A 113,785-nucleotide genomic window follows, 5' to 3' on the forward strand; every position below is an offset into this window, starting at 1 on the left:
CTCGGCCATCTCCTGGAGGACGTCGGTCACCTGGTCGGACCAGGCGCGGGTGGGGTCCGGGGAGCCCTGGACGATCGGGTTGGCCTGCCGACCGAAGACCATCCCCATCCGGGAGGCGTGCTCGGCGGCGTCCTGGGTCCGGACCCGGTTGGCCCGCTTGCGCTGGCGCAGCGACACCGGGACGGCCCACACCTGGTACTTCTTCCCGTCGGACAGCAGCTCGACCGAGTACCCGGCGCGCAGCGCGTCGACCGAGGCCCAGGGGACGGTGACGGTGCGCCACGGGTTGCGGACGACCAGGCGCCTGCGGTCGGCGAACACCGCCGGGCGCAGCGTGTAGGCGATCACCGGGAGGGCGAACACCGGCAGCGCCGCGAGCGCGACGTACGGGGTCTTCCCGGTGCCGGTCACCGCCGCGTCGCCGATCAGCCAGCCGGCGACGGCGAGCAGGAACACGCCGGAGATCACGCCGGGGACGGAGCGGTACACGCGGTCCGCGTACTCGGGTTCCCCGTCGGGGGCGGCCGGGCCCTGGTGGGGCTTGCCGTCGGATTCGGTCATGGCGTCGATTCTGCCCCATGCACCCCTCACCAGCGGGTCTCGGTCCGGCCACGAATGACGGCCGGTGGACGGCGTCCCGCCCCGGCCGGAGGGTCCCGCGCGGCCGAGGTCTCGGTCCGGCCACGAAAGACCGCCGGAACAGTGGCCGCCCTAGCGGTCGGCTACGCGCGTAGATATGCTGGTCTGGTGACTATGTCCACTGTTGCAGCCAATGCCCCCGGCGTTGCGGGCAGCGGCCTCGCGGACGTTGCGGCGTCCGAGGCCTCGCTCCGTCGCTTCCTGCACGGCCTGCCCGGCGTCGACCAGGTCGGCCTCGAAGCCCGCGCCGCGTCCCTCGGGACCCGCTCGATCAAGACCACGGCGAAGGCCTACGCCATCGACCTGGCGATCTCCATGATCGACCTGACCACGCTGGAGGGCGCGGACACGGTCGGCAAGGTGCGCGCACTGTGCGCCAAGGGCAGGACCCCCGACCCGACCGACCCGACCACCCCGCGCGTCGCCGCGATCTGTGTCTACCCGGACATGGTCGCCACCGCGAAGGACGCCCTGCGGGGCACCGCCATCCAGGTCGCCTCGGTGGCCACCGCCTTCCCGGCCGGCCGCGCCGCCCTCCCGGTCAAGCTCGCCGACACCGCCGACGCGGTGGCCGCGGGCGCCGACGAGATCGACATGGTGATCGACCGGGGCGCGTTCCTCTCCGGCCGCTACTTCGACGTCTTCAACGAGATCGTCGCCGTCAAGGAGGCGTGCAAGCGCGCCGACGGCAGCTACGCCCACCTCAAGGTGATCTTCGAGACCGGCGAGCTGCAGACCTACGACAACGTCCGCCGGGTCTCCTGGCTGGCGATGCTGGCCGGCGCCGACTTCATCAAGACCTCCACCGGCAAGGTCGCCGTCAACGCGACCCCGCCGGTCACCCTGCTGATGCTGGAGGCGGTCCGCGACTTCCGCGCGGCCACCGGCGTCCAGGTCGGTGTGAAGCCGGCCGGTGGCATCAAGACCACCAAGGACGCCATGAAGTACCTGGTGATGGTCAACGAGACCCTCGGCGACGACTGGCTGAGCCCGCACTGGTTCCGCTTCGGCGCCTCCAGCCTGCTCAACGACCTGCTGATGCAGCGCCAGAAGCTCGCCACCGGCCGCTACTCCGGCCCCGACTACGTGACGGTGGACTGATCACCATGGCCAAGAAGAAGAACATCGAGGAGCCCGCGGCCAAGCCGGCCGGAGGCCTCTTCAGCTACGCCCCGGCCCCGGAGTCCCCCGCCGCGGCCGGCGACATCGCCACCTCGTACGGCCACTTCATCGGCGGCGAGTTCGTCGACTCCTCCGGCAGCGAGGCCCTCAAGACGGTCAACCCGGCCACCGAGCAGGTGCTCGCCGAGTTCGCCCAGGGCACCGACGAGGACGTGGACCGCGCCGTCGCCGCCGCCCGCAAGGCCTTCGCCGACTGGTCGGCGCTGCCGGGCAGCGAGCGCGCCAAGTACCTGTTCCGGATCGCCCGGATCATCCAGGAGCGCGGCCGCGAGCTGGCCGTCCTGGAGTCGATGGACAACGGCAAGCCGATCCGCGAGACCCGCGACTTCGACATCCCGACCGTCGCCGCGTGGTTCTTCTACTACGCGGGCTGGGCGGACAAGCTGGACTACGCGGGCTTCGGCGCCAACCCGCGCCCGCTGGGCGTGGCCGGCCAGGTCATCCCGTGGAACTTCCCGCTGATGATGCTGGCGTGGAAGATCGCGCCCGCGCTGGCGACCGGCAACACGGTCGTCCTCAAGCCGGCCGAGACCACCCCGCTGACCGCACTGCGCTTCGCCGAGATCTGCCGCCAGGCCGGTCTGCCGAAGGGCGTCGTCAACATCGTCACCGGCGACGGCCGCACCGGCGCCGCGCTCACCGCGCACCCAGACGTCAACAAGGTCGCCTTCACCGGCTCCACCCCGGTCGGCCGGGCGATCGCCAAGCAGCTGGCCGGCAGCCGCAAGAAGCTGTCGCTGGAGCTGGGCGGCAAGGCCGCCAACATCGTCTTCGACGACGCGCCGATCGACCAGGCGGTCGAGGGCATCGTCAACGGCATCTTCTTCAACCAGGGCCACGTCTGCTGCGCCGGTTCGCGCCTGCTGGTCCAGGAGTCGATCCAGGACGAGCTGCTGGACGCCCTCAAGCGCCGGATGGGCACCCTGCGGGTCGGCGACCCGCTGGACAAGAACACCGACATCGGCGCGATCAACTCGGCCGCCCAGCTGGCCCGGATCACCGAGCTGACCGACGCCGGCGAGGCCGAGGGCGCGGACCGCTGGTCCCCCGAGTGCGAACTCCCGGGCACCGGCTTCTGGTTCAAGCCCACCCTGTTCACCGGCGTCAGCCAGGCCCACCGGATCGCCCAGGAGGAGATCTTCGGCCCGGTGCTGTCGGTGCTGACCTTCCGCACCCCCGAGGAGGCGGTGCAGAAGGCCAACAACACCCCGTACGGCCTCTCCGCCGGCATCTGGACGGAGAAGGGCTCGCGCATCCTCTGGACGGCCAACCGGCTCAAGGCCGGCGTGGTCTGGGCCAACACCTTCAACAAGTTCGACCCGACCTCGCCGTTCGGCGGTTTCAAGGAGTCGGGTTACGGCCGCGAGGGTGGCCGCCACGGTCTGGAGGCCTACCTCGATGTCTGACACGACCTTCGCGCGTCTTGACGTCCTCAAGACCTACAAGCTGTACGTCGGCGGGAAGTTCCCGCGCTCCGAGAGCGGGCGGGTGTACGAGGTGACCGACGCAAAGGGCGAGTGGCTCGCCAACGCCCCGCTGGGTACCCGCAAGGACACCCGCGACGCCGTCCTGGCCGCCCGCGCGGCCGTCAAGGGCTGGGCCGGCACCACCGCGTACAACCGCGGCCAGGTGCTCTACCGGGTGGCCGAAATGCTGCAGGGCCGGCGCGAGCAGTTCGCCGCCGAGGTGTCCCTCTCCGAGGGCATCGGCCCGAAGAAGGCCGCCGCGCTGGTGGACGCCGCGATCGACCGCTGGGTCTGGTACGCGGGCTGGACGGACAAGGTCGCCCAGATCGCGGGCGGCGCCAACCCGGTGGCCGGGCCGTACTTCAACCTCTCCACCCCGGAGCCGACCGGCGTGGTCGGGATCGTCGCCCCGCAGGCCGGGTACGGGCACTCGCTGCTCGGCCTGGTCTCGGTGATCGCCCCGGCGATCGCCACCGGCAACACGGTCGTGGTCGCGGCCGCCGCGGACGCCCCGCTGCCCGCGCTGTCGCTGGGCGAGGTGCTGGCCACCTCGGACCTCCCGGGCGGCGTGGTCAACATCATCTCGGGCCGGACCGCGGACATCGCCCCGACCCTGGCCTCGCACCAGGACGTCAACGCGCTGGACCTCACCGGCGCCATCGCCGCCGACGGCCCCGGCGCGCCGACCGCCCTGGAGGCCGCCGCCGCGGATACCCTGAAGCGGGTGGTCCGTCCGGAGCTGGACCCGTTCGCCCAGAACTGGACGGATGCGCCCGGTACCGACCGGCTACTCTCCTTCCTGGAGACGAAGACGGTCTGGCACCCGATGGGGATCTGACCCCCGTCGCCACTGAGTAACAACTCCACAGGCTGGCCGTCCCCAGTGCCCTCTCCCCCCCAGGGCCCGGACGGTCATTGGACGGACCCGCACCTCTCCCCCCCTGGTGCGGGTCCGTCGATTTTCCGAAGGTGTGAGCAGGACGGTTTCGGCAACGGGCCGGGATGCGTCAGACTGGTGTCCCGTGAGTGACTCCCCCATGAATCCCGCGCCGACAGCCCACGCCCGGGTGATCCTGCTCTCCGGGCCCTCCGGATCGGGGAAGTCCTCGCTGGCCGAACGCAGCGGCCTGCCGGTGCTCCAGCTGGACGACTTCTACAAGGACGGGGACGACCCCACCCTCCCCCGGCTGCCGGACGGCGCCGTGGACTGGGACTCCCCGCTCGCCTGGCACCGCGACCAGGCCGTCGCCACCATCCGCGCGCTGTACGAGCACGGGCGCACCGAGGTGCCGGTGTACTCGATCCCGGACAACGGCCGGATCTCCACCCGCGCCCTGGACCTGGACGGCGCCGCCGCGTTCATCGCCGAGGGCATCTTCGCCGCCGAGATCGTCGCCGAGTGCGCGGCCGAGGGCCTGCTCGGCGACGCCCTGTGCCTGCGCAACGGCGCGCTCACCACGGCCTGGCGCCGGCTGCGCCGGGACGTCCGCGAGGGCCGCAAGTCGCTCCCGGTGCTGCTGCGCCGGGGCTTCCGGCTGATGCGGGCCGAGCGGGCCATCGTCGGACGGCAGGTCGAGCTCGGCTCCCACCCCTGCGCCGGGCCGGAGGCCGCCCGGCGGGTCCGCGCGGCGGCCGGGCCGCGGGAGCTGTCCGCGGTCTGAGCCGCGCCGCTCCCCACGCGGGCGGACACGACGACGGGCCCGGTGCGTCTCCCCCGCACCGGGCCCGTCGCCTGCCGAACGGCTTCGGCTCCCCACGAGCACCGCTCCCCCGAGCCGGCGCCCCCGAACCGCAACCGTCCGCTACCCGTCCCCCGACGGGAGTCCTGTTCCCCTGCTCCCGCGCTCCCCGGCCCTACGCGACCAGCTCGCCGAACGCCCGGACGGTGTCGCCCGACTTGTTCAGGTGCTCGTCGTCGCGCAGCCGGCGCAGCGCGCGCCAGATGCTGCTCTTGACCGTACCGACGCTGATCCCCAGCACGTCGGCGATCTCCGGGTCGGTCTTGCCCTCGTAGTACCGCAGCACCAGCATGGTCCGCTGGTTCTCCGGCAGCTTCGCCAGCGCCTGCCAGAGCACGGTGCGCAGCTCGGTGCCGCCCATCGCGTCGGTGTCGCCGGCCGTCTCCGGCAGCTCCTCGGTCGGGTACTCGTTGACCTTGCGGCGCCGCCAGGCGGAGATGTGCAGGTTGGTCATGGTGCGGCGGAGGTAGCCCCCGACCGCGGCCTTGTCGGTGATCCGGCCCCAGGCCCGGTAGGTGCTGAAGAGCGCGCTCTGCAGCAGGTCCTCGGCCTCGTAGCGGTCACCGGTGAGGTGGTACGCCGTGGCGTACAGGGAGGCGCGGCGCTCGCGCACGTACGCGGTGAACTCCGTGATGTGGTCCTCCGCGACGGCCGGGTGCTCCCCCTGCGCGTCTCCCTGTCCCGCCTCGGTGGTGCGGGCCGGTGCGGGGTTCAGCCGCAGCAGCGTCGCACCGGCGGCCTCGCGGCCGGCCGACTCCCCCGAGCCGACCGTCCGCAGGCCGTTCTTCCTCTGGTCGCCCCCCCGGGCGTCCGTGCCCTCGACGCGGACGGGGAGGATCCCCCGCAGCGTGAGGGTGTTGGCGGAGTCGACCGCACTCCCCAGTCGGCCGATCCCGTACTGCTCCCCCGTCCTGCCGCCGCCGCTCACCCGGCGGGCGCCAGGGTTTCCACCGGTGCTGTGCGCGCACCCCCGTACGGTCACGGCACCGGAGTTCTCGTCGGTCCTGATCTCGTACCGGGTCCGGTGGGTGGTCGCTGACGAACGCGCGGTGCGGACAGCCGGGTTGGTCCGGGTCTGAAGCATGGCGTTCATCGTGCGCCCCCTTGGATCGGTACGAGCGGTTCCTGTTGCCGCCCTCCAGCCGGCCCTTGCGGCCCGCTGTCCTGCGGCGACATGGAAAATCCTGCCCGCCGGTTGTGATGGCGCTGTCCGCCGACTGTCACAGGGGTGTCACAGGGGTGGGCCTTTCGTCCCGCTCCTTCTCCCTCCGTTCCGGACGCCGGGCGCCGTCCTTCCGGTTCCCGTACGGGAGGTGACCGGTCCGGGGGGTGATTCGGCGCTCCCGGTGGGCCAAAATGGGGCCGTGCCTTTCCTCCTACTGATCGAGGACGACGACGCCATCCGGACCGGCCTCGAACTCGCCCTCACCCGCCAGGGCCACCGTGTGGCCACCGCCGCCTCCGGCGAGGACGGCCTGAGGCTCTTCAAGGAGCAGCGGCCCGACCTGATCGTGCTGGACGTCATGCTGCCCGGAATCGACGGCTTCGAGGTCTGCCGCCGGATCCGGCGCACCGACCAGCTGCCGATCATCCTGCTCACCGCCCGCTCCGACGACATCGACGTGGTCGTGGGTCTGGAGTCCGGTGCGGACGACTACGTGGTGAAGCCGGTCCAGCCGCGTGTGCTGGACGCCCGGATCCGCGCCGTGCTGCGGCGCGGCGAGCGGGAGAGCTCCGACTCCTCCGCGTACGGCACCGTGGTGATCGACCGGGCCGCGATGACCGTCACCAAGGACGGGCAGGACCTCCAGCTCACCCCGACCGAGCTGCGGCTGCTCCTGGAGCTCAGCCGCCGCCCCGGCCAGGCGCTCTCCCGCCAGCAGCTGCTGCGGCTGGTCTGGGAGCACGACTACCTCGGCGACTCCCGCCTGGTGGACGCCTGCGTCCAGCGGCTGCGGGCCAAGGTCGAGGACGTGCCGTCCGCGCCGACCCTGATCCGCACCGTGCGCGGGGTGGGCTACCGGCTGGACCCGCCCGCCTGAGCGCCTCGCCCCCTTCCTGAACTCCCGTACGACGACAGGCTCTTGTGACTGACCATCAGCAGACTGCCCGACGGTTCTCGTCCGGCCCGTGGCGACGGCTGCGCTCCCTGCGGGTGCGGCTGATCGCGGTGTTCGCGGCTGTCGCGCTGCTCGCCGCCGTCTCGGCCTCCGGCATCGCGTACTGGCTGAACCGTGACGCGGTGCTCAAGCGCGCCCAGAACACCGCGCTGAACGACTTCCGGGTCTCACTCAGCCGCAACGTCTCCGACCTGCCGCTGAACGCCAGTTGCCCGGAGCTCGCCACGCTGGCCTCCAACGTGGCGAGCTCCGGCCTGAACTACGACGTGGTCGTGGTCGACCCGGCGCACCCCGAGTGCCCGGCGGCCTCCTCCAACCCGACGAAGTTCACGCTGGCCGACGTCCCGGCGGCGCTGCAGACCACCGTCGCCAAGCCGCGCGAGGTCACCGAGAGCAACCCGTACCCGTACCACCTGTACTGGGAGCGGCAGAACCTGGCGGGCCGCCCGTTCGTGATCGGCGGCACCAAGGTGCTGCCGAACGGCCCGACGGCGTACATGTTCAAGTCGCTGGAGAACGAACGGGCCGACCTCAACACCCTGGGCTGGTCGCTGGCCATCGCGACCCTGCTCGCGCTGATCGGCTCGGCGCTGCTCGCCCAGGCCGCCTCCTCGACCGTGCTGCGGCCGGTCAAGCGGCTCGGGGAGGCCGCCAAGCGGCTCGGGGAGGGCCACCTGGACACCCGGCTGGAGGTCGAGGGCTCCGACGAACTCGCCGACCTGGCACGGACCTTCAACCGGGCCGCGGAGTCCCTGCACGAGCAGGTCGAGGGGCTGAGCGCGCGCGAGGCGCAGAGCCGGCGGTTCGTCGCCGACATGTCGCACGAGCTGCGCACCCCGCTGACCGCGATGACCGCGGTGACCGACATCCTGGAGGACGAGGCCGAGTCGCTGGACCCGATGATCGAACCCGCCGTCCGGCTCGTGGTGAGCGAGACCCGGCGGCTGTCCGACCTGGTCGAGAACCTGATGGAGGTCACCCGCTTCGACGCCGGCACCGCCAAGCTGGTCGCCGACGAGGTGGACATCGCCGACCTGATCATGTCCTGCATCGACGGCCGGGCCTGGTACGACGCGGTCGAACTGGACGCCCCGCGCGGCATCCTGGCCGTGGTCGACCCGCGCCGGCTCGACGTGGTCTTCGCCAACCTGATCGGCAACGCGCTCAAGCACGGCGGCTCGCCGGTGCGGGTCAAGGTCCGGCAGTCCGCGGACTCGGTCGTGGTCGAGGTCTCCGACAGCGGCCCCGGCATCCCCGAGGACGTGCTGCCGCACGTCTTCGACCGCTTCTACAAGGCCGACCGCGGCCGCGCCCGCTCCGAGGGCAGCGGCCTGGGGCTGTCCATCGCGATGGCCAACGCCCAGATCCACGGGGGGACGATCACGGCGGCGAACGGGGAGGTCGGCGCGGTGTTCACCCTGACGCTGCCGCTGACCCCACCGCCGCCGCCGTCCGCGGGCGGGACCGAACTCGGCCCCGTCGGCGACGCCGAGCACAAGGACGCCACGTGACCTCCCCCAGCCGCACCACCCTGCGCCGCACCGCCGGCGTCCTGCTCCTGCTCGCGCTGGCCTCCGGCTGCGGCATCCGGCCGACCGCCGTACCGGTCGACGCCGGCGCGCCCGCCAGCCGGACGGCCTGCCCGAGCACCCCGCACATACCGACCGCGCTGGCCACCCCCACCGGACCGGCCCCCGCCGTCACCCCGGCCCGCGGCGCGGCCAAGGCGAGCGCCAGTCCCAGCCCCTCGCCCGCCCCGGTGGCACCGGGCTCGCCGCCGCCCGACAACGTGTTCAGCGCGGTGCCCACGGCCGCGCCCTGCCGGTAGCCGGGACGCGCCCTTCCGACCCCCGGGGAGGGGAAACGGGGGCGCGTCCCGGATTGTTCACGCCGAAGGTGGAACCGCCGCACCACCGGCTCACGTCCTTCCCCCCGTGCAGCGAGATGGCACCAGGACACGCGACCAGCGTTCCGGCGCACGGACCGAGAACAGGCCGGCGGCGGGCGTCAACCGTCCCCTCCGGCTCGCCGGACTGGCGGGCCTGGCCCTCCACCTGACCCTGGTGCTCTGGCTGGTGCTCAGACCCCTGCCGGTGGCCTGGGTGTACGACGCCAACCTGACGCCGCTGGCCTCGCTCCGCTCCTCCACCACCTGGCAGGTGGTCGGCGAGTTCCTGCTGCTCGCCCCGCTCGGCGTCCTGCTGCCGCTGGCCGGCGGCCGGGTCCGGGCCCCCTGGCTGCCGTCCTTCCTGCGCACCACCGGCGTGTCCGCGCTGCTGGCGACCGGCCTGGAGTTCCTCTCCTCCTGGACGCCCGGGCACGTGCTCAACGTGGACCACATACTGTTCGCCGTGCTCGGCGTGATGATCGCCCACCTCGCCCTCGTCCCCGGCCTGCGCCGCCTGCTGCGGGACCACCGGACGGCGGCGAGGCGGGCCCGGCGGGTCGCCGTCCTGGCCGTCCCGCCGGTGGCCGCCGCCGTCACCCCGGCGGTGGCCGTCGCACCCGCGGCCCGTCCCCGGGCCTACGCCGGACCCACCCCGCCGGCCGGCTGACCCTCCTCCCGCACCACCCGGCCGCCGACCTCGACCAGCCCGCCCGGACGCGGGCCGGCCAGCAGCCGCGAACCCCGGCCCTGGGTGACGGTCAACGCCCGCCCGAGCCGGGCCGCCAGCAGCAGGGCCGCCGCGCCGGTCGCCTCGTCCTCGTCGATCCCGTCGCCCCGGCCCGGGAAGGCCCGCGCCCGGACCGTGCCGGCCGCCTCGTCCTGCCAGGCCCAGGCGTACACCCACTCCCCCGGCGGCGGCACCTCCAGCGCTTCCACCTCGGCCGCCGAGCCGTACTGCCGCAGGGTGCGCCCCGGGGCCCACTCCGGCCGGGCCTCGATCCGGGTCAGCCCGTCCTCGCGGCGCACCGCCACCACCCCGGCGGCGGTCACCAGCCGGTCCACGCCGAGCAGCCAGGCGGCACCCACGCACGGGTGGCCGGCGAAGGGCAGCCGCACGCTCGGGGTGTAGATGTCGATCTCCCCGCGCTCCGGGTCGTCGACGAACACCGTCTCGCTGAAACCCAGTTCACGGGCGATGGCCTGCCGCGCCGCCCGCCCCGGCACGCCGGCGCCGTCGCGCACCACGCCGAGTTCGTTGCCGTGCCGCCCGTCCGGCCCGCAAAAGACCCGCAGCACCTCATAGACAGTCATTTCCCACCTCGTCAATTACCGTTCCGGCGTGGCTCCGACCGAACGCAACGACACCGTGACGAAAAGGCGAGGACGGATGTCGGTCGCCTCCAGTACTGTGCGCTCTCGTCCCCGGACGGTTCCCGTCGCTTTTCTCCTCCCACAGGAAACCCCTTGAACAATCTCGACTTCAGCGCAAACCCGCTCCTTTCCTGGTACATCGTTCTCCTCGCGCTCAGCGGTGCGATCATGCTGGTCCTCGGAGTCGTGGGCGCCGGGCAGAAGGTCGGCCTGCGGATCCTCAGCATCCTGTTCGGCGTCGGGTTCCTCGGGTACGCCTACTACCTCGCATTCGTCTTCCAGGGCGGCGAGGTCATCATCTTCTTCAAGGTGTTCATCCTCCCGGTCGGAATGATCGTCGCCTCGGTGAAGGCCATCGTCGAGCGCAGCAACGCCAAGAAGGCACCGACCCCGCCGGTCGCGCCGTACAACCCGAACGCCCCGTACAACCCGAACGCGCCGTACAACCCGAACGCCGCCGCCCCGCAGTCCGCGTTCAACCCGAACGCCCCGCAGGCCGGGCAGCCGGGCCAGCCGGTGCCGCCGCAGGGTGCCGCGCCCTACCAGCCGGGTGCGCCGGCCCAGCCGGTGGCGGACAACCCGTACGCCCAGCCGCAGCCGCCGCAGCAGCCGGCCGGCTGAGTCCCGGAACACCGGAAGGCCCGTCCATCCCCGCCTTCGAGCGGGGACGGACGGGCCTCGTGCTGTCCGGGGTCAGTTCCCGGCGCCCTGGGCGCCCTTGCGGCGGCGGGCCACGACCAGGGTCCCGATGCCGAGGGCGATCGCGGTCGCGCCGGTGATCGCCATCGGGGCGGCCGAGGAGCCTCCGCCGGTGGAGGCCAGCCGGGTCTCCGTGACGACGGCCGGAGCCGGGGCGGCGGCGGCCGCCTGCACGGGCTCGGCCGCGGGGCTCGGGGCGCCGGCGGTGACCTGCGCGGCCGGGACGGCGGTGACCGGGGTCGGGTCGGTGGTGACCGGGGTCGGGTCGGTGGTGGCCGGGGCGGTGCCCGGCGAGGTGGGAGCCGAGGTGCCGGTGGTACCAGCGGCGGCCTCGATCCTGAAGTCCACCGCGGGGCTGGAGGTCCCACGCTCGGTCCCGCCGGGGCCGGCCAGGCTGTAGCCGTTGGCGAAGACCGACTCCGCGCCCGCCGGCGCGTCCTTGGCCCAGGCGAGCCGCAGGTTGACCGTACGGGTCTCGCCGTCGGGCAGCGGGATGACGTCCGCGTCCTTGTTACCGGTGTGCAATTCCACGCCGAGCTGAGTGCTCGGGATGTCTCCCAGCGGCACCGGGGTGGCGGCCAGCCACTGACCCTGCTGGGTCTGGAACTCCAGCTTGACGACGTCGGCCGGCAGCGGGTGCTCGCCTTGGAACACGATCGCCGGGACGATGCGGAGGTCCTTGCCGGTGTGGTTGCTGTAAACGGCCTTGAAGGGCTTCGCCTCACCGCCGGCCGTGAAGGAGGCGGGCACGTCCTCGACCTTCACCTCCGGGAGTCCGACCGGGGCCGGGGTGGTCGGGCCGCCCACCGGAACGACGGTGAAGTTCGGGGTGCCACCCGAGGCCACGGTGGGGCGTTGCCCCGGGGCGGGCAGGGTCGGGTCCAAGGCCACCGCGCTGAGGGCGGCGGAGGCCTGGCCGGGGGCGGCGTCGGCGGTGAAGGTCAGCCGCAGCCGGTAGCTGAACTCGGCGCCGGCCGCCAGGTGCAGCTCGGTAGCGAACTGGTCCAGCGCCCAAGCGCCGCCGGCGTCGCCGCCCTGCACCTTGGCGTCATGCCACTGGGTGTCGCCGGGGCGCTGGTACTCCAGCTTGAGCTGGCTCTGCCGGGGCCCGCTGCCGCGGACCGTCGCGACGACGAAGTCGGTCTGCACGTCCATCTGGTGGTCGGCGGTGTTCTTGAGGGTCGAAATGAACTCGACCGAGGTGCCCGCCTCGACCGTGGTCGGGAATGCGCTCGTAGTGATCATGATGGGCGAGGCCAGGCCTTGCGGCGCTGGGACGGGAGCCGTGGGGCCGGCCGTCGGCGCCGCGAGGGCAGCCGGGGCCGAGGCAAGGGCGACGCCGGAGACCAGGGCGGCGGTGGCGGCCACGGCGAGGATTCTGCGGGACTGATTGCGCAAGGGGACCTCACGGGAGAATTCGGGCGTAACCCGATAAAAGTGCGAAATCGCAGGCGTGAGGGGCCTATTGAGGCCGTGAAGGCGCCGCCGGAATTCCCCCCACCATCAGCGACGGCGGAATCATATCCCTCCGGTCGGACAGGTTCGCGAACGGGTTTTCCGCGCCCCACTCTCGGGGGTATCCCTGAGCGGACCCCGACCCGGGGCTACGCCTTCCCGGTGACCCGTCGGGGTCGAGGATCGCCTGGTGGGTGGACGTTTCCGGACCCGCGGCGGCGGAGCATGGAAGTACGCCCGCCGGACCGCCCGGTCGGACCGCAAGCCAAGGGAGTCCCCCATGAGCGCCCGCCTCGCCCGTCCCCGCCACAACCGTGTCATCGCCGGCGTCTGCGCCGGGATCGCCGAGCGCTTCGGCCTCACCCCGTGGACCGTCCGACTGATCTTCCTGCTGTCCTGCCTGCTGCCCGGCCCGCAGTTCCTGGTCTACCTCGCGCTCTGGGTGCTGCTCCCCCAGGAGCCGTGAGGCCGTACCGGCGGGCACGGCGACGGGCCGCCCGCCCCCGGATCTCTCCGGGGGCGGGCGGCCCGTCGTCATGCGGTGCGGCCGGATCAGCCCAGCGGCAGGCCCGGAACGGCGTTGGCCAGGCCGCCGACCGGGGTCTTGTCCAGGCCGGGGACGCCCGGGAGGGCGGCGCGCTGCTGGGTGACGCCGGCGACCGGGGCGGCGGGCGCGGCCTCGGCCGCCGGAGCGGCCGGCTGACCGGCCGTCGGGGTCAGGGTGCCGAGCGTGCCGGCGACCTTGTCGCCGCCGGGCAGCTTCGCCGCGGTGTCGGTGACCGCACCGGTCACCGCGGGGTTCGTCACCGCGCCGGTGGGCAGCCCGAGGCCGCCGGCCGCCTGGCCGGCCGCCGCGGAGGCGGTGCCGGCGCCGACCGCCGCGATGGCGATGCCGAGCGCCGCGGTACCGGCGGCCTTGAGAGCCTGCTTCATGGTTCGTCCCCTTGGGTCCTCGTCGGTGGCCGACATCGCGCGGGGCGGCGGACGGGCGAGTGCCGCCACGGCCTGTCAGCAATGACTGGCACACCGTAGTGACAGGGTCGCGCGAGAACCAAAGGGCGTTCACTCACCAGAGTGAGTAGTCGGATGAACGCCAACTTCCGTACCCGGAAACCGCGTTCATCCGACCTCGGGGCCGTCGGCTCAGTTGCCGCCGGTACCCGCGCTGAACAGCCACTCCGCCTTGAGCTCGGCGTAGCCCGGCTTGATCACGTCGTTGATCATCGCCAGCCGCTCGTCGAAGGGCAGGAACGCGGACTTCATCGCGTTCACCGTGAACCACTCCATGTCGCCCAGGGTGTAGCCGAAGGCCTCCACCAGGTGGCCGAACTCCGCGCTCATGCTGGTGCCGCTCATCAGCCGGTTGTCGGTGTTCACGGTGACCCGGAACTTCAGCCGGCTGAGCAGCCCGATCGGGTGCTCGGCGTACGAAGTGGCCGCCGCCGTCTGGAGGTTGGAGGTGGGGCACATCTCCAGCGGGATGCGCTTGTCGCGCACGTACGCGGCCAGCCGACCCAGCTCGACGCTGCCGTCCTCGTTCACCGTGATGTCGTCGACGATCCGCACGCCGTGGCCGAGCCGGTCGGCGCCGCAGCACTGCAGGGCCTCCCAGATCGACGGCAGGCCGAAGGCCTCGCCCGCGTGGATGGTGAAGTGGTTGTTCTCGCCCTTGAGGTAGTCGAAGGCGGCCTGGTGGCGGGTGGGGGGGTAGCCCGCCTCCGCGCCGGCGATGTCGAAGCCGACGACGCCCGAGTCCCGGTGGCGGTTGGCCAGTTCGGCGATCTCCTGCGAGCGGGCGGCGTGCCGCATCGCGGTGATCAGGGTGCCGATGCGGATCCGGTGCCCGGCCGCGCGGGCGTTGGCCTCACCGAGGCGGAAGCCCTCCTGGACGGCCTCGACGACCTCGTCCAGGCTCAGGCCGCCCTCCAGGTGCTGCTCGGGGGCGTAGCGGACCTCGGCGTACACGACGCCGTCGGCGGCCAGGTCCTCGGCGCAGTCGGCGGCGACCTTGATCAGGGCCTCGCGGGTCTGCATGACGGCGCAGGTGTGCGCGAAGGTCTCCAGGTAGCGGACCAGCGAGCCGGAGTCGGCGGCCTCGCGGAACCACTCGCCGAGCTCCTTGGCGTCCGTGGTCGGGAGGCCCTCGTAGCCGGTCGCGGCGGCGAGCTCGACGACGGTCTCCGGGCGCAGCCCGCCGTCGAGGTGGTCGTGCAGCAGGACCTTCGGCGCGCGGCGGATCTGCTCGGGGGTGGGAATGCGCGGGCCCGTGCCCGCGGTGGTGACGGGGATCTGCTTCTCCATTGCGGAAATATAGCCCCTACGCGCGTAGACCCACCACCGGGAATACCACCGGATGGTCCAAAGTGCACCGGGAATTCCTCCTCCCGGTCCATACGATCCACCAAAAGGCCGCACCCCCGTCGGGCCCCGCCGAGGCGGTTCAGTCGTGGTGCAGCAGCCGCCCCCGCCGGGACAGCACGAAGTCCCGGAACGCCGCCACCGGCGGTGTCAGCGGCCGCCCCGCCGCCCAGGCCAGGCCGATCGCCCGCCGGGTCCGCGGTGCCGTCACCTCCAGTTCCACCACCCCGGGCCGCGGCACCAGCGCCGGCGGCAGCAGCGCCACCCCCAGCCCGGCTGCCACCAGCCCCCGCAGGGTCTCGGTCTCCTCCCCCTCGAAGGCCAACCGGGGCACGAAGCCGGCCTGTTCGCAGAAGCCGTCCGTGATCATGCGCATCCCGTACCCCCGCTCCAGCCCGACGAACGTCTCCTCGGCCACCTCCGCCAGCCGGATCCGCCGCCGCCCCGCCAGCCGGTGGTCCGCCGGGACGACCAGGTGCAGCCGCTGCTCGTCCAGCAGGCGGGCCGTGAAGGCCGGGTCGTCCGGCAGCGGCGCGACCAGGCACAGGTCCAACTCGCCCGCCCGCAGCCGCTCCAGCATCGCCATGCCGTAGTCCTGCACCAGCTGGAACCGCACCTGCGGGTGCGCCGCCCGGAAGCCCCGCAGCAGGGCCGGGACGGCGTCCGGGCCCATCGTGTGCAGGAAGCCGAAGGTCACCCGCCCCACCGCCGGATCCGCCTCCGCCCGGGCCGCCTCCGCCCCGCGCTCCAGCTCCGCCAGTGCCCGCTCCACCGAGGCCAGCAGCAGCCGGCCCGCCCTGGTCAGCCGGACCGTCCGGCCCTGACGGGCCAGCAGATCCACCCCCAGCTCCGCCTCCAGCCGGGCCACCGCGCGGGACAGCTTCGGCTGCGGCACCCCGAGCAGTGCCGCTGCCTGGGTCACGTGCTCCAGCCGGGCCACCGCGGCGAACTGCGCCAGCCTGGGCGCCAGCAGCACGGCCGGCTCCTCCGGCCCCAACTCGGCCGCCCGGTAGGGCTGATCCGTCCCGTCCGACACATCCGCCACGGCCATCCCCGTCCACCTCGACTCATACGCCAGTGCATCGATCATCCACTCTTCATGTATTGGACGCATCAAGCGCGCCGGGCCTACCGTCGATGCCATGCAGCCCGCCGATACCAGGGCATCCGCAGCCACCCCGGATGCCTCCACCGCCCGCACACCCGGCACACCCGACCGGGACGACCGGCACCGCCCGGGCGGGCGCGGCTTCCGCCGTGCCAACCTCGCCCTGTTCGCCGCCGGGATCGCGACCTTCGTCCTGCTCTACTCCACCCAGGGCCTGCTGCCGGTCCTCTCCGCCGACCTCGACCTCACCCCCGGCCAGGCCAGCTGGACGGCCTCCGCCGCCACCCTCGGCCTCGCCCTCGGGCTGCTCCCGGCCAGCGCGCTCTCCGACAAGTACGGCCGCACCGCGGTGATGACGGCCTCCGTCCTGACCGCCTCCGCCCTCGCCGTCGCCCTGCCCTTCGCGCCCGACCTCACCACCCTCGTCGTGTTGCGCGTCCTCCAGGGCGCCGCCCTCGCCGGGCTCCCCGCCACCGCCATGGCCTACCTCGCCGAGGAGGTCCACCCCAGCGCACTGGCCACCGCGATGGGCCTGTACGTGGCCGGCAACAGCATCGGCGGCATGGGCGGCCGGCTGGTCTCCGGCTGGACCGCCGCCGCCCTCGGCTGGCGCTGGGGCCTCGCCGCCTCCGCCGCCCTCGCCCTGCTCGCCGCGCTCGCCTTCCGGCTGCTGATCCCCGCCGCCCGGCACTTCGCCCCGGCCCCGGTGGACCCCCGCGCCCTCGCCCGCACCGTCGGCCGGCACCTGCGCAACCCGCTGCTGGTGCGGCTGTACGCGCTCGGCCTGCTGTTCATGGCGGTGTTCGGCGCGGTCTACAACACCGTCGGCTACCGGCTGATCGCCGCGCCGTTCCACCTGCCGGAGTCGGTCGCCGCCTCGATCTTCGTGGTCTACCTGGTCGGCACCGGCACCTCCGCCGCGGCCGGCCGCCTCTCCGGCCGCCTCGGCCGCCGCGGCGCCCTCTACGTCGCCATCGGCGTCACCGCCGCCGGCCTGCTGCTCTCGCTCGCCGACTCGCTGGTCTGCGCGCTGCTCGGCCTGGTGCTGATCACCGCCGGCTTCTTCGCCGGCCACGCCACCGCCTCCTCCGCCGTCGGCCGCACCGCCACCGAGGGCCGCGCCCAGGCCTCCGCCCTCTACCTGATCGCCTACTACCTCGGCAACAGCCTCGGCGGCACCCTCGGCGCCGACGCCTACCACTCCACCGGCTGGCCCGGCGCCGCCACCGTCGGCCTCACCGCCATGACCCTCGCCGCCGCCGTCACCCTCTACGCCACCCGCCAGGCCCGTACCACGAGGCAAGCGGTCGCGGACGCTTGACAGTCCCCGCCGATACACTCCGGGTGTGAGCGTCGATCCTGCTGTGTACACCAGGCTGCTTGAGATCGCGGATCAGCTGCCGAAGGTGCCGGGGATAGGGAAGATCGAGATCGCCGGCGGCCAGATCGTCATGATGACGTCGCCGGTGAAGCGCCACGAGCTCGCCGTGCTCCGAATTGCCCGACAGCTGAACGCCCAGCTGCCGACCACTCATCCCGGCTACATCGCGCATCCCGGTGCGGATCTTGAGGACGCCGGACTGGGCAGGCTTCGCAACCCTGATCTGATGGTCTTCTCCGAGAAGGCACTCGAGAGCGACCAACCTGCGCTCCTGCCGCATGAGGTGCTACTGGTCGTCGAGGTCGTCTCGAAGTCCAACCCTGAGAACGACTATCGCGACAAGGTCCACGACTACTCGACCATGGGTATCCCGCTCTACATGATCATCGATCCGCGTACGGGCACCGGCATCGTGCATTCGGAACCCGACTACGAGTCCCGCGAGAAGTTCGTCTTCGGCGACAAGATCACCGTCGGCGCCTGGACCCTCGACACCAGCGGTCTGCTCACGTACGCCTGAGGTGAGTGCCCGCCAGGAACAGGAAGTCGATGAGGCGATCGCCGAGGGCGAGCGCGGCGAGGTCTTCCAGGACGGGGACAATTTCCTGCAGTCACTCGCGGACGACGCCGGTCCGGACCTGGCCGAGATCAAGCTCCACGCCGGCGTACAAGCCACCTGACCGGGGAGAACATCGAGCCGCCCGCCGTACGAATCGGCGGGCGGCTCATGTAGTCCCGAGATCAGGCGATGCGGTCGAGGACGATCGGGTTCGGGGTGAACGCCGTACCCGCCGGGGAGACCCCGATGCCGCCGGCCAGCGCCTCGATGGCGTACTCGTAGCGCTCCGGGGTGTCGGTGTGCAGGGTCAGCAGGGGCTGGCCGGCCACCACGGTGTCACCGGGCTTGGCGTGCATCTCGACGCCGGCGCCGGCCTGCACCGGGTCCTCCTTGCGGGCGCGGCCGGCGCCCAGGCGCCAGGCGCAGACGCCGATCGCGTAGGCGTCCAGCTCGGTGAGCACGCCGGAGGCGGGCGCGGGGATGACGTGCTGCTCGCGGGCGACCGGGAGCGGGGCGTCGACGTCGCCGCCCTGGGCGGAGATCATGCGGCGCCAGTGGTCCATCGCCGAGCCGTCCCGCAGCGCGTCGGCCGGGTCCTTGCCGTGCACGCCGGCCGCGGCGAGCATCTCGCGGGCCAGGGCGAGGGTCAGCTCGACGACGTCCGCGGGGCCGCCGCCGGCCAGCACCTCGACGGACTCCCGGACCTCCAGCGCGTTGCCCGCGGTGAGGCCGAGCGGGGTGGACATGTCGGTGAGCAGGGCGACGGTGTTGACCCCGGCGGTGGTGCCCAGGCCGACCATGGTGCGGGCGAGCTCGCGGGCGTCGTCCAGGTTCTTCATGAAGGCGCCGGAGCCGACCTTGACGTCCAGGACGAGCGCGCCGGTGCCCTCGGCGATCTTCTTCGACATGATCGAGGAGGCGATCAGCGGGATGGCCTCGACGGTGCCGGTGACGTCGCGCAGCGCGTACAGCTTCTTGTCGGCGGGCGCGAGGCCGTCACCGGCCGCGCAGATGACCGCGCCCGCGTCGCGCAGGACGTCCATCATCTCGTCGTTGGAGAGCAGGGCGCGCCAGCCGGGGATGGACTCCAGCTTGTCCAGGGTGCCGCCGGTGTGGCCGAGGCCGCGGCCGGACAGCTGCGGGACGGCGGCACCGCAGGCGGCGACCAGCGGGGCGAGCGGGAGGGTGATCTTGTCGCCGACGCCGCCGGTGGAGTGCTTGTCGCTGGTGGGCAGCGGCAGCGAGGAGAAGTCCATCCGGACGCCGGAGCGGATCATGGCCTCGGTCCAGCGGCTGATCTCGTGCGGCTTCATGCCGTTCAGCAGGATCGCCATCGCCAGCGCGGACATCTGCTCGTCGGCGACCTCGCCACGGGTGTAGGCGTCGATGACCCAGTCGATCTGAGCGTCGCTCAGCTCGCCGCGGTCGCGCTTGGTCCGGATGACGGAGATGGCGTCCATGCGTGCTCCAAGAGGGGTTTCAGGTGCGTCGTACACATGCGTCGTACACATGCATCGAGAAGATGCGTGGAAAGCGAAGAGTGCCGCGAGATGACCGGATTCCGGCCCACTCGCGACACTCTACGCGCGTAACAATTCGAGATGCTAGAGCCGCTCCGGCCCGAACGCGTCGGGCAGGACCTCGCTCATCGGCTTCACCCCGGAGGCCAGGTCGACCAGCAGCTCGGGCCCGCCGTGCTCGTACAGCAGCTGGCGGCAGCGCCCGCACGGCATCAGCAGTTCGCCCGCGCCGTCGACGCAGGTGAAGGCGACCAGCCGGCCGCCGCCGGAGGCGTGCAGCGCGGACACCAGCCCGCACTCGGCGCACAGCCCGAGCCCGTACGAGGCGTTCTCCACGTTGCAGCCGCTGACCAGCCGACCGTCGTCGACCAGCGCCGCCGCACCGACCGGGAACTTGCTGTACGGGGCGTACGCGTGGCCCATCGCCTCGCGCGCCGCCTCGCGCAGCCGCTCCCAGTCGACCGCGGGGGCCGTCACTTGCCCTGGCCCTTGCGGTAGATCTGACCGTCCGCCTTGGGCATCCGCAGGCGCTGCGAGGCCAGCGAGAGCACCACCAGGGTGATCACGTACGGCGTGGCGACGATCAGCGGACGCTGGACCTCGTCGGTCAGCGCGTACCAGGCGCCCAGGCCGCTGGCCACCACGAAGGCCACCACGGTCGCGGTGTACTTGCGGCGGTACAGCTGCCAGAGGGCGAGCAGCGCCATCGCGATCGAGACGACCAGGATCAGCACGTGCACCGACTCCGGGTCGCGCAGCTGGAGGCTGTCGGTGAAGCCGAACAGGCCCGCGCCCATGGCGAGGCCGCCGGGCATCCAGTTGCCGAAGATCATCGCCGCGAGGCCGATGAAGCCGCGGCCCAGGGTCTGGCCGTCCTTGTAGAAGTGCGCGGCGACCAGCGAGAGGTACGCACCGCCGAGGCCCGCGAAGGCGCCCGAGGCGATGACCGCCAGGTACTTGTACTTGTAGACGTTGACGCCCAGCGACTCGGCCGCGGTCGGGTTCTCACCGCAGGAGCGCAGCCGCAGGCCGAACACCGTACGCCAGAGCAGGAAGTAGCTGGCCACGATCAGCACGGCGGCCAGCACCACGACCACCGACAGGTTGGTGACCAGACCACCCAGCACGCCGGCGACGTCGGAGACCAGGAACCAGTGGTGGTTCTCGATGCTCTTCAGGCCCGAGGACAGCCCCGGAACGGTGATGTACGGCAGCGGGTCCGCCGGCGGGGACTGGTTCGCCCCGGCGCCGGCCGAGATGTAGTCCTTGTAGTAGATCCGGTTGACGTACGCACAGATGCCCGGGATCAGCAGGTTGATGCCGACGCCGGAGACGATGTGGTCGACGCCGAAGGTGACGGTGATGACCGCGTGCAGCAGACCGCCGAGCGCACCGCCGAGCATGCCGGCCAGCAGGCCGACCCACGGGTTGACCAGGTAGCCCGCCCAGGCGCCGCAGAAGGTGCCGGCGACCATCATGCCTTCGAGGCCGATGTTGACCACACCGGCCCGCTCGGACCAGAGACCGCCGAGGCCGGCCATGCCGATCGGCACGGCGGCACTGAGCGCGGCGGTGACCTGACCGGAGGAGGTCAGCGAGTGGTTGCCGGTGGCCATGCCCACGGCGGAGAACAGGACCAGGGCGCCCGCGATCAGGAGCAGGACGACCGGCCAGGACAGCTTGCGCTTCTTCGCGGGTGCGCCCGACGCCTTGGGACGGGCAGCAGTAGCGGTGCTCACGCGGACACCTCCTTCTTCTCAGTGGCCGCGAGCTGGGCGGCGAGCTGCTCGCCGACCTTCTTCTGCTGGCGCGTCAGGCCGTAGCGGCGCACCAGCTCGTACGCGACGACGACGCAGATGACGATGGTGCCCTGCATGACGTTGACGATCTCGGAGGGGAAGCCGCCCTGCAGCGGCAGCTGCGCACCGGTGGCGTCCAGGAAGGCGAACAGCAGGGCCGCGAAGGCCATACCGATCGGGCTGTTCCGGCCGAGCAGGGCGATCGAGATGCCCAGGAAGCCCAGGCCGGGCTGGAAACTCTGGCCGTAGGAGAAGGAGTTCTGCAGCAGCTCGGGCATGCCGATCAGACCGGCGATCCCACCGGAGACGAACATCGAGATGACGACCATCTTCTTGACGTTCACGCCGGAGGCGGTCGCGGCGGACTCCGAGCGGCCGGTGGCGCGCAGGTCGAAGCCGAAGCGGGTGCGGGTCAGGGTGAACTGGAAGACCACACCGACCAGGATCGCGAGGAAGAGGAAACCCCAGAGGGTGCCGCCGGCCGTCTCGATGCCGAAGAAGTGGCTCGACTGCGAGATCGGCTCGGTCTGGATCGAGTTGCTGGTGGAGCTGGCCTTCGGCGCGAAGACGCCGGGGACGAGCAGCAGACCGACGATCGCGAGCGCGATGGCGTTCAGCATGATGGTCGCGATGACCTCGCTGACGCCGCGGTAGACCTTCAGCAGACCGGCGATGCTCGCGTACAGACCGCCGACCAGCATGGCGGTGACCAGCAGCAGCGGGATCTGGATGAACGACGGCAGGTCGACCTGGGCACCGACATAGGCCGCGAACAGCGCGGCGACCTTGTACTGGCCCTCGACGCCGATGTTGAACAGGTTCATCCGGAACCCGAACGCGGCGGCCGCGGCGGCCAGGTAGTAGGTGGTGCTCCGGTTGAGGATGCTCACCTGGCCGTCCGACTTGGTGGCGAACGTGATCATCACGTTCCACGCGTCGAACGGGTTCTTGCCCGAGGTCGCCAGCAGGACCGAGCAGATCGCCACGGACAGCACGACCGCGAGCACCGGCGCCGCCAGTGCGAGCACGATCCGCTCACCGCTGATCCGCTGCGCCAGGCTGCGCTTGGCGGCGGGGTTGGGACTGGTCATGGGTTACTCCCCCGCCTGCGGGTCGTCGGCGGTGTCGGTGTGCGGGTGCTCGGCCGCGGCCTCGGTGCCCTCGGCGGCGAGGGCCTGCGCCTCGGCGACGGCCTCCGGCTCGGACTCAAGGTGGCCGGCGGCGGCACCGGTCATCGCGGTGCCGAGGTCCTCGGCGGTGACGGTGGCCGGGTCGGCGTCGGCGACCAGGCGGCCGCGGTAGATGACCCGGATGGTGTCGGAGAGGCCGATCAGCTCGTCCAGGTCGGCCGAGATCAGCAGGACGGCCAGGCCCTCCCGCTGGGCGACCCGGATGTGCTCCCAGATCTGCGCCTGCGCGCCGACGTCCACGCCACGGGTGGGGTGGGCGGCGATCAGCAGCTTGGGCTGGTGGCTCATCTCGCGGCCGATGATCAGCTTCTGCTGGTTGCCGCCGGAGAGCGAGGCCGCGGTGACCTCGATGCCGGGAGTGCGGACGTCGTACTCCTGGACGATCCGCCGGGTGTCCTCGCGGGCGGCGGCCGGCTGGAGCAGCACACCGCTGGAGTTGGGCTCCTCGGTGACGTGGCCGAGGATGCGGTTCTCCCAGAGCGGGGCCTCCAGCAGCAGGCCGTGCTTGTGGCGGTCCTCGGGGATGTAGCCGATGCCGGCCTCGCGGCGGGCCCGGGTGAGGGTGCCGGTGAGGTCCTTGCCGTCCAGGGTGACGATGCCGCCGTCCAGCGGCAGCATGCCCATGATGGCCTCGACCAGTTCGGCCTGGCCGTTGCCCTCGACACCGGCGATGCCGAGGATCTCGCCCTTGTGGATGCGCAGCGAGATGTCGTCCAGGACGACGCGCTCGATGCCCTCGGCGTCGGTCTTGGCGATCCGCAGGCCCTTGACGTCGAGCATCTCGGTGGTGGTGACGGTCGACTCGCGGCTCTCCGGGGAGGGCAGCTCGGCGCCGACCATCAGCTCGGCCAGCTGGCGGGCGGTGACGGCCTTCGGGTCGGCGTCGCCGACCGTGGTGCCGCGCCGGATGACGCTGATCGCGTCGGCCACCGCGAGCACCTCGTGCAGCTTGTGCGAGATGAAGATGACGGTGACGCCCTCGGCCTTGAGCTCGCGCAGGTTGTCGAACAGCGCGTCGACCTCCTGCGGGACGAGCACGGCCGTCGGCTCGTCGAGGATCAGGATCTTGGCGCCGCGGTACAGCACCTTGAGGATCTCGACGCGCTGGCGGTCGGCGACGCCGAGGTCCTCGACCAGGGCGTCCGGGCGCACGCCCAGGCCGTACTGGTCGGAGATCTCCTTGATCTTCGCCTTCGCCTTGGCGCCGATGCCGTGGAGCTTCTCGCCGCCGAGGACGACGTTCTCCAGCACCGTGAGGTTGTCGGCCAGCATGAAGTGCTGGTGCACCATGCCGATGCCGCGCGCGATGGCGTCGCCGGGGGTGTGGAACTCGCACTGCTCGCCGTTGATCGCGATGGTGCCCTCGTCCGGCTTCTGCATGCCGTAGAGGATCTTCATCAGCGTCGACTTGCCGGCGCCGTTCTCGCCCATGAGGGCGTGCACGGTGCCGGTGCGGACGGTGAGGTTGATGTCGTGGTTGGCCACGACACCGGGGAAGCGCTTGGTGATGCCGCGCAGTTCGACGGCCGGGGTCGCCGTCCCCGCGCTGGGGGTTCCGTCCTTGCGCAGGGGGACGGGGTCTGATGCGGTGATGGCGGTCTCCTGGTGGTCTGGAGGCGCGTCGTTGCGCTCGGAGGGCCAAGGGGGGGTCGGGGGGAAACGTGGAGACGGAACGGGGCCCGGGGGTACGCGTTGAGCGCACCCTGCCGGGCCCCTCCCGTTACTCGTGTCGATCATCGCGCTGCCGGGCAGGCGGCAGCGTCAGGTCGCGTCCGGGACGCGCTGACCTCAGGAGGTCGGCGCGGTCGGGATGGTGGTCGCGCCGCTGGTGATGGCGTCGCTGGCGGCCTTCAGCTTGTCCTGGATGTCGTCGATCTTGCCGCCCGTGGTGGCGAGCGAGACACCGCCGGCCTTCAGGTCGAAGAGCTTGATGCCGGTGAACGGCGTGCCCTTCTTGACCGAGTCGATGTACGAGTACACCGCGGTGTCGACGTTCTTGACCATCGAGGTCAGGATGCTGCTCTTGAACTTCGCCAGGGCCGGCTGGTTGGCCTGGTCCGAGTCGACGCCGATGGCGTAGGCGCCCGGCTTGTTGGAGACGGCCTCGATGGCGCCGTTGCCGGAGGAGCCGGCGGCGGAGTAGATGACGTCCGCGCCCTTGTCGAGCTGGCCCTGCGCGGCCTCCTTGCCCTTGTCGGGCGAGTTGAAGCCGGTGAAGTCCGGGGGGGTGGTCAGGTAGGTGGTCTCGACCTGGATGTTCGGGTCGACAGACTTGGCACCCGCCTTGTAGCCGGCCTCGAACTTCTTGATCAGCTCGGTCTGCACACCGCCGATGAAGCCGATGTGGTGGGCCTTCGACTTGTTCGCGGCGGCGACGCCGGCGAGGTACGAACCCTCCTGCTCGGCGAAGACCAGCGACGTGACGTTGGACGGCTGGTCCTTGTCGTTCGAGTCGATGATCGCGAACTTGACGTTCGGGTTGTCCTTGGCGACCTTGTTGACCGCCGGCTGGTAGACGAAGCCGACCGCGATGATGGTCTTGTAGCCGGCGTCGACCAGGTTCTTGAGGCGGGTCTCCTTGTCGGCCTCCGCCTCACCGGTCTTGGCCTCGGCCTCGGTGACGGAGACGCCCAGGTCGGCCTTGGCCTTGTCGAGACCGCGCGCGGCGGAGTCGTTGAAGGACTGGTCGCCACGGCCGCCGATGTCGTAGGCCATACCGACCTTGAGGGCATCGGACGAGCCGGAGGACGCGGAGTTGTCAGTGCTCTTTGCGCCGCAAGCGGCGAGCGAGGCCATGCCCAGGGAACCCGAGAGCACAACCGCGGCGAGCTTCATTGAACGGCGCAAGGGAGTATCTCCTTCTCACACGCACCTGATTAGCGTGGTCGGACGCCACCGTAACGCGCGTAGAACACGGTTGTGTTACGGGCTGCCAGAGCATTCGGGTTGTTATCAAACCGTGGTCTGACGGTCCTCCGAAGGCCCTTTTCCCGCGCGCGGACGGTGGTCCGGGATCGGTCCGGCCCAGTTTACGGAACCGTTCCGGAACTCCGGATCTCGACAACCCGGTCACGGGCCGACCACACACCCCCAGGCAGCGCGATCGTGCCGGGGTCAGATCCGGTCGTCCTCCAGGGCCAGCGCCGCGAACAGTTCCACACCCACGCCGATCGCCCGCTCGTCCACGTCGAACCGGCCCTGGTGCAGGTCACGGACGGTGCTGTCGCCCGGGGCCCGGACGCCCAGCCGGGCCAGCGCGCCCGGGGCGTGCTCCAGGTACCAGGAGAAGTCCTCACCGCCCAGGCTCTGTTCGGTGCCCTCCACCACCTCGGCGCCGCCCCCGCCGAACCGGGCGGTCATCGCCTCCTCCAGCCGCGCGACCGAGACCGCCTCGTTGACCACCGGCGGCACCCCGCGGTGGTAGTCCAGGGTCCACTTGGCCCGGTAGGTCTCGGCGAGCTTGGCGATCAACTCGTGCAGCAGATCCGGCGCCTCGCGCCAGCCGTCCAGCTCCAGGCAGCGGACCGTCCCCTCCAGTTCGGCGTGCTGCGGGATGACGTTGGGCGCGGAACCGGAGGCGATCCGGCCCCAGACCAGGCTGACGCCCCAGCGCGGGTCCATCCGGCGGGCCAGCCCGGCGGGGAGGTCCGCGGCCATCCGGGCGATCGCGGTCACCAGATCGGTGGTCAGGTGCGGGCGGGCGGTGTGCCCGCCGGGGCCGTCCAGGTGCAGCACCAGGCGGTCGCAGGCCGAGGTGATCGCGCCGACCCGCAGGGCGATCCGGCCGACCTCCACCTTCGGGTCGCAGTGCACCGCGAAGATCCGGCCGACGCCGTCCATCCCGCCCGCGTTGATGACGTCCAGTGCCCCGCCCGGCATGACCTCCTCGGCCGGCTGGAACACCAGCCGGACCGGACGGCGCAGCTCGCCGGACCGGACCGCCTCGGCCAGTACCAGGCCGGTGCCGAGCACCACCGAGGTGTGCACGTCGTGGCCGCAGGCGTGGGCCCGGCCGGGGACGGTCGAGCGGTACGGCACGTCGGTCTTGGCGTCGTCGATCGGCAGCGCGTCGATGTCGGCGCGGAAGGCCAGGAACTCGGCCCCCGGGGCGGTGCCGGGCGGGACGACGTCGACCAGCAGCCCGGTGCCGCCGGGCAGCACCCGCGGCTCCAGGCCCGCCGCCGCCAGCCGGTCGCGCAGCAGGTTGGTGGTGCGGAACTCCTGGCGGCCCAGCTCCGGGTGCCGGTGCAGATCACGGCGGAAGGCGATCAGCTCGGGCTCCAGCCTCCGGACCCGGGCGCGCAGTTCGGCGGCGGGGCGTGCGACGGCGAGAGTGCCCGGCTGAGCGGGCTCAGGACGGTTCATCTCCCCAAGAGTAGGCCCGTTGGGGGGATTTGGCCCGACTTCTCGAAAAGAAGTCCCCGGATGGGCGCATACCGGCCTGACAGGTGGGTATGACATCTCGTTTCGGCCGCCTTCCCCGGGTTGCTTGCCCTGTGCAACGATCACCCGGGTCGGCGGTCACGGCTGCCATCGGCTTGACGGATCCGCCGCCCTGACGGCCGCTCAGCGGTCGGCCGACCACCGTGCGGGCGCCGGGGCCGGTCCTCGCGATCCGGATCCCGCCTGGGCGGCGGGGCCGCGGACGCGGTTGAGATGATCGGGTGAACGACCGGATGAGCCCCAGGGAGTGGCAATGACCGAGCAGAAGGTGGCCGTGGTCACCGGTGCCAGCAGCGGAATCGGCGCGGCGACCGCGCGCCGGCTGGCCGCCGAGGGCTTCGAGGTGGTGCTGACCGCGCGCCGGACCGAGCGGATCGAGGCGCTGGCCAAGGAGATCGGCGGGCGGGGCGGTTCGGCAAGAGCGTTCACCGTCGACGTCACCGACCGGGCCGCCGTGGACGCGTTCGCGGCCGAGGTCGGCCGGGTGGACGTCCTGGTGAACAACGCCGGCGGCGCGATCGGCGCGGAGAGCGTCGAGCACGGCGACCCGGCCGACTGGCGGGCCATGTACGAGGTGAACGTGCTCGGGGTGCTGCACATGACCCAGGCACTGCTGCCCGCGCTGCGCGCCACCGGCGACGGCACCGTGCTGGTGCTCTCCTCGACCGCCGCGCTGGCCGCGTACGAGGGCGGCGGCGGGTACGTCGCGGCCAAGCACGCCGCGCACACCATCGCGGCGACGCTGCGGCTGGAGCTGTGCGGGGAGCCGATCCGGGTGATCGAGATCGCGCCCGGGATGGTGAAGTCCGAGGGCTTCGCGATCACCCGCTTCCGCGGTGACGAGTCCAAGGCCGCCGCCGTGTACGCGGGCGTGGCGGAGCCGCTGACCTCCGAGGACGTCGCGGACACGGTGGCCTGGGCGGTCACCCGGCCCCCGCACGTGAACATCGACCTGCTGGTGGTCCGCCCGCGGGCGCAGGCCGCCAACCACAAGGTCCACCGCGGCTGACCGGGCCCCTCCCGGGCGGGCGGCCCGGGGGTCGGAGACGACCCCCGACACCCCGATCGAACACGCGTCGTACACGAGTGGTACACACGTGCGATGACGATCTTCCGGGCCGCCCGCCCACGGGTACTGCTGACCGCCGTGGCGGCAGGCACCCTGCTGCTCACCGCAGCCTGCAACGACACCGCCCCGACGGCCCAGGACAAGGCCTCCGGCACCACCGCACCCGCCACCACCGCCACCACCGCCCCGACGGCCACCCCGACACCCACCCCGAAGCCCAAGGGCGAGGCGGACCCGGCGCTCAAGGCCTTCTACGGCCAGCAGATCACCTGGGCGGACTGCCCGGCCGACCCCAAGGCCGACCAGGCGAAGATCGACACCTCCGGCATGCAGTGCGGCAAGCTGCACGTCCCACTGGACTACGCCGACCCCGGCGCCGACGCGATCGACCTCGCGCTGATCAACTACCGGGCGTCCGACCGGACGAAGCGGATCGGCTCGCTGATGGTCAACCCCGGCGGCCCCGGCGCCTCCGGCGTCGAGATGGTCAAGTACGGCGCCAAGGACTTCGACGGCACCCTGCACAGCCGCTTCGACGTGATCGGCTTCGACCCGCGCGGCACCGGCGACAGCGCGCCGGTGGTCTGCTACGACGACAAGCGGCTCGACGCCCTCAACCAGACGGACACTCCGGACGACCGCGCCGAGCGCAAGGCCGCCCACGTCCAGCAGTCCACCGAGCACGCCGCCGCCTGCCAGGCCAAGGCCGGCAAGCTGCTGCCCTTCGTCGGCACCCGCAACACCGCCCGCGACCTGGACGTGCTGCGCGCGGTCGTCGGCGACAAGAAGCTCAACTACCTCGGCATCTCCTACGGCACCTACCTCGGCGCCCTGTACGCCGAGGAGTTCCCGCAGAACACCGGCCGGCTGATCCTGGACGGCGCCGTCGACCCGGCCCAGGACACCCTGGACCACAGCGTCGACCAGCAGGTCGGCTTCGAGAAGTCCTTCGAGCGCTTCGCCGTCGACTGCGTGGAGAACCACGCCGACGAGTGCCCGCTCGGCAAGGACAAGGACAAGGCCGCCAAGAAGGCCGCCGACTTCCTGGACGGCCTCCACGACCACCCGCTGACCGCCAAGGACGGCCGCAAGCTCGGCCGCGACATGGCCTGGACCGGCGTCATCTCGCTGCTCTACGGCGACGAGAAGACCTCCTGGCAGTACCTGCGGGCCAGCCTCGGCTGGGCGATGGTCCGCGACAAGGGCGACTACCTGATGGCCTTCGCCGACGACTACAACGGTCGCGACAAGGACGGCCACTACAGCCCGATGGACGAGGCCAACGGCGCGATCAGCTGCGCCGACGCGGCCCGCCCCGCGCCGACCCCCGAGCACGCCCAGCAGGCCGTCGACCGGCTGCTCGCCGAGGCGCCGCTGCTGTCCCGGGGCGTGACGGTGGACGACTACACCGAGCCCGGCTGTGCCTACTGGCCGTTCAAGACCCAGGAGAAGCCGCACACCATCCGCGCCGAGGGCGCCGCCCCGATCCTGGTGGTCGGCACCACCGGCGATCCGGCGACCCCGTACTCCTCCGCCGAGAAGCTGGCCCAGGGCTTCGCCGAGGCCACCCTGCTCACCCGGGTGGGCGAGGGCCACGGCGCCTTCGGCAAGGGCAACACCTGCATCGACGAGGCCATGGCCGCCTACCTGACCGACGGCACGATGCCGGCCGAGGGCACCCGCTGCAGCTGAGCCGGTAGCAGACGCGGACGGGGAGGGCGATGACGCGAAGGTGTCAACGTCACAACTTGATAGCTCGTCCGGATGAATTCCGCGCGCGCCCTCCCCAACTGATGGGGGCTCAACTACCGTTGAGGAGCTGCCGGACCAGCGCCGCGCGCCCCTCCGCAGCCCCATACGCCACCTGCTCCACCCACCCCACCGGCACCTTCCCGCCCTCACGAGGAGGACCCGCTGGCCAGCGACATCCCGTCACAGCGGCCCGACGCCAGCACCGAGCCGACCCTCCTCGGCCTGCACCGCTTCAACGAAGCGGACGTCGGCGCCGCGGAGGAGGCCCTGCTCGCCTGCTGCGGCAGCCACCGCTGGGCCCTGCGGCTCACCGCCCACCGCCCCTACCCCGACATAGAGTCCCTGCTGGCCGCCGCCAGCGAGGCCTCCTACGACCTGCGCCCGGCGGACCTCGCCGAGGCGCTGGCCGACGAGAGCTGGATGCCGCAGCCCCTGCTCGGCATGCGCGCCCCCGGCAGCCAGGCCGCGCACACCGCGCTGCGGGCCGCCCACGCCGCCTACGAGGCCCGGTTCGGCCACGTCTTCGTGGTCTGCCTGGACGGCGTCGCCCCGGAGGAGATGCTCGACACCGTGCTCTCCTCCATCCGCACCCGGCTGGCCAACGACCCGGACGAGGAGCGGCTGATCTCGGCGGACGAGCTCCGGCGGATCGCCCTCACCCGACTGGAGCACCTGGTCGCCACCCACTCCGAGGCCGGCGCGCGCTGAGCCCCGGCACCCCCCGCGCGGCCCGGCGCGCCGGACGACCCGTTCGTCCGGCGCGCCGGGCCGTGTCGGTGTGCGTCGATGCGGCCGCACCCGATTCACCCCGCAGAGTGAATCCGATCACCATCCCGTCACCACAGAGCGCCATATTGATCACCCAGAGTGACTATGACGGCCCCGGTTCCCGTCCGACTAGGCCAGAAGTGCCTGATTGATCACACCTGGGTACCCCGGAGGCGGTTCCCGACACGGCGTCGATAGGATGCTGGCGGCCGGTGGACCGTACCCGGCCGGGCTGACCGACACCGAAGCCGGCCGAGCCCCCAATCGCTTCCGGAGGGTTTTTCCGTGCCGGCTGGAACGCTGTACCGCGGCCGGGAAGGCATGTGGAGCTGGGTGGCTCATCGAGTCACCGGCGTCCTCATCTTCTTCTTCCTGTTCGCCCACGTCCTGGACACCGCTCTCGTACGAGTGTCGCCGGAGTCCTACGACACCGTCATTCAGACGTACAAGACTCCGCTCGTGAACCTGATGGAGTACGGCCTGGTGGCCGCCATCCTGTTCCACGCGCTCAACGGCCTGCGCGTCGTCGCAGTGGACTTCTGGTCCAAGGGCCCGAAGTACCAGAAGCAGATGCTGTGGACCGTCGTCGGAGTCTGGGTCGTCCTGATGGCCGGCTCCTTCTACGGCATCCTGCAGCACACGCTGATCGCCTGGTTCGGGAAGTGAGCTGACTGATGTCCACGGAATACTCCGACGCGATCGTCGTCCCCTCCAAGCAGGCGCACACCGGCAAGGGCCTCGGCACCGGCAACCCCGCCGACGCCTTCGTCATCGAGCCGCCGCGCCAGCGGACCAAGAAGACCCCGCGCCGCACCCGCACCAACTTCGAGATGCTGGCCTGGCTCTTCATGCGCCTGTCCGGTGTCGTCCTGGTCGTGCTGATCCTCGGCCACCTGCTGATCATGCTGGTGTTCGACGGCGGCGTCTCCAAGATCGGGTTCGCCTTCGTCGCCGGCCGCTGGGCCTCGCCGTTCTGGCAGGGCTGGGACCTCCTGATGCTCTGGCTCGCCATGCTGCACGGCGCCAACGGCATGCGTCAGGTCATCAACGACTACGCCGAGAAGGACTCGACCCGGCTCTGGCTCAAGGGGCTCATGGGTACCGCCACGGTCTTCACCGTGCTGCTCGGCACCCTGGTGATCTTCACCTTCGACCCCAACATCTGAGCCGCGAGCACCATCGACCATCGGCAGAGGCCAGAGGCGAGTTAACCCCCCATGCAGATTCACCAGTACGACACCGTCATCGTCGGCGCCGGCGGCGCAGGCATGCGCGCGGCCATCGAGTCGACGCAGCGCAGCCGCACCGCCGTCCTGACCAAGCTCTACCCGACCCGGTCCCACACCGGCGCGGCCCAGGGCGGCATGTGCGCCGCGCTGGCCAACGTCGAGGAGGACAACTGGGAGTGGCACACCTTCGACACGGTCAAGGGCGGTGACTACCTGGTCGACCAGGACGCCGCCGAGATCATGTGCAAGGAGGCCATCGACGCGGTCCTCGACCTGGAGAAGATGGGTCTGCCCTTCTCCCGCACCGAGCAGGGCCGGATCGACCAGCGCCGCTTCGGCGGCCACTCGCGCAACCACGGCGAGGCCCCGGTCCGCCGCTCGTGCTACGCGGCCGACCGCACCGGCCACATGATCCTCCAGACGCTGTTCCAGAACTGCGTCAAGCACGGCGTCGAGTTCTTCAACGAGTTCTACGTCCTCGACCTGCTGCTCAACGAGGGCAAGACGGCCGGCGTCGTCGCCTACGAGCTGGCCACCGGCGAGATCCACGTCTTCCAGGCCAAGTCGGTCGTGTTCGCCTCCGGCGGCACCGGCAAGTTCTTCAAGGTCTCCTCGAACGCCCACACCCTCACCGGTGACGGCCAGGCGGTGGCCTACCGCCGCGGCCTCCCGCTGGAGGACATGGAGTTCTTCCAGTTCCACCCGACGGGCATCTGGCGCATGGGCATCCTGCTCACCGAGGGCGCCCGCGGCGAGGGCGGCATCCTGCGCAACAAGGACGGCGAGCGCTTCATGGAGCGCTACGCCCCCGTCATGAAGGACCTCGCGTCCCGTGACGTCTGCTCCCGCGCGATCTACACCGAGATCCGCGAAGGCCGCGGCTGCGGTCCGGACGGCGACCACGTCTACCTGGACCTCACCCACCTGCCGCCGGAGCAGCTGGACGCCAAGCTCCCGGACATCACCGAGTTCGCGCGCACCTACCTCGGCATCGAGCCCTACACGGACCCGATCCCGATCCAGCCCACCGCGCACTACGCCATGGGCGGCATCCCGACCAACGTCGAGGGTGAGGTCCTGCGCAACAACACCGACGTCGTCCCGGGCCTGTACGCGGCCGGCGAGGTCGCCTGCGTGTCCGTGCACGGCGCCAACCGCCTCGGCACCAACTCGCTGCTGGACATCAACGTGTTCGGCCGTCGCGCGGGCATCGCCGCCGCCGACTACGCCAACGCCAACGAGTTCGTCCCGCTCCCGGAGAACCCGGAGACGCTGGTCCAGGGCATGGTCGACAAGCTCCGCGAGTCGACCGGCACCGAGTCCGTGGCGCAGATCCGCAAGGAGCTGCAGGAGACCATGGACGCCAACGCGATGGTGTACCGCACCGGCGCCACCCTCAAGCAGGCGGTCGAGGACATCGCCGCGCTGCGGGAGCGCTACAAGCACGTCTCCATCCAGGACAAGGGCTTCCGCTACAACACGGACCTCCTGGAGGCCATCGAGCTCGGCAACCTGCTCGACCTGGCCGAGGTGCTGGCCGTCTCCGCGCTGGCCCGCGAGGAGTCCCGCGGCGGCCACTACCGCGAGGACTTCCCGACCCGTGACGACGTGAAGTTCATGCAGCACACCATGGCGTACCAGGAGGTTGCCGAGGACGGCAGCACCTCCATCCGCCTCGACTACAAGCCGGTCGTCACGACCCGCTACCAGCCGATGGAGCGTAAGTACTGATGAGCACTCCGACCGTGGAGCACTCGGCCGCTCTGGACGCGGCCGAGGCCGGTGCCGTACAGCTGATCACCGTCACCTTCCGGATCCGCCGGTTCAACCCGGAGGAGCACCCGGACCCGGTGTGGGTCGACTACCAGCTCACCATGGACCCGAAGGAGCGCGTCCTGGACGCGCTCAACAAGATCAAGTGGGAGCAGGACGGCACCCTCACCTACCGCCGTTCCTGCGCGCACGGCATCTGCGGCTCCGACGCCATGCGGATCAACGGCCGCAACCGGCTGGCGTGCAAGACCCTGATCAAGGACGTCAACCCGGAGAAGCCGATCACGATCGAGGCCATCAAGGGCCTGACGGTCCTCAAGGACCTGGTCGTGGACATGGACCCGTTCTTCCAGGCGTACAAGGACGTCATGCCGTTCCTCATCACCAAGGGGAACGACCCGACCCGCGAGCGCCTGCAGTCCGCCGAGGACCGCGAGCGCTTCGACGACACCACCAAGTGCATCCTGTGCGCCGCGTGCACGTCGTCCTGCCCGGTGTTCTGGAACGACGGCCAGTACTTCGGCCCGGCCGCCATCGTCAACGCGCACCGCTTCATCTTCGACTCGCGCGACGAGGGCGCCGAGCAGCGCCTGGAGATCCTCAACGACCGTGAGGGCGTGTGGCGTTGCCGCACCACCTTCAACTGCTCCGAGGCCTGCCCGCGTGGCATCGAGGTCACCAAGGCGATCCAGGAAGTGAAGCGGGCGCTGGTCACCCGCCGCTTCTGATCCCCGCCTGAGCAACGGCGAGGGCCCCGTCCGATCGGACGGGGCCCTCGCCGTTGTCGGATCAGTTCAGCGGGCCGAGGTCGTTCGCGTCGTCCCAGCCGCTGTACATCACCAGGTGCCGGTCGGCCGTGACGGCCCACAGGTCCGGCTTGCCGTCGCCGTTCGCGTCGCCCGAGCTGCCGAGCGTCGGGTAGGCGGCCACGGTGAAGCCGGTGGCGACGACGTTCGCCTTCGGGTCCGCGAGGGCGGAGAAGTCGAAGGTGCCGTCGGCCTTCTTCGGGATCGGGTAGGCGTGCAGTTCGCCGGTGGCCCGGTCACGCGCCCAGAGGGCCTGGTTGCCGGAGGCGTCCGGGCCGGGAGCGACCAGGTCGTAGCCGTTCCAGGCACCGGAGGTGGTGAGCTTGCGGACCTTCTGGAAGCCGAAGGTGAACTCGCCGCCGGCGTGCAGCCAGAGGTTGCCGTTCTCCAGCGTCAGCAGTGACGGGGAGGTGGCATCGGTCACCGGACCGAACGCGAGGATCTGGTCGGCCTTGGACCAGTCGCTCGCGTAGTCGGCAGGGCAGGGCGCGGCCGCCCCCGCGTCGTTCAGGCAGCGGGTCGAGCGCGTCGCACCCGTCATGGGATCGGTGAAGGAGCCGTAGTCGAAGTTCCGGTACAGGTAGAGGTATCCGTCACCGGGCTTGTGGATGAAGATGTCGTCGGACGACGGCGCATGGGAGTTGGACCAGCCGCGGTGGGCCACCTGGAGCTGCGCCCAGCTGCCGTCGCGCGGAGCCCGGTTGGCCGGAATCGTGGTGGTCGGCGTGGCGTCGGTCCCGTTGACCGGGATGTACTGCAGGTTGCCCTGGGCGTCCGGCAGCAGGACGTCCGCGACGCCGTCCCCGTCCACGTCGCCGAGGGTCTTCGGCGGGTTGGGGTTCGTCGGGGCGTAGAAGGAGTAGGTCGTCTGGCCGACGTTGCCCGAGTTGTCGATCGCCTGGACGATGAGGTTGTTGCTCCCCCAGTCCAGGACCTTGAGGTCGACCTTCGCGGTACCGTCGGCCTCCGGCTCGACGGCGTCCGCCGCGTCGCAGCCGGCCACCCCGATGTAGTTCCACGCGTACCGGAAGCAGGCGATGCCGGAGGACTCGCCACCGGCCGGCGCCGGGTCGGCGCCCTTGAGGACGAAAGTCCCCTTCTGGCCCGCGTACTTGGTGGCCTTGCCGCTTGCCGGGAAGTCGGCCGAGGAGACCGTGACGGTCGGACTGGTGGTGTCCACGGTGAAGTGGCAATCCGCCGACGGGGCGGAGGCCTGGGTGCCCTGCAGCGCCCAGGCGTGCCAGGCGTAGCTGTGCCCGTCCAGCAGGCCCGGGACGGTGAGGCCGGCCTGCTGGTTGAAGCCCGCCTGGGCCTCGCCGGTGAACACCGGGTCCTCGGCGCCCGTGGTCACGTCCCAGACGCCGAACCGGGCGCCGGTGCCGGTGACCGTGACGTTGAGCGCCGGTCCGTTGACGCTCCGGCCGATCCAGGTCGGATCGGCCGCCGAGTCACAGGCCTTGACGTGATAGGAGTCGGCCCCCTGGCCCGCGCCGAGGACGGCCGGCGCGGTGTCGGCCATCGCAGCCGTCGGCGTGGCGAGCAGGCCGGCGGCCACAGCCGCCGCGGTGACCCCGCCGAGTCTGCGGGCACGCGAAAGTGTCATGGAGATTCCCCACCCTTTGTGTTCAGCGCGTCCGGTACGCGCATGAGAACGGTGAGGATCTTGCCAGTGGGGACCGACGGGCGGCAACGGGGATTGTCAGTCGGTGACCGGCGTGCGGCGGGTGGCGCGCAGGCCGCGGACGCCGACGGTGCCGACCGCGACGCCGAGCAGGAAGGAGGTGACGGCGAGCAGCAGGTGGATCCAGAAGAACGCGGTGGGCTGGGAGTGGTCGCCGTTCACGAAGGCCTGGTTGCCGGAGTCCTTCCACAGGTTCTTGACGAAAGTCGTCCAGATGATCATCGACCAGACGCCGAAGGCGGTCAGGAACCAGGAGGTGCGGCGGCTGAGCTTCATGGATGGTCCTCGACGGGGGTGTGAAGGCGGGGTGCCTCTCCCAGTATGCGCGGGCCTCCGATCGGCGTAGGGCGGGCCCCTCCTGCGGAGGACCCGTACGGTGTGGCGGACGGCCGGGCTCCGCAGTGGGTACGGTCAGCTGGTGTCCACACCCCGTCACACCTTCGCCCAGTTGTGCGCCGCGGTCACCGCGGCCCTCCCGGTCCTGCTCGCCGCCCCGGCGGCGGTCGCGGCTCCGCAGGCGCCGCCCCCGTCGACCGCGATCGGCGGTGAGCGGCTGGGGATCCCCGGGGTCCAGGTCAGTCCGCTGGCGGGGGCGCCGGCACTGCCGACCGACCTCACCGGCCAGTCCTGGATAGTCTCCGACGCCACGTCAGGCGATGTGCTGGCGGCCTACAACCCGCACCTCAGGCTGCCCCCGGCGAGCACCTTGAAGATCCTCTTCGCGGACACCGTGCTGCCCAAGTTCGACCGCAACGCGGTGCACCGGGTCGCCGACGAGGAGATCCAGAACATCGGCGCCGGCAGCAGCCTGGTCGGCATCAAGGAGAACCTGGACTACCGGGTCGAGGACCTGTGGCGCGGGGTGTTCCTGAGCTCGGGCAACGACGCCGTGCACGTCCTGGCGCACATGAACGGCGGCATCCAGCCGACCGTCAACGAGATGCAGGCCCGGGCCGAGGCCCTCCAGGCCCGGGACACCAAGGTGATCTCCCCGGACGGCTACGACATGGACGGCCAGCTGTCCTCGGCCTACGACCTGTCGCTGTTCGCCCGCTCCGGCCTGCGCAACCCGGACTTCCGGGGGTACTGCGCGACCCGGGACGCGATGTTCCCCGGCGCCGTCGACAAGAACACCGGCCAGCGCGGCAGCTTCGGGATCGCCAACACCGACCGGCTGCTGGGCAGGTACCCCGGACTGATCGGGGTGAAGAACGGCACCACCACCAACGCCGGCTCGACCTTCGTCGGCGCGGCCGAGCGGAACGGCCGGACCCTGCTGGTGACGGTGATGCACCCGGCCAGTTACCAGCGGGTGTACGACGAGACGGCCGAGCTGCTGGACTGGGGGTTCGCCGCGGCCGGCAAGGTGCAGCCGGTCGGCCGGCTGGTGGACGAGAAGCCGGCCGGCGGCGATGAGCCGACCGGTCAGGCAGGCGGCACCGCCGGTGTCCCCGCCCCGCCGCCGCACGCCTCCCCCACCGCGGGCCGCGCCGCCGCCGGGGCGGCCGGGGACGACGGGCCGGGCCTGGGCACCTGGTCGGCCGTGCTGGTCGGGGCCGTGGTCGCGGCGGGCGCCGTGGTGGCCCTCCGGCGCCGGACGGCGGGCCGCGCCGGGGACTGAGCAGCCGCGCGGCACCCCGGCCTCAGGTGCGCGGCCGGGGCGTCCCCGCGGGGGCCTCGGCCCGCGCCTCGGCGGCGTCGGCCGCGGCCAGCAGGGCCCGGCCGTGCTCCCTGGTCCGCTCCCGGGCCGCCGCCGGGTCGGCCGTCGCCGTCCAGGCCACGCAGTACATCAGCAGCCGGCTGACGAAGTTGATCCACAGCAGCAGCGCCACCGGCGTGGCGAAGGCGCCGTACAGGCTCCGCCCGGCGACCGAGCCGAGGTAGGAGGCGAGCAGCAGCTTCAGCAGTTCGAAGCCGACCGCGCCGATCAGCGCGCCGGTCAGCAGGTCCCGGCGGCGCTGGCCGGTGATCCCCGGGAAGGGTGCCAGCAGGTAGGCGAAGAGCAGCATGTCGCACGCTATGGCGATCAGCACCCCGACCCCGGTGAGCAGGTAGCCGCTGCCCAGGCCGATCGCGTCGGCGATCCGCCCGGCGAGCGTGGTGCCGGTGGCGGAGGCGCCCAGCGAGAACAGCGACACCAGGCCGAGGCCGGCCAGCACCACGACGTCCCAGGCCTTGCGCAGCACCGGGTTGCCGTCCTCCTGGGGGAGCTGCCAGAGGTCCCGGATCGAGGTGCGCATGGTGTCCACCCAGCCGAGGCCGGAGACCAGCAGCAGGGCGCCGCTGACCAGCCCGAGGGTGCCCGCGTTGGCCACCAGGGACGGCAGGTTGAGCGCGTCCGACAGGCCCGGCAGCTGGTCGGAGATGCGGTGCTGGAGGTCGGCCACCTGGCTGCCGTTCAGCGTCGCGGCGGCGATCGCCAGGCCGACCGTGAGCAGCGGGAACAGGGCGAGGAAGCCGAAGAAGGTGACGGCTCCGGCCAGCCGGTTGCCGCGGGCGGCGGAGAAGTACTCGTACACCCGGTACGGGCGGCTGCGCAGCACCCGGGCCACGAGCGGGCCCAGGACCGGAAGGCGGGTCAGGAAGTCCACCCGACCGGTTATACCGGTCCGTCCCCCGAACGGCCGTCAGGCGCGGGGCGGATCCGCCCGACCGGGCCGACGACGATGAGCCGTCGACCTCAGCCGTTGACGAGCCGGCGGGCCTTCGCCAGGGCCCGGACGGCCTGGTAGGCGGCGTAGCGCCCGTGGCCGAGCAGTTCGGTGCGCACGCCGTCCACGCCGGGCGGCGGGCGGTAGCCGGCCGGGCGCAGCCGGGCGCAGTGCGCGGCGGAGCGACGGAAGTACTCGCGGCGGTCTCCGGGCGGGATCCGGCCGGGCTTGGCGACCACGGTGTTGAGGTGGTTCAGCATCTTGCCGAAGACGACCGGGCGCCACGGGTCCAGGTCGGGGCGGCGGTCGAGGAAGGCGAAGACCAGGTCGTACTGGGCGAAGACGTCGAAGTGCTTGCGGCTGGCGGTGGCCAGGATGTTGCCGCCCTCCTGGCGCTGGCGGTAGTGCACACCGACCCGGTCGAGCAGGGTGATGCTGGCGGCGGCGAGCAGCGCCGGGTACGTCCAGGGGGTGTCCTCGTAGTAGCCGGCCGGGAAGACCAGTTCCTGCTCGGTGATGAACCCCCGGCGGTAGGCCTTGTTCCAGACGACCTGGAGCAGGTCGAGCAGGTCGGGGCGGGCGGCGAGGTCGAAGACGTCCGGGGAGTCGGCGCCGAAGACGTGGCCGGCGGCGGCGCGGGTGATCCGGCCGTCGGCGTAGGTGCGGGCGTAGTCGTAGACCAGGACGTCCGGGTCGCCGGTGGCGGCGAGGCGGGCGTCGACGGCCTCCAGCAGGCCGGGGGTGAGGGTGTCGTCGCTGTCGAGGAAGACCACGTAGTCGCCGGTGGCGACCTCCAGGCCGGCGTTGCGGGCCCGGCCGAGGCCGACGTTCTCCGGCAGGTGGAGCACCCTGACCCGGGGGTCGGCGGCGGCCGCCTCGTCCAGCATGGCGCCGCAGCCGTCCGGCGAGCGGTCGTCCACCGCGATCAGTTCGAGGTCGGGTCCACCCTGGCCGAGGACGGATTCGAGGCACTCGGCGAGGTAGTCCTGGACCTGGTACACGGGGACGATGACGCTGAAGCGGGGCACGGGCCCAGCGTAGTGGGCCCGGGGAGGGTCGGGCCCCGGAGGTAGGATCGGGGCGCACGTACGCACCGATCCAAGTGCGGCCAGACCCCCAGCGGGCTGCCACGCTCCTCCCGAGAAAGGCCTGCGTAGCCGATGGCTCCCCGCCTCTCCATCGTCGTTCCGATCTACAACGTCGAGCGCTATCTCGTCGAATGCCTCGACTCGATCGCCGCCCAGTCCTTCACGGACTTCGAGTGCGTCATGGTCGACGACGGTTCTAAGGACGGCAGCGCGGCGCTCGCCGAGGCGTACGCGGCCCGGGACCCCAGGTTCCGGCTGGTCCGGCAGGTCAACAAGGGCCTCGGCGCGGCCCGCAACACCGGCATCCGGCACATCGACCCGGACTCCGAGTTCCTGTGCTTCGTGGACAGCGACGACTCGATGCCGCCGAGTGCGTACGAGCTGATGATCAACACGCTGGAGGAGACCGGCTCGGACTTCTGCACCGGCAACGTGCTGCGGTTCCGCGCGGTGGGCTACTACCAGTCCGGCGGGCACTCGAAGCCGTTCAAGGAGACCCGCCTCAAGACCCACATCACCGAGCTCCCGGCGCTGGTCACCGACCGCACCGCGTGGAACAAGGTGTACCGGCGGTCCTTCTTCGACGCCGCCGACCTGCTCTACCCCGAGGGCATCCTGTACGAGGACGCGCCGGTCAGCGTGCCGCACCACTACCTCGCCAAGAGCGTGGACGTGCTCTCCGAGCCGATCTACCACTGGCGGGAGCGCGAGGTCGGCGAGATGTCGATCACCCAGATGCGCACCAACCCCAAGGGCCTGATCGACCGGGTCGCCTCGGTCGAGCTGGTCCGCGCCTGGCTGAAGCGGCAGACCGAGCCGCGCTTCGCCGAGTACCTGCGCTCCTACGACGAGAACACCCTCGTCGAGGAGATCCCGATGTTCTTCTGGTCCGTCGTGGACGGCGACAAGGAGTACCGGGACGCCTACGTCCAGTGCGTCAGCCGGCTGCTCCGCTCGATCGGCCAGGAGCAGGTCCGCAAGCTGCGCGCGCCGCTGCGGCTGAAGTACCACCTGACCCTGCAGAACCGGGTCGACGAGCTGGTCGAGCAGATCAAGTACGAGGGTGAGAGCGGCGGCGGTGTGCAGGCCCGCGGCCTGCTGCGGCCGTACGCGGACTACCCGTTCCTGCGCGGCGGCCGCAAGAGCGTGCCGTCCGGCGTGCTCAAGCTGGACAACTCGCTGGTCATGCGCAGCCGGCTGTACAAGAGCGCCTGGGTGGGCGGCAAGCTGGAGCTGACCGGGCACGCGTACCCGGAGCAGCTGGGCGCGTCGAACAAGCACGACATGGTCCGCACCCTGGTGCTGCGCGAGGCCAAGGGCCGCCGGGTCATCGCGGTGCCGATGAAGACCCAGTACAGCCCCGAGGCCACCGCGAGCTGCAACCACGACCTGTACAACTGCGACTGGTCCGGCTTCACCGTCGCCCTCGACCCGAAGAAGCTCAAGCACCGCGGCCAGTGGAAGGACGGCCACTGGCGCGTCCTGGTGGCCGGCGCGGGCAAGGGCGGGATCTACAAGGGCCGGATCTCGGCGGGCTGGAGCGACACCGCCGAGTCGATCCCGCAGCACTGGGTCGAGCCGGACGTGCGGATCGTGCCGTGGGTCCGGGACAACTTCGTCTACCTCCAGGTGGAGACCGTCAAGGCCCGGGTGACCGGTCTGGCCGCGCACGGCGGCCGGGTTGAGGTCTCCGGTGCGGCCCGCTCCGGGGCGAGCTTCGCCGGGGCCCGGCTTCGGCTCACCCACGTCGAGTCGGACCGCGAGCTGACCTTCCCGGTGGAGCTGGGCACGCCGGCCGGCACGCTGCAGCCGTTCAGCGCCTCCGTCGAGACGGCCGAGCTGACCGCCGTCCGCGAGGCCTGGGCCGAGCTGGACCCGGTGGCCGGCGAGCGCGTCCGCGACCGCTGGGACAGCGCGCTGCTGCTGGCCGACGGCAGCGTCCTGCCGCTGGTCTGGGACGACCGCAACGCACCCGAGCAGCTGCACGTCCCGCTGAACCCGCAGGCGCCGGTCGGGCAGCGCCGGGCGATCTACACCAAGCCCTCCCCGAGCGGCCACCTCCAGCTCTCCGACCAGCTGCTGCAGCCGGTCGTGGACGAGGTGTCGGCGCGCGGCGCCGACGGCTTCCTGCTGAGCGGCTCCTTCCCCCAGCCCGGCGCGCACCGCTGGGAGCTGGTGGTCCGGCACCACTGGCGCGAGGAGGAGCACGTCTACCCGGTGGAGATCTCGGACGGCCGGTTCCGCACCGCGCTGCCCGCCGTGCCGACCGCCACCTTCGCCGGCCGGGTGCCGCTCGCCCAGGGCACCTGGAACGTCTTCTTCCGCCCGGTCGGCGTCCCGGCCGCCAGCCTGCCGGACAGCTACGTGCAGATCTCCCCGGACTGCTTCGGCTCGCTGCCGGTGGAGGTGGAGTCCCGCGGCAAGCGGATCGCGCTGGAGCGCCGCTACCACGACGGCCTGTCGCTGGAGTCGCACTCGGCCCTGCTGCCCGAGGAGCGGTCCGGCTACCGTCAGCGCCGGCTGCGCAGCACCGACTACCCGGCCGCCCGCCGCCTGCCGGTGCGCGACACGGTGCTCTACAACGCCGGCCACGGCAGCGCGTACGCCGACTCGCCGAGGGCGATCCACGAGGAGCTGGTCCGCCGCGGCCTGCCGCTGGAGCACCTGTGGGGCAGCGACGACATGCAGGCCGAGCTGCCGCGCACCGCGCAGCCGATCCGGCTGTGGAGCCCGGAGTGGTTCGAGGCGCTGGCGACCGCCAAGTACATCGTCACCAGCACCCACCTGCCCGACTTCTTCGTCCGCCGCCCCGGCCAGGTGGTCCTGCAGACCCGGATGGGCAGCCCGCTGAAGCAGGTCGGCTTCGACTTCGAGAAGGTCTGGTTCACCGACTCGAACTACCTCAAGGGCCTGGCCCGCGAGGTCCCGAACTGGAGCCTGCTGGTGGCCGGCAACAGCTGGTCCGCCCCGGTGCTGCGGCGCGCCTTCGACTACCAGGGCGAGATCCTGGAGAGCGGATCGCCCCGGAACGACCTGTTGTTCGCGGCCGACCGGGAGAAGACCGCCGAGCAGGTCCGCGAGCGGCTCGGCCTGCCCGAGGGCAAGAAGGTCGTGCTGTACGCGCCGACCTGGCGCGAGGACCGGCGCCGGCCGAACGGCGGCTACCAGATCGACCTGCGGCTCGACCTGGAGGCGGCCAAGGCCGCGCTCGGCGACGACCAGGTGCTGCTGGTGCGCCGGCACAACATGATGTGCGGCCAGATCCCCGGCGCCGGCAACGGCTACATCTGGGACGTCGGCAGCTACCCCGACATGGCGGAGCTGCTGCTGATCGCCGACGTACTGGTCACCGACTACTCGTCGAGCGTCTTCGACTTCGCCACCACCGGCAAGCCGATGATGTTCTTCACCCACGACCTGGAGCACTACCGCGACAACCTGCGCGGTTTCAGCCTGAACTTCGAGGCCGAGGCCCCGGGCCCGCTGCTGGCCACCTCCGAGGCGCTGGTCGACGCGCTCGGACGGGTGGACGCGGTGGCGGCCGAGTACGCGGACAAGGCGGCCGCGTTCCGCGAGGCGTACTGCGACCTGGACGACGGCAAGGCCGCCGCACGGGTGGTCGACGCGATGCTCCGCAAGGAGTAGCCACCGGCTGGTACCGAGGCGCCCGGCGCGATCCGCGCCGGGCGCCTCGGCGATATCTGGGAATTCCCTGAGATCCACCCGCCCTTTACGTCCAATTTGCACTCGAACTTACGTTTAGTCGACGAATTTCAAAGGAAATTCTACGAACCGTACAGTTGACCCGGGGTGCCTTCCCGGGGTGGGATATCAAATCGGCCCCGGACCGGTCGTCACCGGCACCGCGGCCCTCCCGGCCACCGCCATGCCCGGGACCTCATCCCGAAGGGCCATCCGCACCATGTCTTCGCTCACCCGGTTCGTTCTGCCGCACGCCGCCCCCCGGGTGGCCGCCGGTCGGCCAGCCGTCGACGAGGACGTCGCGTTCGGGCTGCTGCGCGCCCGCTGGCACGGCCGCGGGCTGGAGCTCACCGGCTTCGCCCGCCCGCTGGACCAGGACACCGGCCGCCCCGGCTCGGCCTGGACCTGGCTGACCCTGCGGCACGAGGACGGGGCCGAACCGCCGCTCCACCTGCGCTCCAGACCCCGGCGACTGCCCGAGGTCACCGACGACAGCGCCCAGCCCGAGCACAACCACGACTGGTCCGGCTTCACCGTCCTGGTGGAACCCTCCCGGCTGCGCCGGGACGACCGCTGGCTGCTCGGCGACTGGCAGATCGAGACCACCCTCTTCACCCGCCCCCGCCCCACCCGGCTGCGCCGCCAGTACGGCGCCCTCGCCCCCCACTGGTGCGGCTCCGGCGAATACCCGCCCGCCCGCTGGGTGGACCGGGACGTACGCCTCCAGCCGTCCTTCGAGGACGGCCGGCTGCGGCTGCGGCTGGAGCGCCCCGGCGTCCGGCTCGACCGCGCCGAGCCCGCCGCCGACGGCATCCGGCTGGGCGGCGTCGCCGACCACTGCCCGGCCGGCACCGTGCTGCGGCTGCGGCACCGGCAGAGCGAGGCGGTGATCGAGCAGCCGCTCACCCGCACCGGCAACACCTTCGCCGTCGAACTGCCGTACCGGCCGTTCACCGCCGACGGGCGCGGCCGCGAGGACCTGGAGCACTGGGACGCCGAACTGCTGCGCCCCGACGGCGGCACCGAGCAGCTCTGCCTGGACGAGCGCGGCGGCCCGGTGGCCGGCCAGTACCCGCTGCCGGACGCCCCGGGCCGGGTGCTCTACCTCAAGCACCTCGCCGACGGCCGGCTCCAGGTCTGCGTCCAGCCCGCCGCCGGGCTGGTCGACCGGATCGCGGTCCACTTCGGCGGCTTCGAGCTGTCCGGCCACTGCCCGGACCCGGACGCCGGCCGGCTGGAGCTGGTGCTGCGGCACGGCGGCACCGCGGGCGAGGTCCGCACCCCCGTCGAGCCCGAGCCGGACGGCCGCTTCCGGGTGCGGGTGCCCGCCACCCGCACCGGCTCGGACGGCGCCGTGCTGCCGCTGCGCAAGGGCATCTGGGAGGCCGCCCTGGAACCGGCCGACCGCTCCGGCCCGGCCCGGCCGCTGCTCGCCGCCCCGACCGTGCTGCCCGCCCTGCCCGCCACCGCGACCACCGGCGGCAAGCACGTCCTGCTGCAGCGCCGCTGGCACGACACCCTGCTGGTGGACTCCACCCCGGTGCTCGACGCCGCCGAGCGCAGCGCCTGGACCCAGGCCCGGCTGCGCACCGAGCACTACCCCGCGGCCCGCCGCGAGCCGCTGCGCGAGGCGGTGCTGTACGACGTCTTCGGCGGCCGCGGCTACGCCGACTCCCCGCGCGCGGTGCACGCCGAACTCGCCCGCCGCGGCGAGCCGTTGGAGCACCTGTGGGTGGTCGACGACGGCCAGGCCGAACTGCCGCCCGGCGTCGTCCCGATCCGGATCTGGAGCCCGCAGTGGTACCGGGCCCTGGCCACCTGCCGGTACCTGGTCGGCAACACCCACTTCCCGGACTTCCTGGAGCGCCGCGAGGGCCAGGTCGTGGTGCAGACCTGGCACGGCTCGCTGCTCAAGCGGATCGCCCACGACGTCGACAACCCCTGGCTCGCCGACCACGGCTACCTGGAGGCGCTCGACCGGGAGACTCCGCAGTGGAGCCTGCTGCTCTCCCCCAGCCCGTTCGCCACCCCGATCCTGCGGAGCGCCTTCCGCTACGACGGCGAGGTGCTGGAGTCCGGCTACCCGCGCGGCGACGTGCTGGCCCGGCCCGACCCGCGGGTCGCCGCGGCCGTCCGCCGCCGGCTCGGCATCCCCGAGGGCAAGCGGGTGGTGCTGTACGCGCCGACCTGGCGCGAGGACCAGCAGCGCGGCGACGGCGACGGCTTCCGGCTCGACCTGCGGCTCGACCTCGACCACGCCCGCCGACTGCTCGGCGAGGACCACGTGCTGCTGGTCCGCCCGCACTCGCACGTGCGCGACCCGCTGCCGGGCGCCGGCGACGGCTTCCTGTTCGACTGCGGGGACTTCCCCGACCCGCAGGAACTGCTGCTGATCGCGGACGTGCTGGTGACCGACTACTCGTCGATCATGTTCGACTTCGCGATCACCGGCCGCCCGGTCTACTTCTTCACCTACGACCTGGAGCACTACCGCGACACCCTGCGCGGCTTCTACTTCGACTTCGAGGCGGACGCCCCCGGACCGCTGGTGCCGGACTCCGCCGAACTCCTCGGCGCACTGCGCGAACTCGCCGACGGCGGAGCGCAGTTGCCGCCCGGCTACGCCGAGCGCTACCGGCGCTTCCGGGCCGCGCACTGCGCCCTGGACGACGGCGGCGCGGCCGGCCGGGTGGTCGACCGGATGCTCGGACTCGGCCGCGGCGCGCGGTAGTCCACCGCGGCCGGGCTCAGGAGCAGTGCCGGTTCAGGAGAAGCGGTAGTCCCGCCAGGGCCGCCAGACCTCGTCCGCGTCGAAGCGGGAGAGCGAGAAGCCCGGCACCAGGAAGGACGCCCGGAACCCGCGCGCCTGCTCGTACGCCTGGTCCAGCACGTCGTCCGGCAGGCCGTGGGCGACCGTCACGTGCGGGTGGTACGGGAAGGCCAGTTCGCGGGCCAGCGGACCGGAACGGACGTCCGCCTCCAGCAGCCGGCACTCGTGCGCGCCCTCCTCGACCCGGACGAACACCACCGGGGAGACCGGGCGGAAGGTGCCGGCGCCGCTCAGCAGCATCCGGAACGGCCGGTGCGCCGCCGCCACCGAGGCCAGGTGCTCCTCGATCTTCGGCAGTTCCTCGGCCGGCACCTCGGTGGGCGGCAGCAGGGTGACGTGCGTCGGTATCGAGCGGGCCTGCGGATCGCCGAGGCCGGCCCGGGCGTCCTGGACCCGCGCGCCGTGCGGGTCCGGAACGCTCACGGACACGCCGATGGTGAGGACCTCGGGGAGGTCCTCACCATCGGGCATGCGCGAGAGCGGAGTCACCGCTTGGCGGCCGGGAGGAAGCCGATCCGGTCGTACACGGTCGCCAGCGTCTCGGAGGCCACCGCGCGGGCCTTCTCGGCGCCGATCGCCAGCACCCGGTCCAGCTCGGCCGGGTCGTCCAGGAAGGTGCTGGTGCGCTCCTGGAAGGGGGTCACCCACTCGGTGAACAGCTCGGCCAGCTCGGTCTTCAGGGCGCCGTACATCTTGCCCTCGAAGTGCGCGACCAGCTGCTCGACCGACTGGCCGCTGAGCGCGGAGTGGATCCGCAGCAGGTTGGAGACGCCCGGCTTCTGCTCCTCGTCGTAGGAGACCACGGTGCCGGTGTCGGTGACGGCGCTCTTGAACTTCTTGGCGCTGACCTTCGACTCGTCCAGCAGGCTGACCAGGCCCTTGGCCGAGGAGGCCGACTTGCTCATCTTGATGCCCGGGTCCTGGAGGTCCATGATCTTCGCCGTCTCCTTGAGGATGTACGGCTTCGGGATCGTGAACGTGGGGGCGTAGCGCGAGTTGAACCGCTCCGCGATGTCGCGGGTGATCTCCACGTGCTGGCGCTGGTCCTCGCCGACCGGGACGGCGTCCGCCTGGTAGAGCAGGATGTCCGCGATCTGCAGGATCGGGTAGGTGAACAGGCCGACGGTGGTGCTGTCGGCGCCGTACCGGGAGGACTTGTCCTTGAACTGGGTCATCCGGGAGGCCTCGCCGAAGCCGGTGAGGCAGTTCATCACCCAGGCGAGTTGCGCGTGCTCGGGCACGTGCGACTGGACGAACAGGGTGCAGTGCTCAGGGTCCAGGCCGGCGCCGAGCAGCTGGGCGGCGGACACCCGGGTGTTCTGGCGCAGGGTCACCGGGTCCTGCGGCACGGTGATCGCGTGCAGGTCGACGACCATGTAGAAGGCGTCGTTCTCCTTCTGCAGGTCGACCCACTGGCGCACCGCGCCCAGGTAGTTGCCGAGGTGGAACGAGCCGGAGGTGGGCTGGATCCCGGAGAGCACCCGAGGACGGTCCTTGACCGGACCAGTGACCGCTGCGTTGACCATGCGGGCCATTCTTCCAGTTCCCCCGGTCGCTCAGGAAACCTCCGCCCCAGGAGGCTCCTCCGGTGTGACCGCACTCACCCTCACCCGGGCGATCCGCCGGCCCTCCACCTTGGCCACCGTCAGCAGCACCGCGCCGCCGCCCTCGACCGGGACGCGGGCCTGGTCGCCGTCCCGGGGCAGCCGGCCGAGGGCGGCGACCAGGCAGCCGGCCACCGTCTCGTACGGGCCCTCGGGCAGGGTGACGCCGGTCTCCTCGGTGAAGTCGCCGAGGTTGAGCAGGCCGTCCAGCTCGGTGCCGCCGCCAGCCAGCCGGCGGGTGGGGGCGGCCTCGGGCCGGTCGTACTCGTCCCGGATCTCGCCGATCACCTCCTCGACCAGGTCCTCCAGGGTGACGATGCCGGCCGTGCCGCCGTACTCGTCCACCACGATGGCCAGGTGGTGACCCTCCCGGCGCATCTCGCCCATCGCCTCCAGCACCCGTTTGGTGCCGGGCAGCAGCTTGACCTGGCGGGCCAGGTCGCGGACCTTGACGGCCTGCTCGCCGCGGGCGCCGTAGAGGTCCCGGACGTGCACGAAGCCGACCACCGCGTCGGCGCTGCCCTCGACCACCGGGTAGCGCGAGTGCGGCGAGGTCTCGGCCTGGTGCCGTACGGCGGCCAGCGGGCGCTCGGCGTCCAGGAAGGTCACCTCGGTGCGCGGGACCATCACCTCGCGCAGCTGGCGCTCCCCCGCGGCGAACACGTCCGCGATCAACGCCCGTTCGTCGCTTCCCAGTTCGGTGTTGGAGGCGACCAGGCCGCGCAGTTCCTCGGAGCTCATCGAGCCGCGCCCGGCCGCCGGATCGCCGCCGAACAGCCGGACCATCAGGTTGGTGGAGTGGCCGAGCAGCCAGATCACCGGGCGCAGCGCGACCGACATCACGTCCACCACCGGGGCGGCGATCACCGCGATGGACTCGGCACGCTGGAGGCCGATCCGCTTGGGGGTGAGCTCGCCGAGCACCAGCGAGACGTAGCTGATCAGCAGGGTCAGCCCGACCAGGGCGAGCGCGTCCGCGACCCCCTGGGACAGCCCGGCCTCGACGAACAGCGGGGCGACCTTGCCGGCCAGGGTGTCCGCGCCGAACGCGGCGGACAGGAAGCCCATGCAGGTCACGCCGACCTGGACGGCGGCCAGGAAGCGGTTGGGGTCGGCGGCCAGGTGCGCGGCCCGGGCCGAGCGCCGGGTGCCGCGCGCCTCCAGCGTCCGGATCTGGCCCTCGCGCAGCGAGATCAGCGAGATCTCGGCGACGTTGAACAGGCCGCCCAGCAGGATGAAGACGAGGACGAGCGCGGCGTCCCCGAGGGTTTCGTTCACAGCGGGCCAGTGTAGGCGGCCGAGGTGTCCGCGCCCGGGCCCCGCCTCGAGCCGAAGGGGCGCGCCGGTGCCGAAAGGGAGAGCGCGAGGGAGCGACGAAGGAGCGAGGGAACGCCGACCGTCGGCACCGGGTCGGAGCGCCCCGGAGGCGAGCGGGCGATCAACAGCCGACGGCCCGCCGCCCCCGGGCGGGGGCGGCGGGCCGTCGGAAGGGCCGTGCGGCGGGGCTCAGATGAGGCCCAGCTCCTGGACCGCGTCGCGCTCCTCGGTCAGCTCCTTGACCGAGGCGTCGATGCGGGCGCGGGAGAAGTCGGAGATCTCCAGGCCCTGGACGATCTCGAACTTGCCGTCCTTGGTGGTGACCGGGAAGGAGGAGATCAGGCCGGCCGGGACGCCGTAGGAGCCGTCGGAGACGACGCCCATGGAGGTCCAGTCGCCCTCGGCGGTGCCGTTGACCCAGGTGTACACGTGGTCGATGGCGGCGTTGGCGGCCGAGGCGGCCGAGGAGGCGCCGCGGGCGTCGATGATGGCCGCGCCGCGCTTGGCGACGGTCGGGATGAAGTCGTTCTCCAGCCAGGCCTGGTCGCTGCCGACGGCCTCGAAGGCCGGCTTGCCGGCGATCTCGGCCTGGAAGATGTCCGGGTACTGGGTCGCGGAGTGGTTGCCCCAGATGGTGACGCGCTTGATGTCGGAGACCAGGGCGCCGGTCTTGCCGGAGAGCTGGCCGACCGCGCGGTTGTGGTCCAGGCGGGTCATCGCGGTGAAGCGCTCGGCCGGGACGTCCGGGGCGTTGCGCTGGGCGATCAGGGCGTTGGTGTTGGCCGGGTTGCCGACGACCAGGACCTTGATGTCGTCCGCGGCGTGAGCGTTGATGGCCTTGCCCTGCGGGCCGAAGATGCCGCCGTTGGCCTGCAGCAGGTCGCCGCGCTCCATGCCGGCGGTGCGCGGGCGGGCGCCGACCAGCAGCGCGACGTTGGCGCCGTCGAAGGCCTCGTTCGGCTGGTCGGTGATGGTGATGTCGCGCAGCAGCGGGAAGGCGCAGTCGACGAGCTCCATGGCGGTGCCCTCGGCGGCCTTGAGGCCCTGCGGGATCTCCAGGAGGCGCAGGTTCACCGGCACGTCGGCACCGAGCAGGTGGCCCGAGGCGATGCGGAAGAGCAGCGCGTAGCCGATCTGGCCGGCTGCTCCGGTGATGGTGACGTTGACGGGGGTGCGGGTCATTTCTACCTTCTCCAGCAAATCGCCAGGTGCCCCAGGCACACCGGCGCACTGGAGCCGAGGATGATCTCTCGACATCGAGAGACCGGCGTCAGGTTATCGCAAAGGGAAGCGTACGCCGCGTGTGCGGACATGGCTGATGCGTCACAGCGGGCTCCGTCCGGGCGGGACCGGGCGGCCCGGGACGCACCGCGGCCCCGCCCGGGGATCCGGACGGGGCCGCGGTGGGGGCGGGCTCAGTGCTTGGGCCGGCCGATCAACTGGCCGATGTTGTCCAGCAGCGGGATCTCCAGCCACGGGTTCGGTTGCGCGACCAGGGTCAGCAGCACGATCGAGGCGCCCAGGAAGGCCAGCACGATCACGTCCGTGAAGCGGCTGCGCACCGCCAGCATCCCGACCTCGGGCAGCACCAGCCGCAGCACCGCGCCGAGCAGCACCCCGGTGCCGAGGATCAGCAGCCCGTACTTGAAGCCGTCCTTGAAGTCGGCGAACCAGGTGACCGCGAGGCCGGCGCCGACCACCGACAGGACCAGCGTTATCGGCCACTGCCGGACCGGCAGGGCGTGGTCGCGCCCGAGGGCCGGGGCCGCCCCCTCGGGCGGCAGGGTGCCGGTGGTCTTGACCGGCCTTTGCCGGGACCGCGCCGGTCGCGGTTCAGTCATGCTCGCCGTCCCTCGGGGGTCAGACGCCGGCGCGGCGCTCGGCCGCCACGACGATGTTGTTGAGCAGCATCGCGCGGGTCATCGGGCCCACGCCGCCGGGGTTCGGGGAGATCCAGCCGGCCACCTCGGCCACGCCCGGGTGCACATCGCCGACGATCTTGCCCTCGCTGCGGCTGACGCCGACGTCCAGCACCGCGGCGCCGGCCTTGACGTCCTCCGGCTTGACCAGGTGCGGCACGCCCGCGGCGGCCACGATGATGTCGGCCTTGCGCAGGTGCGCGCCGAGGTCCCGGGTGCCGGTGTGGCACAGGGTGACGGTGGCGTTCTCACTGCGGCGGGTCAGCAGCAGGCCGATCGAACGGCCGACGGTGATGCCGCGGCCGACCACGACCACCTCGGCGCCGTCGATCTCGACCTGGTGGCGGCGCAGCAGCTCGACGATGCCCAGCGGGGTGCACGGCAGCGGGCCGTCGATGCCCAGCGCCAGGCGGCCGAGCGAGGTCGGGTGCAGGCCGTCGGCGTCCTTGTCCGGGTCCATCAGCTCCAGGACCGGGTTCTGGTCCAGGCCCTTGGGCAGCGGCAGCTGGACGATGTAGCCGGTGCAGGTCGGGTCGGCGTTGAGCTCGCGGACGACGTTCTCGACGTCCTCCTGGGTGGCGGTGGCGGGCAGCTCGCGCTGGATCGAGGCGATGCCGACCTCGGCGCAGTCCTTGTGCTTGCCGTTCACGTACCAGCGGCTGCCCGGGTCGTCGCCGACCAGGACGGTGCCGAGGCCGGGCGTGACGCCCTTCGCCTTGAGGGCCGCCACGCGGGCGGCGAGTTCGGACTTGATCGCGGCGGCGGTGGCCTTGCCATCGAGAATCTGGGCAGTCATGACCCCATTCTCCCGGATCGCGACCGCCCCCCGTACCGGGCCCCGTCGCACCGGGCCGCCCGGCGCGGCCCGTGCCCGGTCAGGCGACCGGACGGGTACGGAAGGTCGCACCACGTTGCGGTTGCGCCACAGTCTTCGCACCACACCCACAACTGGCTGGACAGCGCGCCGCCGTCCGGTTGACGATATGCGGGCATCCCCTGCCGCGACCCGGCCCGGTGACGGGCCGACGGGTCCGCAGCAGGGCGTACCCGGGGGAAAGAGCCAGTGATCCGACCACAGCACACCGCGCAGCCCGACCGCCACGGCGCCCTCACCGCGCCGTGCCCGTCCCGGCGTTCGATCACTCCCCCGTCACAGCACTGAGCCGGCCGCGCCCGTCACCGCCGCCGGGCTGTCACCGCGCTCCGATAGCGTCCCGTGCCGTCGGCGACCCGACTCGCCGGCCGCAATCGGGCCCTCCGCATCCCGTCCCCGCGTTCCCAACTGCCCGGAGGCAGCCATGAGTTACCCGCCCGACCCGAACAACCCGTACGGCCAGCAGCCGCCCGCCCCGGGCTACGGCTACCCGCAGCAGGCCCCGCCGCAGCCCGCGCCGGGCTACGGCTACCCGCCGCCGGCCGCCCCGGGCTACGGCTACGCGCCGGCCGTGCCGCAGTCCATGCCGGGCCTGGTGATGACCGCCCGGGTGCTGCTGTTCATCGTGGGCGGCGTGCAGACGATCCTCGCGATCATCTACCTGCTCATCGGTGCGGCCGCCAAGGACGTCACCAACACCGCCAAGGCGACCACCAGCGACAACCCGTTCACCGCCATCGGCGACGCCGCCGCCGGCATCCTGATCGTCGTCGCGATCCTGCTCGCGCTGTTCGCCGCGCTCTCCATCACGCTCGGCGCGAAGTTCGGCAAGGGCGGCAACAACGTCCGCATCACGACCATCGTGTACGGCTCGCTCGGCTGCCTGGTCGGCCTGCTGATCCTGGCGGGCGCGGTCACCGCGGGCACCGCCATCGGCTATGTGATGGCCGGTCTGTGGCTGGCCATCAGCATCATCTGGATCACCGCCATGTGCACCCAGGAGGGCTCCGGCTGGTTCAACCGGCCGCGCTACTGAGCACCCGGCACGACCACGACGAAGCGGCCCGGCCCCCTCCGTAGGGGACCGGGCCGCTTCGTGCCACTCAGTGGAAGAAGTGGCGCGCGCCGGTGAAGTACATCGTCACGCCGGCCTTCTGGGCGGCCTCGATGACCTGCTCGTCACGGATCGAACCGCCCGGCTGGACGATCGCCTTCACGCCCGCGGCGATCAGGATCTCCGGGCCGTCCGGGAACGGGAAGAAGGCGTCCGAGGCGGCGTACGCGCCCTTGGCCCGCTCGCCGGCCCGCTCGACCGCGAGCTTGCAGGAGTCGACCCGGTTGACCTGGCCCATGCCGACGCCGACCGAGGCGCCGTCCTTGGCCAGCAGGATCGCGTTGGACTTGACGGCCCGGCAGGCCCGCCAGGCGAAGGCCAGCTCGGCCAGCTCGGCCGCGGAGAGCGCCTCGCCGGTGGCCAGCGTCCAGTTCGCCGGGTCGTCGCCCTCGGCCTGCACCCGGTCGGCGTCCTGGAGCAGCACGCCGCCGGAGATCGGGCGGACCTCCTGGCGGTTGGCCGGGGCCTCGGGGGCGACCAGCACCCGCAGGTTCTTCTTGCGGGCCAGCACCTCGACCGCGCCGTCCTCGTAGCCGGGGGCCACGACGACCTCGGTGAAGATCGGGGCGATCTGCTCGGCCAGCTCGACGGTGACCGGGCGGTTGACCGCGATCACGCCGCCGTACGCGGAGACCGGGTCGCACTCGTGCGCCTTGCGGTGCGCCTCGACGACGTCGGCGCCGGTCGCGATGCCGCACGGGTTGGCGTGCTTGATGATCGCGACGGCCGGCTCGGCGTGGTCGTAGGCGGCGCGGCGGGCGGCGTCGGTGTCGACGTAGTTGTTGTACGACATCTCCTTGCCGTGCAGCTGCTGCGCGCCGGCCAGGCCGCCCGTGCCGTCGCTGTACAGCGCGGCGCCCTGGTGCGGGTTCTCGCCGTAGCGCAGCACGTTCTGCCGCTCCCAGGTGGCGCCCAGGAACTCCGGGAAACACTCGTCGCTGGGGGCGTAGCCGGCCTCGAACCAGGAGGCGACGGCCACGTCGTAGGCGGCGGTGTGGGCGAACGCGGCACCGGCCAGGCGCTTGCGGGTGGCCAGGTCGAAGCCGCCCTCGCGGACGGCGGTCAGCACGTCGGCGTAGCGGGCCGGGTCGACCACGACGGCCACCGAGGGGTGGTTCTTGGCGGCGGCGCGGACCATGCTCGGGCCGCCGATGTCGATCTGCTCGACACACTCGTCCGGGGTGGCGCCCGAGGCGACGGTGGCCTTGAACGGGTAGAGGTTCACCACGACCAGGTCGAAGGGCTCGACGCCGAGCTCGGCCAGCTGCGTGCGGTGCGACTCCAGGCGCAGGTCGGCGAGCACGCCGGCGTGCACACGGGGGTGCAGCGTCTTCACGCGCCCGTCCAGGCACTCCGGGAAGCCGGTCAGCTCGGAGACCTCGGTCACCGGGACGCCGGCGGCGGCGATCCGGCCCGCGGTGGAGCCGGTGGAGACGATGGCGACCCCGGCGGCGTGCAGGCCCTGGGCCAGCTCCTCCAGACCGGTCTTGTCGTACACGCTGATCAGCGCACGACGGATCGGACGGATGTTCTCGGAGACAGGGGGGGTGGTGGAGCTGGCACTCATGCCGGGATCCATACCTTTCGGTCCTCGATGCGGTGACCTTCGCGGGCCAGCCGGCCCACGACGTCGACGAGCAGCTTGCGCTCGACAGTCTTGATGCGCTCGTGCAGCGCGTCGCCGCCATCGGCGTGGTCCGCGTCGAGCACCTCGACGACGCCCTGCGCGATGATCGGCCCGGTGTCCACACCGGCGTCGACCAGGTGGACGGTGCAGCCGGTGACCTTCACTCCGTACGCCAGTGCGTCGGTGACGCCGTGGGCGCCGGGGAAGGACGGCAGCAGTGCGGGGTGGGTGTTGACGATCCGCCCCGCGAAGGCCGCGATGAACTCGGGGCCGAGGATCTTCATGAAGCCGGCCGTGACCACCAGGTCGGGCTGGTGGGCGGCGACGGAGGCGGTCAGCGCGCGGTCCCAGGCGGCGCGGTCCGGGAAGTCCTTCACCCGGTGGACGAAGGTCGGCAGGCCCGCCCGCTCGGCGCGCTCCAGGCCGGCGATCCCGTCGCGGTCCGCGCCCACGGCCTGGATCTCGGCGCCGTACGCCGGGTCGGCGACGGCGTCGATCAGCGACTGGAGGTTGGTGCCGGAGCCGGAGACCAGCACCACCAGGCGGGCCGGTCCGGGCGTACGGGGCGGGAAGAGCTGGGCGGGGGCGGCGGCCACTGCGCGATTCTCCGTAGGTCGGGCGCCGCCCGCTGGTACGTCCACCGGCGGTGGGGCCACTACGAACGGCAGGTCGAGCGAGGGGGAACACCAGGAGAACCCGCCGCGACGCGGGCCCCGGGAACCCCTGGGAGCTGCTGACCGTCACCACGATAACGGCTGGTCGGACGGCCCCCGCACCCCGCCCGCGGCGCTACGCGCGTAGTTGAGACGGGGATCTCCTCGGGCCCGCCGCACCGGAGTTGCGCACGGCCCGCACCGGTGCGGGCAGGCCCCCGACGGGCGCTCGAACGCTTGCGGGATCATTGGGGCGGAGGAGACCGCCCGCGGGCGCGACCCTCCGCACGAGCCCCGACCGAGAAGGAACGGCTGAACCCATGAGCAGCGGCGACGACCCCGACGAGCGCAACCCCTTCGCGCCGCCGCCCGCGGACGCCCCGGACCAGCCGTGGCGGCCGCGCAGCCCCTGGCCGGGCCAGGACGGCAACGGCGGCCAGGCCGGCAACGGCGGCCAGGCCGGCGGCCCGGGCGGCGAGCAGCACGGCGACCGCCCGCCGTTCCCGCCGCAGTGGGGGCAGGGCCCCGGCGAGGGCGGCCCCGGCCGTCGCCCCCAGGCCCCGCCGCCACCCCGGCTGGACCCGACCGACCCGGCCCACCGCAAGGCCCGCAACGCCGCGCTGGCCGGACCCTTCGCGCTGGTCTGCCTGTTCGCGGGCTTCCACTGGATCGCGCTGCTGGTCGGTCTGCTCGGCATCGCCTGGGGCGTCGGCGCGCTCCGGGCCAAGCGGCCCTCGGCCGCCCCGGCGGCGGCCGTGGCCGTCGGCGGCCCCGTCGGCGCCCCGGCCCCGAACCCGCTCACCCCGGCCGCGCTCGCCGGGATCCTCACCGGCGCGATGACCGTCGTGGTCGCCACCTCGGTGATCGGGCTGAGCATCCACTACCGGGACTACATGACCTGCGTGCGGGACTCGCTGACCAACGTCGGCGCCGAGAACTGCGACCGGTACGCGCCGCAGTGGTACGTGGACTTCAGCGGGAACTCGGAGTAGCGGGACCGCGCGGCAGCGGCCCGGCTCGGGCCGGCCGGCGGTCAGTCGGCGGGGCGCCGACCGGACAGCCGCAGCACCAGGACGTACGCCCCGGCGCGCAGCCGCAGGGCGCTCCGGTGCGCACGGATCGCGAGCCGGGCGTACGCGCCCTGCCCGGCCGCCGGGGCCCCGGCCGGGCCCGCCGCCTCGGACGGGTCCTCGACCGGATCCCCGGCCGCCCCGGGGCCGAGCACGCGGTACCGGACCAGCAGAGCGCCCGGCACCGCCACCAGGGCGAGCCAGCCCGCCGCCGCCAGGCCCGTCCACCACGGCACCGGCCCCAGCCGGGCCATCCGCTCGGCCGCCACCGCCCCGCCGGACAGCCAGCCCAGCACCGCCGCCCCGGCACCGACCAGCAGCGCGGCCGCCAGGGCCGCCGTCGCCGTCGCCGCGGGCGGCCACGGCTCGGCGCCGCCCGCCGCACCCCGGCGACCCGCCGCCGCGCGGCCCAGCAGGACCGCGGGCACCAGCCCCGCCAGCAGCGGCAGCAGCAGCGCCGCCAGCCGCCAGCCGCCCGGGCCCTCCTGGGGCAACAGGGCGAACAGCGGGAAGTCCGGCACCGGGCCGAGCCGCGTCCCGCCCGGCGACACCAGCGACCCGGCGCCGACCTCGAATCCCGGGCCCAGCGCGTACGCGGCGCCCCACAACACCGCGTTCGGCAGCAGCGCCACGGTGACCAGCAGCAGCCCGACCAGCGCGGCGGGCCCGCCCCCGAGCAGCGCCGTCCCGCGCCCACCGCCGACCACCGCGTCCAGCACCGCCGCCACCGCCACCAGCACCCCGCCCGCCGCGACCAGGCCCGCCGCGGCCGCACCCGCCGCCCGGCCCACCACGGACGTGCCGCCGGTCGGCCGCCAGCCCGGCGGGAGCCGGTCGAACAGCGGCTCGGCGTCGATCACCGACGCCCCGACGGACCGTACGCCCGCCGCCGTCGCCAGCGCGGCCAGCAGGCCCACCACCAGCAGGTCCGGCAGCACCCGGCTGTGGAACAGCCCGGCACCCGCGCAGTGCAGCGCGACCGCGACCGCGACCGCGCAGTACCCCGCCCACAGCGCCAGCGGGCCGCCCCAGCGCGACCGCAGCCCCCGCCGCGCCGCCACCCCGGCGCCCGCCCGGTACAGCCGCAGCACGGCCAAGGCGCCGAGCAACAGCGGAGTGACCGTCAGCGGGGCGTCCGCGGCGCCGCGCAGCACCGGCGCGCCGTGCCCGAGCAGCCAGAGCGCACCCGCCAACCGGGTGGCACCCGCGGCGTCGGAATCCGCGTACGGCGTCGCCACCCAGAGCCCGAGCACCGGCACCCCGACCACCGCGAGACCGACCAGCGCCGTCCGCACCCCCGCCAACAGGTCGGCCAGCACCGGGCGTCCGCCCAATTCGCCCGACACTTCCAGGAGCGGACGGCCCATCAGCTGCGTCATGCGCCTCATGGTGCCAAGGCGACTCGCCATGCTCCGTGAACCGGCAAACCGCCGCCGTGTCCCAGATTATTGTCTTATGCGCCTTTTCAGACCCTGCCCCCAAGCCGCCACCGCCCCGGCCAGGAGCGTCTGATGACCACGCCACCCACCCGCGCCACCGATCCGCTGGGGAAGCTGACCCCCCGTGAGGCCCAGGCCCTCGCCCACCTGGCCGCCGGCCACGGCCTCGATCACACCGCCGCCGCACTCGGCGTCACCACCGCGACCGCCCGCAGTTATCTCCACCGGGCCATGCGCAAACTCGGCTGCCCCACCGAAGCCGCCGCCATCGCCCTGATCAGGACCGCACCCCCCACCGGCCCGGGCAGGCGCCCCCCGGCCGCCCCCACCGACAGCAACCGCACGCGAGTGGCCCCCACAGCCCCGGGAGAACGCAGCGGCATGACCAAGACCACCCCGACCGGCGGGAAACCCGGCACCGACGGCGACCGACGCCACCGCTCCCCCGGCGTGGGCACCGGCCCCGGCCGATCCACGCCGAACGGCGACCCCGGCGCCCCGGCGGCGCCCGGGACGGGCAAGCAGCAGGGCCGGCGCCACCGTCCGGCGGACGGCGCGCACGGACCGCGGGGGGACGAGCGAAGGCCCGACACCGAACGGAGGCCGGGCGCCGACCGCGGGCCGGCGCAGCCGGAGCCGTCCGCCGTCTCCACTCCCGCTGCCGCGCCGGAGCCGCCGGCGGAGCGGCGCCCCGCCCGGCCCGAGCCGCCCCTGGCACCGGCCCCGGCCGAGGTCCGGGAGCCCGCGGACGCTGACCCCGGGAGCACCCCCGAAGCCCGCGAGCGGATCAGTGCCGCCCTCACCGAGGCGGGCCACGGGCGGGACCTGACCGAGAGCTTCGAGGAGCTGTACGAGGCCGCGCACACCCGGCTGGTGCAGCAGGTGTTCCTGCTGACGACCTGCCGCCACCGGGCGGTGCACTGCGTGCGGCGGGCGTTCGGGGAGGCCCGGCAGGACTGGGGCGGGGTGGTCGGGTCGGGCGATCCGGAGGGCTGGGTGCGGGTGCGGGCCTGCGAGCTGGCGCTGTCGCCGTGGCACCGGGGCGGGCCCCGGCGGGCGCACGCGTGGACACTGCCGCACCGGCGGATCCGGGTGCGGCCGGCCGACGAGGCGCAGTCGGTGCTGCCGGACCACGACCGGCTGACCGACCGGGACAAGGCGCTGCTGAAGGCCCTGCGGCGGCTGTCGCGGCCGCAGCGGCGAGCGCTGGTGCTGCACGACGGGCTGGGGCTGCCGGCGGCGGCGGTCGCGGTGGAGGTGGAGTCGACGCTGGCGGCGGCCGAGGGGCGGGTGTGGACGGCCCGGGCGGCGCTGGCCCAGTGGGTGCCGGACCTGGTGGGGCCGGATCCGGAGGCACCGGGCTTCGCGGACGGGCTGAGCGGGCTGCTGCACCGGGCCGCGGTGCGGGGCTGCCCGGAGCCGCACCGGGCGCCGGTGCCGGTGCTGCGGGCCAAGCACCGGTTGGGGACGGCGAGCCGGACGGGCGCCGCGGTGCTGCTGACGGTGGCGGTGGGCGGGGCGACGGTGGCGACCCTCGCGGGGCTGCGTCCGGCGGCGCTGTTCCACCGGCCGGACCAGCCCGTCCCAGTGCTCTGCGTGCCGGCCCCGACGGCGGAGGTGGCGGAACCGGGCGTGCCGCTGCTGCCGGGCGGGGCGCCGAACGGCATCACCAGCCTGTGGTGCAGTCCGACGCCGGGGCTGGAGGCGGTGGTGGCGGAGCCGCAGGCGCAGGCGGTCGCGCGCTGGGAGCTGCCGGTCGCGGCCCGGGGCGCGGCCCCGCCGCCGCAGCAGGACCCGGCGGCCTGCCCGGCGTGGTCCCCGCTGCCGTGTGCCACCAGGCCGGGGCACTGACGCGCCGATCGGCGCCGGAACGGCGAGCGCCCCCGCCCCACAGGGGGCGGGGGCGCTCACCGCGCGGGTGACCGGGGTCAGCCGGCGATGATCTCGCGGGCCAGGCGGGCGGTCTCGGACGGCGTCTTGCCGACCTTGACACCGGCGGCCTCGAGGGCCTCCTTCTTCGCCTGGGCGGTGCCCGAGGAGCCGGAGACGATGGCGCCGGCGTGGCCCATGGTCTTGCCCTCGGGGGCGGTGAAGCCCGCGACGTAGCCGACGACCGGCTTGGTGACGTGCTCGGCGATGTAGGCCGCAGCACGCTCCTCGGCGTCGCCGCCGATCTCACCGATCATGACGATGATCTCGGTCTCCGGGTCCTCCTGGAAAGCCTTGAGGGCGTCGATGTGGGTGGTCCCGATGACCGGGTCACCGCCGATGCCCACGGCCGAGGAGAAGCCGATGTCGCGCAGCTCGTACATGAGCTGGTAGGTCAGGGTGCCCGACTTCGAGACCAGACCGATCTTGCCCGAGGTGGTGATGTCGGCCGGGATGATGCCGGCGTTCGACTGTCCGGGGCTGATCAGGCCGGGGCAGTTCGGGCCGATGATCCGGGTCTTGTTGCCCTTCGAACCGGCGTACGCCCAGAAGGCGGCGGTGTCGTGCACCGGGACGCCCTCGGTGATCACGACGGCCAGGCCGATCTCGGCGTCGATGGCCTCGATGACGGCGGCCTTGGTGAACGCCGGCGGCACGAAGAGGACCGAGACGTCGGCGCCGGTCTCCTTCATCGCCTCGGCGACGGAGCCGAAGACCGGGATCTCGGTGCCGTCGACGTCGACCGTGGTGCCGGCCTTGCGCGGGTTGACACCGCCGACGATCTGGGTGCCGGAGGCGAGCATGCGGCGGGTGTGCTTCATGCCCTCGGCGCCGGTCATGCCCTGGACGATGACCTTGCTGTCCTTGGTAAGGAAGATAGCCATGGTGTTAAGTCCCCTTCCTTACTTGTTGGCCAGCTCGGCGGCGCGGTCAGCGGCGCCGTCCATGGTGTCCACGCGCTGGACCAGCGGGTGGTTGGCGTCGTCGAGGATCTTGCGACCCAGCTCCGCGTTGTTGCCGTCCAGGCGGACGACCAGCGGCTTGCTGACGTTCTCGCCCTTGCTCTCGAGGAGCGCGAGGGCCTGCACGATGCCGTTGGCGACCGCGTCACAGGCGGTGATGCCGCCGAAGACGTTGACGAAGACCGACTTGACGTCGGGGTCGCCGAGGATGATCTCCAGGCCGTTCGCCATGACCTCGGCGGAGGCGCCGCCACCGATGTCGAGGAAGTTGGCGGGCTTGACGCCGCCGTGGTTCTCACCGGCGTAGGCGACCACGTCGAGGGTGCTCATGACGAGGCCCGCGCCGTTGCCGATGATGCCGACCTGGCCGTCGAGCTTGACGTAGTTCAGGCCCTTGGCCTTGGCGGCGGCCTCCAGCGGGTTGGCCGCGGCCTTGTCCTCGAGCGCCTCGTGCTCGGGCTGACGGAACTCGGCGTTCTCGTCCAGGGAGACCTTGCCGTCGAGCGCGATGATCTTGCCCTCGCCGGACTTGATCAGCGGGTTGACCTCGACGAGGAGGGCGTCCTCCTTGATGAAGACGGTCCACAGCTTCTGGAGGACGTCGGCGACCTGGTCGGCGACCTCGGCCGGGAACTTCGCCGCGGCGACGATCTCGGCGGCCTTCTCCGGGGTGCAGCCCTCGTTGGCGTCGACCGGGATCTTGGCGAGCGCGTCGGGGTTCTGCTCGGCGACGACCTCGATCTCCACGCCGCCCTCGACGCTGGCCATCGCCAGGAAGGTGCGGTTGGTGCGGTCCAGCAGGAACGAGACGTAGTACTCGTCCTTGATGTCCGCGGTCTGGGCCAGCATCACCTTGTGAACGGTGTGGCCCTTGATGTCCATGCCGAGGATCTGCTCGGCCTTGGCGACGGCGTCGGCCGGGTCGGCGGCGAGCTTGACGCCACCGGCCTTGCCTCGGCCACCCACCTTCACCTGAGCCTTGACGACGGCACGGCCGCCGAAGCGCTCCGCGATGGCGGCAGCGTCTGCGGCGGTCTCGATGACATCGCCGTCAAGCACGGGCACGCCGTGCTTGGCGAAGAGGTCCCTCGCCTGGTACTCGAACAGGTCCACGTGTTTGTCCTTGTTCGTGGTCGCGGATTGTGTCTCTACGAGCGTGCCACGGCAGGATCTTCGCTGCGGGTCGTCGAAGCGGTGCGGGTACGCAGAGGTACGGCCTTGCGGCCCACACAGCCACGGGCGCACACGTCAATCAACACGCGCGTCACGTCCGTCTGGCAGGTTATCCCCGTGGGACGGGACTGTTCCGCCCGGGGCCTGTCCGTCATGGGTGAGAACCGTCACAGATATCCCCTCGACCGTCGGACGGACCCGCGGTCCACCGATCGAGTGATTCACACGTTCGAGTGAAGTCGTCACACCCCCTGGTCAGCGCCCTTCATCAGGCGCCGCGGGATCGGCCGCTTCTCGATCGCCGCCGCCATGATCTCGGGGAAGGCGTCCGGGGTGCAGGCGAAGGCCGGGGCGCCGAGCGCGGCCAGCGCGGCGGCGTGGGCGTGGTCGTACGCGGGGGCGCCCTCGTCGGAGAGCGCGAGCAGCGCGACGAACTGGACACCGGCCGCCTTCATGGCGGCGACCCGCCGCAGCATGCCGTCCCGGATGCCGCCCTCGTACAGGTCGCTGATCAGCACCACGACGGTCTCGGACGGCCGGGTGATCCTCGACTGGCAGTAGGCGAGCGCCCGGTTGATGTCGGTGCCGCCGCCGAGCCGGGTGGCGAACAGCACGTCCACCGGGTCGGTCAGCTGCTCGGTGAGGTCGACCACCGAGGTGTCAAAGACGACCAGCCGGGTGTCCAGGCTGCGCATCGAGGCGAGCACCGCGCCGAACACCGCCGAGTGGACGACGGACGGCGCCATCGAGCCGGACTGGTCGATGCAGAGGATGACGTCCTTCTTCACCGCGCGCTGGGCGCGGGCGTAGCCGACCAGCCGCTCGGGCACCACGGTTCCGTGCTCGGGCAGGTAGTTCTTCAGGTTGGCCCGGATCGTCCGGTCCCAGTCGATGTCCCGGTGGCGCGGCCGGTTCACCCGGGCGCTGCGGTCCAGGGCGCCGCCCAGGGTGGCCCTGGTCCGGTCGGCCAGCCGGCGCTCCAGGTCGGCCACCACCTTGCCGACCACGGCCCGGGCGGACTCCCGGGTGGTCTCGGGCAGCGCGTGCTTGAGCGACAGCAGGGTGCCGACCAGGTGGACGTCCGGCTCGACGGCCTCCAGCATCTCCGGCTCCAGCAGCAGCCGGTCCAGGCCGAGCCGGGAGATCGCGTCCTGCTGCATCAACTGGACGACGGTGGACGGGAAGTACTCGCGGATGTCACCCAGCCAGCGGGCCACCTGCGGGGCCGAGCCGCCCAGCCCGGCACTGCGCCGGCCGCCGCGGGGCGCCCGGGCGCCCTCCTCGGGGGCGCCCCGGTAGAGCGCGGCGAGGGCGCCGTCCATCGCGGCGTCGCGGCCGCGCAGGGTGCAGCCGGTGCCGTCGGCCTCGCCGCCGAGCACCAGGCGCCAGCGGCGCAGCCGTTCGTCGGTGGGGGTCGCTGCCATCGGGTCCTCCTGGTACGGCGGATGGGTCGGGGTGGTTCGGCCGGTGTCAGGTGTCGCGGCCGGTGGCCTGGCGGGGGATCCGCGGACGGACCCCGAGCAGCAGGGCCATCACCGGGACGGCCGCGTCGGCGCGGTCCGGGTCGAGGGCGCCGGCCGCCTCGGGCGGCGCCGGGGCGACGTCCAGCGGACCGGCCGCGACCCGGCCGCCGATGGTGGTGCGCACCCCCGCCTCCAGCCCGGCGAAGGTGCGCCGCAGCAGCGGCAGGACGTCGGTGAAGACCTCGCCGCCGACCCCGCCGAGCCACTCGTCCAGCAGGGCGAGCAGCCGGGGGTCGTGCAGCAGCAGGGCGCCGCCGCCGGTGAGGAAGCCCTCGACCCAACCGGCCGCGTCCGCCGGGGCGTTGGCCACCGACAGCACCAGCCGGAGCCGGCGGCCGGCCTCCTCGGAGTCGAGCCGGCCGTCGTCCAGCAGCAGCCGGACGGCGCGGCCGCGCAGCAGGCCGGGGGCGCCGGTGGCCGGCCCGCCGGCGGGCTCGCGGCGGGCCAGCGAGCGCAGGGCGGCGGCCCAGCGGTCGGCCAGGCCCTCGGTGCCCGCGGCGTCACCGGCTGCGGCCGGGCCGAGCAGGGCGATCGCGCCGTGCACCTCGTCGATCCGGGCCCGCATCGCCGCCGCGCTCTCGGCGTCCAGACCGACGCAGGCGGGCGGCAGTCCGACGCAGACCCGCTCGGCCAGTCCCGCCGCGGCCCCGGCCAGCGCACCGTGGTCGGTGCCGCGCACGTCGCCGTAGCGCAGCGCCCGGACCAACGCGGGCAGCGCGCCCGCCAGGTGCGCGACATCGGTGTCCAGGGCCGCGCAGTCGGCCAGCACCCGCATCACGGCGGGCAGCGCACCGGACAGCCCGGCCAGCAGGCAGGTCTCCACCAGGCCGGTCAGCTCGGCGAGTTCGACGGCCGCGCGGGCGGTGCCGACCGCCTTGCCGACGGCGGCCTCCTCCACCGTGGTGCCCCACTGGGCGGCCTCGGCGATCCGGACCGCGAACTCCGGCTGCCAGCACAGCCGCCAGCTCTCCCGGAAGGTCCCGGTGGAGTGGACCGACGAACGGGCCGGCACGCCCCACTCGACGCCCAGCAGCCGCAGCCGGTGCAGCAACCGGGAGCGGGCCGCGTCGGTGTCCTTGCGCAGGTCGAGGTCGAGGTCCCGGGGCGCGGCCTCCGGCTTGAGCCGCAGCGAGCGCTGCAGCCGGGCCAGGTCGCGCTGCAGCGGCACCGCCGGGGCGGCGTCCGGCACCTCGCCGAGCGCGTCGCCGACCACCAGGCGGTCCCGGACGAGTTCCAGGGCGACGTCCGAGCCCTCGCAGAGCACCGCGCGGACGGCGTCGAGGGTCTCGGTCAGCCCGGCGAGCGGGCGGCCGCGCAGCACCGCGAGGGTCTCGGCGAGCCGGACCGCCTCGATCACGTGGGCGGAGGAGACCGGGTGGTCCTCGGCGCGCAGCAGTTCGGCGGCCCGGGTGAGCCAGCGCGGCACCGGGTCGCCCTCGGTGCTGAACAGGTGGTGGTACCAGCCGGGCGACTGGACGCCCGCGCCGTAGCCGGCGGCCTGGGAGAGCCGGCGGTGCGTCCACGGGATCCAGGTGATGTCCGTCCGCACCTTCTTCGGCAGCCCGGCGAGCAGCGCCCGGTCATGGGCGACGGTGGGCATGGTCGCCAGCGCGGGCACGTGGAAGGCGCCGCAGACCACGGCGATCCGGCGGTGCCCGGCGCGCCGGGCGGCCCGGATCTGCTGGCGCATGTGGGCCTCGCGCAGATCGTCCCGGCGGGACTCGCCGAGCCCCTCGGCGCGCAGTGCGGCCATCGCCTCGGCGACGGCCGCGAACGGCGCCAGCGCGTCCGCACCGGGGGCACGGTGCTCGACCACGTCCTCCCACCAGCGCTCCGGGTCGTCGTGGCCGGCGGCCTCGGCGAGCAGCGCCAGCGGGTCGGCGGCGGTCTCCTCGGGCTTCTCGGCCTGCTCCTCGGGCTCCTCGGGCTTCTCGGCCTGCTCGTCGGCGGTCGGCGCGAAGCCGTACGCGGCGGGCAGGTCGATGAAGCGGACCGGCAGGTCGTGGTCCACGGCGTGGCGGATCGCCACCCACTCCGGGGAGAACTCGGCGTACGGCCAGAACGCGGCCCGCGCCGGGTCGTCCACCGCGTGGGCGAGCAGGGCGACCGGCGGCACCAGGTCCTTCCCGGCCGCGAGGTGGACCACGGCGTCGGCCTCCGGCGGGCCCTCGATCAGCACCGCGTCCGGCTGCCACTGCGCCAGCGCGGCGGCCACCGCCCGGGCCGACCCGGGGCCGTGGTGCCGGATGCCCAGCAGGGCGACCTCCGAGGTCACGCGGTCACCTCGCGGGCCGCGCGGTAGAAGTCCTTCCAGCCGTCGCGCTCGCGCACCACCCCTTCGACGTACTCGCGCCACACCGCCCGGTCCGCCACCGGGTCGCGGACGACCGCGCCGAGGATGCCGGCCGTCACGTCCCCGGCGCGCAGCACGCCGTCGCCGAAGTGGGCGGCCAGGGCGAGTCCGTTGGTCACCACCGAGATCGCCTCGGCGGTGGAGAGGGTGCCGCTCGGGGTCTTGACCTTCGTCCGGCCGTCGACGGTGAGGCCGGCCCGCAGCTCCCGGAAGACCGTCACCACGCGCCTGATCTCCTCGGCGCCGCCCGGCAGTTCGGGCAGGTCGAGGGAGCGGCCGAGCTGGCTGACCCGGCGGGTGACGATGTCCACCTCCTCCTCCAGCGAGCCGGGCAGCGGCAGCACCACGGTGTTGAAGCGGCGGCGCAGCGCGCTGGACAGCTCGTTGACGCCGCGGTCGCGGTCGTTGGCGGTGGCGATCACGTTGAAGCCGCGCACGGCCTGGGTCTCGCCGCCCAACTCCGGCACCGGCAGCGTCTTCTCGGACAGGATGGTGATCAGACTGTCCTGCACGTCGGCCGGGATGCGGGTGAGCTCCTCGATCCGGGCGAGCTTGCCGTCCGCCATCGCCCGCATCAGCGGCGAGGGCACCAGGGCATCCCGGCTGGGGCCGTGGGCGAGCAGCTGGGCGTAGTTCCAGCCGTACCGGACGGCCTCCTCGGGAGTGCCCGCGGTGCCCTGCACCAGCAGCGTGGAGTCGCCGCTGATCGCGGCGGCCAGGTGCTCGGACACCCAGGTCTTCGCGGTGCCGGGCACGCCGAGCAGCAGCAGCGCGCGGTCCGTCGCCAGGGTGGTGACGGCGACCTCGACGACGCGGCGCGGGCCGATGTACTTGGGGGTGATCCGGGTGCCGTCCGGCAGCTCGCCGCCGAGCAGGTAGGTCGCCACGGCCCAGGGCGAGAGCTTCCAGCGCTCGGGGCGCGGACGGTCGTCCTGCGCGGCCAGCGCGGCCAGTTCGCCGGCGAACGCGTCCTCGGCGTGCTGCCGCAGAACGTCGGTCATGGGAGCTCCTTGAGGTCGGCCGCCGGGCGCACGGGTGCCCGGCGACAGGGTGATCGGGGGGAGCCAGGTCGGCGTCCCGGCCTGTGGAACCAAGCCTGCAACGCGGCACTGACAACCGCCGGGCGGGCGGCGGACGGGAGGCGGACGGGCCGTCAGCCGCTGTCAGTGCCCCCGCCTACCGTCGGTCGCATGGAGGAACGCTGGAGCACCGAACACGTCCTGTCCCTGGCCCCTGACGCCGCGTCGCAGAAGGCCGCGGGCAAGCTGTCCTCACCCGCGCCCTGGTCCGGGACGGGCACCGACGGCACCGCCCTGTGGGGCGAGTGCCGGGGCAGCGGCCGCACGCCGTACCGCACCGTGGTCGAACTCGCCACGCCCGCCTACCAGTGCAGCTGCCCCAGCCGGAAGTTCCCGTGCAAGCACGCGCTCGGGCTCCTCCTGCTGTGGAGCGGCGCCCCCGAGGCCGTACCGGCCGGCCGGCCCGCCGACTGGGCGGACGAATGGCTCCGGGCCCGCCAGGAGCGGGCCGAGAAGCGCGCGAGCGCCCCGGTCGACCCGGAGGCCGCCCGCCGCCGGGCCGAGAAGCGCGGCGCCCGGGTCGCGGCCGGCGCGGCCGAACTGCGGCTGCGGCTCGCCGACCGGATCCGGCACGGCCTGGCCGACCAGTCCACAGCCGGCCCCTGGGAGGAGGTCGCGGCCCGGATGGTCGACGCCCAGGCCTCCGGACTCGCCACCCGGGTGCGGGAGTTGGACACCCTGCCGGAGGACCGGCTGCTGGAGGAGTACGCACTGCTGCACCTGCTCGCCACCGCCGCCACCCGGGTCGACGAACTGCCGCCCGACCTGGCCGCCACCGTCCGCGCCCGAGTCGGCTACACCGTGGACGCCGCCGAGGTGCTCGCCGGGCCGACCGTCCGGGACCGCTGGCTGGTGCTCGGCAGCCGGGACACCTCCGACGAGCGGCTCACCACCCGCCGGGTCTGGCTGCGCGGCGCCAAGACCGGCCGCCTCGCCCTGCTGCTCGCCTTCGGCCGCCCCGGCCAGGCCCCCGACCTCGCCCTGCCCACCGGCCACCTGCTGGAGGCCGAACTCGCCTACCACCCGGGCGCCCGCCCGCTGCGCGCCGCGCTCGGCACCCGCTACGGCGCCCCCGGGCCCGGCCCGGCCACCCCGCCCGCCGGGCTCACCGTCGCCGAGGCGGTCGCCGGGTACGGCACCGCGGTGGCCGACGACCCGTGGCTGGACAGCTGGCCGACCGTGCTCGCCGGGGTCGTCCCGGTCCGCACCCCGGCCGGCTGGCACCTGACGGACGGCCACCACACCGTCCCGGTACGCCCCTCGGCCGTCCCCGAGGCCGCACTGTGGCGGCTGGCCGCGGTCTCCACCGGCCGCCCGCTGACGGTCTTCGGCGAGTACGGCCACCAGGGCTTCGCCCCGGTCACCGCCTGGACCGCCGAGCACCGCCCGGTCGGCCTCACCTCCGTCTAGGGCGCGTCCGGCAGTTCCCGCCGGGCGCGCGAACTGTCGGACCCGCCCGAGGAGACCCCGACGTTTCAGGAGAACCGACGATGACCATCACCCAGGACCCGTGGGAGCCGCTGCGCACCAGCGCCCTGCTCGGCACCGACCGGCGCCCGCTCCCGGCCACCGCCCTGCCGCTCGCCGACACCGTGGACCCCTCCGACCCGGCCACCGCCCTGCTGGAACTGGCCGCGCTGGCCACCGTCCGCCGCCGGGCCGGCGCCCTGCCCGTCCCGGCCGCCGAGCCGCCCGGGCCGCCCGCACCCGAGGACCCCCGCCCGGAACTGCCCGAGGCCGCCGCCCGCCGACTGGCCGTCCTGCTCGCCGGCCGCACCGGCGGCAGCGGCGGCGGCACCCTGGCCAACCTGGCCGAGCTGCTGCCGCAGTGGCTCACCACCGCCCGGGCCGCGGGCCTGCGGCCGCCCGCCGCCCTGATACCCGGGCTGCTCGACGCCGCCCGCGCGCGCAGCGAACTGCGCTCCGACGCCGTCGCGTTGGCCGGCCCGCTGGGCCGCTGGCTGGCCGCGCAGAACCCCGACTGGCGGTTCGTCCTGCGCACCGGCGCCACCGAGCCGGCCCGGCAGCCGGACGACCCCGCCGACCACCGGCTCTGGCACGAGGGCCTGTTCGCCGAGCGGGTCACCCACCTCACCCTGCTGCGCCGCCGCGACCCGGCCGCCGGACTGGAGCTGCTGCGCGGCACCTGGTCCACCGAGCGCGCCGAGGACCGGCTGCTCTTCCTGGACGCCCTCCAGGACGGCCTCTCCCCCGCCGACGAGCCCTTCCTGGAGGCCGCCCTGGGCGACCGCAGCAAGAACGTCCGCGCCACCGCCGCCGAACTGCTCTCCACCCTGCCCGGCTCGGCGCTCGCCGGACGGATGGCCGAGCGGGCCGGGGCTGCCGTCCGGCTCGCCGGGAGCGGCACCCACCTGCTGGTCACCCCGCCCGCCGAGTGCGACGAGCGGATGCAGCGCGACGGCATCACGCCCAAGTCCCCCACCGGGCGCGGCGAACGGGCCTGGTGGTTCGGCGAGGTGGTGGCCGCCGCGCCGCTGTCGCTCTGGCCGGCCAGGACCGGCCTGACGCCCGAGCAGCTGCTCGCCCTGCGGGTCGGCGACAGCCTGGACGAGACCAGCAGCAGCTGGGCCGACGACCTGCGGGAGGCCTGGGCGCGCGCCGCCGTGCGCCAGCACGACGCCGACTGGGCACGGGCGCTGCTCGGCCCGCCCCCCGCCCCGCCCGTCCGGGGCGCCGGGCGGGCCCGGGGCGCGCGGGCCACGGGCGCCCCGGCGAAGCTGCTGGCCGTCCTCCCGCCCGAGGAGCGGGCCGCCTGGACGGCCGCCTTCATCGAGGTGCACGGCCTGGGCGAGGCCTTCCAACTGCTCGGCGCCTGCACCACCCCGTGGACGCCGCCGCTGTCCACCGCCGTGGTGACGGCGCTGGCCCGGGCCGCCGCCTCCGGCGCGTACCCGTGGAGCCACAGCGGGGTGCTCGGGATGACGGAACGCTCGCTCGCCCCGGAGACGGCCGCCGCGGTGGAGGAGCTGGCCGCCGGGGCCTCGCCCGACTCCGCCTGGTCGGAGACCTTCGCCCGGCTGGCCGGGACGCTGCGCTTCCGGGCGGCGATGCTCGACGAGCTGCGCCCGGCCGCACCGGGGGCGTGAGCGGATCCGACCGGGCCGGCGCCCGGACACCCCCGAGCGGGCCGGCGCCCGGACCCCCCCGAGCGGGCCGGCGCCCGGACCCCCCCGAGCGGGCCGGCGCCCGGACACCCCCGACCGGGCCGGCGCCCGGACACGCCGGAGCGGGCCGGTCCGCGACGGACCGGCCCGCCCAGCGGGTACCGGAGTACCGGAGTTCAGCCCGCCGCCCGCAGGTTGGCCTCGACCCACGCCACCACGTCCCGGGTGGGCGTACCCGGGGTGAAGATGTCCGCGACGCCCATCGCCTTGAGCTCGGCGATGTCCTCGTCCGGGATGATCCCGCCGCAGAAGACCTTGATGTCCTCCGCGTCGCGCTCCTTCAACAGCTCCAGCACCCGGGCGCAGAGCGTCATGTGGGCGCCGGAGAGGATCGACAGCCCGATGCCGTCCGCATCCTCCTGGATCGCGGTGTCGACCACCTGCTCGGGCGTCTGGTGCAGCCCGGTGTAGATGACCTCCATACCGGCGTCGCGCAGGGCGCGCGCGATGACCTTGGCGCCACGGTCGTGACCGTCGAGCCCCGGCTTGGCGACCACCACACGGATCGGCCCCGACACACTCATCACTGCCTCCTGGACCTCGTCGTCCATCATCCGACCGGACCTCGTGGGCCCACGGGCGCGGTTGACGCGGTTAACGCTCGATAACCAACGACCTGAGGGGAGATTAGCGCCACCCGGCCCGGTTGGCCGAGCCCCCTCCCAAGAGGAGGGCAAAGTCACAGGCCCAGGCCTTGCTACCAGTGAGTACTCCTGTCGGCGGGTCCTCCGTACGGACACGGCGCGCCCCCCCGTGCGCCCCCTTGACAACCGGAGGTTTTTCCGGGGTGTCGACCGTGGGGCTACAGTCACGCCTGTTTACCTCGCACGACGACGTGACCGAGGCCCACCGAGGAGGCAGCCCCTGATGGCTCCCGAAGCAGCCGCCCGCCCGACCCGTGCGGAGCTGCGCCTCGCCGCCCGCGAACAGTCCCGTGCCCAGCGCCGCGGCGCCGCCAAGGCGGCCACCCGGGCCGCGCTGTTCCGGGTCGCGGTGCCCTCGGTGGCCGCGCTCGGGGTCGCCGGGGCGGCGGGCGCCGCGGTGGTCCAGGAGCAGGCCGACCGGGTGCCGCCGCAGGCCTCGGCGGCCGACGTTCCCGGCCGGGCGGCCGCGCCGCCGACCGCCCAGCAGGCGCTCGCGCACACCGACCAGAGCCAGGCCTCGCGCGGCGACGCCCGTCAGCCGCTGACCGGCGCCCAGCCCGGCGACGGCACGCCGACCACGGCTCCCACCGCGACCCCGACCGCCCAGCCGACGCCCGAGCCGGTCAAGCCCAAGGTGGTCATGCCGGTCGCCCAGCACGGCCTGGGCGAACTGTTCGGCGCCTCCGGCGAGCACTGGGCCAGGAAGCACACCGGCATCGACTTCCCGGTGGACGGCGGCTCGGAGGTGTACGCCGTCACCGACGGGACGCTGCGGACGCAGTGGAACCCGTTCTACGGCTACATGTCGATGCTGAAGATGCCGGACGGCACCGAGGCCTGGTACTGCCACCTGCGGAGTTACAAGGTCCGCAAGGGGCCGGTGAAGCAGGGCGACGTGATCGCCTTCGTCGGCAGCAGCGGCAACAGCACCGGGCCGCACCTGCACTTCGAGATCAGGCCGGCGGGCAGCGGGCCGGTCGACCCGCTGCCCTGGTTCCTCTCGAACGGGCTGGACCCGAGGTAGCGCCCAGGCCCGCCCGACCGCGCCCTACAGCTTCTCGACCGGCGCGTAGCGCAGCACCAGCCGCTTGCGGCCGCCCGACCCGAAGTCCACCTCGGCCTGGGCGTTGTCGCCGGCGCCCGTCACGCCCACCACGGTGCCCAGCCCGAAGGTGTCGTGGCTGACCCGGTCGCCGACGGCGAGCGAGGCGACCTCGCGCTCCACCACCTTGCCGCCGCGCCGCACCGACTGCCCCCAGCCCGCCTTCGGCGAGGCCGGACCGGACGACGACGACGAGGAGGAGCGCGAACTCCCGCCCCCGGACGAGGACTTGCCCCAGGACGAGCCCGAGGAGAAGCCGCGCTGGATCGGCGCCTGGGCCGCCCCCGTCCGCTTCCACTCGACCAGGGCCTCCGGGATCTCCTCCAGGAACCGCGAGGCCGGGTTGTAGGCCGGCTGCCCCCAGGCGCTGCGCAGCACCGAGCGGGTCAGGTAGAGCCGTTCGCGGGCCCGGGTGAGGCCGACGTACGCGAGCCGGCGCTCCTCCTCCAGCTCCTTGACCTGGTTGAGCGCCCGCATGTGCGGGAAGATCCCGTCCTCCATACCGGTCAGGAAGACGACGGGGAACTCCAGGCCCTTGGCGGTGTGCAGGGTCATCATCGTGATGACGCCCCGCCCTTCCTCGTCCTCGTCCGGGCTTCCCTCTTCTGCCCCGTACTGCTTCGCATCCGGGAGCTGGTCCGAGTCCGCGACCAGCGCGACCCGCTCCAGGAAGTCGGCCAGCGAGCCGACCGGCGGCGTGCCCTCCTCCCCGGCGTCCGGCCGCTCGCCCGGGTCCTGCTCGTACTCCAGCGCCACCGACGCGAGTTCCTGGAGGTTCTCCACCCGGGTCTCGTCCTGCGGGTCGGTGGAGGCCTGGAGCTCGGCCAGGTAGCCGGTCTCCTCCAGGACGGCCTCCAGCACCGCCGCCGGTCCCGCGCCCGACTCGACGACCTGGCGCAGCCCGGCCATCAGGACGTTGAACTTCTTGACCGCGTTGGCCGAGCGCGCGGCCATCCCGTACGCCTCGTCGACCCGTACCAGCGCCTGGGCGAAGGAGATCCGCTCCCGGGCGGCCAGCGCGTCGATCATCGCCTCGGCCCGCTCGCCGATGCCGCGCTTGGGCACGTTGAGGATCCGGCGCAGCGGCACGGTGTCCTCCGGGTTGGAGAGCACCCGCAGGTAGGCCAGGACGTCCCGGACCTCCTTGCGCTCGTAGAAGCGCACCCCGCCGACCACCTTGTACGGCAGGCCGACCCGGATGAACACCTCCTCGAACACCCGGGACTGGGCGTTGGTGCGGTAGAAGATCGCGACGTCGCCGGGCTTGGCCTCGCCCTTGTCGGTGAGCCGGTCGATCTCGTCGGCGATGAACTGGGCCTCGCCGTGCTCGTCGTCGGCGACGTAGCCGACCACCTTCTCGCCGTGGTCCCCGGCCGTCCAGAGCTTCTTCTCGCGCCGGTTGGCGTTGCGCTCGATGACGGCGTTGGCGGCGCTCAGGATGGTCTGGGTGGAGCGGTAGTTCTGCTCCAGCAGGATCGTGGTCGCGTTCGGGTAGTCCTCCTCGAACTGGAGGATGTTGCGGATGGTCGCGCCGCGGAAGGCGTAGATCGACTGGTCCGCGTCACCGACCACGCACAGCTCGGCCGGCGGCACCTCGGCGAGCCGCCCGGCCGCCGGGTTCACGAACTCCCCGTCCACGGTGCGCTTGGGGGCGTCGGCGACCGAGCCGCCGGTCAGCTCGCGGACCAGGGTGTACTGGGCGTGGTTGGTGTCCTGGTACTCGTCGACCAGGATGTGCCGGAACCGGCGGCGGTAGTGCTCGGCGACGTCCGGGAAGGCCTGCAGCAGGTTCACCGTCGTCATGATGATGTCGTCGAAGTCGAGCGCGTTGGCCTCGCGCAGCCGCCGCTGGTAGAGCGTGTACGCCTCGGCGAGCTTCTTCTCCATCGGGTTGGCGGCCTGGTCGGCGAAGGTCTCCTCGTCGATCAGCTCGTTCTTGAGGTTGCTGACCTTCGCCGTGAAGGACTTCGGCGGGAATTGCTTGGGGTCCAGGTCGAGGTCGCGGCAGACCAGGGACATCAGCCGCTGGGAGTCGGCCGAGTCGTAGATCGAGAAGCTGGAGGTGAAGCCCAGCACCTTGGACTCGCGGCGCAGGATCCGCACGCAGGCGCTGTGGAAGGTGGACACCCACATCGCCCGGGCGCGCGGGCCGACCAGTGCCTCGACGCGCTCGCGCATCTCGCCGGCCGCCTTGTTGGTGAAGGTGATCGCCAGGATCTCGCCCGGCTGCACCCCGCGGGCGCCCAGCAGGTAGGCGATCCGGTGGGTCAGCACCCTGGTCTTGCCGGAGCCGGCGCCGGCCACGATCAGCAGCGGCGAACCGGCGTGCAGCACCGCCTCGCGCTGGGGGTCGTTCATCCCCTCCAGCAGCTGCGCCGGGTCCACCACCGTGCGCGCGGAGCCGTTGCGGTACCAGGCGTCCCGCTCGGTCTCGGCGGCGTGGTCGGTGTGGAACAGCCCGTCCGGGATCGCCTCCTCGTACGCGTCGTACGACTGCTCCTCCTCGTACGGCTGGTCGTCCTCGTACGGCGGGGGCTCCTCGTCGGCGGCGACGGGCGCGGCGGGCTGCTTCGACCCGGCGGCGGGTGCCTCGAAACCGGGGAGCGGGAGGTCGTCAAAGAGGCTACTCATGGCAATGACGAGTCTATGGCCACCCACCGACAAGCCCGCCCGCCCCGGGAATCCGGGGCGGGCGGGCTCGGCCGGCGGGTGTCAGACCAGGCGGCGGGCGGTGGCCCAGCGGGTGAGTTCGTGGCGGTTGCTGAGCTGGAGCTTGCGCAGGACGGCGGAGACGTGGCTCTCGACGGTCTTCACCGAGATGAAGAGCTGCTTGGCGATCTCCTTGTAGGCGTAGCCGCGGGCGATCAGCCGCAGCACCTCGCGCTCGCGCTGGGTGAGCCGGTCCAGGTCCTCGTCCACCGGCGGGGTGTCGGTGGCGGCGAAGGCGTCCAGGACGAAGCCGGCCAACCGGGGCGAGAAGACGGCGTCGCCGTCGGCGATCCGGAAGATCGCGTCGACCAGGTCGGTGCCGGTGATGGTCTTGGTGACGTACCCGCGGGCGCCGCCGCGGATCACGCCGATGACGTCCTCGGCGGCGTCCGAGACGGACAGCGCCAGGAACTTCACGCCCCCCTGCTCGCCCATCACGCCGACCGAGCGGCGCAGCACCTCGACCCCGCCGCCGCCGGGCAGGTGGACGTCGAGCAGCACCACGTCCGGCCTGGTCTCGGCGACCACGCGGACCGCCGAGTCCACGTCGTCGGCCTCGCCCACCACGTCGATCCCGGTCACGTCGGTACGGCCGATCTCGGCCCGGACCCCCGTCCGGAACATCCGGTGGTCGTCCACCAGCACGACCCTGGCCGTGCGCCCCGGCTCTGCCTCAGTCATTCGTTCTCTCCATCTCCAGCTCGACCTCGGTGCCGCCGCCCGCCGCCGGCCGCACCCGCGCGGTGCCGCCGTGCCGCTTCATCCGGCCGATGATCGACTCCCGTACGCCCATCCGGTCCTCGGGCACCGTGTCGGGGTCGAAGCCGGGTCCGTGGTCGCGGATGAACACCGACACCGTCCTCCCCTCCACCTCGGCGTAGACCTGGACCGGTCCCCCGCCACCGTACTTGGCCGCGTTGACGGTCGCCTCCCTCGCGGCCTGCATCTGTGCCGCGATCTTCTCGTCCATCGGGCAGTCGCCGACGATGACGAGCTCCACCGGGACGCCGTGCCGGTCCTCGACCTCGGCGACGGCGGCGCGCAGGGTCTCCGCCATGGTGTCCGGCGCGGCCTCGGCGGCGGCCTCCGGGCGGTACAGCCACAGCCGCAGCTCGCGCTCCTGGGAGCGGGCCAGCCGGAGCACCTCCTTGGGGTCCTCGGCCCGGCGCTGGATCAGGGTGAGGGTGTGCAGCACCGAGTCGTGGATGTGCGCGGCGATCTCGGCGCGCTCCTGGGCCCGGATGCGGGCGGTGCGCTCCGCGCCGAGGTCCTGCCAGAGCCGCAGGCCGTACGGGCCGAGCAGCACCAGCACGCCGGCCAGCACCGCGATCGAGGCCTCGATCACCGAGCCGAGGGTGGAGCCGCTGCCCTGCATGGCGAGCAGCGCGATGGTGCCGACCACCGCGAGCAGCACGCCCACGCCGACCCGGGTGTAGGCGCCGCGGCGCTTCTCGCCCTCCTCGATGCCGAACCAGCGCTGCCAGCGCGAGTCGTCGGCCTGCCGCCAGACCAGCGCGACGCCGACGCCGATCGCCAGCAGCGGCCAGGTGTACGGCTTGGCGGTCTGCCAGCCGAGCACGTTCAGCAGCGCGATCAGGCCGATCACGACCATGACCAGAGCGGCGAGCTGGCCGATGCCGCCCTGCCCGGTCCGGCCGCCGGGCCGGGTGCCGGCCTCGCCCTCGGCCTCCGCGGCGGTGCCGGCGACCGGCTCGCCCTGGAGCGCGTGCTGGAGCAGTTCGCGCAGCCGGCCGACCCATCCGCCGCCGCCCGGCTTGGTCAGCGGGGTGCCCGGCCGCAGCCAGGGCGAGGTCGGGACGTAGACGCCGTTGACGTTCACCCAGTGCGTGCCGCCGCGCTGCGAGGGCTCGCCGATGCCGATCGGCACCACGAACCAGAACGCCGCGTACAGCAGCGCGCCGATCCCCTGGGCGAAGAACAGCAGCACGAAGGCCAGCCGGACCCAGCGCACGGGCAGCCCGAGGTGGACCGCCAGGCCGTGCGCGACGCCGCCCAGCATCCGCCCCTGCGGGCTGCGGTACAGCCGGCGGTAGGGGGGCCGCCCGCCGGCGGGCACGTTGGGGTCGGCGCCGGCCGACGCCGCGGCGTCGGGGGCGAGGGGGCGGGGATCGGTACCGGGTGCTGCCACGCCACCGATGGTTCCACGCGGGCGGTTCCGGGCGCATCAGGGTGGGGCCCCCAGTCCTCTCAGGGACAAGTCAGGGTAGGGGCAGGGCCGTACCCGGTTGGGTCCGCCCGCCCCGGGCCGGAAGGATGGTGCCCATGACCGAGGACCACATCCAGGAGGCCGGGCCGACCGCCCCGCCGGAACCGGAACGCCCGCCGCTGACCAGGACCGAGCACCACCGCGTGGTGGCCGGTGTCTGCGGCGGCCTCGGGCGGCATCTGGACATCGACCCGGTGGTGTTCCGGGTGGTCACCGTGGTGCTCTGCCTCTCCGGCGGCCTCGGACTGTTCCTGTACGGCCTGGCCTGGCTGATCGTCCCGACCGAGGACGGCGCCGACGGCAAGGGCCGCGGCGGGCGCACCGAGCTCCAGCGGGTGCTGACCGGCCGGGTGGACGGCCAGTCGATCGGCGCGGTGCTGCTGACCGTGATCGGCACCGGGGTGTTCTTCTCCTCGATGGGCGACGGGGACCAGCTGTTCCCGCTGCTGCTGCTCGGCGGCCTGGTCTTCCTGGCGGTCCGCTACGACCCGGAGCGCCGCCGCGGTCGCTTCCGCGGCCGCGGGCGGCGGCACGGCGGCCCGTACGACCGCCACTTCCCCGACGCCGACGGCCACGGCTGGCCGCAGGACGAGGCCGCCCGGGCCCGGCACGCCGCCGACCAGGCCGCCGGGACCGTCCCCGCCGACTCCCCCGTGCCCGGCCCGAGCGGCTACCTGTGGGACCCCCGCCACCCCGAGCGCAATCCGTACGGCGCCGGCGAGCAGGGTGCCCCGCCCCCCGCCGCGGGCCCGAAGGTGCCGCCGCCCGGCGGCCCGGCCCAGCCCTGGTGGCAGCGCGCCGACCTCCCGGAGGGCGACCCGCTGCGCAAGGAGCGCCCGGAGCGCCGCCGCGAGCCGGCCGCCGTCCGGCACCCCAAGGAGCGCTCGCCGCTCGGCTTCTTCGGCTTCCTGCTGGCGATCGGCGCCGCCACCGCGGTCTGGTCCGCCTCGGTCGGCCACACCGACGTCACCAAGCTGAGCACCGTCGTGCTGGCCACCGGGCTGCTGGTGATCGGCCTGACCCTGCTGCTGGCAGCGAAGTTCGGCAAGGCCCGCAAGCTCGCGGCGCTGGGCCTGCTGACCACCCTGGCGCTGGCCTTCGCCGGCCACTCGCCGCACACCGTGCAGGACGCCGTCGGCGACCGCTCCTGGACGGTCGCCACGGCCGCGGACCTCAAGGACCGCTACAACCTCGGCGCCGGCAACATCCGGCTGGACCTCTCCCGGCTGGACCCGGCGGGCGGCACCGTCGCCACCAAGGTCGACCTCGGCGCCGGCGAACTGGTCGTCACCGTGCCGACGGACGTCACGGTGGACCTGGTGGCCCGGGTCGGCCTGGGCAACGTCACCGTCCCCGGCGACCGCAACGACGGCACCGGCCGGCACGTCTACCAGCTCGGCCCGCTGGACGGCCGCCCGTCCAAGGGCACCATCGATCTCCAACTCGGCATCGGCCTCGGCGACATCAAGGTGGTCCAGCAGTGAGGAAGCACCGGCTCGACCTGTTCTCGCTGATCGCGGGCGCCCTGTTCACCACGATCGCGATCAGCTACCTGGTGGCGGCGCTCAACGACGAGACGGTGAACGGACGCATCGTCGTCCCGGTCACCTTCATCGTGCTCGGCGTCGGCGGCCTGGCCGGCGCGGTCGCGGCGGTGGCCCGGCGGAGCCGGCCCGACCGGGACGCGTAGCCGAGGGGACGGACAGGCGAACGGACGGGCGGGCGGGCGAACGGACGGGCAGCGGCCGGTTCGGTCAGCTCTGCTGCGCGCCCAGGGTCAGCCTGTCGCCGTCCTTGCTGACGCCGTACCGGGGCAGCGGCTTGACCGCCGGCCCGTTGACCACCGCGCCGGTCGCGGCGTCGAAGCGGGAGCCGTGGCAGGGGCAGTACAGCTGGCCGTTCTTCGGGGCGTCCACCGCGCAGCCGGAATGGGTGCAGACGGCGGAGAAGGCGCAGTACTGGCCGGCCTTGGGCTGCACGATGTAGACGGCGTCCCCGGTGGCCGGGTCCTTGACCTGGGCCGAGCCGCCGACCGGCACGCTCGCCGCGGCGACCGTGGGGGCGGGCGCGGCGGCGCCGGAGGCCGGGGCCGCGGACTGCTTGGGCGCGGCCTTCCCGCTCCGGCCGAAGGTGCGGGTGAGCGAGCCGGTCAGCAGCCCGGCGCCGCCGATCGCGACCGCCGCGATGCCGCCGTCCACCAGCGCCCGGCGCTTGACGTGCTCCTCGGTCAGCCCCCGCTCGCGGTCCCGCCCGGCCCGGCGGGACAGGTAGCCGTCCACCGACAGGTACGGGGTGCCGGCCAGCAGCAGCGGGGTCCAGGCCATCAGGTAGCCGAGGTCGTTGCCGAGGTAGTACGGCGAGACGCTCCAGCTGACGGTCAGCCACAGGCTGAGGTTGATCAGCGCGCCGCCGAGCGCCGCGATCCGGCCCCAGAGGCCGAGCAGGGTGCCGAGGCCGACCGCCAGCTCGCCGAAGGCGACGGCCAGCGCGGACAGGGTGGGCGCGTCCAGCGCGGGGCCGAGCAGGAAGGCGATCGGGCTGCCGCCCGCCTTGGCGGCCCGGGTCTGGGAGAGGAAGGAGGCCGGGTCGCCGGCGCCGGCCAGGAAGTGCGCGTCGGAGAGCTTGTCCAGGGCGGCGTAGACGAAGGTGACGCCGAGGAACAGCCGCAGCGGCAGCAGCGCGTACCTGGACGCGAACGCCCGCAGCCGGGCCGCCCGGTCGGCCCGGCGGGCCGCTCCTCCGTCGATCGCCTCGGAGTTGCTGACCTCCGACATCCCGCACACCTTCCCTCACGGCCTGCCGCTCTCTGACAGGTCCGGTCCGCATTCTGCCCGCTCCTGCCCGCTTTCGGTGGGACGTGCCGGAGCCGTGACCGCGAACGGCCGCGCCGCCGTTCCCTTCACTACGGGAACGACGGCGCGGCTGTTCAGGCTTCGCGGGGAGCGCTCACTCCCACTCGATGGTGCCCGGCGGCTTGCTGGTGACGTCGACGACGACGCGGTTCACGTCGCGGACCTCGTTGGTGATCCGGGTGGAGATCTTCGCCAGCACGTCGTACGGCAGGCGCGACCAGTCGGCGGTCATGGCGTCCTCGGAGGAGACCGGGCGCAGCACGATCGGGTGACCGTAGGTGCGGCCGTCGCCCTGCACACCCACGCTGCGCACGTCGGCGAGCAGCACGACCGGGCACTGCCAGATCTCGCGGTCCAGACCGGCCGCGGTCAGCTCCTCGCGGGCGATCGCGTCGGCGTCGCGGAGCAGGTCCAGGCGCTCCTTCGTGACCTCGCCGACGATCCGGATGCCCAGGCCGGGGCCCGGGAACGGCTGGCGCTGGACGATCTCCTCCGGCAGGCCGAGCTCCTGGCCGACCATCCGGACCTCGTCCTTGAACAGCTTGCGCAGCGGCTCCACCAGCTGGAACTGGAGGTCCTCGGGCAGGCCGCCGACGTTGTGGTGGGACTTGATGTTGGCGGTGCCGGTACCACCGCCGGACTCCACCACGTCCGGGTACAGGGTGCCCTGGACCAGGAAGTCGACCGACTCGCCGTGCGCGCCGGCCTCGGCGACGATCTCGGCCTGGGCCTGCTCGAAGACCCGGATGAACTCCCGGCCGATGATCTTGCGCTTCTCCTCGGGGTCGGTGACCCCCTTGAGCGCGTTCAGGAAGCGCTCGGAGGCGTCGACGACCTTCAGCTGGACGCCGGTGGCGGCCACGAAGTCCTTCTCGACCTGCTCGGTCTCGCCCTTGCGCATCAGGCCGTGGTCGACGTAGACGCAGGTCAGCCGGTCGCCGATGGCCTTGTTGACCAGCGCCGCGGCGACCGCGGAGTCCACGCCGCCGGACAGGCCGCAGATCGCGCGCTTGTTGCCGACCTGCTCGCGGATCAGGGCGATCTGCTCCTCGACCACGCTGCCGGTGGTCCAGGTCGGGGCGATGCCGGCGCCGCGGTAGAGGAAGTGCTCCAGGATCTGCTGGCCGTGGTCGGAGTGCAGCACCTCGGGGTGGTACTGGACGCCGTACAGCCTGGCTTCGTCGTTCTCGAAGGCCGCGACCGGGACCACCTCGGTGGAGGCGGTGACGGTGAAGCCCTCCGGGGCGGCGGAGCAGGCGTCGCCGTGCGACATCCACACCGAGTGCTCCGCCGGCACGCCCTCGAACAGCGTGGAGCCGGTGCGGGAGACCTTCAGCGGGGTGCGGCCGTACTCGCGGGCGCCGCTGTTGTCGACGGTGCCGCCCAGGGTCTTCGCCATCAGCTGGAAGCCGTAGCACATGCCGAAGACCGGGACGCCGGCCTCGAAGATCGCGCGGTCGAGCTGCGGCGCGCCCTCTTCGTAGACCGACGACGGACCGCCGGAGAGGATGATCGCCTTGGGGTTCTTGGCGAGCATCTCGGCGACCGGCATGCTGCTCGGCACGATCTCGCTGTAGACCCGCGCCTCACGCACCCGACGGGCGATGAGCTGGGCGTACTGGGCGCCGAAGTCGACCACCAGGACGGTGTCGTTGTCCGGCACGGACTGGACGGGAATTGCAGAGGACACAGACGGCCTTCCGGCAGCGGTATCGAGGTGTCACGCAGAGCCGCTTCCCCGACGGAGGGCAGCGGCGGCGGACGGGTGTGGGGTGTCTGGACACCGATTCTACCGGGCTGTCCGGTTTCACTCGTCTGCACGTCCAAAGGACCGTGACCGGTCGGGCCCGCCCTTCGTTGCTTCAGACGACCGCACGGCTCCGCCGCGTCCGCCAGACGCGCCGCCGCCGCCCCCGACCGGGGGCACCGCCGTACGGCTGCAGGACCACGCGTGGAGCTTCACCCCAGTCCACCGGCGCACGTGGCGCCGCCGCCCCGGCCAGCCGGGGAGCGCGGCTCCGTGGGACCGTGCGCGGGTGCCGCGGCCGGCCAGCAGGGGACAGCGACCCCGGCCGCGACTGGGCCGAGAGGTGGGACGGCCGGCTCCCCGGGGACGCCCGGGACCGGCCGTCGCACCGCCCTTCGATCCGGGGTGCGCCCCGGGCGCACCACCCCCGCCGTCCCGCGCTGCTACGCGCGTCCCCGTGCGCCGCAGCCCCCGAACCACTACTCACCGTGATCATTCGGTGCGGAACCGCCAGTGTGCCGCCAGTAAATGGACTGTGCCGAACTGTGCCGAACCGGTTGCAGAGCAGCCCCTCCGTCCACCACGATGCTTGATGTGAACGGTTCTCCCGGCGGCCGGAAGGCCTGCCGCGGAGGCCCGGACCGATGTCTCCGCGGCCTCAGCGCCGCACGGCGGCGGCGGTCATCACCTCACGCTCCGTGATCAATGGCCCGCGCAGACCTGTCCGCCGACCCGCCACCGCACGGGAGCGCGTGCCCCCGCTCCGCCGGTCACCGCCGGCGCCGCGGAGCCACACCACGAGCCGACCGACCCGACGGCGCTCCTCCCCCGGCGCCGTCACCTCCAGCACCGGCGCAGCCCTGACGCCGAGTGCTGAGCGACAAAGGGCCCCGTTCCCCCGCGGGGCCCTTTGCCCTTTCCACGGCCGGCTTACGGGTGGTCTCGCCAGACCGTCGGGTCGACCGGCTCCTCGGCCGGCCGCCGGGCGTCCGCGGGCAGCCCCGTCCCGGCCGCCGGGGTGGGCGGCGCGTCGTGCGAGCCGATCACCTCACCCACCCCGGCCACCGCCGGCGCGTCCGCCACCGGCCCGGGCGGGTACGGCACTCCGGGCACCTCGGCCCCGGGCGGCGGCGCCCCGTACGCCGGACCGCCCTGCCCGGGAACCCCGGGCGGCACGGGCGCCCCCGGCACCCCGTAGCCCGGCCCCGCCGGGTACGGCACCGCCGGCGGCACCGCGCCGTACGCCCCGTACGGCCCCGCCCCGGGCGGCAGCGCCCCGTAGGCCGCGCCGGCGCTCCCGCCGCCGAGCGCCGCCAGCAGCGCGGGCACCAGCAGCGCGCCGACCGCCGCCCAGACCACGAAGGCCACCAGGACGCTGACGAACACCAGGCCGATCGAGGTGTCCTGGGTGGTGACCGTGCCGTTCGAGCCGCTCCAGCCACCGTCGTCCGGTGCGGCGAAGGACATCGCCGCACTGGTCAGCCCGCCGGACGCCGCCGTCAGCCCGGTCAGCAGCGCGGCGTACACGACCGCCAGCCGGAGCCGGTCGGCCACGTCCAGCTGCCGCCGGTGGGCCGTCCAGCCGAGCAGGAGCGCCGCGGCGAGCGCCAGCAGAGCGGCCCAGCGCCAGTCGGCGGACTGGTCGTGCAGGTCGAAGAAGGAGAACTCCGTGTGCCTGCCGCGGTCACCGCTCCAGCCGGGGGTGTCCCCGCCCAGGTCGCTGCTCCCCCGGAGCGTCGCGCCCGAGCCCAGGCCCAGCAACTCCAGGCCGAGGTTGGGCAGGAAGGCCAGCGAGACCGCCGTCTTCCAGCCCTGGTCGCTGTTGACCGCGACCAGCACGAAGGCCGTCACCGAGGCCAGGCCGACGGTCAGCGCGAGGGCCTGGCCGGCCGTCAGCGCGGCCACCGCCCAGCCGCGCACCGACCGGCTGCGCCACGCGGCCCAGCGCAGCGCGTCGGTGCCGTACACGGTGAAGGCCAGCAGCCCGCCGAGCAGGACGGTCCAGCCGAGCGCCCACAGCCAGCCGGAGTCGGTGCTGATCGACGGCTTCCCGAGGCTCAGCCCGGAGCCGTAGTAGTCGGATTCGCCCTCGACGCCCTTGGGGTTCCAGCTGGTGCCGCCGACCAGGCCGAGCACCACGGTCACCAGGCCCAGCACCACCGCGGTGCGCAAAGCCTCGCCGGCCGCCTGGCCGCGGGTCAGCTGGGAGCCGTCGGCCTTGCGCCGCCGCAGGCCGGCCCGCAGGCCGAGCCAGAGGGCCACTCCCCACAGGAGGGTGACCGTCATCGGCACCACCCAGAGGGTGATCTCCAGGCCCTCCGAGCGGCTCCGGCTGATCGGGCTCCGGAAGCCGAGCCGGAACGGCGCCCCGAGCGCGTTCAGCGCCATCCCCAGGGTGGACAGCAGGCGGTCGCCGAAGTCGGGCGTCGGGAAGGTCCGGTCGTAGGTGTAGTCGCTCGGGATCGCCGCGATCAGCGCCGCCAGCAGCAGCACCGCGGTCGGGCCGAGGGCCGCCCGCAGCGCCGGGCGCCAGTCGGCGCCGGTCAGCAGCCGCCGGACGGCCGAGGACGGCTGGTACGGCCGGCCGGCCCCCCAGCTGCCCAGCGCGGGCGGGCCGCCGGGCGGCGGGTAGCCGGACCCGGGCGGCGGCGGGTGGTACCCGGCGGTCGGCGGGAGGGCCGGCGGCCCGTACCCGGGGGGCGGTGGCGGTGGCGGCGGTGGCGGCGGTGCCGCGGGCAGAGCGGCGGCCGTCGGCGGCGGCGGTATCGTCGGCCGGCCGCACGAGCCGCAGACCGGCGCCCCCTCCTCCGAAGTCGCGCCGCACGATGCGCAGTTGGCCATGGACCGCATTCCCCCCGCTCGACGAGTTCCTGGTCCCCCAGGGAGCCCGTTTATCCCATCGGATCCGAACGACTGTCAACCGATGAGCGGCACAGGCGGGTTGGCTGTCGACAGGGGGGTCAGCCGCGCTTCTTCGGGACCTCCGGGACGGGCAGCAGCGGCAGTCGCAGCGCGCCGAACGCGCCCTCCGGCACGGCCGGTCGCACCGGCGCGACCGGGGCGACCGGGCGGTAGGACTCGCCCTGCGCCGGGCGCCGGTCGGCCTCCCCCTTGTTGGGCCACATCGACATCGCGCGCTCGGCCTGCGCGGTGATGGTGAGCGAGGGGTTGACGCCGAGGTTGGCGGAGACGGCCGCGCCGTCCACCACGCTGATCCCGGGGTGGCCGTACAGCCGGTGGTACGGGTCGACCACGCCGGTTTCGGGGGCGTCGCCGATCGGGCAGCCGCCGAGGAAGTGCGCGGTCATCGGGATGTCGAAGATCTCGCCGACGGTGCTGCCCGGGAAGCCGTTGATCTCGTCGGCCAGCGCCTGGGCGCCCTTCTCGGCGGCCGGGATCCAGGTCGGGTTGGGGGTGCCGTGGCCCTGGCTGGAGGTGAGCCGGGGCTTGCCGAGCGGGCCCTTCTTGAGCGAGACGGTGATCGAGTTGTCCAGCGACTGCATCACCAGGCCGATGATCGTCTTCTCGGACCAGCCGCGCTGGTTCATCGAGCGGCCGAAGGTCACCGGGTGGAGCACCGAGTTGCCCAGGTAGCGCAGCCAGCGCGGGGCCTTCCCGCCGCCCTTGACCTGCGCGATCGACAGCGCGCCCATCGCGTTGGAGCCCTTGCCGTAGCGGACCGGCTCGATGTGGGTGTTGGCGTCCGGGTGGATCGAGGAGGTGATCGCCACGCCCTTGGTGAAGTCCGCCTTGGTGCCGTAGCGCCGGTCGGTGGTCTGCGCGCCCACCAGCGCCTCGGAGTTGGTGCGGGTCAGCTCGCCGAGCCGGTCGGAGATCCGCGGCAGGTGGCCGCCGTCGCGCATCCGGTGCAGCAGCGACTGGGTGCCGTAGGTGCCGGCCGCGACCACCACCCGGGCGGCGGTGATGGTCCGGGCGCCCGCCTTGACCCGGTCGGTCCGCGACCGGGAGTCGGTGCGGCGCACGTCCACGGCGAAGCCGCCGCCGGCCTCCCGGATCCGGGCGACGGTGGTGAGCGGGTGGATCTCCGCGCCCCCCGCCTCGGCCAGGTGCAGGTAGTTCTCGGTGAGCATGTTCTTGGCGCCGTGCCGGCAGCCGGTCATGCACTCGCCGCACTCCACGCAGGCCTTGCGGGCCGGGCCGGCGCCGCCGAAGTACGGGTCGGCGACCTCCTCGCCGGGCGCGCCCTTGGCGGTGCCGTCGGTGTCCTTGCCGTCCCCGAAGAAGACCCCGACCGGCGCCATGTGGAAGGTGTCCCCGACCCCCATCTTCTCCGCCGCCGCCTTGAGGTGGACGTCGGACGGCGTGACGGTCGGGTTCAGCCGGACCCCGAGCATCCGCTGCGCCTGGTCGTAGAACGGCGCCAACTCCTGCTGCCAGTCGGTGATGTGGCGCCACTGACGGTCCTCGAAGAAGGCCTTCGGCGGCACGTACAGGGTGTTGGCGTAGTTCAGCGAGCCGCCGCCGACCCCGGCACCGGCCAGGATCAGCACATTGGCCAGCAGGTGGATCCGCTGGATCCCGTACAGCCCGAGCTGCGGCGCCCACAGGTAGTTCGGCAGGTCCCAGGAGTTGCGGGGCAGTTCGTCCCGCTCGAAGCGCCGCCCGGCCTCCAGGACGGCGACCCGGTAGCCCTTCTCGGTCAGCCGCAGCGCCGCGACCGAACCGCCGAAGCCGGAGCCGACCACGACCACGTCGTAGTCGAACTCCGCCGCACCGTCGGACTCCACCATCTGCCACTGCTCCTCGGGGGATCGAAAGGAAAGGGGGCGTACGCCGCCCGCTACTTGAACCGCAGCGCCTTGAGCGCCCGCAGCCCGCCGGTCATCACGGCCGCGAACTGCCGGTCGTCCAGCCCGAACGAGGGGGCGATCGGCATCACCCGCTGGGTCGAGACGGTCTGCGCCTCGGTGAAGCGCAGGATGCCGTCGGCGCCGTGCCGCCGGCCCAGCCCCGAGTCGCCCATGCCGCCCATCGGCGCGGCGACCGAGCCGTACGCGGCCGCGTAGGCCTCGTTGACGTTCACCGTCCCGGTGCGCAGCCGGGCCGCGACCGCCCGGCCGCGCCGCAGGTCCCTGGTCCAGACGCTGGAGTTCAGGCCGTACGGCGTGGAGTTGGCGGCGGCCACCGCCTCCTCCTCGGTGTCGAAGCGGTAGACCGCCACGACCGGGCCGAAGGTCTCCTCGCCGCAGACCGCCATCTCCGGGGTCACCCCGTCCAGGACGGTCGGCTCGTAGAAGTACGGGCCGAGGTCGGGCCGGGCCCGGCCGCCGGTGAGCACGGTGGCGCCGGCCTTGACCGCCTCGTCCACGTGCCGGGTGGTGGTGTCCAGCTGCCGGGAGGAGACCAGCGAGCCCATGTCGGCGCCGTAGGCGAGGCCGCCGCCCAGGCGCAGCGCCTTGGTGCGGGCGACGAACAGCTCCAGGAAGCGGTCGGCCACCGAGCGGTGCACCAGCAGCCGCTCGATCGAGATGCACAGCTGCCCGGCCGAGGAGAAGCAGGCCCGGACGGCGCCCGCGGCGGCGGCTTCCAGGTCGGCGTCGGAGAGCACCAGCATGGCGTTCTTGCCGCCGAGTTCGAGCGAGGCGCCGACCAGCCGGGCCGCGGCGCGCTGGGCGACCTCGCGGCCGGTGCGGGTGGAGCCGGTGAAGGAGACGTAGTCGGCGTGCTCCACCACGGCGGGGCCGATCACCGGGCCGTCGCCGAGCACGACCTGCCACAGGTCGGCGGGCAGCCCGGCCTCGATCAGCAGCTCGCGGGCCCACAGGCCGGTCAGCGCGGTCTGGGTGTCGGGCTTGTTGACCACCGCGTTGCCCGCCGCGAAGGCGGGCAGCAGGTCGCCGACGCACAGCTCCAGCGGGTAGTTCCACGGCGAGATGTGGCCGATCACGCCCTTGGGGCGGCGGGCCTCCACGGTGTGGGTGAGCACCGGCAGCGCACCGCCGCGGCGCCGGTCCTTGAGGTAGCCCTGCGCGGCGCGCCCGTAGTGCCGGGCGGCCATCGCGACGGCCAGCACCTCCTCGAAGGCGTGCAGCCGGGCCTTGCCGGTCTCGGCCTGGACCAGGTCCAGCACCTCGTCCTGCCGCTTGAGCAGCAGGTCGTGGAAGCGCAGCAGCACCGCCGCCCGGCGGCGCACCGGCAGCGCGGCCCAGGCCGGCTGGGCGCGGCGGGCCAGCTGGAAGGCGACCTCGACGTCGGCCGGGGTGGACAGCGGCAGACCGGCCAGCCGCTCCCCGGTCAGCGGGGCGACGGTCTCCACCACGCTGGGCTCGCCGGTGGCGGTGACCCCGGCGGCCAGCCGCTCGACCAGGGACCGGGGGACGGCCGTCGCGACGGTCCGGCCGCCGCCGGGGGCGGCCGGGTTGCCGTCCGCCGGAGCGGTGCCGGGGTGTCCGGTGGCCACTGCGTCTGCTGTGAGGTCCGACATACGGCGCAGCCTAGGCCTTCGGGCCCCGGCGCGGTACCCGTCGGTAACAAGAATCTGCCGCACTCGGGCGAAAGCGGGGCGCTCCGCCCGTACGGCCCGGGCTCAGCGGGTCGGCGTGAAGTGGTTGAGCACCGTGGTGAAGCGCTGCTCGGCCTGCTGCCACTCACCGTCCTTGTCCGGGCTGGACGCGTAGATCGCGTAGGCGGTGCCGTCCTCGTCGATGAACTCGGTCTCGATCGCCCGCCGGCGGCCGCCCTCCTTGGCCGCGTAGCTGAACTCCCAGGTGGCGGCCTCGTGGCCGTTCACCACGGAGCCGGCCATCCGGTGCTGCTTGTAGTCCTTGAGCGACTTGGAGACGTTGCCCTCCATCTGCCGCATGTGGTCCAAGGGCTTGACCGACTGCCCGACGGTGACCGCGAACTGCAGGTAGTGCACCCGGTTGTCGGGGCTGTAGAAGATCTGGTTGTTGTCGGGCACGCCGAGGCTGCGCTGCCAGGTCGGGCCGCCGGTCGGCAGCGGGAAGCGGAAGCCGGCCGAGTCGTCGACCCAGCGGTAGCCGGCCGGCGCGGATGCCCCCGGGGCGGGGGTGCCGGTCGGCTCCGGATCGGTGGGCTCGGCCGTGTCGGGCTGGGTGGTCGGGGTGGGGTCGTCGGTCGGGGAGCCGACCATGTGCCGGGTGGCGAAGTAGGTGGCCGCGGCCGCCAGCACGCCGACCGCCACCGCGACGGCGACCAGCTTCATCCGCTTGCGGCGCCGGGCCGGCCCGCGCGCGGGCGCACCGGGGTGCGCGACCGGCGTGCCGGGAGTGGTGTGCGCTCCCCCGGGGGCACCGGGCCCGTGGGCCCGGACCTCCGGGGCGAACGGTACGGGGGCCGACACCGCGGTCGCCGCGGTCCCGGCCGGACGCGGATCGGTCGGCGCCTCCGAGCCGGCCGAACCCTCCGGCGAGGAGGCCACGGTCCCGTCCGGCCCCTCGCTGCGGTCCACCACCGGCACCGCCTGGGTGGGCGTCCGCACCGGGCCGACCGTCGGCCCGACCGTCTTGAGCCCCATGGTGTGCCCGGCCTGGACCTCGGCCAGCATCCGGGCCGCCTCGTCCGCGCTCGGCCGGTCGGCCGGGTCCTTGGCCATCAGCGCGGCCAGCACCGGGCCCAGCGGCCCGGCCCGGCGCGACTCCGGCAGCGGCTCGTCGACCACCGCGGCCAGCGTGGTGATCGGCGAGTCGCGGCGGAACGGCGACTGGCCCTCGACCGCCGCGTACAGCGTCGCCCCGAGGCCCCACAGGTCGGAGGCCGGCCCGGGCCGCTCGCCCTGGGCGCGCTCGGGCGCCAGGTAGTCCGGCGAGCCGACCAGGTCGCCGGGCCGGGTCAGCTCGGTCGAGCCCTCGTACTTGGCGATGCCGAAGTCCAGCAGCACCACCCGCCCGGTGCCGCGCTCCAGCAGCACGTTGGCCGGCTTGACGTCCCGGTGCAGCACGCCGAGCTGGTGGCCGCGGTGCAGCGCGGCGAGCACCTGACTGCCGACCTCGGCGGCGGCGCGCGGCGGCAGGGTGCCGTCCTGGCTGATCACGTCGGCCAGCGAGCGGCCGTCGACCAGCTCCATGACGATCCACGGCCGGCCGTCCTGCTCCAGCACGTCGTGCACGGTGATCACGCCGGGGTGCTTGATCCGGGCGGCGGCGCTGGCCTCGCGCTTCATCCGGGTGTGGAGGATCTGCAGGTCCTCCTCCGGCAGGTGGTTGACGGTCAGCTCCTTGACCGCGACCTCGCGGTCCAGCATCCGGTCCCAGGCCCGCCAGACCGTGCCCATCCCGCCCCGGCCGAGCCGCTCGCCGAGCTCGTACCGCCCGGCCAGCAACCGCTCTGCTTCGGCCGCCTCCGGCCGGTCCTGCACGCCCATCGGCGACCGCTCCCCCTCTCGATTCCACGCGCCGTCACCGCGGCCGAAAGGCCGCTGCGGACCGCTGTTCGAACAAATCCCACGGACACATTAGGCGCACCGTGCCAAGCCCGGTAATCTCGCCCACCCGCCGGACCGGCGGACCGGCGCGAACCGAGGCCGTCAGCCTGCGAACAGGACCACGGCGACCATTCCCAGCACCAGCAGCGCGAACACGCCTCCGACCAGCAGCGGCCCCAGCAGCGCCGGAGGTATCCGCGAACTCCTCCGACCCTCCGCGCCCGCTTCCGGCGACACCGTCTCCGCCCGCCCGCCCCGACCACGCCGACGCGGCCGCAGCGGCACCAGCGGCGCCTCCGGCTTCAGTTCGACCTCCCGCGCGGCCCGTTCCCCGTCGGCCGGCTCCGGCGCGCCCGCCAGCAGCGCCGCCAGCTCCTCCCGCACCTCCCGGGCGGTGGGCCGCAGCGTCGGGTCGGGCTGCAGCAGCCGCTCGACCAGCGGCGCGGCCGGCCCGCAGACCACCGCGGGTTCGCGCCGCCCGTCCCGGACGGCCGTCACCAGCTCCGGCACCCCCGGCTCCGGGAACGGCGAACGTCCGGTGACCATCCGCTGCAGCAGCACCCCGAGCGCCCAGCAGTCCCCCGCCGGGCCGCCGTCCAGCGGCCAGCGCTCGGCCACCGGGCCGACCAGGGTGGCCCGGACCTCGTAGCGGCGGCGCCCGCCCGGCCCGCCGAGGTCCTCGGCCAGCGCCTCCTGCGCCACCCCGCCGAGCAGCCCGCCGAGCAGCGCGGCACCGTCCTCGCAGACCAGCACCGACTCGGCGGTCACATTGCCGTGGGCGAGCCCGGCCTCGTGCAGCGCCCGCAGCGCGCCGGCCAGGTCGGCCGCCAACTCGGCCGCCCGGTACGGCGGGAGCGGCCCGGCGGTGAGCAGTTCGGCCAGCGTCCGGCCGGCCGGCCGCTCCTCGACCGTCCACAGCAGCTCGCCCTCGACGAAGGCGCCGACCCCGCGCAGCAGCCGCGGGTGCCAGGTCGGCGCGGCCGCGCCGACCGTCGCCACCCGCCGCACCAGCCGGTCCCCGTGCCCGGGGTTCGGCTCGTCCGGATCCTGACCCGCGGTCAGCAGCGCGGGCAGCTCCACGGCGCGCAGCAGGACCGTTTCCCCGGTCCGCTCGTCCACCGCGGAGGCGCGGAGCAGTTCAGGACGGTCCGTCAGCCGGTACCGCCCCGCCAACAACTGGCCTGGGCCGCCTCGCATGCCAGTTCCTCTCGCTCACCGAGCAGCCTACTGATCGGCTCCTTTACGCTCGGCCCCATGGACTGGACCGATCTGATCGACACCGCCTTCAGGGTGGCGGGCAACAGCAACCAAGCCAACCGGGCCGAGGCCGTCCGCGCGGTCGAGGCGTCCGTCATCGGGGGCGAGGAGCCCGTCGCCTCCACGGCCGGGCGCCATCCCGACCACTTCCGCAAGGGGGTGCTCGTGCTCACCACCCACCGGCTGCTCTTCCTGAAGGACGGGAAGCCGCCGGTACCGGTTCCGCTCGCCGCCGTCACCGACGCCACCGTGACCCGGACCAAGCTCAACGGCGAGGTGCTGACCGTCGTCGCGCTGACCGGCTTCCACCGCTTCGAGGACGTGGCCAAGGCCGAGGTCTTCGCCGAACGGCTCCGCGAGGCCGCCCGCCTCGCCCGCACCGCCCCACCGCGGGCCCCGGAACCGGCCCCCTCCGGCGAGCAGCTCCTCGACCGGCTGGAGCGCCTGGCCGCCCTCCGGACCTCCGGCGCACTCACCGACGAGGAGTTCACCCGCGCCAAGCGACGCCTGCTCGGCTGAGCGCCTTCCTCGGTCGACCTTACGGTGCAGGCTGGAAACTGTTGAAGACGACATCCCGGACCGGGGCCTGCGCGGCCCACTGCGCGTCCGGCACGATCCAGTAGATCGAGTAACCGTACTTGGCCGGACTGCCCGTCACGAAGCCCCGGTTGAGCGAGTGGGTCTTGGGCGTGCCGTTGGTCCACTCCCAGTCCGCCGCGTTGCTCCACTGACGATAGGTGATCGCCGCCAGGTTCAGCCGCTGGTAGTTGGTCACCTGTCCGCGGATGTTGGGCTCGGACTCCTGCCAGTCGGCCAGCGCACTCGCACCGGGGGAGGTGGTCCACTCGATCCGCAGCTGGCTGCCGTCGGCCGGGTTCTTGAAGATCCGCCGGTTGGAGTTCGAGTCGGACGGCTGCAGCCAGTCGGGCAGCAGGACCGAGAAGCCGCTCGGGTCCTGGTAGGCGTGGTACCCGGCCGGAACCGCCCCGCCGGACGGGGTCTGCACCGGGGCCGGCTCACTCGCCGCGGGCGGCTGCGGCTGCGGCTGCACCGCACTGGCGGTGGCCGGCGCCGGCACCGCAGCCGAGGACACCGGCTCCGTCGGCGTCCCGGCCGGCGCCGACTCACCGGCCGTCGCCACCGGACTCGGGCTCGGCCCCGGCGTCACCTCCCCGGCCGACGCGACCGGCGAGGTGGCCCCCGCACTGTGCGTGCCCGCCCCCTTCGCCCCGGTGTCCCCGCTGCCCACCGCCTGGACCACCGCGACGATCCCGGCGATCAGCAGCAGCACCAGCACCACGGTGACCACCGCGAGCCGGCGCCGCCCCTTGCGCGGGTCGGCCCCGGCCGCCTGGGTCGCCCCCATCGTCCACTCACTGGTCACCGGCCGGATCGGCTCGGCCCCCGGCGCCGGATCGGCGGACTCCCCGCCCCCGGCCTCGACCGCGGCCTCCGCCGCCGGCTCCACGACCTTGGCCCGGCTCCCCACCCGAACCGTCCCGAGCAGCCCACCCACGGTCCGCTTCGGCGCTTCCTTCGGCTCGACGCCCTCGTCCTTGACATCCCCCCCGGCCGCCACCGGCTCCACCGACTTCACCGGCTCTGCCGACTTGACCGGCTCTGCCGACTTCACCGACTCCACCGGCATCGCGTGCTCAGTGGTCGACTCGGCCTTCACGGTCGCCTCCGCGACCACCCGCTTGAGCATCGACCGGGTCTGCGTCGCATCGAGCCGCTTCGCCGGGTCCTTCTCCAGCAGCCCCTCGATCACCGGCAGCAGCGGCCCGGCGTTCGCCGGCGCGGTCAGGTCCTCGGTCATCACCGCGGTCAGGGTGGCCAGCGCCGAGCCCCGGTCGTACGGCGGCCGCCCCTCGACCATCGCGTACAGCGTGCCGCCCAGCGACCACAGGTCGGCCGGCGGACCGGGCTTCTGCCCGCGCGCCCGCTCCGGGGATATGTACGAGGGCGCGCCGACCAGCATCCCGGTGGAGGTGATCGAGGCGTCGCCCTCCACGCTGGCGATGCCGAAGTCGGTGAGCACGACCCGGCCGTCCTCGCCGATCAGCACGTTGGACGGCTTGACGTCCCGGTGCAGGATGCCGAGCGCGTGCGCGGCGATCAGCACGCCCAGCACGTCCAGCGCGATCTCGGCCGCCCGGGCGGGGGCCAGCGGCCCGTCCTCGCGGACGACGTCGGCCAGCGAGCGGGACTCGACCAGTTCCATGACGATCCACGGCCGGTCGTCCTCGTCGACCACGTCGAAGACGGTCACCGCCGAGTTGTGCCGGATCCGCGCGGTCGCCTTCGCCTCGCGCAGCGTCCGGACGATCAGCCGGTGCTTCTCCTCCTCGTCGACGCTGGCGTTCATCCGCAGTTCCTTGACCGCGACGGTCCGGCCCAGCATCTCGTCCTCGGCGCGCCAGACGGTGCCCATGCCGCCGCGTCCGAGCACGCCGTTCAGCCGGTAGCGGCCGGCCAGGAGGCGGCCGGTGGAACCCTGCGCCTGGGTCATTCGGAACGTTCCCCCATGTGCTGCTGGCGGTCGTGGTGACGGCGCGTCGGCCCGGCCCGGGCCCGAACGCCCAAGCCTCCATCATCCCCTGTCCGGAGGGGCGCCGACCACCCACCCCCCGTCCCAAGCCGGGACGAACCGGAACGGGTGCGACGCTCTGTGCCCGACCTGTGATCGAAAACTCGCCAAGATCTGCCCGAAGCGCTGCTACCGTACGGCAGCTCATCGTCTTTTCCGGGGGGACTCGACGCCCATGACCGCACCCGCACCGGGCGCTGACGGCCCATCGCTCCGGCCGCCCACCGCCCAGCACTACTCGGTCGCCCCGGTCCTGGACACCCCCGAAGGCTACGTCGCCCCCGGCATGCCCGGCGTCCCCGTCACCGGCTACACGCCCGCCGCCCCCACGGCCCCCCGACGCCGCCGCACCGCGCCGGCCCTCACCCTCGCCACCCTCGCCACCGCCCTCGGCGGCCTCGCCTACGGCTTCGCCCCCCTGCGCGCCGCCGACAGCCTCGGCTGGCTCACCATCGCCCAGGCCGGCCTGGTCGCCCTCCCCCTCGGCCGCCTCGGCGGCCGCACCCGCTCACTCCCACCCCTCGGCGCCCTCCTCGCAGCCGCCGCCCTCCTCCTCGGCCAGCTCACCCAGCACCTCCGCCTGGTACGAGCCACCCCCGGCCCCCACCACCTCCTCCCCGAAACCCTCACCACCTGGCGCGCCGACCTGCGCCCCCTCGACCTGGCCTTCTACACCATCGCCCTGATCGGCGGCTTCCTCCTCACCCGCCGCTCCGCCAACCACACCTGACCCCGGCACCCCGCGCCCCACCCCCCTCATGGGCGCGCGGGCAACGCCCCAGCCCCGCGCAGCGGAACCCACAAAAGACCAACGGCCCGCTCCCCCCGAAGGGAGAACGGGCCGTCAGCCGACCGAACCGACCGTCAGCGGTGGTCCAGCGCCGGGTTGACCGTCACCTCGACCCGCTGGAACTCCTTCAGCTCCGTGTACCCCGTCGTCGCCATCGCCCGCCGCAGCGCCCCGAACAGGTTCATGGTGCCGTCAGGCGTGTGCGACGGACCGGTCAGGATCTCCTCGGTGGTGCCGACCGTCCCGAGGTTCACCCGCTTGCCCCGCGGCAGCTCCTCGTGGACGGCCTCCATGCCCCAGTGGAACCCCTTGCCCGGGGCATCCGTGGCACGGGCCAGCGCCGCCCCGATCATCACGGCGTCCGCACCGCAGGCAACGGCCTTCGGGATGTCCCCGCTGTACCCGACCCCACCGTCCGCGATCACGTGCACGTAGCGCCCGCCGGACTCGTCCATGTAGTCACGGCGAGCAGCGGCCACGTCCGCCACCGCGGTCGCCATCGGCACCTGGATGCCCAGCACCCCCCGGGTGGTGTGCGCGGCGCCGCCGCCGAAGCCGACCAGCACGCCGGCCGCGCCGGTCCGCATCAGGTGCAGCGCGGCGGTGTACGTGGCGCAGCCGCCGACGATCACCGGAACGTCCAGCTCGTAGATGAACTGCTTGAGGTTCAGCGGCTCGGCGGCACTGGAGACGTGCTCGGCCGAGACGGTGGTGCCGCGGATGACGAAGACGTCGACCCCGGCGTCCACGACCGCCTTGGAGAACTCGGCGGTGCGCTGCGGCGACAGCGCGGCGGCGGTGACGACGCCGGAGTCGCGGACCTCCTGGATCCGCTGCTTGATCAGCTCGGCACGGATCGGCGCGGAGTAGATCTCCTGCAGGCGCCGGGTCGCGGTGGCCTCGTCGGTGATCGCGGCGATCTCGTCCAGCAGCGGCTGCGGGTCCTCGTAGCGGGTCCAGAGGCCTTCGAGGTTCAGCACGCCCAGGCCGCCGAGGCGACCGATGGCGATGGCCTGCTGCGGCGAGACCACGCTGTCCATGGGGGCGGCCAGGAACGGCAGCTCGAAGCGGTAGGCGTCGATCTGCCAGGCGATCGAGACCTCCTTCGGGTCACGCGTACGCCGGCTGGGGACGACGGCGATGTCGTCGAAGGCGTACGCCCGGCGGCCGCGCTTGCCTCGCCCGATCTCGATCTCAGTCACTTCGAGCCCTTCTGGTTTGTTGCTCATGCCCACCGGGTCACCCCGGCCGCCCCCAGTATCCCGTACTACCGCTGGTGCCGCCCCGACGGCCCGCTCCCCGGACGTGCGGAGGGGCCCGCCGTGGCGGGCCCCTCCGAGGTTCGACGCGTCACCGGGTCAGCGCGTCACCGCGACGAGTAGTTCGGCGCCTCGACCGTCATCTGGATGTCGTGCGGGTGGCTCTCCTTGAGGCCCGCCGAGGTGATCCGGACGAAGCGGCCCTTGCTCTCCATCTCGGCGATGGTGGCGGCACCGACGTAGCCCATGGTCTGGCGCAGGCCGCCGACCAGCTGGTAGAGCACGGTCGCGAGCGGGCCCCGGTACGGCACCTGGCCCTCGATGCCCTCGGCGATCAGCTTCTCGTCCGAGGCGACCTCGGCCTGGAAGTAGCGGTCCTTCGAGAAGGACTTCGCCTGGCCGCGGGTCTGCATGGCGCCCAGCGAGCCCATGCCGCGGTAGGACTTGAACTGCTTGCCGTTGATGAACAGCAGCTCGCCCGGGGACTCCTCGCAGCCGGCCAGCAGCGAGCCCAGCATCACGGTGTCGGCACCGGCGGCCAGCGCCTTGCCGATGTCACCCGAGTACTGCAGGCCGCCGTCGCCGATGACCGGCACGCCGGCCGCCTGACAGGCCAGCGCGGCCTCGTAGATGGCGGTGATCTGCGGGACGCCGATGCCGGCGACGACGCGGGTGGTGCAGATGGAGCCGGGGCCGACGCCGACCTTGACGCCGTCCACGCCGGCGTCGATCAGCGCCTGGGCGCCGTCGCGGGTGGCGACGTTGCCGCCGACCACGTCGACCTTGACGGCCGACTTGATCTTCTCGATCCAGGCCAGCGCGTTGTGGCTGTGGCCGTGCGAGGTGTCGACGACCAGGAAGTCCACGCCCGCCTCGACCAGGGCCTGGGCCCGGTCGAAGGCCTCGGCGCTGGCGCCGACGGCGGCACCGACCAGCAGACGGCCCTCGGCGTCCTTGGCGGCGTTCGGGTACTTCTCGGCCTTGACGAAGTCCTTGACCGTGATGAGGCCCTTGATCCGGCCCTCGTCGTCGACCAGCGGGAGCTTCTCGATCTTGTGACGGCGCAGCAGCGCCATCGCGTCCTCGCCGGAGATGCCGACCTTGCCGGTGATCAGCGGCATCGGGGTCATGATCTCGCGGACCTGGCGGCTGCGGTCCGCCTCGAACGCCATGTCGCGGTTGGTGACGATGCCGAGCAGCTTGCCGGACTCGTCGGCGATCGGGACGCCGGAGATGCGGAACTTGGCGCACAGCGCGTCGGCCTCGGCCAGCGTGGTGTCCGGGCCGACCGTGATCGGGTCGGTGACCATGCCGGACTCGGAGCGCTTCACCAGGTCGACCTGGTTGGCCTGGTCCTCGACCGACAGGTTGCGGTGCAGCACGCCGACGCCGCCCTGGCGGGCCATCGCGATGGCCATCCGCGCCTCGGTGACCTTGTCCATCGCCGCGGACAGCAGCGGGATGTTGACGCGGACGTTCCGGGAGACCCGCGAGGAGGTGTCGACCTGGTTCGGCAGCACCGCGGAGGCCCCGGGCAGCAGCAGGACGTCATCGAACGTGAGCCCGAGCATGGCGAACTTCTCGGGTACGCCTGCGGCGTTGTAAGACATTTGGGGGTACCTTCCGTGGCCGGCCTTATCCGCTCGCGCCCAGAGGGAAGGGGCGCGTTGATCGCTCACTCGCGCAGACCGCCGAAAGCCGGGTGGCTTTGGAGGAACCTACGAAGGAACCCCGTGCGCACCCGCGAAACTTTGGCAACCTGCCCAGGCGCCGATACCCCATGGTACTGGCACCGCGAATGTGCCCTCGTGTGCCCTTGACAACAGCCACCCCCGCCCGCTCATTCCGCCCTGACCTGCGCCTCCACCGAGCGGGAACCCGAGCTCCAGCCGTAGCGGAGCCCGTGCCTCAGGAGGACTCCTCCGCGAGCGCCCGCAGCCGACTGAGCGCCCGGTGCTGCGCCACCCGGACGGCCCCCGGCGACATCCCGAGCACCTCGCCGGTCTCCTCCGCCGACAGCCCGGCGGCCACCCGCAGCAGCACCAGTTCGCGCTGACGGGCCGGCAGGTTGGAGAGCAGCTCCTTGGCCCAGGCCGCGTCACTGCTCAGCAGCGCCTGCTCCTCCGGGCCGAGCGCCTCGTCCGGCACCTCCGGCAGGTCGTCCTGCGGCACGACGGTCGAGCCGGGCCCGCGCATCGCGGCCCGCTGAAGATCGGCGATCTTGTGCGCGGCGATGCCGTAGACGAAGGCCTCGAACGGCCGCCCCTGGTCCTTGTACCGGGGCAGCGCGCACAGCACAGCGACGCATACCTCCTGGGCCACGTCGTCCACGTGGTGCCGGGCCCCGCCGGGCAGCCGGACCAGCTTGGCGCGGCAGTACCGCAGCGCCAGCGGGTGCACGTAGGCGAGCAGCGCGTCGATCGCCGGGCCCTCGCCGCGCACGGCGGCCGCGACCAGTTCGCCCACCAAGGGCGAGCCGCCCGTGCCGAGCACCGGCGGACGGCCCGGACCGGCCCCGACGGAGTCCGCGTACGGCGCGTCATGGCCCGGGTCGGAGGGCTCGGCCTCACCCGGGTCCGCCTGGCCGGCCGCACCGGCGACATCGTCGCGCATCGGTCCATGGTGCCTGGTCGATCGGGAAAACGCGGCACCGCGTCCGGAGTTGTGCACCGGAACGTTATGCGCTGCGCCACCGTGCGGCGTGCCGCGCACCACCGGCCCCTCCTGCACCGTGCCGCCTCCCGCCCCGCCGATGTGGGCGGTCCTGTCCGTCGCGCCGTTCGCCGAGTGTCCTGCGGCTGCGTGGTTCGCCGCAGTGCCTGTCCGCTGGTCCCCGAGGTGCTCCACTCCTCCATGGTGCAACCTCGGGACCGTAACGTCACACGCCCGTGCGGTGCCCGCTCCGGAATTCGAGGGCGGCGCGCCGCAACCGGCGGCGCCGCCGACGGTCAGCGGACCAGGCCCCAGCGGAAACCCAGCGCCACCGCGTGCGCGCGGTCGGAGGCCCCGAGCTTCTTGAACAGCCGTCGGGCGTGGGTCTTGACGGTGTCCTCGGAGAGGAACAGCTCGCGCCCGATCTCGGCGTTGCTGCGCCCGTGGCTCATGCCCTCCAGCACCTGGATCTCACGCGCCGTCAAGGTCGGTGCCGCGCCCATGTCAGGGCTGCGCAGCCGGCGCGGGGCGAGCCGCCAGGTCGGGTCGGCGAGGGCCTGGGTGACGGTGGCCCGCAGTTCGGCGCGCGAGGCGTCCTTGTGCAGGTACCCGCGGGCACCCGCGGCCACCGCGAGCGCGACACCGTCGAGGTCCTCGGCGACGGTGAGCATGATGATCCGCGCGCCCGGATCGGCGGACAGCAGCCGCCGGACGGTCTCGACCCCGCCGAGGCCGGGCATCCGGACGTCCATCAGGACGAGATCGGAGCGGTCGGCCACCCAGCGGCGGAGGACCTCCTCCCCGTTCGTCGCGGTGGTGACCCGGTCCACACCGGGTACGGTCGCGACGGCGCGGCGAAGCGCCTCGCGGGCGAGCGGGGAATCGTCGCAAACGAGAACGGAAGTCATGACCGTCGTCCTCCGCAGCTGATCCGCGTCACGTTGAGCCTCCTGGCTGGTACGAACCTCTCCGACACGGCCGATCGGCGACGGACTTCGTCCTGATCGCCCCGACTTGCCCGCGATCGTTCCCGACGTCCGGCGCCCGCTAACCGCCTCCGCACTACCAACGACCGTCACTCGAATGAGTTACGGCCTTCGGGCCATCTCCACCACTGTACGTGGCCAACCCATTACCGATCAGCCGCATCGCGGTGCACACGCCGCAGTTTTGCGCAGCTCGCGCGCGGTGGGCGCACGACCCGCACGCCGGTGCGGCGTGCCGTGCGCCCGTCGGCCACCCGATTGCCACGCCCGCGCCCGCCGAACCTCTTGCCCGCTTTGCCCGTTTTTATAGCTTTCGTATGGTCATTGACTGTTGTGCCAGTGTGTGGGTGACTTGTCCATGGAGTTGCCTTAAGTCATATTTCCAGGTGTCCACACCAGCGCGGGACGCCCCGCCGGGCACCGTTCGGCAGCAGCCCGCCGAAACGCCCGGCCGCCGCCGACCGCCTCTGAAGGGAATGAGCCATGGCAGATTTCTCCCGCCTCCCCGGTCCCAACGCAGACCTCTGGGACTGGCAGCTCTCGGCGGCCTGCCGCGGCGTGGACAGCTCGCTCTTCTTCCACCCGGAGGGTGAGCGCGGAGCCGCCCGCAGTTCACGCGAGACCAGCGCCAAGGAGGTCTGCATGCGCTGCCCGGTGATCGCCGAGTGCGCCGCGCACGCCCTGGCGGTCCGCGAGCCGTACGGCGTCTGGGGTGGGATGACCGAGGACGAGCGCGAGGAGATGCTGGGCCGCTCGCGGCACCGCCTGGTGGAGGTCCCACTGACCCCGCCTGCGGTCGCCCAGCGTTAGACCCGCCTCCGCGGCGCGCCGTGAAGAAACGTTTCTTCGCGGCGCCTCAGGCCGCTACCACCCCCTCCGGGGCTTCGACGGCGGGCCCGGGGGCGACCGGGACGCCGGTCACCGACCGTCAGCGGTCGGCGGCCGCACCCGCCAGCCGCTCCTGCATCAGCGCGACCGCCGGCACCTCGGCCAGGTCCGGCAGGGTCAGCGCCACCACCTGGCGCACCGCCGGCGCACCGGAGGCCGTCCGCACCGGCACCGTCGACACGCCGTCAGGACGCACCGACTGCAGGGCCAGCCGGGGCAACACCGCCACCCCGAGCCCGGCCGCCACCAGGCCGACCACCGCCGGGTAGTCGTCGGTCGCGAAGTCGATCCGGGGCTCGAAGCCCGCCCCCGCGCACAGCTCCACCAGGTGCCCCCGGCACTGCGGGCAGCCGGCGATCCACTGCTCCCCGGCCAGTTCCGCCAGTTCCACCGGACCGCCCCGCCCCGCCAGCCGGTGGGCGGCCGGCAGCAGGCCCACCAACGGGTCGTCCAGCAGCGGGGTGACCACCAGGTCGGACCAGTCGGTGCCGGCCGACAGCTGCTGGGCCTCCAGGTTCGCCTCGGCCCGCGCCTCGCGCGGCGAGCCGTGCCCGAGCACCGGCGCCACGGGCGCGCCGTCGGACTGCGGGTAGCGGAAGGCCAGCGCGATCTCGCACTCGCCGCCGCGCAGCATCGCCAGCGACTCCGGCGGCTCGGCCTCGACCAGCGACACGCGCACCCCCGGATGGCTGTCCCGCAGGCGGGCGACCGCGGGCGGCACCAGGGTGGAACTCGCGGTCGGGAAGGAGACCAGCCGCACCCGCCCGGCCCGGAGCCCGGCGATCGCGGCCACCTCCTCCTCGGCGGCGGAGAGCCCGGCCAGGATCCCGGTGGCGTGCTTGAGCAGGACCCGCCCGGCCTCGCTGAGCTGCATCCCACGGCCCGAGCGGACCACCAGCGGGGTGTCCACCGACTTCTCCAGGGCCTTCATCTGCTGGCTGATGGCAGGCTGGGTACACCCCAGCTCGCGCGCGGCGGCGGAGAAGGAGCCGGTGCGGGCGACGGCACGCAGGACGCGCAGGTGGCGGGCCTCGATCATGCCTCAGTTATAAGGCAATCTTTGCATTCTGCAAAATTCTACTGATAGTTGAAGCCTCAAACGGACCCCCGCCGCGAGCCTTCGCCGCGCAACAGCCGGAGGCCCGGCCGGCTCCCAGGGGGAGCCGGCCGGGCCTCCGGTCAGGCGTCGGTGCCTCAGTGCGAGTGGCCGTGGCCGCCGTGCGAGTGACCGGCGTCGGCCTCCTCCTCCTTCTTCTCCACCACGAGGGTCTCGGTGGTGAGGAGCAGGGAGGCGATCGAGGCGGCGTTCTCCAGCGCGGAGCGGGTGACCTTGACCGGGTCGATGACGCCGGCCTTCACCAGGTCGCCGTACTCGCCGGTGGCGGCGTTGTAGCCCTGGCCGGCCTCCAGCTCGGAGACCTTGGAGGTGATGACGTAGCCCTCCAGGCCGGCGTTCTGGGCGATCCAGCGCAGCGGCTCGTGCAGCGCCTTGCGGACCACGGCGACACCGGTGGCCTCGTCACCCGACAGGCCCAGGCCGCCGTCCAGCACCTTGGCGGCGTGCACCAGCGAGGCGCCACCGCCGGCGACGATGCCCTCCTCGACCGCGGCGCGGGTCGCCGAGATGGCGTCCTCCAGACGGTGCTTGCGCTCCTTGAGCTCCACCTCGGTGGCGGCGCCGACCTTGATGACGCAGACGCCGCCGGCCAGCTTGGCCAGGCGCTCCTGCAGCTTCTCGCGGTCCCAGTCGGAGTCGGTCGCGGCGATCTCGCCCTTGATCTGGGCGACGCGGCCGGCCACGGCCTCGGAGTCACCGGCACCGTCGACGACCGTGGTGTCGTCCTTGGTGATGGTCACGCGGCGGGCGGTGCCCAGCACGTCCAGACCGGCCTGGTCGAGCTTGAGGCCGACCTCCTCGGAGATGACCGTGCCGCCGGTCAGGACGGCCAGGTCGCCGAGGATCGCCTTGCGGCGGTCGCCGAAGCCCGGGGCCTTGACGGCGACGGCGTTGAAGGTGCCGCGGATCTTGTTCACGACCAGGGTCGACAGCGCCTCGCCGTCGACGTCCTCGGCGATGATCAGCAGCGGCTTCGAGGCACCGCTCTGCAGGATCTTCTCCAGCAGCGGCAGCAGCTCCTGGATGGAGGAGATCTTGCCCTGGTTGATCAGGATGTACGGGTCCTCGAGGACCGCTTCCTGGCGCTCGGCGTCGGTGACGAAGTACGGCGACAGGTAGCCCTTGTCGAACTGCATGCCCTCGGTGAAGTCCAGCTCCACGCCGAAGGTGTTCGACTCCTCGACGGTGATGACACCGTCCTTGCCGACCTTGTCGATCGCCTCGGCGATCAGCTCGCCGACCTGGGTGTCCTGCGCGGAGAGGGACGCGACGGCGGCGACGTCGTCCTTGCCCTCGATCTCGCGGGCGATGGACAGCAGGTGCTCGGAGACGGCGGCGACGGCCTTGTCGATGCCCTTCTTCAGGGCGGCCGGGCCGGCGCCGGCGGCGACGTTGCGCAGACCCTCGTTGACCAGGGCCTGGGCCAGCACGGTGGCGGTGGTGGTGCCGTCGCCCGCGACGTCGTTGGTCTTGGTGGCGACCTCCTTGACGAGCTGCGCGCCAAGGTTCTCGTACGGGTCGTCCAGCTCGACCTCACGGGCGATGGTGACACCGTCGTTGGTGATGGTCGGGGCGCCGAACTTCTTGTCGATGACGACGTTGCGGCCCTTGGGGCCGATGGTCACCTTGACGGTGTCGGCCAGCTTGTTGACACCGCGCTCCAGCGAGCGGCGGGCGTCCTCGTCGAACTGCAGGATCTTCGCCATGTTCCCTATTCCCTCGGGGCTACGGCCGGCCGACCGGCCGCCGAACTACGTGAACCAACGACCACGCCCCGGGCCCCTGTCACTAGGGACACGGATCCGGGGCGGGGCGGAACGTCTTACTTCTCGATGACCGCGAGAACGTCGCGGGCCGAGAGGACGAGGTACTCCTCGCCCTTGTACTTCACCTCGGTGCCGCCGTACTTCGAGTACAGGACGATGTCGCCGACGGCGAGGTCGAGCGGCAGACGCTGACCGTCCTCGAAGCGGCCCGGGCCGACGGCCAGGACGACGCCCTCCTGGGGCTTCTCCTTGGCGGTGTCCGGGATAACCAGGCCGGAGGCCGTGGTGGTCTCGGCGTCGAGCGGCTGGACCACAATGCGGTCCTCGAGCGGCTTGATGGCAACCTTGCTGCTGGTGGTCACGTCCGAGCTCCCCTTCGGAGATTACGGGGTTTTCTAACGGGTAGGGCGAAGCTGCGAGCCTGCCGTCGCGGGGGTCAGGCACACGTTTTCGCATTAGCACTCCCCCAGTGGGGAGTGCCAAGGACGACCATAGGCCGCCGTTAGCACTCAGTCAACCAGAGTGCCAACGACGCGCACTGCGGACTCAGGTCGCGGATGAGTAGTCGCACTCATGTGCGACACCGGACCGGGCGGCCAGACTCCTGCCATGACCTCGATCCCGATGCGCATCGGCCCGGCCCGGCTCAAGGACGCCGCCCTCGCCCTGCTGGCACTGCCCCTGCTGGGGGGCGTGCTCCCGTTCGTCGTCTTCTACGTCGTCGCCTGCATGGGCAACGGCCCGGGCACCGGGGACGACGGGGACGGCAGCGCCTGGGCCTTCCTGGGCATCGGCATGATGGCCGGCCCGGTGGCCGCCCTGGCGGCGGGCGTCCTGGTCGCCGTCCGCAGCCGGCGCTCCGGCTACCGGTTCCTCCCGGTCGCCGCCGCGCTCTCGCCGTTCCTGCTGCCCGCGGTCCTCTCCTCGGGCGTCCTGTGGCGGTGAACCGACGGCCGGCGCGGGGATCCGGCCGGCCGTCCTCCCGCACACCTCCTGACCGGTCAGAATGACCTCGTGGACACCGAGAACCTCCAGCCCCTGCTGACCCCCGAGGGCCAGGCCCTGCTCGCCGAGCTGCGCGAGTTCGCCCCCGAGGAGGAGCTGGCGCTGGCCACCCGGCTGCGGCGGGAGCACCCGGCGGAGCTGGTGTCGGCGGCCTTCGGGCAGGCGCGGCTGCGGCAGCGGGCGCGGGCGAAGTTCGGGGCGGACGCCGACCTGATGTACTTCACGCCCAACGGGGTCGAGCAGTCCACCCGGCGCAGCGTGGCCGAGTGGCGGGCCCGCCGCTTCGCCGGGTTGGGCGTACGGCGCCTCGCCGACCTGTGCTGCGGCATCGGCGGCGACGTGCTGGCGCTGGCCCGGGCCGGGATCCGGGTGCTGGCGGTCGACAAGGACCCGGCGGCCTGTGCCGCCACCGCGGCCAACGCCGCCGCGCTGGGCCTGTCGGAGCTGGTGGAGGTGCGCTGCGCGGACGTCGCCGAGGTGGACGTCACCGGCTACGACGCGGTGTTCACCGACCCGGCCCGGCGCACCTCGCGCGGCCGGGTGTTCGACCCGGAGGCGTACGCCCCGCCGCTCTCCTGGGCGATCGAGGCCGGGCGGCGGACCCCGATCGGCGCGTTGAAGGTCGCCCCGGGCATTCCGCACGAGGCCGTCCCGGCGGACGCCGAGGCCGAGTGGGTCTCCGACCACGGGGACGTCAAGGAGGCGGTGCTCTGGTTCGGCACCGGGGCGAGCCGCCCGCACCGCGCCACCCTGCTGCCGCACGGCGACAGCCTGGTCGGCGGCGACCTGCCCGACCCGCCGGCCGGCCCGGTCGGGCGGTACCTCTACGAGCCGGACGGCGCGGTGATCCGGGCGCACCTGGTGGCCGAGGTGGCCGGGCAGGTCGACGGCCGGCTGATCGACCCGAAGATCGCCTACCTGACCTCGGACCGGCTGGTCGCCACCCCGTACGCGCACGCCTTCGAACTCACCGACGTACTGCCCTTCCACATCAAGAAGTTGAAGGCGCTGCTGCGCGAGCGCGGGGTCGGCACGGTGGTGATCAAGAAGCGCGGGATGGCGATCACCCCGGAGGAGCTGCGCCGCCAGCTCAAGCCCTCCGGGCCGAACTCCGTCACGGTGATCCTCAGCCGCACCGACAACGGGCCGCTGATGATGCTGGGACAGCCGGTGGGACAACCGGGGGGACAACCCGGCCGGACAGCCGCTCTGACCGGCTACGAGGGCGGCGCCTGGATGTAGTCCTCCAGGCGGGCCACCGAGAAGCCCTGCTCCTGGATCCGGGCCAGCAGGTCCGCGAACATCTGCGTCATGGTGGCGCCCTTGAGCTCCTTGGGGCCGCGGAAGTGCGCCAGGATGATGTCGCCGGACTTCAGCTTCTTGTCACCGGCCTGGTACTGCATGTCGTGGATCTGCATCGACTCGCGCCACAGCACGATCGCGCGCGGGCCGCACTGCTGCACCGAGTTGTTGAGCGTCGGGGTGTTGGCGCCGTCGCCGAAGGGCGGGCGGAACAGCAGCGGCGCGGTGCCGTACTGCTGGGTGAGCGTGGACTGGTCCTCGCAGATCTCGGACTTCTGCTTCTCGGCCGGGATCTTGCTCATCACCGGGTGGGTGACGGTGTGGTTCTGGATGTGGTTGCCCAGCGCCTGGAGCGGCTTGAAGTAGCCGTAGTCGTTCTTGACGATGTCCTTGGTCAGGAACATCGAGATCGGCACCTTGAGGTCGGTCAGCATCTCGACGAACTTCGGGTCCTTCTCGGCGCCGTCGTCGATGGTGATGAAGACGACCTTGTCGGTGGTCTTCACGTCGCTGAACACCGGTACGGTTCCGGTGCGTTCGAGCTTGATGGGCTTGTCGGCGGGCGGCGCGGGGGCCGGGGCCAGCGGCTTGAGGTTCCACTTCGCCCAGGCCGCGGCGTCGCCCTGGGCCGGGGCCGCGCCGGGCGTGGTGGCCGCGGCGGTGGGCGTCCCGCCGCCCCCGGACGGCTGGGGCGCCGCGGAGCCGGCCGTACTCGCGGCCGGTGCGGCGCCGCCGCCGCCCCCGTTGTCGCCGCACGCGGTGGCGAAGGCCAGCAGGGCCAGCACCCCCGCCGCGTACGTCCTGGTCCTGCTCAGCCCGTCCCTGTTCACCGCACCGCGCTCCCGGTCCCGTCCAGCGTTGTCTCCGCTATGCACGGTAGCGGCCGCGGCGGCGGTTCCCGTCCACGGTCTACTCGACGTGCTCGCTGGTGAAGGACCAGCGGTGCACCGGGCGGCCCAGCAGTTCGGCCGGCGGGTCGGCGACGGGCACCGGCGCTCCGCTCCACCAGCTGATCAGCAGCACCCGCTCGCCGGGGGCGGAGAGCAGCTCCAGGCGTTCCAGCCCGGCCGCGCCACGCAGCGCGGGCAGCACGGACTCCCGTACCCAGGCGGCGAGTTCGGCCCCGCGGCCGTCCGCCGCGCGGGCCTCCCACATCGCGGCGACGGTCATCCGGCGTCGCCGCCGAGGGCCTGGTAGGCCTGGCCGTGGACGTCGCCGTGCCCGGATCCCTCGGCCGGGACGTGGACGTCGGTCACCGGCAGCGAGGAGTCCGCGGACAGGTCGAAGGCGGAGGGGGTGCGGCCCCGCCACACCATCTCGGAGCCCAGCGCCGCCACCATGGCGCCGTTGTCGGTGCACAGGCCCGGCCGGGGCACCCGCAGCCGGATGCCGGCCCGGTCGCAGCGCTGCTGGGCCATCTCGCGCAGCCGGGAGTTGGCCGCGACGCCGCCGCCGATCATCAGGTGGTCGACGCCGTTGTCCTTGCACGCCTTGACGGCCTTGCGGGTGAGCACGTCGGTGACCGCCTCCTGGAAGGAGGCCGCGACGTCGGCGATCGGCACCTCCTCGCCGGCCCGGCGCTTGGCCTCCACCCAGCGGGCGACGGCGGTCTTCAGGCCGGAGAAGGAGAAGTCGTACTCGGGGTCGTTCCGCCCGGACAGGCCGCGGGGGAAGGCGATCGCCTTCGGGTCGCCCTCGCGGGCCGTCCGGTCGACGATCGGACCGCCGGGGAAGCCCAGGCCGAGCACCCGGGCGACCTTGTCGAAGGCCTCGCCGGCCGCGTCGTCGATGGTCGCGCCGAGCGGGCGGACGTCCGTGGTGATGTCCTCGCTGAGCAGCAGCGAGGAGTGCCCGCCGGAGACCAGCAGGGCCATCGTGGGCGAGGGCAGCCGGCCGTGCTCCAGCTGGTCGACGCAGATGTGCGAGGCGAGGTGGTTGACCCCGTACAGCGGCTTGTCCAGCGCCCAGGCGTACGCCTTCGCCGCGCTGACACCGACCAGCAGCGCGCCGGCCAGGCCGGGGCCGGCGGTGACGGCGATGCCGTCCAGGTCACTGGCCTTGATCCCGGCGGTGTCCAGGGCGCGCTGGATGGTCGGGACCATCGCTTCCAGGTGGGCGCGGCTGGCGATCTCCGGGACGACGCCGCCGAAGCGGGCGTGGTCGTTGACGCTGGAGGCGACCGCGTCGGCCAGCAGCGTGGTGCCGCGCACGATGCCGACGCCGGTCTCGTCGCAGGAGGTCTCGATGCCGAGGACGAGCGGTTCGTCAGCCATGGGGGGTGTCCTTCGGTTCCTTCGGGTCAGTGCTCGGGTGGTCGAGGCGCATCACCAGCGCGTCGATGTTGGCGGGCTGGTAGTAGCCGCGCCGGATGCCCACCGGTTCGAAGCCGTGGCGCTCGTACAGCCGCTGGGCGCGCTGGTTGTCCACCCGGACCTCCAGCAGCAGGTCGGCGCAGCCGCGCCGGGCGGCCTCGTGGATCAGGTCGGTGAGCAGGGCGGTGCCGAGGCCGCCGCCCTGGTGCCGCTCGTCGACGGCGATGGTCTGGACGTCGCCCTCGCCGGCGACGGTCATCAGACCGGCGTAGCCGACGATCGTGCCGTCCGCCGCGGTGGCGACCGAGTAGTGGCGGGTGCCGCCGGGACGGGCCTCGGCGAGCTCGGACCAGAACATCCCGTGGGACCAGGCGTCCTCGGGGAACAGCCTGAGCTCCAGGTCCATCACCGGCTCGATGTCCCACCAGCGCATCGGGCGCAGGGTGGTGCCGTGGTTCACGCCGGGAGCACCGCCTTGTAGCCGGCGGGGACCTGGGCGTCCGGGCGGCGCAGGTACAGCGGCACGTTCGGCAGCAGCTCGCGCCCGGCGGCCAGCTCGGCCGCGGCGAAACCGGCCAGGGCGCCGGCCGAGACGTGCTCCGGGCCGTGGGCGCCGGGGAAGGCGTCGGGGTAGAGCAGCGCGCCGGCGCCCACCGCGCGGGCGGCGGGCGCCAGCTCGGCCGGGCGGTCCACGGCCGGGCCCTCGATGCGGTCGCCCTCGGCGTCGTAGGAGGCCCAGTAGACCTCCTTGCGGCGCGCGTCGGTGGCGACCGTGAACGGCTCTCCGGCCAGGCCCTCGGCGCGGGCCTGGAAGGCGATCGCGTCCAGGGTGCAGACGCCGTGCACCGGCAGGCCGAGCGCGTGGCCGAGCGCGGCCGCCGTCACCAGGCCGACCCGTAGGCCGGTGTACGGGCCCGGGCCGACGCCGACCGCGATGCCGGTGAGCCGGCCCTTGTCCACTCCGGCGGCCCGCAGGACCTGGTCGATCGCGGGCAGCAGCAGTTCACCATGGCGCCTGGCGTCGACCTGGTGGGTCTCGGCGAGGACCGCCGCGCCGTCGTGGACGGCAGCGGTGACGGCGGGGGTTGCGGTGTCGAACGCGAGCAGCAGCACGGGTCAAGGTTAGACCGAGGTTGACCCGACCGGCCGATCGAGCTGGTGTCCCCATCCGGAACACACGTGCTGGGCGCTGCCGACCCGCCCGGGGGACCTGGCACGATAAGGCGGTACGTACAGCGGACGGCGGCGGGAGCGGGCACGTGTCGAAGATGGGTCCTGGAGTGGTGGTCACGGGGTTGACCCTGGGGGCCCTGGCGGTGGTCAGCCTGCTGGCCTTCCAGGCCAACGGCGCCCAGGACCGGGCGGGCGGGGCCAAGCCGACCGTCGCCTCGACGTCCACCGGCCCGGCCGCCACCGCGACGCCGAGCGCCTCCGCCACCCCGACCGTCCCGCCGTTGCCGGCCTCCTCGGGCAGCGGCACGCGGGTGGTCTACTCGGCGGGCGGCCACTTCGTCTGGCTGGTCGACCCGAAGAAGAACCCGCAGGTCACGGCAGCCTTCCTGGTCACCCCTGGCTCGGTCGAGCCCGCCCCGGGCAGCTACTCGGTGTACAGCCGCACCCCGGCCGCCACCGGGACGGACGGCAAGCAGATCGAACACGTGGTGCGCTTCGCGCAGCAGAACGGCGTGGTGTTCGGCTTCAGCGCGGCCCTGGACGGCACGACCCCGACCGCCGACCCGAAGGCCAAGACCGGCGGCATCCGCAGCGGCCGCCCCGAGGGGCAGCTGCTCTGGGACTTCGCGCCGAACGGCACCAAGGTGGTCGTGGTCCCCTGAGACCCGGCGCTACGCGGCCCGGGGCGTCCCCGCCTCGGGCTCCTCGGCCTGCCGGGCCTTCGGTTCGGGCGGGGTGGACACCGCCTCGGCGGCCGCACAGGCGGCCAGCAGGGCCCGCATCGGCGCGCCCGGAGCGCGGTGGGCGGACTCTCCGGCCCCGGCGGCGCGGACGGCGCGCTCCGGGGCGGGGGTGGTGCTCGACATGGCGCCTCCCTAGTTAGGCAGACCTAACCGCAGCACCCATCCCACCACGCCCGACGCCCCGCCCGCAACACCTTGCCGACGGCCTGTCGGCAAAACGGTGGAACCCGATCGACCGGGGCCGGGCAGTCCGCGGGACACGCCCATGCGCGCCCCATGCGCGCCCCACGCGCGCCTCAGGCCAGCCCGGCCAGCGGCACGCCCGCCCAGCGCTCCCCGATGCCGGTGAGCAGCACCCTGCGCGGGTCGTGGTCCTCCCCCGCGGTGTCGCCGATCGCCCGCTCGATCCGGACCTCCAGCCGGTCCTCGGACAGCCGCTCGACCTTGCCCTCGCCCCACTCGACCACGACCACCGACTCCGGCAGCGAGACGTCCAGGTCGAGGTCCTCCATCTCGTCGAGGTCCCCGCCCAGCCGGTACGCGTCCACGTGCACCAGCGCCGGGCCGCCGACCAGCGAGGGGTGCACCCGGGCGATCACGAAGGTCGGCGAGGTCACCGCCCCGCGAACCTGCAGCCCCTCCCCCAGGCCCCGGGTCAGCGTGGTCTTCCCCGCCCCCAGCTCGCCGGAGAGCAGCACCAGGTCCCCCGGCCGCAGCAGCGCGGCCAGCTCCCGGCCGAGCCGGCCCATCCGCTCCGGAGTGGGGACGGTCAGAGTGGCGTGCGAGCCCATGCGCGTGTCTTGCCCTTCGGTCCGTAGCGGCGGACCGACCACCGGCCGCCACCGCTACCGTGCCACATCACCGCCGGTGCGCGGCCTCCGGGCTACGCGAGGTCGAGGACGGAGCTCGGCGGCGCGGCCGCGCCGCCGAAGTCCGCGGCCCGCCTGAGCAGTACCGCCAACTCGTGGTCGACCAGCTCCGGATGCTCCAGCATCACCAGGTGCCCGGCGCCCTCGACCAGGACGAGCTCCGCGCCCGGCAGCCGCTCGGCCATCAGCTCGCTGTGCGAGGCCGGGGTCAGCAGGTCCTTCGTCCCGGCCAGCACCAGCGCGGGCAGGCCCCGCAGGGCGGCCAGCGCCGCGTACTTCTCGTGCGCGCCGAACGCCGGGTAGAACTCGGCGACCACGTCGATCGGGGTGGCGTCCAGCAACTGCTCCGCGAACCGCACCACGCCCGGGTCGACGTCCTTGCCGCCGAAGGAGAACCGCCGGTAGAACACGGCGGCCAGGTCCGAGCCGAGCCGCCGGCTCGCCTCCACCAGGTCCACCTGGCGGCCGAGCAGCTTCACCACCCCGGGCGCGACCTTCCTGAACAGCCTGGCCCCGGCCTTCGGCAGTCCGAGGCTCACCTCGTCCCAGTCCCCCGCCAGGGTGCCGACCAGCGCGACCCCGGCGACTCTCGACCGGAACAGCTCCGGGTGCTGGTCGGCCAGCGCCATCACCGTCATGCCGCCCATCGAGTGGCCCACCAGCACCAGCGGCCCGGTCGGCGCGACGGCGTCGATCACCGCCTTGAGGTCGCCGCCCAGCTGGTCGATGCCGGCCGGTTCGCCCGCCAGGTACGAGCGGGAGCGCTCGGAGCGGCCGTGGCTGCGCTGGTCCCAGAAGACCAGCCGCATGCCCTGGCGCAGCGCGGCCCGCTGGAAGTGCCAGCTGTCCTGGTTGAGGCAGTAGCCGTGGCTGAACACCACGGTCAGCGGCTCCGGGAGGACGCCGTCCGGCTCGTCCCAGCCGGTGCCGTCCAGCTCGACGTACAGCTCCGTGCCGTCCGGCGCGGCCACCGTCCGCGGGCGCCCGCGCAGCGAGCCGTACGGGGCGGCCGCCTCCAGCTCGGCCCGGGCCCGGCGGCGCATCGCCCGTCCGACCGTCAGCCGCTCGATCGCGACGCCGGCGGCGGCACCGGCCGCCAGCACGCCGACCGAGATCCCGATCACGCCCGCCCGGCTCACCCCGGTGGCCGCGCCGGCCGCCTTGGCCACCGCCGCGACCGGGTTGCTGTCGGCCGGCGTGTCGGTCATGCCGTGCGGCCCCCGTCGTGGCTCCCGTCCAGGTAGCGGCGGGGCACCCGGGCGCCGACCCGGGTGATGATCTCGTACGAGATGGTGCCGCAGGCGCGGGCCCAGTCCTCGGCGGTGGGCTCACCGCGCTCGCCGGTACCGAACAGCAGCACCTCCTCGCCGACCTCGGGGGTGTCACCGCCCAGGTCCACCACGAACTGGTCCATCGCCACCCGGCCGGCCACCGTGCGCCACTTGCCGCCGATCTGCACCGGGCCGGTGCCGCTGGCGTGCCGCGGGACGCCGTCGCCGTAGCCGACCGGGACCAGGCCCAGCGTGGTCGGACCGGGCGTCACGTAGTGGTGGCCGTAGCTGACCCCGTGCCCGCCGGGGACGTGCTTGACCAGCGCCAGCCGGGCGGTCAGCGCCATCACCGGGCGCAGCCCGAAGTCGGCCGGCGAGCCCACCTGGGGCACCGGCGACAGCCCGTACGCGGCCAGGCCGGTGCGGACCAGGTCGAAGTGCGCCTCGGGCAGCAGCAGGGTGGCCGGGGAGTTCGCGAGGTGCCGGACCTCGGGGCGCAGCCCGGCGGCCTCGGCCTGCGCCAGCGCGGTGCGGTAGGAGTCCAACTGGGCCTGGATCGACGGGTGGCCGGGCTCGTCGGCGGCGGCGAAGTGCGACCAGACGCCGACGACCCGCAGCAGCCCCTCGACCTCGGCGCGGCGCACCTCGGCCACCAGCTGCGGCCAGTCGTGCGGCTGGCAGCCGTTGCGGCCGAGGCCGGTGTCGGCCTTCAGGTGGACGCGCGCCGGGAGGCCGGTCTCCCGAACGGCCGTCAGCAGCTCCTCCAGCGCCCACCGGCCGCTGACCGAGATGTCCAGGTCCGCGCGCAGCGCCTCGCGCCACGGCCCGCCCGGCGTCCACAGCCAGCACAGGATGCGGGCCTGCTCGGGGCGGATGCCCGCGGCCCGCAGCGCCAGCGCCTCGTCCGGCGTGGCGCAGCCGAGCCAGCCGACCCCGTTCGCGACCGCCTCGCGGGCGCACTCGACCGCGCCGTGGCCATAGGCGTCCGCCTTGACCGCGAGCATCACCGCCGCGCTCCCGACGCGCTCCCGCAGGGCCGCGAGGTTGCCGCGCAGGGCGGCGAGATCGATGGTCGCCTCGGCCCGTACGCCGTCGGTGAGGGTGGCCGTTCCGGTCGTGTTCGCAGTTGTCATCAGGGTCAGTCTCCCAGACGTCCCGGAGTCCTCGCCGAACGGGCCGTCGGCGCGGTGGTCGGCACCGCGACCCCCCGCACCCCGCCGACCTGCGGCGGACGCCTCGTCCGCGGTGTTCAGGACGCGGTGAACGGACGTTTCGGTTCCGTCCGGGGCCATCGCCGCGTAGGCCCGTCGCCCGGCCCCGGCTACGGCTGCCGGACGGCCCGCCAGACCGCCGGCAGCGCCTCGGCCACCGCCGACGCCGTCACCGGTGCGCCCGGCTCGCCCGCCGCCTCCCGACCCGCCAGGCCGTGCAGGTAGGCGGCCACCGAGGCGGCGTCCAGCGGCGGCAGGCCCGCGGCCAGCAGCGAGCCGGCCAGCCCGGCGAGCACGTCCCCGCTGCCCGCGGTGGCCAGCCAGGAGGTGCCGGTGGGGTTCACCCGGACGGCCCCGCCCGGGTCCGCGACCACCGTGGTCGAGCCCTTGAGCAGCACGGTGGCCCGGTAGGCGGCGGCCAGTCGGCGGGCGGTGGCCAGCCGGGTGGCGGCCAGCTCGTCGGCGGCGGGCGGCGCGGTGCCGTCGGCGCCCGCCAGCAGCCGGGCGGCCTCGCCGGTGTGCGGGGTCAGCAGGGTGGGCGCGGTGCGGCCGGCCAGCGCGTCCGGACCGAGCCGGCCCAGCTCGGTCAGCCCGTCCGCGTCCACCAGCACCGGGACGTCGCCGGCCAGCGCCTCGACCAGCGCCTGCCGCGCCCCCTCGCCGCCGCCCGGACCGACCACCCAGGCCTGCACCCGCCCGGCCCCGGCCGGGCCGCCCTCGGTGACCAGCGTCTCCGGGAAGCGCCGCACCACCTCCTCGGCCGCCGTGCCGACGTACCGGACGGCGCCCGCGCCGCCGCGCAGCGCCCCGGCGACCGCCAGC

The 113,785-nt window shown here is 73.3% G+C and carries 98 protein-coding genes and 1 pseudogene (2 of these 99 running past the window's edge); 37 read left to right on the forward strand and 62 right to left on the reverse strand.

Going from position 1 to position 113,785, the window contains the following annotated elements; translation table 11 throughout:
* Nucleotides 1-561 carry the 5' portion of a PH domain-containing protein gene (locus ABTY61_RS04670; protein WP_350503467.1) on the reverse strand. The gene continues 114 nt to the left of window position 1, outside the view, so only the first 561 of its 675 coding nucleotides appear in the window; the start codon lies at nt 559-561; its stop codon lies beyond the left edge, outside the window.
* Between the two features lie 192 nt (nt 562-753).
* Between ABTY61_RS04670 and deoC the strand changes: the two genes are divergently transcribed.
* From deoC to ABTY61_RS04690, 4 genes are all read left to right on the forward strand, one after another.
* Nucleotides 754-1,740 carry a deoxyribose-phosphate aldolase gene (deoC, locus tag ABTY61_RS04675; RefSeq protein WP_350503468.1) on the forward strand — a complete coding sequence of 329 codons (987 nt, stop codon included), beginning with the start codon at nt 754-756 and terminating at the stop codon, nt 1,738-1,740.
* Nucleotides 1,741-1,745: 5 nt separating this feature from the next.
* Nucleotides 1,746-3,227 (forward strand): aldehyde dehydrogenase family protein, encoded by a 1,482-nt coding sequence (locus ABTY61_RS04680; protein WP_350503469.1) that lies wholly within the window; start codon nt 1,746-1,748, stop codon nt 3,225-3,227.
* On the forward strand, nt 3,220-4,125 hold the full coding sequence (locus ABTY61_RS04685; RefSeq protein ID WP_350503470.1) for an aldehyde dehydrogenase family protein: 906 nt from the start codon (nt 3,220-3,222) through the stop codon (nt 4,123-4,125). Before ABTY61_RS04680 ends, ABTY61_RS04685 begins: the two co-directional genes overlap by 8 nt.
* A gap of 184 nt (nt 4,126-4,309) precedes the next feature.
* Nucleotides 4,310-4,948 carry an ATP-binding protein gene (locus tag ABTY61_RS04690; RefSeq protein ID WP_502895217.1) on the forward strand — a complete coding sequence of 213 codons (639 nt, stop codon included), beginning with the start codon at nt 4,310-4,312 and terminating at the stop codon, nt 4,946-4,948.
* Nucleotides 4,949-5,141: 193 nt separating this feature from the next.
* On the opposite strand, the gene ABTY61_RS04695 is transcribed toward ABTY61_RS04690, so the two are convergent.
* Nucleotides 5,142-5,804 carry a SigE family RNA polymerase sigma factor gene (locus ABTY61_RS04695; RefSeq protein ID WP_350503707.1) on the reverse strand — a complete coding sequence of 221 codons (663 nt, stop codon included), beginning with the start codon at nt 5,802-5,804 and terminating at the stop codon, nt 5,142-5,144.
* Nucleotides 5,805-6,390: 586 nt separating this feature from the next.
* On the opposite strand from ABTY61_RS04695, the gene ABTY61_RS04700 reads away from it, so the two are divergent.
* From ABTY61_RS04700 to ABTY61_RS04715, 4 genes are all read left to right on the forward strand, one after another.
* Nucleotides 6,391-7,068: a response regulator gene (locus ABTY61_RS04700; RefSeq protein ID WP_063349065.1), complete on the forward strand. Its 678-nt coding sequence runs from the start codon at nt 6,391-6,393 to the stop codon at nt 7,066-7,068.
* Nucleotides 7,069-7,112: 44 nt separating this feature from the next.
* Nucleotides 7,113-8,657 (forward strand): ATP-binding protein, encoded by a 1,545-nt coding sequence (locus ABTY61_RS04705; RefSeq protein ID WP_350503471.1) that lies wholly within the window; start codon nt 7,113-7,115, stop codon nt 8,655-8,657.
* Nucleotides 8,654-8,974: a hypothetical protein gene (locus tag ABTY61_RS04710; RefSeq protein ID WP_350503472.1), complete on the forward strand. Its 321-nt coding sequence runs from the start codon at nt 8,654-8,656 to the stop codon at nt 8,972-8,974. The genes ABTY61_RS04705 and ABTY61_RS04710 overlap by 4 nt, the downstream gene beginning before the upstream one ends.
* A 106-nt stretch (nt 8,975-9,080) precedes the next feature.
* The gene (locus tag ABTY61_RS04715) at nt 9,081-9,701 is read left to right on the forward strand and encodes a VanZ family protein (RefSeq protein WP_350503473.1); all 621 of its coding nucleotides are present in this window, start codon (nt 9,081-9,083) and stop codon (nt 9,699-9,701) included.
* Here ABTY61_RS04715 and ABTY61_RS04720 read toward each other — a convergent pair.
* Nucleotides 9,671-10,345 carry a PhzF family phenazine biosynthesis protein gene (locus ABTY61_RS04720; RefSeq protein WP_350503474.1) on the reverse strand — a complete coding sequence of 225 codons (675 nt, stop codon included), beginning with the start codon at nt 10,343-10,345 and terminating at the stop codon, nt 9,671-9,673. The two genes, ABTY61_RS04715 and ABTY61_RS04720, sit on opposite strands and share 31 nt — an antisense overlap.
* Nucleotides 10,346-10,498: 153 nt before the next feature.
* Here ABTY61_RS04720 and ABTY61_RS04725 point away from each other — a divergent pair, with 153 nt between their 5' ends.
* The gene (locus ABTY61_RS04725) at nt 10,499-11,026 is read left to right on the forward strand and encodes a hypothetical protein (protein WP_350503475.1); all 528 of its coding nucleotides are present in this window, start codon (nt 10,499-10,501) and stop codon (nt 11,024-11,026) included.
* A gap of 72 nt (nt 11,027-11,098) precedes the next feature.
* On the opposite strand, the gene ABTY61_RS04730 is transcribed toward ABTY61_RS04725, so the two are convergent.
* Entirely contained in the window at nt 11,099-12,472 is a 1,374-nt protein-coding gene (locus ABTY61_RS04730) for a hypothetical protein (RefSeq protein ID WP_350503476.1), read from the reverse strand.
* A 367-nt stretch (nt 12,473-12,839) separates the two neighbouring features.
* Between ABTY61_RS04730 and ABTY61_RS04735 the strand changes: the two genes are divergently transcribed.
* Complete coding sequence (locus ABTY61_RS04735; protein WP_188308551.1) at nt 12,840-13,025, forward strand: PspC domain-containing protein; 186 nt, start codon at nt 12,840-12,842, stop codon at nt 13,023-13,025.
* Nucleotides 13,026-13,111: 86 nt separating this feature from the next.
* Here ABTY61_RS04735 and ABTY61_RS04740 read toward each other — a convergent pair whose 3' ends face one another.
* The 3 genes from ABTY61_RS04740 to ABTY61_RS04750 all read right to left on the reverse strand — a co-directional run bounded on the left by ABTY61_RS04740 (nt 13,112) and on the right by ABTY61_RS04750 (nt 16,007).
* Nucleotides 13,112-13,492, reverse strand: a complete 381-nt coding sequence (locus ABTY61_RS04740) for an ATP-binding protein (RefSeq protein WP_350503477.1) — start codon at nt 13,490-13,492, stop codon at nt 13,112-13,114.
* Between the two features lie 210 nt (nt 13,493-13,702).
* A complete protein-coding gene (locus ABTY61_RS04745) occupies nt 13,703-14,860 on the reverse strand; it encodes an adenosine deaminase (RefSeq protein ID WP_350503478.1) in 1,158 nt (385 codons plus the stop codon).
* 139 nt (nt 14,861-14,999) lie between these two features.
* On the reverse strand, nt 15,000-16,007 hold the full coding sequence (locus tag ABTY61_RS04750; RefSeq protein WP_350503479.1) for a LysR family transcriptional regulator: 1,008 nt from the start codon (nt 16,005-16,007) through the stop codon (nt 15,000-15,002).
* Nucleotides 16,008-16,059: 52 nt separating this feature from the next.
* Here ABTY61_RS04750 and ABTY61_RS04755 point away from each other — a divergent pair, with 52 nt between their 5' ends.
* Genes ABTY61_RS04755 through ABTY61_RS04765 form a run of 3 tightly spaced genes read left to right on the forward strand, consistent with a single transcriptional unit; the run spans nt 16,060 to nt 18,086 of the window.
* On the forward strand, nt 16,060-17,346 hold the full coding sequence (locus ABTY61_RS04755) for an MFS transporter (RefSeq protein WP_350503480.1): 1,287 nt from the start codon (nt 16,060-16,062) through the stop codon (nt 17,344-17,346).
* A 25-nt stretch (nt 17,347-17,371) separates the two neighbouring features.
* Complete coding sequence (locus tag ABTY61_RS04760; RefSeq protein WP_350503481.1) at nt 17,372-17,926, forward strand: Uma2 family endonuclease; 555 nt, start codon at nt 17,372-17,374, stop codon at nt 17,924-17,926.
* A 1-nt stretch (nt 17,927) separates the two neighbouring features.
* Entirely contained in the window at nt 17,928-18,086 is a 159-nt protein-coding gene (locus tag ABTY61_RS04765; protein ID WP_350503482.1) for a hypothetical protein, read from the forward strand.
* Nucleotides 18,087-18,147: 61 nt separating this feature from the next.
* On the opposite strand, the gene ABTY61_RS04770 is transcribed toward ABTY61_RS04765, so the two are convergent.
* The 7 genes from ABTY61_RS04770 to ABTY61_RS04800 all read right to left on the reverse strand — a co-directional run bounded on the left by ABTY61_RS04770 (nt 18,148) and on the right by ABTY61_RS04800 (nt 26,839).
* Nucleotides 18,148-19,425, reverse strand: a complete 1,278-nt coding sequence (locus tag ABTY61_RS04770; protein ID WP_350503483.1) for a thymidine phosphorylase — start codon at nt 19,423-19,425, stop codon at nt 18,148-18,150.
* Nucleotides 19,426-19,569: 144 nt separating this feature from the next.
* Entirely contained in the window at nt 19,570-19,962 is a 393-nt protein-coding gene (locus ABTY61_RS04775; protein ID WP_350503484.1) for a cytidine deaminase, read from the reverse strand.
* Nucleotides 19,959-21,224 (reverse strand): ABC transporter permease, encoded by a 1,266-nt coding sequence (locus ABTY61_RS04780; protein WP_350503485.1) that lies wholly within the window; start codon nt 21,222-21,224, stop codon nt 19,959-19,961. Before ABTY61_RS04780 ends, ABTY61_RS04775 begins: the two co-directional genes overlap by 4 nt.
* A complete protein-coding gene (locus ABTY61_RS04785; protein WP_350503486.1) occupies nt 21,221-22,375 on the reverse strand; it encodes an ABC transporter permease in 1,155 nt (384 codons plus the stop codon). The genes ABTY61_RS04780 and ABTY61_RS04785 overlap by 4 nt, the downstream gene beginning before the upstream one ends.
* Nucleotides 22,376-22,378: 3 nt before the next feature.
* Nucleotides 22,379-23,959, reverse strand: a complete 1,581-nt coding sequence (locus ABTY61_RS04790) for an ABC transporter ATP-binding protein (RefSeq protein ID WP_502895219.1) — start codon at nt 23,957-23,959, stop codon at nt 22,379-22,381.
* A 303-nt stretch (nt 23,960-24,262) separates the two neighbouring features.
* The gene (locus ABTY61_RS04795; protein ID WP_350503487.1) at nt 24,263-25,321 is read right to left on the reverse strand and encodes a BMP family lipoprotein; all 1,059 of its coding nucleotides are present in this window, start codon (nt 25,319-25,321) and stop codon (nt 24,263-24,265) included.
* Between the two features lie 267 nt (nt 25,322-25,588).
* Nucleotides 25,589-26,839, reverse strand: coding sequence for an amidohydrolase (locus ABTY61_RS04800; protein ID WP_350503488.1), 1,251 nt, complete (start codon nt 26,837-26,839; stop codon nt 25,589-25,591).
* Nucleotides 26,840-27,170: 331 nt separating this feature from the next.
* Between ABTY61_RS04800 and ABTY61_RS04805 the strand changes: the two genes are divergently transcribed.
* The 7 genes from ABTY61_RS04805 (at nt 27,171) to ABTY61_RS04835 (ending at nt 34,236) form a co-directional block, all read left to right on the forward strand.
* The gene (locus tag ABTY61_RS04805; RefSeq protein ID WP_350503489.1) at nt 27,171-27,926 is read left to right on the forward strand and encodes an SDR family oxidoreductase; all 756 of its coding nucleotides are present in this window, start codon (nt 27,171-27,173) and stop codon (nt 27,924-27,926) included.
* A 93-nt stretch (nt 27,927-28,019) separates the two neighbouring features.
* The gene (locus tag ABTY61_RS04810) at nt 28,020-29,678 is read left to right on the forward strand and encodes an alpha/beta hydrolase (protein WP_350503490.1); all 1,659 of its coding nucleotides are present in this window, start codon (nt 28,020-28,022) and stop codon (nt 29,676-29,678) included.
* 327 nt (nt 29,679-30,005) lie between these two features.
* Entirely contained in the window at nt 30,006-30,446 is a 441-nt protein-coding gene (locus tag ABTY61_RS04815) for a 2-oxo-4-hydroxy-4-carboxy-5-ureidoimidazoline decarboxylase (protein ID WP_350503709.1), read from the forward strand.
* A 345-nt stretch (nt 30,447-30,791) separates the two neighbouring features.
* Entirely contained in the window at nt 30,792-31,172 is a 381-nt protein-coding gene (gene sdhC / locus ABTY61_RS04820) for a succinate dehydrogenase, cytochrome b556 subunit (protein ID WP_350503491.1), read from the forward strand.
* Between the two features lie 8 nt (nt 31,173-31,180).
* On the forward strand, nt 31,181-31,672 hold the full coding sequence (sdhD, locus tag ABTY61_RS04825) for a succinate dehydrogenase, hydrophobic membrane anchor protein (RefSeq protein WP_350503492.1): 492 nt from the start codon (nt 31,181-31,183) through the stop codon (nt 31,670-31,672).
* Between the two features lie 51 nt (nt 31,673-31,723).
* Complete coding sequence (sdhA, locus tag ABTY61_RS04830) at nt 31,724-33,466, forward strand: succinate dehydrogenase flavoprotein subunit (protein ID WP_350503493.1); 1,743 nt, start codon at nt 31,724-31,726, stop codon at nt 33,464-33,466.
* A complete protein-coding gene (locus tag ABTY61_RS04835; protein WP_350503494.1) occupies nt 33,466-34,236 on the forward strand; it encodes a succinate dehydrogenase iron-sulfur subunit in 771 nt (256 codons plus the stop codon). The genes sdhA and ABTY61_RS04835 overlap by 1 nt, the downstream gene beginning before the upstream one ends.
* A gap of 61 nt (nt 34,237-34,297) precedes the next feature.
* Here the strand turns inward: ABTY61_RS04835 and ABTY61_RS04840 are convergent, their stop codons facing one another.
* Together ABTY61_RS04840 and ABTY61_RS04845 are read right to left on the reverse strand one after the other, a co-directional pair.
* On the reverse strand, nt 34,298-35,917 hold the full coding sequence (locus ABTY61_RS04840) for a hypothetical protein (protein WP_350503495.1): 1,620 nt from the start codon (nt 35,915-35,917) through the stop codon (nt 34,298-34,300).
* A gap of 96 nt (nt 35,918-36,013) precedes the next feature.
* The gene (locus ABTY61_RS04845; RefSeq protein WP_350503496.1) at nt 36,014-36,271 is read right to left on the reverse strand and encodes an SCO4848 family membrane protein; all 258 of its coding nucleotides are present in this window, start codon (nt 36,269-36,271) and stop codon (nt 36,014-36,016) included.
* A 142-nt stretch (nt 36,272-36,413) separates the two neighbouring features.
* Between ABTY61_RS04845 and ABTY61_RS04850 the strand changes: the two genes are divergently transcribed.
* Nucleotides 36,414-37,616, forward strand: coding sequence for a D-alanyl-D-alanine carboxypeptidase family protein (locus ABTY61_RS04850; protein ID WP_350503497.1), 1,203 nt, complete (start codon nt 36,414-36,416; stop codon nt 37,614-37,616).
* 22 nt (nt 37,617-37,638) lie between these two features.
* Here ABTY61_RS04850 and ABTY61_RS04855 read toward each other — a convergent pair whose 3' ends face one another.
* Both ABTY61_RS04855 and ABTY61_RS04860 read right to left on the reverse strand, forming a co-directional pair.
* Nucleotides 37,639-38,586, reverse strand: a complete 948-nt coding sequence (locus tag ABTY61_RS04855) for a YihY/virulence factor BrkB family protein (RefSeq protein WP_350503498.1) — start codon at nt 38,584-38,586, stop codon at nt 37,639-37,641.
* A gap of 89 nt (nt 38,587-38,675) precedes the next feature.
* On the reverse strand, nt 38,676-39,674 hold the full coding sequence (locus tag ABTY61_RS04860; RefSeq protein WP_350503499.1) for a glycosyltransferase family 2 protein: 999 nt from the start codon (nt 39,672-39,674) through the stop codon (nt 38,676-38,678).
* A gap of 132 nt (nt 39,675-39,806) precedes the next feature.
* On the opposite strand from ABTY61_RS04860, the gene ABTY61_RS04865 reads away from it, so the two are divergent.
* Together ABTY61_RS04865 and ABTY61_RS04870 are read left to right on the forward strand one after the other, a co-directional pair.
* Nucleotides 39,807-43,379: a bifunctional glycosyltransferase/CDP-glycerol:glycerophosphate glycerophosphotransferase gene (locus ABTY61_RS04865; protein ID WP_350503500.1), complete on the forward strand. Its 3,573-nt coding sequence runs from the start codon at nt 39,807-39,809 to the stop codon at nt 43,377-43,379.
* A 277-nt stretch (nt 43,380-43,656) separates the two neighbouring features.
* Complete coding sequence (locus ABTY61_RS04870) at nt 43,657-46,167, forward strand: CDP-glycerol glycerophosphotransferase family protein (RefSeq protein WP_350503501.1); 2,511 nt, start codon at nt 43,657-43,659, stop codon at nt 46,165-46,167.
* Nucleotides 46,168-46,200: 33 nt separating this feature from the next.
* Here ABTY61_RS04870 and ABTY61_RS04875 read toward each other — a convergent pair whose 3' ends face one another.
* From ABTY61_RS04875 to ABTY61_RS04900, 6 genes are all read right to left on the reverse strand, one after another.
* Nucleotides 46,201-46,737, reverse strand: a complete 537-nt coding sequence (locus ABTY61_RS04875; protein ID WP_350503502.1) for a 2'-5' RNA ligase family protein — start codon at nt 46,735-46,737, stop codon at nt 46,201-46,203.
* Nucleotides 46,738-46,751: 14 nt separating this feature from the next.
* A complete protein-coding gene (gene trpS, locus ABTY61_RS04880) occupies nt 46,752-47,747 on the reverse strand; it encodes a tryptophan--tRNA ligase (protein ID WP_350503710.1) in 996 nt (331 codons plus the stop codon).
* Nucleotides 47,748-47,822: 75 nt separating this feature from the next.
* The gene (locus tag ABTY61_RS04885; protein WP_350503503.1) at nt 47,823-49,148 is read right to left on the reverse strand and encodes a hemolysin family protein; all 1,326 of its coding nucleotides are present in this window, start codon (nt 49,146-49,148) and stop codon (nt 47,823-47,825) included.
* Nucleotides 49,149-49,376: 228 nt separating this feature from the next.
* Complete coding sequence (locus ABTY61_RS04890; protein WP_350503504.1) at nt 49,377-50,369, reverse strand: malate dehydrogenase; 993 nt, start codon at nt 50,367-50,369, stop codon at nt 49,377-49,379.
* 233 nt (nt 50,370-50,602) lie between these two features.
* A complete protein-coding gene (locus ABTY61_RS04895; RefSeq protein WP_350503505.1) occupies nt 50,603-51,028 on the reverse strand; it encodes a DUF3017 domain-containing protein in 426 nt (141 codons plus the stop codon).
* Nucleotides 51,029-51,047: 19 nt separating this feature from the next.
* Nucleotides 51,048-51,902 carry a bifunctional methylenetetrahydrofolate dehydrogenase/methenyltetrahydrofolate cyclohydrolase gene (locus tag ABTY61_RS04900; RefSeq protein WP_350503506.1) on the reverse strand — a complete coding sequence of 285 codons (855 nt, stop codon included), beginning with the start codon at nt 51,900-51,902 and terminating at the stop codon, nt 51,048-51,050.
* Nucleotides 51,903-52,404: 502 nt separating this feature from the next.
* Between ABTY61_RS04900 and ABTY61_RS04905 the strand changes: the two genes are divergently transcribed.
* Nucleotides 52,405-53,016 carry a hypothetical protein gene (locus ABTY61_RS04905; protein ID WP_350503507.1) on the forward strand — a complete coding sequence of 204 codons (612 nt, stop codon included), beginning with the start codon at nt 52,405-52,407 and terminating at the stop codon, nt 53,014-53,016.
* A gap of 67 nt (nt 53,017-53,083) precedes the next feature.
* Here the strand turns inward: ABTY61_RS04905 and purH are convergent, their stop codons facing one another.
* Both purH and purN read right to left on the reverse strand, forming a co-directional pair.
* Nucleotides 53,084-54,661 carry a bifunctional phosphoribosylaminoimidazolecarboxamide formyltransferase/IMP cyclohydrolase gene (gene purH / locus ABTY61_RS04910; protein ID WP_350503508.1) on the reverse strand — a complete coding sequence of 526 codons (1,578 nt, stop codon included), beginning with the start codon at nt 54,659-54,661 and terminating at the stop codon, nt 53,084-53,086.
* The gene (purN, locus tag ABTY61_RS04915; RefSeq protein WP_350503509.1) at nt 54,658-55,317 is read right to left on the reverse strand and encodes a phosphoribosylglycinamide formyltransferase; all 660 of its coding nucleotides are present in this window, start codon (nt 55,315-55,317) and stop codon (nt 54,658-54,660) included. The genes purH and purN overlap by 4 nt, the downstream gene beginning before the upstream one ends.
* Before the next feature lie 377 nt (nt 55,318-55,694).
* Between purN and ABTY61_RS04920 the strand changes: the two genes are divergently transcribed.
* Nucleotides 55,695-56,366 (forward strand): hypothetical protein, encoded by a 672-nt coding sequence (locus ABTY61_RS04920; RefSeq protein WP_350503510.1) that lies wholly within the window; start codon nt 55,695-55,697, stop codon nt 56,364-56,366.
* Nucleotides 56,367-56,407: 41 nt separating this feature from the next.
* On the opposite strand, the gene ABTY61_RS04925 is transcribed toward ABTY61_RS04920, so the two are convergent.
* Nucleotides 56,408-57,823 (reverse strand): cell division protein PerM, encoded by a 1,416-nt coding sequence (locus ABTY61_RS04925; protein ID WP_350503511.1) that lies wholly within the window; start codon nt 57,821-57,823, stop codon nt 56,408-56,410.
* A 132-nt stretch (nt 57,824-57,955) separates the two neighbouring features.
* On the opposite strand from ABTY61_RS04925, the gene ABTY61_RS04930 reads away from it, so the two are divergent.
* On the forward strand, nt 57,956-59,734 hold the full coding sequence (locus tag ABTY61_RS04930) for a LuxR C-terminal-related transcriptional regulator (RefSeq protein WP_350503512.1): 1,779 nt from the start codon (nt 57,956-57,958) through the stop codon (nt 59,732-59,734).
* 77 nt (nt 59,735-59,811) lie between these two features.
* On the opposite strand, the gene sucD is transcribed toward ABTY61_RS04930, so the two are convergent.
* From sucD to ABTY61_RS04955, 5 genes are all read right to left on the reverse strand, one after another.
* Nucleotides 59,812-60,696, reverse strand: coding sequence for a succinate--CoA ligase subunit alpha (sucD, locus tag ABTY61_RS04935; protein ID WP_350503513.1), 885 nt, complete (start codon nt 60,694-60,696; stop codon nt 59,812-59,814).
* 18 nt (nt 60,697-60,714) lie between these two features.
* The gene (gene sucC / locus ABTY61_RS04940; RefSeq protein WP_350503514.1) at nt 60,715-61,887 is read right to left on the reverse strand and encodes an ADP-forming succinate--CoA ligase subunit beta; all 1,173 of its coding nucleotides are present in this window, start codon (nt 61,885-61,887) and stop codon (nt 60,715-60,717) included.
* Between the two features lie 302 nt (nt 61,888-62,189).
* Nucleotides 62,190-63,371: a VWA domain-containing protein gene (locus ABTY61_RS04945; protein ID WP_350503515.1), complete on the reverse strand. Its 1,182-nt coding sequence runs from the start codon at nt 63,369-63,371 to the stop codon at nt 62,190-62,192.
* Nucleotides 63,372-63,417: 46 nt separating this feature from the next.
* Nucleotides 63,418-65,784, reverse strand: coding sequence for a DUF5682 family protein (locus tag ABTY61_RS04950; RefSeq protein ID WP_502895227.1), 2,367 nt, complete (start codon nt 65,782-65,784; stop codon nt 63,418-63,420).
* Nucleotides 65,742-66,824 carry an ATP-binding protein gene (locus ABTY61_RS04955; protein ID WP_350503517.1) on the reverse strand — a complete coding sequence of 361 codons (1,083 nt, stop codon included), beginning with the start codon at nt 66,822-66,824 and terminating at the stop codon, nt 65,742-65,744. Before ABTY61_RS04955 ends, ABTY61_RS04950 begins: the two co-directional genes overlap by 43 nt.
* A 189-nt stretch (nt 66,825-67,013) precedes the next feature.
* Between ABTY61_RS04955 and ABTY61_RS04960 the strand changes: the two genes are divergently transcribed.
* Both ABTY61_RS04960 and ABTY61_RS04965 read left to right on the forward strand, forming a co-directional pair.
* Nucleotides 67,014-68,312: an SWIM zinc finger family protein gene (locus ABTY61_RS04960; protein WP_350503518.1), complete on the forward strand. Its 1,299-nt coding sequence runs from the start codon at nt 67,014-67,016 to the stop codon at nt 68,310-68,312.
* Between the two features lie 80 nt (nt 68,313-68,392).
* Nucleotides 68,393-70,009 carry a DUF5691 domain-containing protein gene (locus ABTY61_RS04965; RefSeq protein WP_350503519.1) on the forward strand — a complete coding sequence of 539 codons (1,617 nt, stop codon included), beginning with the start codon at nt 68,393-68,395 and terminating at the stop codon, nt 70,007-70,009.
* Between the two features lie 194 nt (nt 70,010-70,203).
* On the opposite strand, the gene icmB is transcribed toward ABTY61_RS04965, so the two are convergent.
* Nucleotides 70,204-70,611 (reverse strand): coenzyme B12-dependent isobutyryl CoA mutase small subunit, encoded by a 408-nt coding sequence (gene icmB, locus ABTY61_RS04970; RefSeq protein ID WP_350503520.1) that lies wholly within the window; start codon nt 70,609-70,611, stop codon nt 70,204-70,206.
* Between the two features lie 343 nt (nt 70,612-70,954).
* Here icmB and ABTY61_RS04975 point away from each other — a divergent pair, with 343 nt between their 5' ends.
* On the forward strand, nt 70,955-71,755 hold the full coding sequence (locus tag ABTY61_RS04975) for a M23 family metallopeptidase (RefSeq protein WP_350503521.1): 801 nt from the start codon (nt 70,955-70,957) through the stop codon (nt 71,753-71,755).
* 24 nt (nt 71,756-71,779) lie between these two features.
* Here ABTY61_RS04975 and pcrA read toward each other — a convergent pair whose 3' ends face one another.
* The 3 genes from pcrA to ABTY61_RS04990 all read right to left on the reverse strand — a co-directional run bounded on the left by pcrA (nt 71,780) and on the right by ABTY61_RS04990 (nt 76,562).
* A complete protein-coding gene (gene pcrA, locus ABTY61_RS04980; protein ID WP_350503522.1) occupies nt 71,780-74,464 on the reverse strand; it encodes a DNA helicase PcrA in 2,685 nt (894 codons plus the stop codon).
* Between the two features lie 81 nt (nt 74,465-74,545).
* Nucleotides 74,546-75,223, reverse strand: coding sequence for a LuxR C-terminal-related transcriptional regulator (locus ABTY61_RS04985; RefSeq protein WP_350503523.1), 678 nt, complete (start codon nt 75,221-75,223; stop codon nt 74,546-74,548).
* Complete coding sequence (locus ABTY61_RS04990; protein WP_350503711.1) at nt 75,216-76,562, reverse strand: ATP-binding protein; 1,347 nt, start codon at nt 76,560-76,562, stop codon at nt 75,216-75,218. The genes ABTY61_RS04985 and ABTY61_RS04990 overlap by 8 nt, the downstream gene beginning before the upstream one ends.
* A 263-nt stretch (nt 76,563-76,825) precedes the next feature.
* On the opposite strand from ABTY61_RS04990, the gene ABTY61_RS04995 reads away from it, so the two are divergent.
* Nucleotides 76,826-78,253 carry a PspC domain-containing protein gene (locus tag ABTY61_RS04995; protein WP_350503524.1) on the forward strand — a complete coding sequence of 476 codons (1,428 nt, stop codon included), beginning with the start codon at nt 76,826-76,828 and terminating at the stop codon, nt 78,251-78,253.
* Nucleotides 78,250-78,459 (forward strand): hypothetical protein, encoded by a 210-nt coding sequence (locus tag ABTY61_RS05000; RefSeq protein WP_350503525.1) that lies wholly within the window; start codon nt 78,250-78,252, stop codon nt 78,457-78,459. The genes ABTY61_RS04995 and ABTY61_RS05000 overlap by 4 nt, the downstream gene beginning before the upstream one ends.
* 64 nt (nt 78,460-78,523) lie before the next feature.
* Here the strand turns inward: ABTY61_RS05000 and ABTY61_RS05005 are convergent, their stop codons facing one another.
* From ABTY61_RS05005 to ABTY61_RS05040, 8 genes and pseudogenes are all read right to left on the reverse strand, one after another.
* A complete protein-coding gene (locus ABTY61_RS05005; RefSeq protein WP_502895228.1) occupies nt 78,524-78,967 on the reverse strand; it encodes a QcrA and Rieske domain-containing protein in 444 nt (147 codons plus the stop codon).
* A gap of 48 nt (nt 78,968-79,015) precedes the next feature.
* Nucleotides 79,016-79,543: pseudogene (locus ABTY61_RS05010) on the reverse strand (DoxX family membrane protein); the annotation flags it as partial.
* A gap of 172 nt (nt 79,544-79,715) precedes the next feature.
* Nucleotides 79,716-81,284 carry a glutamine-hydrolyzing GMP synthase gene (gene guaA, locus ABTY61_RS05015; RefSeq protein WP_497968976.1) on the reverse strand — a complete coding sequence of 523 codons (1,569 nt, stop codon included), beginning with the start codon at nt 81,282-81,284 and terminating at the stop codon, nt 79,716-79,718.
* Nucleotides 81,285-82,298: 1,014 nt separating this feature from the next.
* Nucleotides 82,299-84,209 carry a hypothetical protein gene (locus tag ABTY61_RS05020; protein WP_350503527.1) on the reverse strand — a complete coding sequence of 637 codons (1,911 nt, stop codon included), beginning with the start codon at nt 84,207-84,209 and terminating at the stop codon, nt 82,299-82,301.
* Nucleotides 84,210-84,328: 119 nt separating this feature from the next.
* Nucleotides 84,329-86,119: a GMC oxidoreductase gene (locus ABTY61_RS05025; RefSeq protein ID WP_350503528.1), complete on the reverse strand. Its 1,791-nt coding sequence runs from the start codon at nt 86,117-86,119 to the stop codon at nt 84,329-84,331.
* Nucleotides 86,120-86,169: 50 nt separating this feature from the next.
* On the reverse strand, nt 86,170-87,813 hold the full coding sequence (locus tag ABTY61_RS05030) for a succinic semialdehyde dehydrogenase (protein WP_350503529.1): 1,644 nt from the start codon (nt 87,811-87,813) through the stop codon (nt 86,170-86,172).
* Between the two features lie 102 nt (nt 87,814-87,915).
* Nucleotides 87,916-89,712, reverse strand: coding sequence for a serine/threonine-protein kinase (locus ABTY61_RS05035; RefSeq protein WP_350503530.1), 1,797 nt, complete (start codon nt 89,710-89,712; stop codon nt 87,916-87,918).
* 162 nt (nt 89,713-89,874) lie between these two features.
* Nucleotides 89,875-90,969 carry a protein kinase domain-containing protein gene (locus ABTY61_RS05040; protein ID WP_350503531.1) on the reverse strand — a complete coding sequence of 365 codons (1,095 nt, stop codon included), beginning with the start codon at nt 90,967-90,969 and terminating at the stop codon, nt 89,875-89,877.
* A 57-nt stretch (nt 90,970-91,026) separates the two neighbouring features.
* Between ABTY61_RS05040 and ABTY61_RS05045 the strand changes: the two genes are divergently transcribed.
* The gene (locus ABTY61_RS05045) at nt 91,027-91,548 is read left to right on the forward strand and encodes an SHOCT domain-containing protein (protein ID WP_350503532.1); all 522 of its coding nucleotides are present in this window, start codon (nt 91,027-91,029) and stop codon (nt 91,546-91,548) included.
* A gap of 19 nt (nt 91,549-91,567) precedes the next feature.
* Here ABTY61_RS05045 and ABTY61_RS05050 read toward each other — a convergent pair whose 3' ends face one another.
* Entirely contained in the window at nt 91,568-93,541 is a 1,974-nt protein-coding gene (locus ABTY61_RS05050) for a serine/threonine-protein kinase (protein ID WP_350503533.1), read from the reverse strand.
* Between the two features lie 253 nt (nt 93,542-93,794).
* Here ABTY61_RS05050 and ABTY61_RS05055 point away from each other — a divergent pair, with 253 nt between their 5' ends.
* Complete coding sequence (locus tag ABTY61_RS05055) at nt 93,795-94,349, forward strand: hypothetical protein (RefSeq protein ID WP_350503534.1); 555 nt, start codon at nt 93,795-93,797, stop codon at nt 94,347-94,349.
* A gap of 134 nt (nt 94,350-94,483) precedes the next feature.
* Here ABTY61_RS05055 and ABTY61_RS05060 read toward each other — a convergent pair whose 3' ends face one another.
* The 4 genes from ABTY61_RS05060 to ABTY61_RS05075 form a co-directional block, all read right to left on the reverse strand.
* A complete protein-coding gene (locus ABTY61_RS05060; RefSeq protein ID WP_350503535.1) occupies nt 94,484-95,611 on the reverse strand; it encodes a GuaB3 family IMP dehydrogenase-related protein in 1,128 nt (375 codons plus the stop codon).
* Between the two features lie 164 nt (nt 95,612-95,775).
* Nucleotides 95,776-97,278 carry an IMP dehydrogenase gene (gene guaB, locus ABTY61_RS05065; protein ID WP_350503536.1) on the reverse strand — a complete coding sequence of 501 codons (1,503 nt, stop codon included), beginning with the start codon at nt 97,276-97,278 and terminating at the stop codon, nt 95,776-95,778.
* Nucleotides 97,279-97,576: 298 nt separating this feature from the next.
* Complete coding sequence (gene shbA, locus ABTY61_RS05070) at nt 97,577-98,281, reverse strand: RNA polymerase sigma factor ShbA (RefSeq protein ID WP_350503537.1); 705 nt, start codon at nt 98,279-98,281, stop codon at nt 97,577-97,579.
* A 335-nt stretch (nt 98,282-98,616) separates the two neighbouring features.
* Nucleotides 98,617-99,228: a response regulator transcription factor gene (locus ABTY61_RS05075; protein WP_014136228.1), complete on the reverse strand. Its 612-nt coding sequence runs from the start codon at nt 99,226-99,228 to the stop codon at nt 98,617-98,619.
* Between the two features lie 561 nt (nt 99,229-99,789).
* On the opposite strand from ABTY61_RS05075, the gene ABTY61_RS05080 reads away from it, so the two are divergent.
* Nucleotides 99,790-100,116: a WhiB family transcriptional regulator gene (locus ABTY61_RS05080; protein WP_350503538.1), complete on the forward strand. Its 327-nt coding sequence runs from the start codon at nt 99,790-99,792 to the stop codon at nt 100,114-100,116.
* A gap of 118 nt (nt 100,117-100,234) precedes the next feature.
* On the opposite strand, the gene ABTY61_RS05085 is transcribed toward ABTY61_RS05080, so the two are convergent.
* The 3 genes from ABTY61_RS05085 to groES form a co-directional block, all read right to left on the reverse strand.
* Complete coding sequence (locus tag ABTY61_RS05085; protein ID WP_350503539.1) at nt 100,235-101,233, reverse strand: LysR family transcriptional regulator; 999 nt, start codon at nt 101,231-101,233, stop codon at nt 100,235-100,237.
* 155 nt (nt 101,234-101,388) lie between these two features.
* Complete coding sequence (groL, locus tag ABTY61_RS05090) at nt 101,389-103,017, reverse strand: chaperonin GroEL (RefSeq protein WP_350503540.1); 1,629 nt, start codon at nt 103,015-103,017, stop codon at nt 101,389-101,391.
* Between the two features lie 116 nt (nt 103,018-103,133).
* Nucleotides 103,134-103,439 carry a co-chaperone GroES gene (groES, locus tag ABTY61_RS05095; RefSeq protein WP_049654366.1) on the reverse strand — a complete coding sequence of 102 codons (306 nt, stop codon included), beginning with the start codon at nt 103,437-103,439 and terminating at the stop codon, nt 103,134-103,136.
* 247 nt (nt 103,440-103,686) lie between these two features.
* Between groES and ABTY61_RS05100 the strand changes: the two genes are divergently transcribed.
* Together ABTY61_RS05100 and ABTY61_RS05105 are read left to right on the forward strand one after the other, a co-directional pair.
* Complete coding sequence (locus ABTY61_RS05100) at nt 103,687-104,022, forward strand: hypothetical protein (RefSeq protein ID WP_350503541.1); 336 nt, start codon at nt 103,687-103,689, stop codon at nt 104,020-104,022.
* A 69-nt stretch (nt 104,023-104,091) separates the two neighbouring features.
* A complete protein-coding gene (locus ABTY61_RS05105; RefSeq protein WP_350503542.1) occupies nt 104,092-105,324 on the forward strand; it encodes a THUMP-like domain-containing protein in 1,233 nt (410 codons plus the stop codon).
* Here ABTY61_RS05105 and ABTY61_RS05110 read toward each other — a convergent pair.
* From ABTY61_RS05110 to tsaB, 5 genes are all read right to left on the reverse strand, one after another.
* Nucleotides 105,300-106,214: a polysaccharide deacetylase family protein gene (locus ABTY61_RS05110; RefSeq protein ID WP_350503543.1), complete on the reverse strand. Its 915-nt coding sequence runs from the start codon at nt 106,212-106,214 to the stop codon at nt 105,300-105,302. The two genes, ABTY61_RS05105 and ABTY61_RS05110, sit on opposite strands and share 25 nt — an antisense overlap.
* 79 nt (nt 106,215-106,293) lie before the next feature.
* Entirely contained in the window at nt 106,294-106,554 is a 261-nt protein-coding gene (locus ABTY61_RS05115) for a hypothetical protein (protein WP_350503544.1), read from the reverse strand.
* Entirely contained in the window at nt 106,551-107,657 is a 1,107-nt protein-coding gene (tsaD, locus tag ABTY61_RS05120) for a tRNA (adenosine(37)-N6)-threonylcarbamoyltransferase complex transferase subunit TsaD (RefSeq protein WP_350503545.1), read from the reverse strand. The genes ABTY61_RS05115 and tsaD overlap by 4 nt, the downstream gene beginning before the upstream one ends.
* Nucleotides 107,650-108,129, reverse strand: a complete 480-nt coding sequence (gene rimI / locus ABTY61_RS05125) for a ribosomal protein S18-alanine N-acetyltransferase (protein ID WP_350503713.1) — start codon at nt 108,127-108,129, stop codon at nt 107,650-107,652. The genes tsaD and rimI overlap by 8 nt, the downstream gene beginning before the upstream one ends.
* A gap of 23 nt (nt 108,130-108,152) precedes the next feature.
* Nucleotides 108,153-108,809 carry a tRNA (adenosine(37)-N6)-threonylcarbamoyltransferase complex dimerization subunit type 1 TsaB gene (gene tsaB, locus ABTY61_RS05130; RefSeq protein WP_350503546.1) on the reverse strand — a complete coding sequence of 219 codons (657 nt, stop codon included), beginning with the start codon at nt 108,807-108,809 and terminating at the stop codon, nt 108,153-108,155.
* 155 nt (nt 108,810-108,964) lie between these two features.
* Between tsaB and ABTY61_RS05135 the strand changes: the two genes are divergently transcribed.
* A complete protein-coding gene (locus tag ABTY61_RS05135) occupies nt 108,965-109,531 on the forward strand; it encodes a hypothetical protein (RefSeq protein WP_350503714.1) in 567 nt (188 codons plus the stop codon).
* Between the two features lie 9 nt (nt 109,532-109,540).
* On the opposite strand, the gene ABTY61_RS05140 is transcribed toward ABTY61_RS05135, so the two are convergent.
* The 5 genes from ABTY61_RS05140 to ABTY61_RS05160 all read right to left on the reverse strand — a co-directional run.
* A complete protein-coding gene (locus ABTY61_RS05140; protein WP_350503547.1) occupies nt 109,541-109,735 on the reverse strand; it encodes a hypothetical protein in 195 nt (64 codons plus the stop codon).
* Between the two features lie 173 nt (nt 109,736-109,908).
* Nucleotides 109,909-110,403 carry a tRNA (adenosine(37)-N6)-threonylcarbamoyltransferase complex ATPase subunit type 1 TsaE gene (gene tsaE, locus ABTY61_RS05145; protein ID WP_350503548.1) on the reverse strand — a complete coding sequence of 165 codons (495 nt, stop codon included), beginning with the start codon at nt 110,401-110,403 and terminating at the stop codon, nt 109,909-109,911.
* A 92-nt stretch (nt 110,404-110,495) separates the two neighbouring features.
* The gene (locus ABTY61_RS05150) at nt 110,496-111,689 is read right to left on the reverse strand and encodes an alpha/beta fold hydrolase (RefSeq protein ID WP_350503549.1); all 1,194 of its coding nucleotides are present in this window, start codon (nt 111,687-111,689) and stop codon (nt 110,496-110,498) included.
* Nucleotides 111,686-112,885, reverse strand: coding sequence for an alanine racemase (gene alr, locus ABTY61_RS05155; RefSeq protein WP_350503550.1), 1,200 nt, complete (start codon nt 112,883-112,885; stop codon nt 111,686-111,688). Before alr ends, ABTY61_RS05150 begins: the two co-directional genes overlap by 4 nt.
* 188 nt (nt 112,886-113,073) lie before the next feature.
* Nucleotides 113,074-113,785 carry the 3' portion of an NAD(P)H-hydrate dehydratase gene (locus ABTY61_RS05160; protein WP_350503551.1) on the reverse strand. It continues 764 nt past the right edge of the window, so 712 of the gene's 1,476 nt are visible here — the last part of the coding sequence; its start codon lies off the right edge, out of view — the gene reads right to left on this strand; it ends in the stop codon at nt 113,074-113,076.

It is taken from the genome of Kitasatospora sp. NPDC096128 (assembly GCF_040303105.1).
Taxonomy (GTDB): Bacteria; Actinomycetota; Actinomycetes; order Streptomycetales; family Streptomycetaceae; genus Kitasatospora.

Coding starts and splice junctions, on each gene's coding strand:
- deoC (WP_350503468.1), top strand. CDS start 754: ATGTCCACTGTTGCAGCCAATGCCCCCGGCGTTGCGGGCAGCGGCCTC.
- ABTY61_RS04680 (WP_350503469.1), top strand. CDS start 1,746: ATGGCCAAGAAGAAGAACATCGAGGAGCCCGCGGCCAAGCCGGCCGGA.
- ABTY61_RS04685 (WP_350503470.1), top strand. CDS start 3,220: ATGTCTGACACGACCTTCGCGCGTCTTGACGTCCTCAAGACCTACAAG.
- ABTY61_RS04720 (WP_350503474.1), bottom strand. CDS start 10,345: ATGACTGTCTATGAGGTGCTGCGGGTCTTTTGCGGGCCGGACGGGCGG.
- ABTY61_RS04735 (WP_188308551.1), top strand. CDS start 12,840: ATGAGCGCCCGCCTCGCCCGTCCCCGCCACAACCGTGTCATCGCCGGC.
- ABTY61_RS04740 (WP_350503477.1), bottom strand. CDS start 13,492: ATGAAGCAGGCTCTCAAGGCCGCCGGTACCGCGGCGCTCGGCATCGCC.
- ABTY61_RS04745 (WP_350503478.1), bottom strand. CDS start 14,860: ATGGAGAAGCAGATCCCCGTCACCACCGCGGGCACGGGCCCGCGCATT.
- ABTY61_RS04750 (WP_350503479.1), bottom strand. CDS start 16,007: ATGATCGATGCACTGGCGTATGAGTCGAGGTGGACGGGGATGGCCGTG.
- ABTY61_RS04755 (WP_350503480.1), top strand. CDS start 16,060: ATGCAGCCCGCCGATACCAGGGCATCCGCAGCCACCCCGGATGCCTCC.
- ABTY61_RS04770 (WP_350503483.1), bottom strand. CDS start 19,425: ATGGACGCCATCTCCGTCATCCGGACCAAGCGCGACCGCGGCGAGCTG.
- ABTY61_RS04785 (WP_350503486.1), bottom strand. CDS start 22,375: ATGACCAGTCCCAACCCCGCCGCCAAGCGCAGCCTGGCGCAGCGGATC.
- ABTY61_RS04800 (WP_350503488.1), bottom strand. CDS start 26,839: ATGAACCGTCCTGAGCCCGCTCAGCCGGGCACTCTCGCCGTCGCACGC.
- ABTY61_RS04805 (WP_350503489.1), top strand. CDS start 27,171: ATGACCGAGCAGAAGGTGGCCGTGGTCACCGGTGCCAGCAGCGGAATC.
- ABTY61_RS04810 (WP_350503490.1), top strand. CDS start 28,020: ATGACGATCTTCCGGGCCGCCCGCCCACGGGTACTGCTGACCGCCGTG.
- sdhD (WP_350503492.1), top strand. CDS start 31,181: ATGTCCACGGAATACTCCGACGCGATCGTCGTCCCCTCCAAGCAGGCG.
- sdhA (WP_350503493.1), top strand. CDS start 31,724: ATGCAGATTCACCAGTACGACACCGTCATCGTCGGCGCCGGCGGCGCA.
- ABTY61_RS04835 (WP_350503494.1), top strand. CDS start 33,466: ATGAGCACTCCGACCGTGGAGCACTCGGCCGCTCTGGACGCGGCCGAG.
- ABTY61_RS04840 (WP_350503495.1), bottom strand. CDS start 35,917: ATGACACTTTCGCGTGCCCGCAGACTCGGCGGGGTCACCGCGGCGGCT.
- ABTY61_RS04845 (WP_350503496.1), bottom strand. CDS start 36,271: ATGAAGCTCAGCCGCCGCACCTCCTGGTTCCTGACCGCCTTCGGCGTC.
- ABTY61_RS04865 (WP_350503500.1), top strand. CDS start 39,807: ATGGCTCCCCGCCTCTCCATCGTCGTTCCGATCTACAACGTCGAGCGC.
- ABTY61_RS04870 (WP_350503501.1), top strand. CDS start 43,657: ATGTCTTCGCTCACCCGGTTCGTTCTGCCGCACGCCGCCCCCCGGGTG.
- ABTY61_RS04875 (WP_350503502.1), bottom strand. CDS start 46,737: ATGCCCGATGGTGAGGACCTCCCCGAGGTCCTCACCATCGGCGTGTCC.
- ABTY61_RS04890 (WP_350503504.1), bottom strand. CDS start 50,369: ATGACCCGCACCCCCGTCAACGTCACCATCACCGGAGCAGCCGGCCAG.
- ABTY61_RS04895 (WP_350503505.1), bottom strand. CDS start 51,028: ATGACTGAACCGCGACCGGCGCGGTCCCGGCAAAGGCCGGTCAAGACC.
- ABTY61_RS04900 (WP_350503506.1), bottom strand. CDS start 51,902: ATGACTGCCCAGATTCTCGATGGCAAGGCCACCGCCGCCGCGATCAAG.
- ABTY61_RS04905 (WP_350503507.1), top strand. CDS start 52,405: ATGAGTTACCCGCCCGACCCGAACAACCCGTACGGCCAGCAGCCGCCC.
- purH (WP_350503508.1), bottom strand. CDS start 54,661: ATGAGTGCCAGCTCCACCACCCCCCCTGTCTCCGAGAACATCCGTCCG.
- ABTY61_RS04920 (WP_350503510.1), top strand. CDS start 55,695: ATGAGCAGCGGCGACGACCCCGACGAGCGCAACCCCTTCGCGCCGCCG.
- ABTY61_RS04925 (WP_350503511.1), bottom strand. CDS start 57,823: ATGACGCAGCTGATGGGCCGTCCGCTCCTGGAAGTGTCGGGCGAATTG.
- ABTY61_RS04930 (WP_350503512.1), top strand. CDS start 57,956: ATGACCACGCCACCCACCCGCGCCACCGATCCGCTGGGGAAGCTGACC.
- sucD (WP_350503513.1), bottom strand. CDS start 60,696: ATGGCTATCTTCCTTACCAAGGACAGCAAGGTCATCGTCCAGGGCATG.
- ABTY61_RS04945 (WP_350503515.1), bottom strand. CDS start 63,371: ATGGCAGCGACCCCCACCGACGAACGGCTGCGCCGCTGGCGCCTGGTG.
- ABTY61_RS04955 (WP_350503517.1), bottom strand. CDS start 66,824: ATGACCGACGTTCTGCGGCAGCACGCCGAGGACGCGTTCGCCGGCGAA.
- ABTY61_RS04960 (WP_350503518.1), top strand. CDS start 67,014: ATGGAGGAACGCTGGAGCACCGAACACGTCCTGTCCCTGGCCCCTGAC.
- ABTY61_RS04965 (WP_350503519.1), top strand. CDS start 68,393: ATGACCATCACCCAGGACCCGTGGGAGCCGCTGCGCACCAGCGCCCTG.
- icmB (WP_350503520.1), bottom strand. CDS start 70,611: ATGAGTGTGTCGGGGCCGATCCGTGTGGTGGTCGCCAAGCCGGGGCTC.
- ABTY61_RS04975 (WP_350503521.1), top strand. CDS start 70,955: ATGGCTCCCGAAGCAGCCGCCCGCCCGACCCGTGCGGAGCTGCGCCTC.
- pcrA (WP_350503522.1), bottom strand. CDS start 74,464: ATGAGTAGCCTCTTTGACGACCTCCCGCTCCCCGGTTTCGAGGCACCC.
- ABTY61_RS04985 (WP_350503523.1), bottom strand. CDS start 75,223: ATGACTGAGGCAGAGCCGGGGCGCACGGCCAGGGTCGTGCTGGTGGAC.
- ABTY61_RS04990 (WP_350503711.1), bottom strand. CDS start 76,562: ATGCTGGGCGGCGTCGCGCACGGCCTGGCGGTCCACCTCGGGCTGCCC.
- ABTY61_RS04995 (WP_350503524.1), top strand. CDS start 76,826: ATGACCGAGGACCACATCCAGGAGGCCGGGCCGACCGCCCCGCCGGAA.
- ABTY61_RS05020 (WP_350503527.1), bottom strand. CDS start 84,209: ATGGCCAACTGCGCATCGTGCGGCGCGACTTCGGAGGAGGGGGCGCCG.
- ABTY61_RS05025 (WP_350503528.1), bottom strand. CDS start 86,119: ATGGTGGAGTCCGACGGTGCGGCGGAGTTCGACTACGACGTGGTCGTG.
- ABTY61_RS05030 (WP_350503529.1), bottom strand. CDS start 87,813: ATGTCGGACCTCACAGCAGACGCAGTGGCCACCGGACACCCCGGCACC.
- ABTY61_RS05035 (WP_350503530.1), bottom strand. CDS start 89,712: ATGGGCGTGCAGGACCGGCCGGAGGCGGCCGAAGCAGAGCGGTTGCTG.
- ABTY61_RS05040 (WP_350503531.1), bottom strand. CDS start 90,969: ATGCGAGGCGGCCCAGGCCAGTTGTTGGCGGGGCGGTACCGGCTGACG.
- ABTY61_RS05045 (WP_350503532.1), top strand. CDS start 91,027: ATGGACTGGACCGATCTGATCGACACCGCCTTCAGGGTGGCGGGCAAC.
- ABTY61_RS05050 (WP_350503533.1), bottom strand. CDS start 93,541: ATGACCCAGGCGCAGGGTTCCACCGGCCGCCTCCTGGCCGGCCGCTAC.
- ABTY61_RS05055 (WP_350503534.1), top strand. CDS start 93,795: ATGACCGCACCCGCACCGGGCGCTGACGGCCCATCGCTCCGGCCGCCC.
- guaB (WP_350503536.1), bottom strand. CDS start 97,278: ATGTCTTACAACGCCGCAGGCGTACCCGAGAAGTTCGCCATGCTCGGG.
- shbA (WP_350503537.1), bottom strand. CDS start 98,281: ATGCGCGACGATGTCGCCGGTGCGGCCGGCCAGGCGGACCCGGGTGAG.
- ABTY61_RS05075 (WP_014136228.1), bottom strand. CDS start 99,228: ATGACTTCCGTTCTCGTTTGCGACGATTCCCCGCTCGCCCGCGAGGCG.
- ABTY61_RS05080 (WP_350503538.1), top strand. CDS start 99,790: ATGGCAGATTTCTCCCGCCTCCCCGGTCCCAACGCAGACCTCTGGGAC.
- ABTY61_RS05085 (WP_350503539.1), bottom strand. CDS start 101,233: ATGATCGAGGCCCGCCACCTGCGCGTCCTGCGTGCCGTCGCCCGCACC.
- groL (WP_350503540.1), bottom strand. CDS start 103,017: ATGGCGAAGATCCTGCAGTTCGACGAGGACGCCCGCCGCTCGCTGGAG.
- ABTY61_RS05100 (WP_350503541.1), top strand. CDS start 103,687: ATGACCTCGATCCCGATGCGCATCGGCCCGGCCCGGCTCAAGGACGCC.
- ABTY61_RS05115 (WP_350503544.1), bottom strand. CDS start 106,554: ATGACCGTCGCCGCGATGTGGGAGGCCCGCGCGGCGGACGGCCGCGGG.
- tsaD (WP_350503545.1), bottom strand. CDS start 107,657: ATGGCTGACGAACCGCTCGTCCTCGGCATCGAGACCTCCTGCGACGAG.
- rimI (WP_350503713.1), bottom strand. CDS start 108,129: ATGCGCTGGTGGGACATCGAGCCGGTGATGGACCTGGAGCTCAGGCTG.
- ABTY61_RS05135 (WP_350503714.1), top strand. CDS start 108,965: ATGGGTCCTGGAGTGGTGGTCACGGGGTTGACCCTGGGGGCCCTGGCG.
- ABTY61_RS05140 (WP_350503547.1), bottom strand. CDS start 109,735: ATGTCGAGCACCACCCCCGCCCCGGAGCGCGCCGTCCGCGCCGCCGGG.
- tsaE (WP_350503548.1), bottom strand. CDS start 110,403: ATGGGCTCGCACGCCACTCTGACCGTCCCCACTCCGGAGCGGATGGGC.
- ABTY61_RS05150 (WP_350503549.1), bottom strand. CDS start 111,689: ATGACCGACACGCCGGCCGACAGCAACCCGGTCGCGGCGGTGGCCAAG.
- alr (WP_350503550.1), bottom strand. CDS start 112,885: ATGACAACTGCGAACACGACCGGAACGGCCACCCTCACCGACGGCGTA.